Here is a 115,343-nt window from a genome sequence, read left to right on the forward strand (position 1 = left end):
TAATTCTTAATTCTTAATTCTTAATTCTTAATTCTTAATTCTTAATTCTTAATTCTTAATTCTTAATTCTTAATTCTTAATTCTTAATTCTTAATTCTTAATTCTTAATTCTTAATTCTTAATTCTTTATTCTTTATTCTTTATTCTTTATTCTTTATTCTTTATTCTTTATTCTTTATTCTTTATTCTTTATTCTTTATTCTTTATTCTTTATTCTTTATTCTTTATTCTTTATTCTTTATTCTTTATTCTTTCAACAAATTCCTCGAAATAACAACCTTTTGAATCTCAGTTGTCCCTTCTCCTATAGTACATAATTTAGAGTCTCTGTAGAATTTTTCTACTGGAAAGTCTTTAGTGTAACCGTAACCGCCATGAATTTGAACTGCATCATTTGCGATTTTAACACACGCTTCTGAAGCATACATCTTTGCCATAGCTCCTGATGTTGTTACTGGTTTATGCTTTTGTTTCAAGAAAGCCGCTTTATGCAATAGTAATTCTGAAGCTTCAATTTCTGTTGCCATATCTGCCAATTTAAAAGAGATTCCTTGAAAATTACTGATTGGTTGCCCAAACTGATGTCTTTCTTTCGAATATTTCAATGCAGCTTCGTAAGCTCCCTTTGCGATTCCTAAAGACAGAGCTCCGATAGAGATTCTCCCGCCATCCAGAATTTTCATTGCCTGAACAAAACCTTCTCCAACTTCTCCTAATCTATTTTCATCTGGAACGCGACAATTATCAAAAACCAGCTCTGCGGTCTCACTTGCCCTCATTCCTAACTTATTTTCTTTTTTACCTGATGAAAAACCTTTCATTCCTTTTTCAAAAACAAAAGCCGTCATTCCTTTAGAATCACCTTTTTCTCCAGTTCGCACTACCACAACCGCAATATCTCCAGAGATTGCATGCGTAATAAAGTTTTTAGCGCCATTTACAATCCAATGGTCTCCGTCTTTAACAGCTGTTGTATTCATTCCGCCGGCATCAGAACCTGTATTATGTTCTGTAAGTCCCCACGCGCCAATATGTTCAGCAGTAGCTAGTTTTGGAAGCCATTTTTTCTTTTGCTCTTCATTTCCAAAAGTTAAAATATGATTGGTACACAATGAATTATGCGCCGCAACTGATAATCCGATTGAAGGATCTACTTTCGAAATCTCTTCTATAACTGTAATATATTCGTGATAACCTAAACCAGAACCTCCGTATTCTTCTGGAACCAAAACGCCCATGAAGCCCATCTCGCCAAGTTGCCTAAACAACGGAATTGGAAAAATTTGTGCTTCATCCCATTCCATTATATAAGGTCTAATATTTTTTTCTGCAAAGTCTTTTATAGACTGTGCAATCATTAGTTGTGTTTCGTTGTAATCAAAGTTCATGAGTTAGTTTCTTTTAGAACTCCAAATATAAACTAATTATTTTTGCTTTTTCAACAGGAAAATCTTTAATTTTTGCCAAATCCTCAATATTATTAAAATTTCCATTCATACTTCTATAGGTTACAATTTGTTTTGCTAGCCCATATTTGAAATATGAAAATTGAGCCAATTCTTTTAAGGAAGCGTCATTTACATTTATTTTCTTCAAGTTTGCAGGAATTACAACTTTAAAATGAGCATTTAGTTCATTTATAACTTCAGGCGATAGCCCCCAAATCTCTTTCATCTGCTCCATCGATACAAATGACCCAATGATTTCTTTCTGCTTTAAGATTCTAGAAGACAACCCTTCTCCTATTCCGTAGATTTTCATCAAATCTTCTTGCGTTGCCTCATTAATATTTATTATTTCTAACTTTTCTTTTTTAGGAAAACTTTTTACAATAAATTCTTTTTTCTCGACACTATAATTCTTTTTATTCTGTTTCCAATCTGGAAATTTAAACAAAGGAGAAATTTCCTTTAATAGAGAATCCGAGACTCCAGTAACCGCCTGAAACTCTTCTGCAGAGTTTACATATTTATTTTCTTTACGAAATGCCATTAAACGATCTATTTCCTCTACAGACATTCCAAGCTTATATCCTTTATAATCTGAAATAAAATTAGGATTGAAAAGATAAGTAATTGGTTTTACGCTTTTATCAGTTAATTTCTGTTGATCAATTTCTGACTGAAGTGCAAGCCACTCTTCTTTTTCAGAGTTTTTTGCTTCTGAAATACTAAAATCAGATAAAAAATAAAATAACTGCAGTCCGGTCATAATAAGAAAAAGCATAAAAATACCAATCCGTTGCTGTTTAGTAAAATGAAAATATTGGTTTAAAGACTTAAAATTCATGATTAAAATTACTTTTGAAGGATAACTTAAGAAAAATCTTTCAAATTTATTAAGAAAATTAGTAAGAAAAGTAACTTTTAAAAAATTATCGAATCTCTTATAAAAGTCCAATTAATTTAATGAATGTCAATACTTAGAGAATCTTTCTTACGAGTACTGTAAAAAAAACAAAGATTTTATAACTTAAAACATGATAATTGTTTTTATTTTTTACAAAAAACAATACATTTGGCACTTAATAACAAATAAACCAATAAAATAATATGTCAATTTGGAGAGTTAAACCTATATCAGCCTTTGAGGCCGATATGAAAAAGAGTGATTTAAAGAGAGTCCTAGGAAAATGGAGCCTTACTGCCATTGGTGTTGGTGCCATTATCGGTGGTGGAATTTTTGTACTTACAGGTACTGGGGCTTATTATCATGCAGGTCCAGCATTAGCTATTTCGTTTATCATCGCAGGTATTGCGTGTGTATTTGCAGCTCTTTGCTATTCTGAATTTGCTTCTATTTTGCCTGTTGAAGGATCTGCTTATGCATATGCTTACGGTACAATTGGAGAAGTTTTTGCCTGGATAATTGGATGGGGACTAATTCTCGAGTATGCAATGGGATCGATGACTGTAGCGGTTTCCTGGTCCGGATACTTTAACAAATTGCTCAAAATATTTCACATTCACCTTCCTGATTGGCTAACTACAGATCCTGCAAGTTACACGGGAGAAGGTTTTTCTATGAATCTTCCAGCTTTCTTGATCGTTCTTTTAGTTATTTCATTGCTTATTAAAGGAACAAAAAGCGCTGCTAAAGCAAATAACGCAATTGTTATTCTTAAAGTATCTGCTGTAATCTTTGTAATTATTGCTGGTCTTTTCTTTATTAATACAGCAAACTGGAGCCCGTTTATTCCTGAAGCAACTCAGATTATTGAAAAAGAAACTACGCACAATGCTTACGGAATTGGAGGTATCATCTCTGGAGCTGCAGCTATTTTCTTTGCTTATGTTGGTTTCGATGCTGTTTCTACACAAGCTGGAGAAGCTATTAATCCTAAAAAAGATGTTCCTTTTGCAATTATTGCTTCTTTGTTAATTTGTACTACTTTATATATCCTTGTTTCTCTAGTACTAACAGGAATGATGAATTACCAAGACTTTAATCCACTAGGAAAATATCCTGAAGCTATCAAAGCTCCTGTTGCTTATGCATTTGATATTGCAGGACAAGGCTGGGCTGGTTCTATTATTACTGTTGCCGCAACTATTGGTTTGGTTTCAGTATTAATGGTAATGATCATGGGACAATCTAGAATTTTCCTTGGAATGTCTAAAGACGGTTTAATTCCATCTGTATTCTCTAAAGTAAACCCTATTTCTGGAACTCCAAAAACAAACTTAATGATTCTTGGAATTATTATCGCAACAGTTGCTGCCTTTACACCAATCAACAAATTGGCTGACATGACCAGTTTTGGTACTTTGTTTGCCTTTACAATGGTTTGTATTGCTGTTTGGATTTTAAGAGTAAAACAACCAGGATTAACCAGAACATTTAAAGTTCCTGCTTTACCAGTTATTGCGGTATTAGGAATTGCAATCAATTCTTATTTAATTTTTAATTTAAGCAAAGATGCACAGTTATTATCTTTTGGATGGCTTATTATTGGTATAATTGTATACTTTGGATATAGCAAGAAAAGATCTAAACTTAACAATCCTACCGAAGAATAATAAATACAACTTCATAAAAAAAGCTCCAAATTTAGATTTGGAGCTTTTTTTATAAATCAAATACCGATGTTCTTTTTGATCGAATTAAATCTTTTAGTCGAATCCAGAAGGCGAGAGTCAAGTAGACTCCAAACCCCAAACCCGCTGTAACAAAAGAAATGTAGATAAAAAACAATCGCACGCTTGTTACGCGCATTCCGAGTTTATCTGCTAGTCTTGAAGAAACATGGAAACCATATTTTTCAAAAAAGAATTTAAGTTTTAAAATTGCTGACATTTCTATATTTTAGATTTAATACTTTAGATTTTTAGATTCCTGATTGCTCAGGATTACAAAAGTACAAATTATCTAATTATTTTTAAGCAGTTCTAATCCGATAGCACATTTTAGACAAGCCTTTCGCTCGCAATATTCATTTTTAAGTTCTAATAGCGTCTGACTTTCAAATGCAGTTTTTGATTGGATGCCAAAAGAATTAAACTTGTCTATAATGACGTTTTTCTCTGAAGTAACTTCATTCATAAAATCAATTAAATCTTCGGAAATTGATTCACCTATAATATTGGAATAAGTAAATTGAAGCGGAATAATAGTATTTATAATCAAGAGATCTATAAACGACTTAGAGAGCGTTTTAGACTTCTTCGGGCTATCTTTATCAAATTGGTAATGATTTTGCCAATACGGGCTTGCAGACACGCTTAGCAAACGATATACGGCATCTACTGATTTTAAATCGATAATCTTAGAAAACAAATTTTGATGTTTATGGTATAATGCCGCCAATTGAGAAAGCCTGATTGTTGGAAAATTATCGGGACGAAGTTTAAAAAACTGGAGAGGTTCTGTGTACGTCTTTTCTATTTGATACTTATGCAATAAATAAAAATAGCGAAACCTTAAATCTTTATAATAAACATCTTCTTTCTCGACCTCCAACAAACCAGCAGTGCCAAAAAGGAGCGCTTCTAAATTTTCGATTTCAAAACTTTCTTTTCTGATTACTGAAAACGGGATTGCCATCGAGATTTGCAGAAAGGAATTTCCGTTCGTATTTAGTCCAAAATTCTTCGCTAGAAGACAAAATAAGACCGCCTCCCAATCTTGATTGGTTTCTTCCAATAACTGAGCAATAAATTTAGATTTACGCTCTAAACGCTCAAAAAACAATCTTTCCTGCCAGTTTTTAAAAATAAATCTGTCTATCTTTTTTAATTGCCTTTCGCAGAAAATCCAAGTTTTTGGAGAAACCAATGAATTATAATTTTCGATTATTTCTTTTGAAACATAATCTTTAAGAACAAAAACAGGAATTTCGGTATTGTTTTCTCTAAAAATAGCCGTGTCGTTTTCCCAAACCACATGAAGAATAACATTTTTATAAGCAGGATCTTTCTCGTGATTATGCAAATACCAATCTGAAGATTTCAAATGAATCTCTACATTGCCTGCCCATTTTTGGTTTCCTATTTCTATATGAGCATTAAAAAAGTCTGGCCCAGCAAGTTCTAAATAATCACCCGTTTTAAGAATTGTTATCGATTCGCCTTGAACCGTTTTTAAATTCAGAGAATCAAACTTCTTGAATTTCCAGATATAATGAAGAAAGTCTTCTTTCATTTTCAGATTTTATAGTAGAATTACAAAATCTAAAAGTAATAAATTTTTAATATTATTCTTACAAAATTAAAAAATTTTAACGAAGCATGTACAATTTAGCACAAGCTCTTGCATCAGACAAAGCTTCATGGTGATTCAACTGGATACTCATTTCTCGACAGCAATCACTTAATTTTGTTGGTTTTATGCCTTTAGCTTTGTAGATTTTAACCGTGCATTCCCACTTTGTGGCAATATTTAAATCGTCATAATTTAAGCCATGCAGGAGCATGGTTTTCATTAAGACATTTCGATCAAAACTTTCGTTATGTGCTACTACAACTTTATTTTTTAGCCTCTTTTCAATCTCTGGATAGATCTGAAAGAATGATTTTGCATTCATAGTATCTTTAGGGTAAATTCCATGAACACGAATTGTAAAAGGATTATACTCGTTATTTGGCGGTTTAATTAAAGTCACATATTCGTCCACAATAATTCCATTTTCGACGGTCACAATACCTACCGAGCACGGATGATATCCTGTCGCGGTTTCAAAATCTATAGCTGTAAAATTCATTTTCTAATTTTAAAAGACAAATCCATAAATCTAATTGATTTACAACAAGATTTATGGATTATTTATATTTATAAGAGGCTTACTTTATTGCGCCAATAATATCATATTTAGTAATAATGTGATGGTGTCCGTTTCCTAAGTCAACCAAAACAGCATCATTTTCTTTGCTAAAAAGCTTTGAAACCTCTTCAATCGGTGTCCCTAGTTTCACAATTGGGAAAGGTTTCCCCATTACTTCTTTAATTGGTTTTTCAGCAACATTTTTATCCGCAACATAGCTTCTAAATAAGTCTGTTTCGTCAACAGAACCTACAAATCCATTGATATCAACAACCGGAATTTGTGAAATCTTATATTTACGCATACGCTCGATTGCATGCGAAACTAATTCTTCAGTACGAACAACGATTAATTCTTTATCAATATGATCTTTAATAACGTCTTCTGCTTTTGTAATGTTTTCTTCCAAGAATCCGCGCTCGCGCATCCAGTCATCATTAAACATTTTTCCAACATAACGGCTTCCAGAATCGTGAAATAATACCACAACAACATCTTCTGGTTTAAAATGTTCTTTTAACTGCAACAGACCTTTTATACAAGCTCCTGCAGAATTTCCAACAAAAATACCTTCTTCAAGCGCAATCTTTCTAGTATAAACTGCAGCATCTTTATCGGTTACTTTTGTAAAACCATCAATTAGAGAAAAGTCAACATTCTTAGGCAAAATATCTTCTCCAATACCTTCTGTTATATACGAGTAGATTTCGTTCTCGTCGAAAATTCCAGTTTCGTGGTATTTCTTGAACACAGAACCATAGGTATCAATTCCCCAGATTTTAATATTTGGATTTTGTTCTTTCAAATATTTTCCAACTCCAGAAATAGTTCCTCCTGTTCCAACTCCCACAACAAAATGTGTAATTTTTCCATCCGTCTGTTTCCAGATTTCAGGTCCAGTTTGCTCATAATGCGCCAACGAATTTGACATGTTATCATACTGATTGACATACCAAGAATTTGGCGTTTCTTCTGCTAAACGCTTTGAAACCGAATAATAGGAACGTGGATCTGTAGGCTCAACATCTGTAGGACAAACAACAACTTTTGCACCAACAGCACGAAGAATATCCATTTTTTCTTTAGACTGTTTGTCTGAGATTACACAAATTAATTTGTAGCCTTTTACAATTGCCACAAGTGCAAGTCCCATTCCTGTATTTCCAGAAGTTCCTTCAATAATAGTTCCTCCAGGTTTAAGTCGGCCATCTGCCTCTGCATCTTCAATCATTTTTACAGCCATTCTGTCTTTTACAGAATTACCCGGATTAAAGGTTTCGACTTTTGCCAATACTAACGCATCAATTTCAGCAACAATTTTGTTGAGTTTTACCAATGGTGTATTACCAATTGTTTCTAAAATATTATTTGAAAAGTCCATTTTTATTTAAGTTTATTTAGTGGTTCGAAATAAAAAAAGCCAGTTTTTATTGGAAGAAATTCCAAACCAGACCAAAGCGCAGTACAAAATCACGATACGGATTATGAGGCGCTGAATAATAATTACTTTGCGAAAACAAAGCATTAAAATGTTCCGCTTTTAAATAAAAACGTGTCTGGCGTATTCTGGCATTCACAAAGAAATCGAATGTTGCAAAACCACCGATTTTCTTGTCTTGCTGCACAAAAAATTCTGCTATAACAGGATTATAATCATCTCCATAATATTTCGTAAGATAATTAAAGACAAGACCTGTTTGCATGAATAATGCTTTTTTAAAGAAATGATTCGAATAATAGAATGTATTTCTAGTTACAAAATCTGGCACATTTAAAACTAAATCTGACTGATCTACTTTTTGATACAAAAGGGTATTATCTAATGCAAAAGGTCCAAATTTGAATTCTCTACTAGCCTTTATCTCTAAATAATTAATCGCATTTCCGTACTGCATTGGATTAACGATCTGTATATTAGCCGCTTTTTGCGCATCTGTCGCTACATCTGTAAAATACAAATGATCTTTTAATACCGTATACTGAACTTGTCCTGTTAGCCACGGAGTCGTAATTTCTGCACTTAACGAATTAATTTTTTCGTTTTTAAAATCATTTGACCAATTGTACGAAATCCAACTACTTTGGTATAAATTATAATTGTTATTAGGCAGTTTATTGATGTTGCGATATCTAAAATCAAACTTAATTTCATCGCTCATATCATAACGTAATTTAGCATCTAAATCAGAAAGCGATTCATTAGTAATTGATCTTGAATATAAAAATCGACCATTCCATTTGTTTTTCTGATATTCGTACTGAGCACCAAAATTGTTAAACTGTAAATACAAATTGTCCGGAACGGCGTTTCCAGCTGCATCAACAATAATTCGGTTATATCTATAATTAGATCTATAATCGTCAACAAAAAATATAAATTTACCTAACAGCGAATTTTCGTAAGCTGCTCCAACTTTATTATAAAGTCTTTCATATTTAGTCTGATCGTTAATATTGCTTGCCGCGTACGACTCACCAAATCTCTGCACTCGACTAGTTGTTCCATCATTTGCAGTTACTGTAGAAATTACAGTTGGCTGCTTGTATTCATAATCTTTATACTCATAATTAAATTGATGTGTAAGGTATAAATTATTACTTCCGTCAGTTGGATTCACTCTAAAAGCATGATCAAAAAACAATCTTCTTCCTTTTAAAAATGATTCTGCATCGGTTAAATAAACCTGCAATCTTTGTCTATTTTTATAATCTTGACTATCACTTTCAAAATCTGCATCGTTTGTTATACCACCATTTTCCTCATTCAAAATATCCTGATTTGTAAAATGTGCATTTATCGCATATCGTTTGCTAGTTGTGGCATAACTGGTTGTAATTCTTAAATTACCAGCACTAACCAATTGATTATTATAATCTCCTTCAGATCTTAAACCTTTATAAGCAATCGAGAAATTAAGATTTTTAGAGACATTTAATGTGATAAAAGAATCTACATTCTGTCCTTTTTTTATCGTAGTATTAAAAAACAATTCTGTAAAAGGCGTTGCTACAGAATAATATCTTATTTGATCTGCTTGCATATAATTAGAATGCTTTCCGCTAAAACCAATTTCAGGATACGGAGAAAAACTTGTCAAACTGTATTGAAGCGTATTTACAGGCTGTCCGATATTAGAAAACTCCATAAGACCAAAAAGATCTTTTCTCAGATGATTTTGCCTATAAGCACTTTTAAGTGTTAGAGACGTATCTGCATAAATAGTATCATGTTCTAAAGTGACAATTTTATACTGATCTATTGTTGCAATCTTTTGTTTTTTCTTTTTTACGGTATCGGTGACACTTGAATATTCTGTATTCATATCTAAATTATTTTTAGAAGCAGTTTTTTTTTCTTGCGAAAACAATAAAGTTGGAACAACTAATAGATATAAAAAAATGAATATTCTCATTTGATGGCTTTGTATAAATTTATTTTGACAAAATTTGCTAAGCAAAGGTAATATAAAAAGGTATAAACGAAAAAACATAATATATAATATGAAGCTTGAATCGCTTTGGTCTTTTGAAACGAAAACCCCGTATACAAAAGTATACGGGGCTCTCAAAAAAAATCAAAATATTTATTATTCTTATTCCCAAACTGGGTATAATTTACTTTGAATATCAATTAAATTGATATGGATTATATTCTAAATATTAGAATTTATCCCAGAACAATTTAGTATTTAACAAATCTCCTCCAATATCAGCAGATGCTTTAACATAATTTGTTTTATTGATACTTGCTTCTACACCTGGATAAGTATATCTAACAGGAACAGTAAAAATAAGTTTGTTAATAGCTGCTTGAGGCGCTTTTAACACAGGAAAATCCAATCTTCTGTAAGATGTCCATGCTTCATATCCTCTGTTATAAAGAGCAAACCATGCTTGATTACCGATTTTTTCTTTATACGTAGCTCCACTTAACGGATTATTATAATCTACTTTTGGACTTGCAATGTAAGCATCGATAGCTGTAGTGCTAGTTACTCCCCAATCTGCCATAGAAGCTTTAATACCCGCTTCGTAATATACTTTTGCCTGAGCAGAACCACCTGGAATTAAGTTTTTCTCAGCAGCTTCTGCTAATAAGAAATTCAACTCAGCGAAATCAAAAATAGTTCCTGGAAAAACTGGATTGTTTAATGTAGACGTTATTTGTGAATAAGCTGTATAAACATTTGCCGAACCATAAGTTCCACCAGTAAATGTTCTTCCTGCAGGAATAACTGGAGCTGGAGCAGTTAAGTTAGTAAAATATTTAGGCATCCTTGGGTCACCACCAGGAACAACAGCGTCCATAGCAGAAACAAAAGGCTCAGCAGGAATAAAATCAAATCTCTGACTAGTTACTAAATCAGCATATAATGGATTTTGATTTCCTGATGTAGTTAAATAAGTCAATTTTGTATTATCAGCATTACTAGCCAAAGCACCAGAAGCAAGAGCTGCCTGAACTTGAGTAGTTGCATAAGCTGGATCAACATCAGACATATTTACTGCCATTCTAATGATTAATGAATTAGCAAATTTTGCCCATTTTGCATTACTAGCTGCATTACCAGAATAGATGATATCTGCTGCGCCAAAGTTAGCTACTGTACTATTTGCTTTTAAAACTGCAGCAGATGCACTTAATCTTTTAATAAGATCTTGGTAAATCGTTTTTGCATCATCATAAGCTGGTAAAGGATATTTTTGAATATCAATTGCTTGTGAGTAAGGAACGTTTCCAAAAGTATCTACCAATACGCTATAAGCATAAGCTTCTAAGATATCGATAAGCGCTAATTTATTTTGCTTAATCGCTTCATCAGCAGGAGTTGCAGTAGTTGTTGCTGCAATCATAACTCTTGAATCATGAAAATCGGCTAAAACATCTCTGTACAAAACCAAAAAGTGCGTATCTGGAATTTTTCTGTTTGTAATGTTATATTGGCTCTCATCTGGATAAGTTGTCTCTGTCCATTGCTGTGCAAATAATCTAAAAACGTTATTATTCACACTAGTACTAACCATTTGATCGACTAATTTCTTCTCAGCATTGGTAAACAAAAATTCCGCTTTGGTTGTTGTTGGTCTTTTCGGATCAACATTCATATCTGTAATGTCCTGGCTGCACGAAACCATCATACCCACCACAGACATTAATAAAAGTACTTTTTTCATGATTTAAAATTTTAATGTTAGGTTACAACCAATATTTCTTGTTGTCGGAAGTGAACCTCCTGAATAACCTGATGATAAGTTACCTGAACTTATACCACTTTCTGGATCTGCATCTGGAAGATTTTTACTGATGATCCATAAGTTAGAACCTACTAAAGAAAGACGTAAATCATTCAAACCTGCTTTAGCTATAAATTGTTTAGGGAAACTATAAGTAATGCTTACCTCTCTTAATTTCACATAACTTGCATCATAAACAAATGCTTTTTGTGGGTTATTATTGTAACCATAGATACTTCCAGCCACCTCAGGACTTGGTGTTCTTGTAGTATTAGGAGTTCCATCTTCGTTTACTCCAGGTAAAATAACACCTCCACCATTAGCAAGTGTATTTCTTACAGGATTTCCAAGTTCGTTGTTTCCTGCTGTAGAAGCATACAATCCAGAGCTTTGTCCATAATATTGATCAAGAGAGAAAATATCTCCTCCTTTTTGAACATCGATTAAGAAACCTAAAGAGATTTGTTTGTAAGTGAATTTGTTACGAACACCACCAATCCAATCTGGAGTAACATTACCAATTACATTATTAGTAGTTGCTGTTTGTAAATACACTCCATTTTTAGTTACTTTTTGTCCATCTGCACTGTAAATAAAATCTTTTCCAAGAATATCTCCATAAGCATGTCCTTTTGTACCAACGATACTAACTCCTCCTTGGAATGTACCAATTGTTAAAACATCAACACCTGGTGTTAAATCTACAACTGTATTCTCATTTTTAGACCAGTTTACGTTAATATCCCATTGGAAATCATTTGTTTTAACAGGAGTTACGTTGAAGATTACCTCAACACCTTTATTTTCTACAGATCCCGCGTTTACGTATCTAGAAGAGTTACCAGTTGCAGTAGAATAATCTACTGGGAAGATTTGGTCTTCACTTAAACTTTTGTAAACACTCACATCAAAACCTACTCTTCTATCAAGGAATTGCATCTCTAAACCAAGTTCTTGAGATTTAGTTTTAACAGGACGTAATTCTGGATTATTAGCAATGTTTGGTCTTGAATAAAGTTGGTTTGATCCAAATGGATTAAATTTAGTAAATACATCTTGCAATGCATAAGAATCGATACTTCCTTGTGGGTTTTCAGCATAACTTGCTCTTAATTTACCAAAAGTTAACCATGGAGCATTAATATGTTTTGTGAATACATAACTTCCAGAAACAGAGAATGTATTAACATCATTGTTGTCTTTCGGCAACTGAGAGAATGCGTCATTACGTACAGTTCCTTCCAAATAAAGGAAATCTCTAAATCCTACTGAAGCAGATGCATAAACACTATTTACAGCTGTATTGTCTTCAACCTCAATCGGGAATGGAGAAGCATTTACTGAATTTGATAATGCATAGATTCCAGGAATAATAAGTCCTCCATCTGTAGAAGATAATGTAGATGTACGTCTAGTTCTTAAAGCATTATAACCAACTAAACCTGTTAATGAGAAATCATCATTAAGTTTTTTATTGAAGTTTAATGTAAACTGATAGTTTTGCTCAGAAAACATACCAGTATATTTTTGGTATCCTGAACCAACAGCTAAACGGTTAATTCCGAATGTTCCAGCCAAAGATCCTACCGCTTTTCTTTCTTCACGTAATTCTGAATAAGAATCTGTACTAATTTTTCCTGTAGCGTTTAACCAATCTGTAAATTTATAATCTAACTGACCGTAACCGATGAAACGATTTCTTTCGTCTGATTGGTAGTTTTTATATCTTGTGAAATATGGGTTATCCCAATATTTAGGATTTGTATTTCCATTAGAAGGATCTGCCATGTTCCAAGAAATATTTTGTCCGCCTGAATTTTGGAAAGCTTCTTCCTGAGATTTAATATCCACGTTAGTTCCCCACCATTGACGGAATAAACTCGCAACGTTATCACCACCGTAACCAGTAGTATTTCTACCTTGCGTAGTTTGTGCTAAATAATTAGCAAAAACACTTGCAGATAATTTATCTGTTAATTTGTGGTTGAATTTAATACTTGCGTTATTTTTTCTCAATTCACTATTTGGCAAAATACCATTCTCTTTATAGTTGTTATAATTGATAACGAAATTACTTTTATCTGAACCACCTTCAAAAGAGATTGAGTTATTGAATGTTTGAGCTGTTTGAAAAAACGTTATTGGACCATTTTTAGCCGCTACCCATGGAGATTTTTGTCCAAATTTTGAAGAATATGGAGTATAAGATTCCCAAGTATAAACAGAAAGATTTGGATCAAACGCAACACCGTAAGAAGCATCATCTGTAGTACTTACCACTTGGTTGCCATTTTTATCCATAACAAAAAACGCTCCTGTTGGTCCAACTGGAATTCCATTAGGAGTTCCATCAGTCTTATAAGTTGGTCCGTAACCTTGTCCATATTTGTTTTGGTAAACAGGGAAAGTATTTTTATCAACTGAACCAACACCAAACTCACTTGAAATAGTAACTCCCATACCTTTTTGAGCTTTTCCTTTTTTCGTAGTAATCATGATTACACCATTACCAGCTTGAAATCCGTATAAAGCAGATGCCGCAGCACCTTTAAGAATATTTAATGTTTCGATATCATCTGGATTAATATCCATACCAGCATTACCGTAATCATAAGTATTACGCGCTCCAGCTGTTTGTGCTCCATTGCTTGAATTCACATTCGAGTTATTAATTGGCATACCATCAATAACAATAAGCATTTGGTTATTTCCAGTAAGGTTTTTAACACCTCTTGAAACTACGTTTGTAGATCCTCCAAAGTTTGTATTTTTTCTGATATATACCCCTGCAGATTTACCAGAAAGATCGTTAAGGAAGTTCGCGCCAGTAGTACCACCAACTAAATCTTCTCCTTTTAATTCCTGAGTAGAATATCCAAGAGCTTTTTTCTCTCTCTTAATACCCAATGCAGTAACAACAACACTTTCTAATTCTGTAGTATTACTAGTTAATTTTACACTTAGTGTTGTAGAACTAGCTGCAACTTCTTGCGTTTTCATTCCAATGTAAGTAAAAACCAAGACTTCACTTGGAGTTGCTTTGATAGAGAATTTTCCATCAAAATCTGTTTGCGTTCCGCTTTTAGTTCCCTTAACTAATACACTCACACCTGGAAGAGGCATTCCTGAATTATCGGAAACTATACCCGAAACAGTTCTTTCTTGCGCAAAGGTTAGTTGCGTAATCAGCGCCACCAAAAGCACTAAGAATCCATTTAACTTTAGTTTCATTTTTAAAAATTTTGAATTAGTATGTCGCAAACATCTTAATATTTTCTTAAAAGAACAATGCATGTTACAGTCTCGTTCTAACATTTTTTTAATATTTCTTTAACATATATTTGTTAATGAATAGTTAATTAACACAAAAACAACTCAATACGCAATTTTAAGCGTAAAATACTGCAATTTTTTTAATCAAAAAATTAACATATATTTAACATTTAAGATAGCGCTTTTCTTAAAAAAATAGACAAAAAAATAAAATAAAACAAAGTGTATTCTTACAATAAAGCCGATTAAATACAACATTCTTGACTGAAAATGTTGTATTTGACAAATTTTTAATTTGGTTTTCGTCATCAAATCGTAATAAATTGTAAATCAATTCTTCCAAGTTGCAAAAATCCTTGATTTCATCTTTTTAGAATACATTTTTAGAAAATTACCAATTATTTATTTCATAAAAAAAATCATAAAAACCAAGTGTTTTCGCGGGTTTTTAACCAATACCGCATACTTATAGTCAATTTGAAAAATAGCATAATTTCCAACAGTAATACTCCTAAATAGGATTGCTCTAAAAGAGCAATTATTGACAGTATTCATTTGAATCTATTTAATGCTTTTTAGAAAAAAAAGTACAATATTTGCCTTTTTAAAACCTAAAAAAAATGCTCGAAAAAAATTTCTCAGGATTTGTTTTAGAAACTGGAACTGATGAAGCTGGAAGAGGATGTCTAGCTGGTCCAGTCACGGCCGCTGCCATAATTTTACCCGAAAATTTTGAAAATAAAATTCTAAATGACAGTAAGCAGCTTTCTGAAAAAACAAGAGCGCTTTTAAGGCCTATTATAGAAAAAGAAGCCCTATGTTTTGCCGTTACGCATTTGTTTCCCGACGAAATTGACGAAATAAACATTCTAAATGCTTCAATGAAGGGAATGCAGGAATGTATTTTAAAATTAAAACACGTTCCCGAATATATTATTGTGGACGGAAACCGCTCTTTGAATGCTAAACTTGGACTTAAAAATAATTTTGGGAAACAGTTTTCGCAAGATGAAATTGCACTTTTAAAATCGATTCCGAATCAAAGTATTATAAAAGGTGATGGGAAATACTTAAGTATTGCTGCTGCGTCTGTTTTAGCAAAAACGTATCGTGACGAATATATGGATCAAATTCATGAAGAATTTCCAATGTACAACTGGAAACAGAACAAAGGATATCCAACCAAAGAACATCGTGAAGCCATCAAAGAATTTGGAACCACAAAATATCACAGAATGAGTTTTAGGCTTTTACCCGAGCAATTAGAACTCGATTTATTTCCATAAAAAAAACGACCTATTCAATAGGTCGTTTTTTTTATTTTTTACTTTTTAAGAATTCTGCAAATGTTTTGGTATCATAATAAAAAGACCTTATGGCAGCAATTTTACCATCCTTCAAATCAAAATGTTCTGAAATCGGAACCGACATTGTTTTGCCTGATTTCTTAGATCTACAGTTTATCGTAAAATAAATGATTACTTCATTTTTAGAAGCATCACTAAAATAAACGGGTTCTTTTTCTATTTGCAAATCAAAAAACTCAGTCGATTTTGTAAACATTTTAGTCCATTCGCTAAAACCAATATAAGTTCCTCCATAAGGCAAACCTGCAGCTTGATTGTAAACAGCTCCGTCTGCAATTAGACTTCCCAGAGTATCAAAGTCTCTTGTTTTAAAAAGACTTTCGTAATATTTTGCTATTACTTTCAAATTATCAGCTTCCAGATTTTTCAAAACATCCGCTTCAGACGGAGCTGCTCCTTTATCCCAAAAACCAATAATTTTACTTACTTGACCTTTTCCATTCAAACGCGCAAAGTCGCGGACAGCCAGTATAAGGTTATTTTTAGAATCGAAAATTTTCCATTCCCAGGTGACATAATTATCTTTTACAATTTTGGTTCCCGAAGTTAAAACTGCATCTGGGTTTTTCTTGTAAAATTCGTTGATAACATTATTAAACGCAGCAGTTCCTTTTATAGAAGCCGAAGGATCTTCAAAAGTACTATCTTCTAACCAGATTGATTTAATCATCTTTAATCTGGTATCGCTGTTTTTTTCCTGCCACACTTTTTCATAAACGGCAACTGGATATAATTTATCTTTCTTTTGGGCAAAAAGACCATTAAGCACAAAAAGAAAACAGAATAAGTAGATTTTTCTCATAAGCAATCAGTTAGAATAAAATTTAAATTTAATAGTACAAAACCAAATTTAGCATAAATAGCTAAGAGAACTACAAGAAGTATAGGATTTGCCATCCCTGCAAAATCTTAACTTTTGCGAAATGGTTTTTCCGTTTTTTCAATATAAATTTAAGAAAAAAACTGCTTTCTATTAAAAAAACAAGCCTAATTTACTATTCAAGAGCCCCATTGCTAATTCACTAAAAACAAAAAACCCGTTTCAAAATCGACGCTTGAAACGGGTTACTTTTTATTAGTAATTATTTTTTAAACAAATTCGGCTTCGAACAGCTCAGTTAAATGTTTGATGATTTTAGCTTTTACTTCTTCTTCATCTACTTTTTCTACTCCAAGTTCTACGTTTAAAGAAGTAACGCCTTTTCCACGAATTCCACACGGAATAATATTGTCAAAATATCCTAAATCGACATTTGCGTTTAAAGCAAATCCGTGCATGGTAACCCAGCGTGAGGCGCGAACGCCCATTGCACAGATTTTACGTGCAAACGGAGTTCCTGCACCAAGCCAGACTCCAGTTTCTCCTTCACTCCTGCCCGATTCTAATCCGTATTCTGCCAAAGTCAGAATTATGGATTCTTCTAACAAACGCAGGTATTTATGGATATCAGTAAAGAAGTTTTCTAAATCTAAAATCGGATAACCTACAATTTGTCCGGGTCCATGATAGGTAATATCTCCACCTCGGTTGATTTTATAAAAAGTCGCTCCTTTGGCTTCGAGCTGTTTTTCGTTTAATAATAAATTTTCAAGATCACCGCTTTTTCCTAAAGTATAAACATGAGGATGCTCAACAAAAAGCAAATAATTTGGCGTTGGCAGATCTAGTTCTTCTCTTCTGTTCTTTATTTTTAAATCTACTATATCTTTAAAGATTTCTTCTTGATATTCCCAAGTCGATTTATAATCTTTATTGCCCAGATCCTGAAGTTGGATTTTTTTGTTCATTTTAATTATTTTTCAAACTCAACATCAAAGTTCAGTTTGTCGGGATTCTCCATATAATCCGTAAAAGAGTATTGAATTGTAATCGATTTTCGATCGTCGCTAAACAAAGCTGTTGGGTTAGAGACTTTCTTTATTTTTTTTGGAAAATGATATTTTACAATATAGCTAGACGAAGCAAACATCATTTTAGACATATCTCCAGCCGAATCTTTTGCCTTTGCTGCTTTTTTCTGCTCATCGACCACTGTTTTTCTTGTAAATTTCTTTCCGTCATACGTATAACTTAATTTACTGCCATTATCTCCGAAACCGCTTCCCATAGGATTTGCGCCTCCTTCTAATTTTTGCAGTGTCCCTAATGTTTGCAAAATATCTTGAAGTTCGTTTACATTTTTAAAATCAGTCGACATGTTCATTAAAAACTGTTTTTTCTCCGAACTTATTTTTGTTGATACAATATAACTCTCCAGTTTTTTAAGTTGTTTTTGGGTTTCTGGCGACAACTTGGCAATACTGTCTTTTTTCTCTTCAAACACTTTTTTGAAAGTAAAAGTCGTATCAATATCTTTTTTGTTATCTCCCATTTGACCCGCAATCTGATCGCCAGCCATTTCCATTAAAGCAGAACCATCCATATCTACAGAGAATTTCCCAGTTCCGTTATCGTTTATGTAAATATTCTCAGTGAAAGTACAGCTAGTTAAAGTCGCTATTAAAAAAGAAAAACTAAGTAGTTTATATAGTTTCATTAATGTTCTATTTTTTATCAAAGATACAAAGACTATTTTTAAAAACACATTTTATCGAAAACCTCAATTATTGCTCAAATTCTACTTTAAAACCAAAATCCACACTACTCTCCTGCATATTATCCAGAGGAACTTCTACAGTAAAACCTTTTCTGTCTTTTGTTAGTACTGCATTTTTAAGCGAAACTGTTTTAATCTTTTTGGGGAATTGATACTCAGCGGTATATTTACATTCTTTCATCATTTCTTCCATTTTTTTAGAGAATGGATCGTCGCTTTTATCTTTCTTGTTTTCTTTTTTCTTTTTAACTTTTTTATCGTCTTTAGAAGGAGTAACCGTTTTAATGAAAACCTTACCATCATAAAAAATGGTAGTATTAGACTTTTCTTCTGGCTTTGGCGCAGCACTTAAAGCTCCTAATCTCTTTTTATCTGTCGCAGCCAGCGCTTCTAAACTTTCAGCAGGTGTTGCAATAGTTTTAAAATCTGTTCCACTAGGAAAATCAATTGCCATAGTATATTCAAATTGCTGTTTCTCGTCGTTTACTTTCATGCTAACTTTAAAATTCTCCAAAATTTTAAGTTTCTCTTTTTCTTTCTCCAGCATCTCGATTTTTTCTTTATCTGCATCTGGTAATTTAGAAATACTGTCTCTTAACTTGTTAAGCATATCTTTGAAGGTAAAAGTAGTGTCTACTACTTTATTAACTTTAGTCGAGTCACTTTTTTTCATCCCCATTTTATACATCGGAGACATATCAAAACCGTACGAAAAAGTTCCAGATCCATCTTCGTTCATAATCATCTTTTCTTTAAGAATACAACTTGACAGACATAACATTACAAAAAAGCAAAGTAGAGTTTTTTTCATTTTTTTAGATTTAGGTTGTACAGGCGAAGATACTTTCTTTTAATAATTATTTGATTGTAATCTAAAACAACTTCAAATTTGTCTTTTAAGGATTCATATAAACAACTAATAATCAATCATTAAGATCAAAACTGATTTTATACTTCTTAGAAATGAATTCAGTACAACAGCCATCAATGCAGACTAAAGATGATTGAAACCCAATAAATTGATGTCACAAAAAATCTAAAATCTGCATTCTAAAATCTGCATTCTTTTCTTTATCTTTGCACACTTAAAAAAATAAAGCAAAAATGGCATTATCAGAACAAGAAATCATCAGAAGAGAAAAACTTCAAAACTTACGCAACTTAGGAATCAATCCTTATCCAGCTAATCTTTTTCCTGTAAATCATACATCTAAGCAGATAAAGGAATCATTTGAAGAGGGTAAGAAGGTTATCGTTGCGGGTCGTTTGATGAGTGTTCGTGATCAAGGTAAAGCTTGTTTTGCTGAGTTGCAAGATAGCGAAGGACGTATTCAATTGTACGTAAATCGCGATGTTTTGTGTGAAGGTGATGATAAAACTTTGTACAATCAAGTATTCAAAAAATTAACCGATTTAGGTGATTTTATTGGTATTGAAGGTGAATTGTTTACTACACAAGTTGGTGCAAAATGTATTCGTGTTTCTGGTTTTACTTTCTTGAGTAAAACTTTGCGCCCGCTTCCGTTGCCAAAAGTTGACGAAGAAGGAAATGTTCACGACGCATTTAATGACGCTGAATTACGTTATAGAATGCGTTATGTAGATTTAACTGTAAATCCACAAGTTAAAGAAACGTTCATCAAACGTACTAAATTGTTCAGTGCGATGCGTGGTTATTTTAACGATGCAGGATATTTGGAAGTTGACACTCCGGTTTTACAATCCATTCCTGGTGGTGCTTCGGCGAGACCATTTATTACACACCATAATTCGCTTGATATTCCGCTTTACATGCGTATTGCAAATGAGTTATACTTAAAAAGATTAATTGTTGGTGGATTTGAAGGTGTTTATGAGTTCTCTAGAAACTTCCGTAACGAAGGTATGGACAGAACGCATAACCCTGAGTTTACTGCAATGGAAATATATGTAGCTTACAAAGACTACAACTGGATGATGGAGTTTGCTGAAGGCTTATTAGAGCATTGTGCGATTGCTGTAAATGGTACAAGCGAAGTTACTTTTGGTGAGCACAAAATCAACTTTAAAGCGCCTTATGCACGCGTTACCATGACAGATTCTATCAAACATTTTACAGGTTTTGATATCTCTGGAAAAACAGAACAAGAATTGTTTGAAGCAGCACGCGGAATGGGAATCGAGGTTGACGAAACAATGGGTAAAGGAAAATTAATTGATGAGATTTTTGGAGCTAAATGTGAAGGAAATTATATTCAGCCAACTTTCATTACTGATTATCCAAAAGAAATGTCTCCGCTTTGTAAAGAGCACCGCGATAATCCAGATTTGACGGAGCGTTTTGAATTAATGGTTTGCGGAAAAGAAATCGCAAATGCATATTCTGAATTAAATGATCCTATTGATCAAAGAGAGCGTTTTGAAGATCAAATGCGTTTGGCTGCAAAAGGTGATGATGAAGCAAACGGAATTATCGACGAAGATTTCTTAAGAGCGCTTGAATACGGTATGCCTCCTACTTCTGGAATGGGAATTGGAATGGACCGTTTGATTATGTATTTAACAAATAACGCTTCTATTCAGGAAGTTTTATTGTTCCCTCAAATGCGTCCTGAGAAAAAACAACTAATTGAACTTTCTGATGAAGAAAAATTCATTGTAGATTTATTGAAAGGAAATGATAATAAAATGGATCTTCAGCAATTAAAAATTACTGCAAATTTAAGTGGTAAAAAATGGGATGCATCTATGAAAAACTTATCTAAACACGGTTTGACTAAAGTTGCTGTTGAAGGTGAATTTAAATTTGTAGAATTGGTGGGGTAAATTCCAAAATTAAAATTCCAAATTCCAAGTTGGATTTTATAATATTCAAACCCGACAGGTTTTAAAAACCTGTCGGGTTTCTTTTTTTAAAGGAATACTTCTTCCTATCACCATTTAAAACAAAAATCAAAACTTATTTTTAAAAAACTGAAAAACAACACTTTACTTTTTCTAAATTGTTTTACAAGAAAATACTTTCACAAGACTTGCTATACCACTAAAAAACAAAACAAAATTTGGTTAGCACTGAATATGCAATTGATTTTGTTTTTGCTTTTTTTTAGCAAACAAATTACTACATTTGAAGAAAAAATAGACTTTATATAAAGTCTATTTTTTTTTAACCCAAACCCATTCAATTAACATTTTTCAACCAATCCTTTAAATGAAAATTAGAAAAATCGCCCCAAACGAAGACTTAGAAACAACAGTCAACAAAAAAAGAAATCGTTACAAAATTGCTATCATCGCTGCTATCTTTATTTCAGCTGCAGGATTTTTAGGATTTAAATATTTTACGCCTAAAAAAGAAGCTGTTTGTTTAGGTACAGATACCAAAATCTATGATACCTACAAAAACGCCGTTGTACTTGTAAAGCATAAATATGGCTATTTTGCTAAAATTAATGGAAAAGAAATTCCGCTTAATGTTGAGGATGCTAAGGACGAAACCATTTACGGAACAGGCTTTTTTGTAGATACAGAAGGAGACATGATTACCAATAGACATGTTTTACAGCCATGGAATTCAACTGAAGAAGAAAGTGAGAAAGTAAATACTACTATTCGAAATCTGAGAATGAAGATTGCTTCTATCCTTACTACCGATGTTTCTGAGGAGGATTATGAAAGTTTTATTAGCAACAACTGGTCACATGCTTCTGTCTCGTATGATGAAGGTGAAGGAGAGGGAGAATATGAAGAATCGAGCGAAGAGACTAGTGAGTCAGCGGGTGAAGAATTTGTTAGTTCTAATGAAACAGAAACAGATACATCGCAAGTATCAACTGATATCGCAGCATCTATTCCAGTAAAAGAATATGTTTCTGCAGAAAATATTGAAGTATATGTAAAAACAGTAGACATTCAAGTTGCACTTCATAATTCTGATAGCGAATGGATTAATTGTGAAATGAAAAAAGTTTCAGATGACAGCAATATTGATTTAGGTATTTTGCAAGTAGCTGATCATAAAACTCCTCAAACCGTTACCAATATTATAAGTCTTGATAATATTGTTGACAATGATACTTCTCTAGCTCCAGGGCAAAAAGCGATAATGGTGGGCTATCCGATGGGAATAGATTTGGCACAGACCAATTCTGGTATAAAAGTACAGCTTTACAATGGTCAAATAAGTAAAGAATCTGATGGCAACAAAATTCAATACAGTATAACTTCTACACATGGTGCTAGTGGTTCACCTGTTTTTAATGAATGTGGCCAGCTTATTGCAGTTAATTTCAGTGGATTCGATCAGGTGCAGGGTTTCAACTTTGGAATTGTAGCTAAGCATATTCAAGCGCTCTAATTTGGGAAAATCCAAAAAAAAGACACTTAAATCTAATCGGGTTTTCACATTTCCAATCAAATAAAAATCGACTTAATCAATTATGAATAAATTTTTTAGCATCTGTGCACTACTGTTCTGTTGTGCCGCTTTTTCACAGATTCCAACTCTGGATGTCGAAAATCAGAAAAAAAATTCGGTAATCTTACAGGAGGTAAAAATTGAAACCAAAATTCTAGGAAATCTTGCTTCAACTACAGCTACTTATACATTTTACAATCCTGGCGACAGAATTTTAGAAGGAAATTTTACCCTTCCGTTGCCAGAAGGAGTAAGCGTGAGTGGTTATGCTTTGGACATTAATGGAAGCTTAAGAGATGCCGTTCCTGTTCCAAAAGAACGAGCTAAAGAAGTATTTGAAAGTATTGAAAAAAGAAATGTAGATCCAGGGATTATTGAAAAAGTAGCCGGAAACAATTTCAGAACCAGAATTTATCCCATTACAGCTAGAGGCAGCAGATTTATTAGAATTACGTACAATCAGGAATTGAAAAATTCGGCTACTGATTATCAGTATTTTTTAAGTTTTGCCAATGCAGTTAATATCCCAAAATTCAATCTGAAAGTATTAGTTAATGAAAGTCTGAGCACTCCTAAAATTACGGAAAATCCAGATGGAAGTTTTACTTTTCAGAAAAAAGGGAATCAATGGGTTGCTGAAATTAATAAAGTAAATTTTACGCCAAATGAAAGCCTTAAAATCGCTATTCCAAAAGTAAACGAATCGTCAAATGTGATGCTTCAAAAAGCTTCTGACGATAAATCTTATTTTGCGGCAAGTGTTGCGATGAATTTCCCTGTAAAGGAAAAAGCAAAATCTCAAAAAATTGCTATTATTTGGGATAATTCATTTAGCGGATCAAAAAGAGATCGTCAAAAAGAACTGGACTTTCTTAATGCGTATTTTTCAGACAACAAGAATGTTGCAGTCTCTTTTGTCCTTTTAAATAATATCCTTGAAAAAACAGAAGAATTTACTGTTTCTGGAGGAAACTGGAATGCCTTAAAAGACAGAATTCTTAATCTGAAATATGATGGCGGAACTGACTTTAGTGCTTTAAAAGAAATTTCATCAATAGACGAATATCTTTTATTTTCTGACGGAATTTCTAATTTTGGCGATTTAACTTTAAAATTCAAAAAACCGGTCAACACTATAACGAGCACACCAACTTCTGATTTTAATCTGCTGAAACTTTTAGCATCGCAATCTGGAGGAAATTTTATCAATCTTAACGAATTAGATACGCAATCTGCTCTTAAAACATATAAAAGGCTTCCTATTGTATTTTTAGGCTTTAAAGAAACAAATACGCTTCAAGAATTGTTCCCCAATGTTGGAACCGCAGTAAACGAACCAGTGAACATATTTGGAATTTCATCTTCAAACTTGAATAAACTTACTGCTGTTTTCTCAGTAGGAGATAAGAAATTTGAAGTGCCTGTAGATTTTACTAACGCTGTACAAGTAGATAATTGGCCTCTTGCACAATTTTGGGCGCAAAGAAAAATTAATGATTTGGAACTTAATTCAACACAAAACAGCGATGAAATTAGAAATCTGAGCGAACAGTTTGGGGTTGTAAGCAAGAACACCAGTCTTATCGTATTGGAAGATGTTAATGATTATGTGCGTTTTGGCATCACACCTCCACAAGAATTATTACCAGAATACAACAAAATCGTTTCGCAAAACAAAAAACAAATTTTAGAAAAAAGAAGAAATCTTCTATCTAAAGCTTTTGATAAAACACGAGAATTGACAACTTGGTGGAACAGTGAATTTAAGCCTACAGAAAAAAAACAGTATCCTACCATTTCTAAGCAGTCACAAAAATTGTCGTCGGCAGAAGAAAGTGTTGTTAGCGATAATGCTGTATATTCTGCCGAAAGTAGAGCAGGCGATAAAAAAACAGCTACAGGTAAAATAACTTTGGTAGATGTAGAAAGCACTCAAGAGTATATGAAAGATTTTCAATCTTTACAGTCTCCTGAATTGATTTATCAGAAATATCTTGAAAATCGTCCGAAATATGAGAAACAGGTAACCTATTATTTTGATGTTTCTAAACTCCTATTCAAAAAAGGAGACAAAGCACTTTCTCTAAAGGTTTTAAGCACATTAGCAGAACTTGATTTGGAAAACGAAGAATTGTACAAAACGATCTCTTACTTATTGAAACAAAGAGGTAATTATGAAAAAGAATTGTGGATTACCCAAAAGATTCTAGAATGGAGACCATTTGACCCTCAAAGTCATAGAGATTATGCATTGGCCTTGGTAGACAATAAAAAACCTCAAGAAGCTCTTAATATCTATAAAGGCATGCTGTATCAGGAATATACCGATGAGATTTCTGTGAGAGATAATGGTATTGAAGAAATCTTGATTATGGAAATCAATAATATTTTGAGCCAAAACAAAAATGTTGATGCAAGCAAAGTTGATGATCGTCTAAAAGCAAATCTTCCAGTAGACATTCGTATTGTTATTAACTGGAATAAAGACAATACAGATATAGATCTTTGGGTTACAGATCCAAGAGGAGAAGATTGTTCGTACTCGCATAAATCTACAGAAATAGGAGGACGATTAAGCAACGATTTCACTCAAGGTTTTGGTCCTGAACAATTTTTACTTAAAAAAGCAATTAAAGGGAAATATAAAATCAAGACGAATTTCTTCGGTGAGAGGCAAAATATTCTTTCTGGACCAACCACTGTAATGGCAGAAGTTTACCTTTACTATTCTGATGGTAGACAGGAACGAAAAATTGCTGTTTTCCAGAGTCAAAAAGAAAACAAACGCGAAAGTGATAGTAAAATTCTAATTGGAGAATTTGAATTTTAGAAAAATATATAAAATCCAAGATTTAAAAATTCCAAACTCCAAAATTAGGATTTATAATATTTCAAACCTGACAGATTTCAAAATCTGTCGGGTTTTTTATTTTAAAACAAATACTTCTCCAATTTTTTCCCTTGAATATCCAAAACCTTTGTGCTTTCTTTTGGAATATCCCCTTTTATAACTGCTTGAACTGAAGGATTAGATGGATATTTTCCACCTTTCATTTTTAGAAGATGAAATTTTCCTCCGCTTTCAAATATCAAATCATAAAATTTTTCTGTTGCTGAAGTGGTTACATAAATTGGAAAATCGGTTACAGAGAAACGATTAATTACAGTTCCGTCATTCTTCAAAATATAACCTGAACAGCCTCCGCTTCCGCAGAAATAAGAATTAGAGAAACCAACAAAATATTCCTCTTTCTTATCGTTATTTAAATCGAAAGCTTCATAATAGAAAGATCTGTCTTCTTTTGTCATTGCAGGTAAATCTTTCTCCAATAAAACCAGCAATTGTTTTCGGATTAATGCTACTTCTTTATCATTTTTTTCGGAAACTTCACTTAAATCAGCCGTTCCGCCAAGAGTTTTAGATAAGGTATCTTGAACAATTGTTTTTACAATATTTTTTGAATTGTCTTTGTTTTGGCAAGAAGATAATGCCAAAATTGCAATTAAAATCAGAAATCTATTTTTCATAATCTGATGTTTTAAATTCGCGATCAATTATACTAATAATGCTGCTTTATTTTCAATATCATTCTGCATCAATAATGATTTTATGTTATTGAAAGTCACCAATGCAATTTGAGTCAAAGCTTCGTTGGTAAAAAATGCTTGATGCGCTGTTACCAATACATTCGGAAAACTCATTAAACGCTGAATCGCGTCGTCTTGAATAATATCTGCCGATAAATCTCTAAAGAACAATTTTTCTTCTTGTTCGTAAACATCAATTCCTAAATAACCTATTTTCCCTTCTTTTAAGCCTTCAATAACCGACGATGTTTCTATTAATCCACCGCGGCTCGTATTGATAATCATAACACTGTCTTTCATAAAAGTCAGCGAAGTTTTATTGATTACATGTTTCGTCTGATCGTTTAATGGACAATGCAACGAAATAATATCACTCACCTTGAAGATCTCTTCTAAACCAACAAAAGAAACGCCGTCTTTTTTCATATCATCGCTTTCAACAATATCATACGCCAAAACTTTACAGCCAAAACCTAATGCTATTTTAGAAAATGCTTTTCCGATATTTCCTGTTCCTATAATTCCAATTGTTTTTCCGAATAAATCGAAACCTAATAAACCGTTTAAAGAGAAATTCTGTTCCCTAACTCTATTATAAGCTTTATGTGTTTTTCTGTTTAAAGTTAAAATCATTGCCATTGCATGTTCTGCAACCGCCTGTGGAGAATAAGCAGGAACTCGGCAAACTTTTATGTGGTGTTTTTTAGCGGTTTCTAAATCGACATTATTAAATCCAGCGCAACGCAAAGCAATTATTTTTACTTTTTTTTCTGCTAATTGTTTAATGACCGTTTCGTTTACAATATCATTTACAAAAACACAGACAATCTCACATTCTTCAATTAAAGCAACAGTCTGAGGATTTAACTGTGTTTCAAAAAAATCCAGCTGAAAACCAAAATCTTCATTGTATTTATTGAAAAACGTTTTGTCGTAAGGCTGTGTGGAAAAAAAGGCGATTTTACTCATGGTTCTGGAATTAATTCTTCGTTTCAAATTTCTTGATACTTTAAAAATAAGAAAATATTTTCAATGCGCGCTTAACAAAATCATTAATCAACTACTTTTCAACCTGTTAAATAAAACATAATTTTAAAATAGTGATTAAACCTGTTTTAATTAATAAAGTCTAATCTTAAAAACAATTAAAAAAACTTGAATATGAAAAAATTATTTATCGCAGCTATGTTATTTGTTGGAATAGCAAGTTTTGCACAAGAAACGGATCAAAAACCGGCGCGTGAACAAAGAGAGAGAATGACTCCAGAACAGCGTAATGAGAAACAGCTTCAAAAACTGACTACAGAATTAAGTTTAGATGCTAGTCAGCAAGCACAGATAAAGCAGCTTTTAGCAGATAGAAGTGCAAAAGCCGAAAAATTTAGAGAAGCTAGAAAAGAAAAAAAAGATAGCAACACAAAACCAACTGCTGAAGAAAAAGCGGCTTTCAAAAAACAAATGGAAGACGAAGTCGCAGCAAATGATGCTAAAATGAAATCGATCTTAAAAGCTGATCAATACACAAAATGGAAAGCCCTACAAGAAGAGAAAAAAGACAAAATGAGGGATAAAATGAAAGAGCACAAAAAAGATAAAATCTAATTTGATGCATAAAAAAAAGAGGCTTTTTAAGCCTCTTTTTTGTTATCTAAAATGTTTTCGAAACTTTATCAATCGCATTGATCGTAAAATCTAAATCTTCGTAAGTTAATGCATCTGTAATAAACCACGTTTCGTATGCAGATGGCGCAATGTAAACACCTTCTTGCAATAATCCGTGGAAGAATTTCTTGAATGTTTCGTTATCTCCTTTTGCAGCAGTTTGGAAATCAGTAACTGGATTGGCATCAAAGTGAACCGAGATCATAGAACCAACTCGATTGATTGTAAACGCGACATTATTTGCTTTTAAAACTCTATCAATTCCTGCTTCTAAATAAGCTGTTTTTTCTTCTAAACGAGTAAAAACTTCTCTATCCGAATCAAGTGCTTTTAGCATTGCCAATCCCGCTGCCATTGCTAATGGATTCCCAGATAATGTTCCCGCTTGGTAAACTGGTCCAAGAGGAGCTAAATAATTCATAATTTCTTCTCGTGCTGCAAAAGCTCCAACTGGCAATCCACCACCGATAACTTTTCCGAAAGTCACGATATCAGCATCGATACCATATAATTCCTGTACACCACCGCGAGCCAAACGGAAACCTGTCATTACTTCATCAAAAATCAATAAGATTCCGTTTGCAGTACACAAATCTCTTAAGCCTTGCAAGAATCCTTCTTGAGGAGGAATACATCCCATATTTCCTGCAACTGCTTCAATGATAATCGCAGCAATTTCTCCTTTATTAGCTTCGATTAAAGTTTTTACATTCTCTAAATCATTGTATTTGGCTAACAAAGTATCTTTTGCTGTTCCTTCTGTAACTCCAGGGCTATTTGGCGAACCAAAAGTTACAGCTCCACTTCCTGCCTGAATCAAAAATGAATCTGAATGTCCGTGGTAACAACCTGCAAATTTTACAATTTTATCTCTTTTTGTAAATCCTCGAGCCAAACGAATTGCACTCATACAAGCTTCTGTACCTGAATTTACAAAACGAATTTTATCAATATTTGGAACCATAGAAACAGCCAAAGCAGCGATTTCAGTTTCCAATTCTGTAGGCATACCAAATGAAGTTCCTAGTTTTGCTTTTTCAATAACAGCATCAACAACTGGCTGATAAGCGTGACCTAAAACCATTGGTCCCCAAGAGTTAATATAATCTATTAATTTGTTTCCGTCTTCATCATATAAATAAGCACCTTTGGCACTTTTTACAAAAATCGGAGTTCCGCCAACGGCTTTAAATGCTCTTACTGGTGAATTTACTCCTCCCGGAATTACTTTTTCTGCTTCAGCAAAAAGCTGACTACTTCTTTTATATAACATTCTTATTTTTGATTTTAGAATTCAGATTTTAGATTAAAACTGAAAACCTATTTTAATTTCTAGATTAATTTCAACAGAACTGAAAACTGCCACTGAGACTGAACACTAAAAACTGACCACTTAATTACTTAACCTTAAGTCTCTGTCCAATTGAAATCGCATTATCCGTTAGATTATTTTTTCTTTTTAAATCCTCAACCAATAAATTGAATTTCTTTGATATGGAATACAATGTATCTCCTTTTTGAACTTCGTATGAATTTGGATCATATTGGTTCATATTGATCTTTGGATCAGAAGCGACATCATAAGATGATTTTTTGGGTGGAGTCGAAGTATTTATCGGAACATAGTTTCTTCCTGTCACCTGGCAATCGTATTGATGCAGATTATAACGTTCGATATAACTAATTAACTTATCTGGATATTTCGGATCTGTTGCATAACCTGCCGCTCTCAAGCCTTTTGCCCAAGATTTATAATCGTCTTTTTCGTAAGTAAATAAAGTTGCATATCGCTTTTTTCCAACCAAAAATAAAGCATGATCTCTATAGGATTCTGATGCCTGAGGATATTTTCTAAAACATTCCTGAGCCGAATCATCATCGTGGCGAACACTTTCTCCTAACCAATCATTATGACATTTTATACCAAAGTGATTATTAGCATCTACAGCCAAATCTCCTCTTCCTGCACCAGATTCCAAAATTCCTTGCGCCAGAATAATACTCGCTGGAATTCCGTACGTTTTCATGTTTCCCATTGCAATATCTTTGTAAAGCAATACATAATTATTAATCAAATCGCTGGTAACAACTGTTTTGGAAGTAGATTGAATAACCTCAGTTGTATTATTTGTAGAAGGGTAATTTTTACCGATTGGCTTAACAGGAGTACTTCTTTTTGTCGCTGCCGTTCGAGATTGAACTGCTGCCGCTTTTTTAGTCGTCGCGATAGCAGGCTTACTAGAAGAGCAGCTTGCTAAAGCTAATATTACGAGAAGTAATACAATTTTTTTAATCATTGGTTTTTAGTATTGGTAATTTCTTCTGCTTCAACTTTATATTCATTCCATCAATTCCCTGCAATCCGCCAGTGTGAATGAGTAGAATTTTTGAATGTACAGGAAAATAATTTTTGCTGATTAAATCTATAACGCCAAAAACCATCTTTCCTGTATAAATTGGATCTAACGGCACTTTTGTTTTTTCAAAAAAAGCATTAATAAATTCGATTAATTCTAAATTTATCTTTCCGTAACCTCCAAAATGATAGTCAGAAATTAAATTCCAGTTATCTTTTTTTGCAAAAATACGAATTTCATCGGTTAAAAAGTCACCTTTTAACGCTGGAAAGCCCAAAATTTTCTGATTTGGCAATGCACTATTGATTAATCCTGAAATCGTGCCACCCGTTCCAACTGCACAGCAAACGTAGTTGAAAGTCGAATCTTCTTCTGTTAAAATCTCTTCACAGCCTTTTACAGCGAGTTCGTTTGTACCGCCTTCGGGAACCAAATAAAAATCTCCAAATTGCTCTTTAAGCTTTTCTATAAATGAAGTCTCATTTTTTGAACGATACTCTTCTCTAGAAACAAATTCAAATTGCATTCCGTTTTCTTGGGCAAATTTCAAAGTTGGATTCTTTTCTATTTTATCTAAAAGTTCATCGCCTCGAATTATTCCGATGGTTTTGAAACCTTGTTCTTTTCCCGCATAAGCAACTGCTGCAATATGATTGGAAAATGCTCCGCCAAAAGTCAGTAAAGTGATTTTATTTTCGGCTTTCGCCTGAAGTAAATTGTATTTTAGTTTTCTAAATTTATTCCCCGAAACAAAAGGATGAATGAGATCTTCACGCTTTATAGTCAACGAAATATCATTCGGAAATTGAATATTGATGGACTGATTGAAAACTGGATTCATTTTAATTTAATGTAATGTAGAAACTGGAAAAAGGATCTATTTTTCAGATAATTTAAATCGGTTTCTTTTGTGTAAGCTTCTCTTTCAAAACTAATATTTCGATACGCTAGATCTTTGTTTTTGTATTGAATTAAACGAATTAAAAATTCTACAACATACCAAATAAAAAATGGCAGAACTAGCATTTCTAATTGTTGCCTCAAATGTATTTTTTCATGATTTACAAAAGTCCCGTTTGCTTTATCAAAATCATATTTAACTAAAACGAAAGGAAATAAAGTCATTCCTCGATACCCTTTCGGAATTAAATATTTAGCAACAATCAGAAACATTGGCTGTAAAATTTATAAATTTGTAGCTATAAAATTGTTCGATTTCAATAAAATCATAATCAAATATTTATATTTTTGATTTTAGTTTATTCGAAAAAGAACCCGAAGCAGATTTATGAAAGAGCAAAGTAATGAAAATAAATTAATCGAAGGCGAAGATTTTTACTATACGCCCGAAGGTTACAAATGCTTTACTGAAAAACATCATTTAAAACGTGGTTATTGTTGCAAAAGCGGTTGTCGCCACTGCCCGTACGGATATGATAAAAAAACAGGAAGAATAAATAAAAATTAGAATACCACAAGATGAAGATTTTTATCAATAAAAATATACCAGAAGTTGGCATTAAATTGCTTCAAGACAAAGGCATTACCTTTACAATAAATCCAACAGAAAATGCATTGTCAAGAGATGAGTTTATAAAAATCTGTCAAGAACATGATGCACTGCTAAATGTTGGAACAAACAAGTTTGATGAAGATTTTTTTCAGCAATGTCCCAATTTAAAAGGTATCGCACTGTTTTCTGTCGGATTTGATTCTGTCAATATTCCATCGGCTAACAGCAGAAAAATTCCTGTTGGGAATACGCCAGATGTTTTAAGCAGAGCTACATCGGATGTTGCTTTTTTATTGATGCAAAGTGTTGCGAGAAAGTCATTTTTCAATCATAAAAGGATTTTAAATGATAACTGGGGAAGTTTTGACCCTTTGGCTAATTTAGGACAGGAACTTTACGTTAAAACACTTGGAATTTTTGGTTTGGGAAGAATTGGTTTTGAAATGGCTAAAAAATGTAAGGCCGCATTCGGAATGAACATAATTTACCACAATCGTTCTCATAATGAAATTGCCGAAAAAGAATTGGATGCGAAATATGTAGATTTTGAAACGTTACTTGCAGAAAGTGATGTTTTAAGTGTTCATTCGAATTATACAGAAGAAAACAACGAAATTTTCAATAAAAATGCTTTTGCTAAAATGAAATCTAATTCGATTTTCATCAACACGGCAAGAGGAAAATTCCATAATGAAAATGATTTATTTGAGGCGCTAACGAATAGTATAATCTGGGGCGCAGGATTGGATGTTACCAATCCTGAACCAATGAAATCAGACAATCCGTTATTATCACTTTCTAATTGTTGCATTTTACCACATATTGGCTCTGCAACTTATGAAGCTAGAAATGCAATGGCGATTTGCGCAGCTCAAAATATTATTGCGCTTTTTGAAAATAAAAAAATGCCGTTTTGTGTTAATGAAGAAGTTTATATTTAAAATTCCAATTTTTTAAATTTCAAATTCCAATTTAAAATCAACAATCTAAAATCTAAAATTATAAATGGATATTCGTTCAAGAAAGTTTAAGATTACGATTTACAAATCGTATCATAGGTCGGATATCCGTTATCCCTAGCTCTTTTTAATTAGAAAATGTGATAATTTGCCAATGAGTCAATTTGAAAATGAGGAAATTAAAATAAATTTTAATTTCCAATTTCGTTGGCTAATATTTCGCTACGCTGGAGCTTTTATATTGGGGTTACTGTTTTTCTATAAATATTTTGCCTTTCCAAGGCTTTATTTTATTAGCTCCAGAGGAGCGAAATATTTATAGAAATTATTTAAACGTTTGTCAGATATAAGCCCCAGCGGGGCGGCATAATTAAAAAAACAAAAATTAATCTGATGTTAATCTAAGCTCAATATCTTAGTAACTTAGAATCTCAGCATCTTAGAATCTTAAAAAAAAATGACTTTCACAGAACAAATACAACAAGGAATACCTTCTATACTACCATCAAAGCAGGCTTACGATCCAGCAATTAATCATGCTCCGAAACGAAAAGAAATTCTTTCGGCAGAAGAAAAAAAGTTGGCGCTGAAAAATGCTTTACGTTATTTCGATCCAAAACATCACGCCGAATTACTTCCTGAATTTTTAGAAGAATTAGAAGAATACGGCCGTATTTATATGTATCGTCTTCGTCCAGATTACAGAATGTACGCAAGACCAATTGATGAATATCCTGGAAAATCATTGCAGGCAAAAGCGATTATGCACATGATTCAGAACAATCTGGATTATGCTGTTGCACAGCATCCACATGAATTGATTACGTATGGAGGAAACGGAGCCGTTTTTCAAAACTGGGCGCAGTATTTATTGACGATGCAATATTTATCTGAAATGACAGACGAGCAGACTTTAACCATGTATTCAGGACACCCAATGGGATTATTCCCTTCGCATAAAGAAGCGCCGAGAGTTGTGGTTACTAACGGAATGGTGATTCCGAATTACTCGAAACCTGACGATTGGGAAAAAATGAATGCATTGGGAGTTTCGCAATACGGACAAATGACGGCGGGAAGTTATATGTACATTGGCCCGCAGGGAATTGTGCACGGAACGACAATTACGGTTTTAAACGGTTTTAGAAAAATAAAACAAAATCCTGAAGGAAGTTTATTTGTAACTTCTGGTCTTGGCGGAATGTCTGGCGCACAACCGAAAGCAGGAAATATTGCAGGTTGTATTACGGTTTGTGCTGAGGTAAATCCGAAAATCACAAAAATTCGTCACGAACAAGGCTGGATTAATGAAGTGGTAACTTCTACAGACGAATTGGTTGCCAGAGTCACTTTGGCGAAAGCCAATAAAGAAACGGTTTCTATTGCCTATTTAGGAAATGTGGTAGATGTTTGGGAACGTTTTGATGAAGAAAATATCAAGATCGATTTAGGTTCAGACCAGACTTCGCTTCATAATCCGTGGGCTGGTGGTTATTATCCAGTTGGAATTTCTTTTGAAGAAGCAAATGATTTGATGGCCAATAATCCAGAATTATTTAAAGAAAAAGTTCAGGAAACGTTACGTCGTCATGCAGATGCAATTAACAAACACACTGCAAAAGGAACTTACTTTTTTGATTACGGAAATGCCTTTTTATTAGAAGCTTCTCGAGCAGGAGCCGATGTAATGGCCGAAAATAATATCGATTTTAAATATCCAAGTTACGTTCAGGATATTATGGGCCCAATGTGTTTCGATTATGGATTTGGTCCTTTCCGTTGGGTTTGTACTTCAGGGAAACCAGAAGATTTATTAAAAACAGATGCAATTGCTTGCGAAGTTTTGGAAAAAATGGCTGAAACCGCTCCAAATGAAATTCAGCAGCAAATGCAGGATAATATTAAATGGATTAAAGGCGCACAGGAAAATAAATTGGTTGTAGGTTCACAAGCTCGAATCTTGTATGCTGATGCAGAAGGCCGAATCAAGATTGCAGAAGTTTTTAATCAGGCAATTGCAAAAGGTGAAATTGGCGCGGTTGTTTTAGGACGCGATCACCACGACGTTTCAGGAACTGATTCTCCTTATAGAGAGACTTCCAACATCTATGACGGATCTCGTTTTACCGCCGATATGGCAATTCATAATGTTATCGGAGATAGCTTTAGGGGAGCAACTTGGGTTTCTATACACAATGGCGGCGGAGTTGGCTGGGGTGAGGTTATAAATGGTGGTTTTGGTATGGTTCTTGATGGTTCTACAGAGGCTTCAAAACGTTTAGCATCAATGCTTTTCTGGGATGTTAACAACGGAATTTCAAGAAGAAGCTGGGCTCGAAATGAAGGTGCTGTTTTTGCCATAAAAAGAGCCATGGAAGTTGAGCCTTTATTAAAAGTGACTTTACCAAATTTAGTTGACGAAAGTTTGCTTTAAAATAATGCAATGTCATCCTGAGCGAAGTCGAAGGCTTACAACAACGAAAGGTCTTCGATTCCGCTCAGCCTAACAGACTTAAAAAAAGAACATTTAATTTTTGAATATATGAAAACACTAAAGTTAATTCCGTTTTTCCTGCTTTTGATCCTTACTTCATGTAGCAGTGTGACTGTTTATTCTGATTATGACAAAACTGTCGATTTTGCGCCTTATAAAACGTACGCCTATTTTAAGCCCGGAATTGACAAGGTTGAAATATCAGATTTAGACAAAAGAAGAATTCTACGCGCTATTGATGATCAAATGCAAGCTAAAGGATTTACAAAAAGCGACAATCCAGATTTGCTGATCAATATTTTTACTAAATCAAGAGAGCAGGTAGATGTAAACCAATTTAGTGCTGGCTGGGGTTATGGCTGGGGCTGGGGTTGGAATCCTTATATGATGTATGGAAATCAAACTACCGTTTCTACTTCTACTGAAGGAACTTTGTACATTGATTTGATCGATGCTAAAAAGAAAGAAATGATCTGGCAAGGTGAAGGAATCGGAACTTTGACAAGAAACATCGATAAAAAAGATGAAAAAATTGCTGAATTTGTAGGCAAAATTTTAGCTCAATATCCGCCAGTTAAAAAATAGTTTTCAGTCGCAATTGGCAGTTCTCAGCTTTTATAAAACTTTAAATAGTTGTGAACTTTCCAGAAATAATTAATACATTTGCTACTCAATCAACTAGAAAAATGAAAAACTTTAACAACATTATTATCGCTATTATTAGCATTATTGCAATTCAGCAGTAATGGCGAGGTGTTATATAAGTTTGTAAAATATAATTTATAGAAACCTCCCAATCGGGAGGTTTTTTATTTTAAGAAAGTTCAAGACAAATATTTTTTGCCACAGATTTCACAGATTCACACAGATTAAAAATCATTATAATCCTTTTAATCTGTGGCAAAAAAAATAAAAACAAAACATCATGAGTTTATTTAACGAAGTACTTAATGCCCAAAAGCAGCTTGAAAATGTAGTTGCCGCTACTCCTCTAACCCAAAATTTGAACCTTTCAGACGAATTTGAATCTACTATTTTATTAAAAAGAGAAGATTTGCAAATTGTTCGTTCGTATAAAATTCGGGGTGCTTACAATAAGATTTCTTCGTTAAATGAAAAAGAAAAAGCAAACGGAATTGTTTGTGCCAGTGCAGGAAATCATGCTCAAGGTGTTGCCTATTCTTGCAATCTTTTAAAGATTCAAGGCAAAATTTATATGCCTAAAACAACTCCAAAACAAAAAGTAAAGCAAGTTCAATTATTCGGGAAATCGTTTGTTGAAATTGTTTTAACTGGAGATACTTTTGATGACGCTTATGCTTCTGCAACTGCTGATGCTATAAAAAATCATAAAACATTTATTCACCCTTTTGATGATGAAAAAGTAATTGCTGGACAAGGAACTGTTGGGTTAGAAATCTTAGAAAGTTGTAAAGAACCTATCGATTATGTTTTTGTTCCAATCGGAGGCGGCGGATTGGCTTCGGGATTGTCTGAAGTTTTTAAGCATTTAAGTCCAAATACCAAAATAATAGGAGTCGAACCAAAAGGTGCGCCTTCAATGAAAACTTCGCTTGAAGAAAACAAAAATACGGCACTAAAAACTATAGACAAATTTGTAGATGGAGCTGCTGTAAAACAAGTTGGAGATAAAACTTTTGAAATCTGCCGATATAATCTGGAAGATATAATTTTGGTTCCCGAAGGAAAAGTCTGCACTACAATTTTAAGATTGTATAATGAAGAAGCAATGGTTGTTGAACCAGCAGGAGCATTAACAATTGCAGCTTTAGATTTTTACAAAGATAAAATTAAAGGTAAAAATGTAGTTTGTATTGTAAGCGGAAGCAATAATGATATTGAAAGAACTGCCGAAATAAAAGAGCGTTCTCTACTTTATGAAGGTTTGATGCACTATTTTATGATTCAGTTTCCACAGCGTCCAGGAGCTTTAAAAGAATTTGTCAATAATATTTTAGGGCCTGATGATGACATCACGTATTTTCAGTTTGCTAAGAAAAACAGTCGCGAAGTTGGTTCTGTTGTCGTTGGTTTAGAATTGAAAAACAAAAACGACATTATGCCTATTAAATTAAAAATGACCGAAAATGGTTTTGAGTTTCAATACCTGAATGATAATCAAGATTTGTTTACACAATTGATTGGATAATCTTGTCTGAAATGATAAATGTCAGAAAACAAAAAAGAAGTTATCGTATTTTTGCATTTTACTTTAAAACTTAAAAAATGACAGCTTTAAAAGATATTTCGACAATAGAAGACATTCAGCAAATGGTTAATAGCTTTTATGCAAATGTTAGAAAGGACGATTTAATCGGGCCGATATTTAATGATAAATTACAAGACCGTTGGGAACCTCATCTGCAAAAAATGTACAATTTTTGGCAGACGATTCTATTTGATGTTCGCGCTTATTCTGGAACGCCTTTTCCTCCACATAAACAGTTACCAGTAGACAAAACGCACTTTGACCGTTGGATCGCTATTTTTAATTCGACAATCGATTCACAATTTGCAGGACCAATAACCGAAGAAGCCAAAATGCGCGCTACGAATATGGCTTTTATGTTTAGCCATAAAATTGAGTATTTTAGAAATGCAGAAAATGAAATGAGAAATGCAATAAAAAAATCTTAAAAAATTTCTTTCAATTAAAAAGCAGAACTTTATATTTGATAAAATGAATTAAACCCAAATCTATATTCTTTTATTTATGAAAAAAGTTATTTTCTTTATTGCAATCTGTTTCTCATTTTTAAACCAATTATCAGCACAAACCACAGCTTCTAATTTATACAAAGGAACTGTCGATGGAAAAACCCCGATTACACTTTACATTCAGACATCAGAAAATCAATGCAATGCCGATTTAAGCTATGCGGCTATGTATCGCTACAATAAATCAAAAAATTGGATTCAAATTTATCCTACTCAAAACAAAAAGAAAGAAAATGAGTTTGTTATGGTTGAACACAATTTCAGTGGTGTTTTAATCTTACAGAAAAGCGGCAATACTTTCACCGGTTTATGGATTAGCCCTGATGCTAAAAAACAATTGAAAGTAGAGGTAAAAGAAACTCCAATGACCAAAAAAGAGATTGAAAACTATCAACAAACAATGGAAAGAGTAAGTTTCGATAATAACGACTGCTAAAATCGCATTTATTTCAGCTCTTTAAAAATCTAAAAAAATGCAATAAAAGTCAATTTCGAATAAAAATTTTGCGATGGATGATAAAAAATGGAGTCTTAAATTCGTAATTTTACATTTTAATCTACAACGTTTTCGAAATGAATCCAAATATTGAAACCAATCCGTTATTAGAGAGATTGCCGAAGCATTTACAGCAATTTATTAAACCTCAAGATTATAGTGACTACACTCCTATCAATCAAGCGGTTTGGCGATATGTTATGCGCAAAAATGTAGATTATCTTTCTAAAGTTGCACATCATTCTTATTTAGAAGGTTTACGCAAAACAGGAATCGAAATTGATTCTATTCCGAGCATGTACGGCATGAACCGAATTCTAAGTGAAATTGGATGGGCTGCGGTTGCAGTTGATGGCTTTATTCCGCCAAATGCTTTTATGGAATTTCAAGCTTATAATGTTTTGGTTATTGCTTCAGACATTAGACAATTAGAACATATTGAATATACTCCTGCTCCAGACATCATTCACGAAGGTGCAGGTCACGCTCCTATTATTGCCAATCCAGAATATGCCGAATATTTAAGACGTTTTGGCGAAATTGGCTGTAAAGCGATTTCTTCTCATAAAGATTATCAAATGTATGAAGCGATTCGTCTGCTTTCTATTTTAAAAGAAGCAGAAGATACGCCACAAGAAAAAATCGATGAGGCCGAAAAAGCGGTTGCCGATTTGCAAAACAACATGGGCGAATTATCTGAAATGGCTCAAATTCGAAACCTGCACTGGTGGACCGTTGAATACGGTTTGATTGGAACGGTTGAAAATCCAAAAATTTATGGTGCGGGATTACTTTCTTCTATTGGAGAAAGCGCTTGGTGCATGACTGATAATGTGAAGAAAATTCCGTATGATATTTCTGCAGCCAATCAGAATTTTGATATTACTCAATTGCAACCTCAGCTATATGTAACGCCAAATTTCTCTTATTTGAGTTTGATTTTGGAAGAATTTGCAAATAAAATGGCTTTACGAACTGGAGGTTTGTCGGGTATCCAGAAACTGATTCAATCGAATGCTTTAGGAACAATAGAATTAAGTACAGGTTTACAAATTTCTGGAGTTTTTACCAATGTAATTGAAGAAGAAGGAAAACCAGTTTACATTCAGACTACTGGAAAAACAGCTCTTTCTTACCGCGAAAAAGAATTAGTTGGTCACGGAACTTTAACGCATCCGCATGGATTTGGAAGTCCGATCGGGAAACTAAAAGGTTTTAATCTGGCGATTGAAGATATGAGTCCGAAAGATTTACAGGCTTACAGTATTGTAGAAAACGAAACTGTAAAACTGGAATTTGAAGGCAATATTATTGTGGAGGGCGAAATCATTACAGGTTCTAGGAACTTACATGGAGAAATCATTCTAATTAGTTTTAAAAATTGTACCGTTACTCATGGAGAAACTATTTTGTTTCAGCCTGAATGGGGTAATTATGATATGGCAATTGGTAAAAAAGTGATTTCTGCATTCTCTGGCCCAGCCGATGTGAATAGTTTTGATTTAATTAATATTGTTCCTTCAACAAAAACAATTAAAGCGAAACATACTGAGGAACGTGATGAATTGGAAGTTTTATATGCTACAGTTAGAAACATAAGAAATAATAATGACTCTAAATCGGAATTGAAATCGGTTTTTGAAAAAGTCAAAAGTAATCATTCAAATGACTGGCTGTTAAATATCGAAATTGCCGAGCTTCTGAAAGATTCAGATGAGAAACAGCTTTTGCAAGAAGTTTTGGTATATCTGGATCAATTGAAAGAAAGACGTCCCGAAATTGCGCATTTAATTTCTGGTGGATTGGATTTGATTTTTGATAATTTGCCACAAAGGCACTAAGGCGCAAAGTTTTTATATCATTTTGTTTTTCACGCAGATTTTGCAGATTTAAGCTGATTCTGCAGATTTTTTAATCTCGCAAAGACACAGAGTCGCAAAGCTTTCCCCTATTTTTTGTCATTTCGACGAAGGAGAAATCTCCGTAAGTAACTCCGTAAAGATAACCCTATCTTTGTCGAGCTTCTCGCGGAGATTTCTCCTTCGTCAGAAATGACAAGATTCTGAAAAAAATTTAGTAGTAGCTCAGTTTTATCTTTGTTGCTCCGTGTTTTTTATAACAGTTTAAAATACTTTTTAGCTGGTTTAACTCTTCAACAAACTTCTTAGAACTTAAATACCCATTATCTGCTGGATAACCAAAAAGTGGACTTTTTTCATATTCTCTTTGTTGCTTCTTCATTCGTTCCATTTCTTTCTTGTCAGTAGAATATCCATAACTTGGTGGATTAGCAGAATTATATTTTACCTTTTTATAATAATCAGGATTTGCTTTTATTTTCAGTAATAAATCATCTATTGTTTTTTCGAAGGTTTTTATATTCTTCCAATGTTTACTAGAATTTTCTTCACCTTCAAAATCATAATCCTGAAAAATCGAAAGGTTAATTTTCAGGATTTTTTCTACCTGCATTACCATACTTTTTTCTTCAAAACCTCCTACTTGCTCAAAAAAGAAAGACAAACCTGAAGGAAAATCGTCTTTACAATTCGTTTTACCATTTGCTTCGATATAATAATCCATTCCAAAAAAATTGAAATTTAAGATTGATATCAGAAAACATAAACTTGCTTTCATATATTTTTATCTAAAATTTTAAATTTAACTCTAATAAAAATCTTTGAGCCTTTGTTCCTTTGAACCTCAAAAACTACAATTTCAAATCCTGACTTAACTCCGTTTCAGACTCGATAGTTTTTCCGTTGTATTGCAGTTTCCAGCCCATTGAATTCGTCATGATTAAAATCTTAGACAACTCGCTTATTAATCGGTTTTGGGCGTTGGTTTTTAGGGTAGATTTTTCGATTTTCTTCGCCAGATTATCTTTTACCGATTTGTTGATTTTATTGTAATCGTCGCCCGTAAAAGGATTCAGTTTACTTTGTTCGACATCATAAAACTGAATATCTGGGTTTATGGTAATTTCTTCTTTTGGAATATTTAAAATCGTAATGGTTTTGTTTTTCTCATCAATATCATATTTCATCTGATGTAGATCGTAAGCAACCGTCACATTTGCATTGACCACAATAAGTGCTTTTTTCTCAAAAGAAATCATGTCCATCAAATATTTCTGCTGATTTTTGTAAGTAATGACTTCTGAAAAATGCCCTTCGGTAACAACCAATTTCCCAACGTTAAGAATCTGCTGCTGAATTAAATTAGTATTGTACTGAATATCTGAATCGTCTTCTTTTTTGAACTGGCAATATTTAAACCCCAGAACAATTAGTAAAACAATAACTCCAACACCTATAATTCTTTTAATCAAGTTTTGCATTCCTCTAAATATTTTAGACCAATTTACTCCTTTTTTTAGTTTTTTTCGCCACGAAATTGTTTCTTTTTCTGCCACGAATTCACGAATTTTCGCTAATGTCATTATCTATAAATTTTTCCATTTCACAAATTTAATTTGTGAAATTCAATTATAAGTATCCGCATAGATTAGCGAAAATTCGTGAATTCGTGGCGAAAAAATGGCAAAAAAACTTAAAAAGGATATCCAATAGCGATATTCAAAATCAGGTTGTCTTTTCTCCACGAACTGCTTCCAAAATTAATGTCGTCAATTACCCATCTTTGTCCGTCTGGCAAGGCAGGATTTCGAAGCGGAATGGCCAAATCTGTTCTTAAAACTAAAAACGATAAATCGAAACGTAAACCTGCTCCTGCTCCAATTGCGATTTCTTTCATAAAATCTTTTGAGATTTCTGCGCCAGGTTTATTTGGATCAGCATGCAGCAACCAAATGTTTCCAGCATCTAAAAACACTGCACCTCTAACAATACTGAAAAGCTTTGCTCGATATTCGGTATTAAATTCCAATTTTAAATCAGCGGATTGATCTGGCGTATAATTATCATTTGTCGTTGGTGGAATAACATAACTTCCTGGCCCTAAAGTTCGTGCTCTAAAAGCTCGAATACTATTAGTTCCTCCTACAACAAACTGTTTGGATGCTGGAAGCGTATTCGAATTCCCGTAGGCAAATCCAGCTCCAACAATCAATCTGCTGGCTAATTCGCTTTCTTTTCCGAGTTTTAAATAATGCCTAAAATCGGATCTGATTTTTACATATTGGCTAAACGGAACATCAAATATAGTTTTAACCTTATTTGGATAGTCTGCCCCTGTAATCAATCCGGTAAGATTTCCCGCCAAATCCAATTCGCCATTAAAATAGATTGTATTTTTTCGGCGCTTCTGCATCGTATTGGTATAGGTATAATTGTAAGTTGGACCAAAAATCAGCTGCTTTTCGATTACTTTTCCGAGAGCTGGATCATCTTTAATATCTTCCATATATTCTGGCGTAACATGGTTTGGACTCACATAAGTCACGTCTACAATATTTAACTGATGCTCTTTACGAAGGTTTTCTTTCCACAAATATCCAAATGAAGTATTAAAAGAATTCAAGGCATACAACTGCGTTCGTTTTTGATATTCGTAACGAATAGTAGCTTTGGTTCTGGGCACATATTCGCTATTTCCTTCAATATTAAAAGGGGTAATAAATCTAGGCCAGGTCAAGCTGACTTCACCTCCAAGCTTATAAATATTTTTCCCTTTATTTACTCCCCCAAGCTGAAAATCGGCACCACCAAAAATCGAAGCGGTAAACAATTCTGCTCCACGCAAAAAGTTTCTGTTGTTCCAGTTTAGATTTAATTCTGTACCGGTATAACTGGCTGAATTGGTTTTTCCGATAACTTCAACACGAATAAACTTTTTAGGCAAAAGCGTTAGATAATAATACGAATCTAAAGCATTATCTATACTATCTGAAGGCTTGAATTCATTTTTGACAAAACTGAAAGTTCCCAAATTTACGAAACGATTCAACGTCAAATTATGATCGGTTCGGTTGTATAAATCTCCTTTTTTGAAATAGATTGTTCTGTCGTAAACTCTTGGTTTAAAAGTTTCTGCCGTATCAATAATGGTAAAATCTTTATACTGAGTAATATTCTTTTTTCTGTAAACCATACTGTCATTTCCCAGAGAATAATTGGGATAGACAAAAATGTTATTTATAGTATAAGCTCTTAATGCTTTTACAGGAGTTTCGTCTTTAATAACCAATCTGATTTTTACTTCATGATCGCCTTTACTGCTGTCTACTTTTGCCAAAAGATAATCAGGATTAAAATAGTAATACCCTTTTTCTTTCAGTCTGGCATCAATACGTTCCCGTTCTGCTTTTATTACATCCAAATCATATGGTTTTCCCACTTTCAATAAACTGCGTCTGCTTGATCTGGCAATTATTTTTGACATCTTTAAAGAGTCATCTGGAAATGTGACGCTTTTAATAATATATTGCTTTTTTGGAACCACAGTGTATTCTGCCGTTACTCTTTTGTTACTTACAGTAGAATCGGCACTGACACGAGTTTTAAAGTAGCCTCTATTTTCAGTAAAATTTCGCAACACTGAAGCATTATAATCTAAATCGACTTTACTAAAAAGCACTGGCTCTTCTCCAACTTTGTTTCGAAGCCAATATCTAAATCCTTTTTCTTTTTTAGGCTCACCAGCAATATTATAAAACCACAATTTTGGACGTAATCCTAAAAACGTTTTATTTGGTTTTGGACGAAGAAGACCTTCCAACTCGGTTTGCAGCGCTTTTCTATCTTTCTTTTTCATGATAGAATCTTTCACTTTCACCGAACCACCAGTATAAAGCAAATCACCTTCTGGAAGATATTTTGTGTTACTGCATCCTAAAGCAAAAAATAAGGAAAGCAGCGCGATATACTTTAAATATATATTTCTATGATTAAGTCTTTTGCTCATTTCCTTCAATTGTTTTTTCGTCTTCGTTCTCTTGCAATTTTTCCTTTTCCTTCTGCTCTTTCTTTTTCTGTTTTTCTTTTTCCTTGCGGATTTTTTCTTCTCTAATTAATTCTTTTTCTTTTTCAGTACGATGGAAAAGTTCCCTAAACTTATTGTAACTCATCGTGATAATAAAAGCAACACCTGTTTCTACAACCTGCCCTTCAACTGCCACTTGATATTGATTTTTTCTGTAGGCACGAACCATATAACGGCCGTCTTTTGTCAATTGATAATCTAAAGCGACATCACCAGCAATATTGGTGCTTTCTTCATTGGCGCGCTCTGCACCTTCTACTCCAAAACTGCTTCCAACCGTGACTTTTAATCTGTCATCCAACAGTTTTTTAGAAACCTCCACATTTAAATCGGTTCTATTTTGCATCGTTCCAGATGTGTAATCTTCAGACGATTCTAAATCGAAATTGACTTCAACTCCTGTAATTAATTCTCCTGCCAGATTATTCAATTGTTGAGAAAGTATTTTACTCACACTTTGTCTTGCCATTGTTTCAGCGCTTACACCACCACTTTGACTCGCAAACGGATTTTCTCCTACAAAACGGTTTAATAATAAAAGGGCAAAAACCTGTTTGTTCAATTCTGCAGGATCTTGTTCTAATTGTTTTAATTTACTTTGCGTCGTTGTAACAACATCTGTAGAAACATTATAATTTCCTTCTGGCAATACAATTCCAAATGAAATTTCAGGTTTCATCAATTCTCCATTCATTTTCAATAAAGTTTGAAAAGGAAGCTTTTGTTTATAGGTATTTTGAACAGCCGGTTCCATTCCCGCCAACTGATTTCCAAGCAAATCAATTGGTGCTGCGTTTACATTATAAATCGCTGTAATATTTAAGTTTGCCATTGTTGGCTCTCCATTCCAAGTAATATAACTTCCTTTCTGAATATCAAATTTTCTTTTGATTCCATTAAAATTCATTTCATAAGCTCCATCCGAGAACTCGTATTTCCCTGTTAGCGTTGTTTTTCCTGATTGATCAATTCCTCCAACTAATTCCGCTTCCCCTTTCAAGTTCAGATAATCTCCGTTTGCTTTATCAATCAGCAGTGTCAACTCGGCCTCTTTATCAATTGTAATAGCAACATTTACATCCATTCCTTTCAGTTCCGATTGATCTAATTTATTCTGAAGATCAACTGTTTGTTTGAGGTACATATTGTCTTCATCAACAAACTCTACAATTCCCTCACGATCTGCAATAGAAGGATCTGATTGTGGCATTACCACCGTAAATTTGGTTTCTTTATTGATTTTGAGCGTTCCGTCAACAACCGGACTGTCCAAGTTTCCTTTTATATTCAATTTGGTATCTAAGAATAAATCTCCATAGAACAAATCGTTGTCTTTTGCTTTTGAATGAATGGCTCTAAAATCGTCTGCTTCAACTAGCAAATTGAAATTGTACTTAACAAAATCTGGAGACTGAATGGTTCCGTTTACATACAATTCGTTGTCATTTTCATCAAAAAGAGAAAATTTATCAAATGAGATCGTTTCATTGCTAAAAGTGATTTTCTCATTTTTAGTTTTAAAGTACGAATTGAGCTGTGTCACTCTAAAACCAGCATCGTTAAAAATCAATTCGCCATTAATTTTTGGAGCAGAAGTGTTTCCTGTAAGCTTAAAATTTCCTGATAAAAAGCCTTGTCCTTCAGTAATATTACCCATGCTAAAACCTTGGATGCTTTTGATGTTTAACTTATTAATAGCCACATCAAAATCAAAATCCCCAGTATCCATCAAATAATCTCCTGTTAGCTTCAAATCATTTCCTTCGTCGCTTAAAGCTACATTTGCAGCAAGTGTATTTGCCGTTTTATTGTTAACTTTTATTTCTAAGTCGCCGACTTTTGAACCTTTAAAAGTAAAATCATCAATTTTTAAATCAGAAGTAAAAGTTGGGTTTGTCATCACGTTTTCAACCAATGCATTTCCGTTTATCAACCCTTGCATCAGCAATTCGTCTTTTTTAACCATATTCATAATGGTTTCGATTTTGAAATTCACAAAATCGACTTGCAACGGCGCATTATCCTTTGTTCCTTGCGATTGAATTTTTAACTCGTTTCCGTTATTATTCAAATTGAATTTATCGACATAAAGTCTTTTTTCTCCAAACTCAATCCTGTTTTCTGGATCTACATTCCATTTATCATAATTTAAAATGAAGTTTTCAGCATCTAGTTTTACAATGTTCTTTGAGTCTTCTGCCTTAAATTCACCTGCTATAAAATATTGCTGTTTCTCTTTGGCATCTTTTACTTCAAGAGCATAAGTCAAAATATTATTCTGCACATTTCCTGATAAACTTGTAAATGGAATTTTAAGCGAGCCACTTTCAATTGTTGCCACAGAAATCGAATATCCTAAAGCATTTTCTTTGGCTTCGATGTTTATTTTCCCGTCCGAAATGGTATTGCCTCCATAAACAATTCTTGGAATGGTTCCTTTTACAGTCAACGAATCTGTCTGATTATTATAATTTCCTGTTATGCTAAAAGGTTCTAAACCTGTTAATTTTGGCAATAATTTCATAAGCACAGGATCATTATCTACTTTCAAAGTAAAGGCTAATCTTTGTTCATCTGATTCTGCATTAACCTTTGGATTTTTTAGATCAATATATTTTGATAATGATTTTTGAATCGAATTTGCCAGTGTCGTGAGTTTGTATTTTCCCGTTACTTCGGCTTTTAAAAATTGAGACGAAATTTTAATCGAATTGCTGTCTTTGTCTGCAAAAGCCAAAACACGAATTGAATCTAGAACAATTGGTTCGGCATCTTGCAAAATCTGAATGTTCGAAAGAAATAATTTTCCGTTCAGAAAATCTGGATTGCTATTGGTTATATCGGCATCGACATTTCCGCGAAGTTTCATTGGTCCTGCATGCAGATTTAGCTTTTCTAAATCGGCAATATCCAAATTTAGTTTCAGTTTTACGGTTGGATATTTCTCTTTTGTATCGCCTGAAGCCGTTAAATTGAAATTCAAATTAGGATCTTCCATTCCTGATTTTACAGCAAAAGAACCGTTTTCGATATTTCCTTTCAGCGTTAAATCTTTATAAGTATATCTGTTAAAAACCGCTTTCTGAACAATTCCATCTACAAAAGCATTTGCCGTCTTCGGATCTAAACCGTTTCCTTTTACTTTCGCTTTAAGCGTAATTTTTCCAATGGAATCGTTTTTTATTAATCGTCCCAAATCGAATTCCTGCAGAGAAACGTTTGCATCATATTTTTCTTTTTTCTTAATGCGCTGATCGAATAATGCATCAACTTTTGCATTTCCGAAACTGCTGTTTAAAGCCAGATTCGTTTTAAAATTTTGAACTGAACCTTTAAATTTTCCCTGCAAACTTAACTGTGACGGAAGTTGAATATTTTTCGGAATTGTTCCCGCAGGCACAAACAGGTTAATGTCTTTTGAAGTACTCGAAATCTTCTTGATATTTAAATCATAATACGCTTTTTGAGCATCCGGAAGCCCAGCGATTTTCCCAGAAAGCGAAACTTTTGTCGTTCCTATTCCGCTCATTTCAAATTTCGAAATAGTCAAATCTTTTACTTTGCCGCTCACGCGACTGTCTACATACAAAATCGCATTTGGATTGCTTTTAAACGGATTTGTTTTCTGCAAATCTGGAACAAACAAGAGAATGTCTTTAAACCCAATTTTTGATTGTTTTAAATTAGCATCAATTGCCAGATTTCCTAAATCTTTCTGAAGCGATTCAAGTGATTTATATTGCGCCTTAACTTTATCTTGAACAAGAGTTTGTGGCGTTTTTAAATATAAATTATCTAACGAAGCATTTTTTGGACCATAAAAGAAATCGGTTTTGAAAGCCTGAATCTGCAAACCGCTTTTTTCGTTAACAGTCAATGTTTTAATATTTCCAGAAATGGTATCATTTCCATAATATAATTTTTCGGCTTTAAAATTAAATCTACTCAAATCAAGATGCGCATAATCCAATCCTTTTGTTTTAGGTTTGGACTGCATATCATCAAATTTGAAAGCGATATTTTCTAGATTGGTTTCGTTCAATTTTACTTTCCAACCTGCTTGCTTTATGGCTGTGCTATCCAAATCGGGTGCATCAATTTTCTTGTCTTGTGCTCCCAAGCGCAGATTTCCGCTTAGATTTTTTACTTCGAAAGTATCAAAATCTAAAAGCTGCTTATTCAGGTCAATTTCATTAACGGCTAAATTTAAGTTTCCTAAACGAATCCCAGAATTTAGTTTCGAATCTTTATTATCGTATAAAATATCGATTTTAGACAACGTTATTTTATCTAAAGCCAATTTAAAATCTGGACGCTTCGAAATTGTATCAACCGTTTTTACTGAGACTTCAGCAATTTTTTCGACCACATCTTGATCTAAAACCACCTTCAATCCATTTAAATTAATTGTCGGAATATTAAAATCCATCTGATCCAGATCAAATTTTTTGAATTTGGTATCAAAATGAGTCAGGTTTACACGAATGTCATTTTTAGCGAAATCATCCTTAAAATTAAATTTAACCTGATCAAGGTTTATTTTTACAACCGAAATTTTAAAGGGCTTTGCATTAGGATCTTCAACCTTTGGTTCATTTGATTCGAATGCTTTGATGATATAATCGAAATTGAAGACTCCTTGTTTGTTTCTAGAAATATTGGCTTTTACATTTTCAAGCGAAACTGAGTTGATTTCGAGTTCACTGCTAACGAGTTTAAAAAGGTCGACATCAACTTCTAATCGATTACCTGCCAACAAAGTATCTTTTTTTTGATCTTCAAAATAAAAACCTTCCAGAACTACGTCTTTGGGGAATTTTATCGAAATATGATCTAAGGAAACTTTAGTTTTTATCTTGCCCTGAAGATAGTTTATCGCTTTATCCTTAACGAAATTTTGAACCGAAGGAACTTGAACTAAAATGATTAGAAGTAATAAAAGTGCAACTACAGAAACCACGCACCACATAAGGATACGAAGTGTTTTTTTAAGAAAATAAACAGGTTTCTTATTCATACCTCAATAAAATCGGATTAGATTAAAATTGCTTCTGAAAAAAGCAGAGTTACACATTTTACAAAAATGTAAAATTTAAACCTTAACAATTTACATAATTATGAGGAATTATTCTAAAATTTTATTGTTGTTTTTACCACAAAGGCGCTAAGGCACGAAGTTCTTTTTAAATAACTATAGTTAGAATTTGATATGAGAAATCTTTTCTTGTAAGAGATTTATCTTTTGTTGGAGTTTAGCCAAGAATTTTTGATGCTGTTCAGATTCTGGATTAAAGCTTCTGTGGCGAAGACTTTTCTGAATTTCGTCGACTTCCTGCATTGTTGTCAAACTTTCCTGAGAAATGTAATTTTCGCTGAAAAGCTTCCAGATATAATCAATCGCAATTTGATTGGGATGCAGCATATCTTCATTATAAAAACGATAGTCGCGAAGTTCGTCCATCATGATTTCATACGAAGGAAAGTATTCCGTGTTCAGTTTTAAGTATTCAGTCTTCAACACAAAATGCAACGCTGCAAATAAATGTGATTTGCTTAATTGATTTTCTACGAAACCATCTTTTATGTGTCGCACCGGAGAAATCGTAAAAATGAAATGGATACTTGGATTTAAAGACTGAATTAAATTGATTGTATTGTGAATGCTTTTCTGAATCACTTCAACCGATAATAATTCCTTTGAAAATTGTTTTTGAGGTACTTTATGGCAATTGGCAACAACTTCGTCTTTTTCTAGATTTCTATAAATCCATGAAGTTCCAAAAGTGATAATAATATGAGTTGCTTCCTTTAATTGTTTGTTCGTTTCTAAAATCCCTTTGTTTAAAGTTTCAAGTAATTCTTGTCGGTCGGCATTACTTAAATCAGAATGCACGTCAAAAGAATGCCAGCGTTCGTTATGAAAGAAAACGTCTTTTTCTTCAAACCATTGCTCTTTGCAAACGCGTTCAAATAATTTTTCGATAGAGACTGAATTAAATATAATTCCAAACGGATTGGTTTCATTCTGAAATTTAAAATAATCGAATTTCTCCGCCATATTCTCTGCAAAACAAGAACCAATAGAAAGTATTTTCGAATTATAATCGATTGGCGAATTACTTTTTGAAATGGGGATTTGTGTTCTGAATTGCATGACTTAAACATTTTAAACAAATTTCGATTATTTTTAGCAATAAAAAAAGCCAGATAAATCTGGCTCTATAGCTAAAAAGTTGGCTCTTAATAAAAATATTCAGTAGTACCTAAACTATCAGATCCTGTATTAACTTCTTTAGTTGGATATCCCTGATCATTATAGGTAAAAGTGCTGTTGCCCCATAAATCACCATCTGCTGTATCGGTTAGGATATTGAATTTAACTCCATTTGCTTCTCCATCAACAAATGCGATTTTATCCATTCCTAAAATATTTTTAGTCGCATTGTTTTTATTATCATAAGTGTATTTATGATCTGGTGAGTTAGTGCTTGTAATTTCGCTTACTTCACCATTTACAAATTTAATTGTAGCTGTTCCTGAAGGAACATTTTGTAAAACATCATTTCCTGAATATCCTTTTACCGAAATTGTACCATCTGTATTATACGTATAAACTTCTTTATATCCTCTTAATACTGCTACTCCTTCTTCATATTCATATTCAACTCTTAAAAAAGTTGATAGCTTTCCATCAGTAGTGTATGTAAAAGTATTTACTTGTTCTGATTTTCCATTAGGAAGTTTGAAATCAATTTTTGTAATTAAATCTCCTGTATAAGTATAATGCAGATTAAAAAATCCAGTATCATCTGTTGCACTTACTATTTTGTTACCGTCGTACTTATAATTAATGGTAGCTTTATCTCCATCTGGATTTGTAATAACAGTTTTTTTAAGTAAAACAAGATCTGAAGAACTTGATGAATCATCGCTTGAACACGATGTCAAAACTAGTGCTAAAGCACCAAAAAGGCATAATAGTTTTTTCATGTTGATTTGGTTAAAATTCTTATTGGTGCAAACCTAGTACAATCAAAAATTAAAACCTTACGGAATTCCTCATCGAAGCATATTTTACAATTACAAATTATTACATCACTAATAACAAACAATATAAACTTCCTTTTTATTTTTTAAATAAAAAAAGTCAAATACAAAAAGTATTTGACTTTTATATATTTAAAATCACTTGAAATTAATATGCATATTCAATTTCATATTCAATATTTTTTCCTCCTCCATCAAACGAAGTATGTCTTGTTGGATAGGAAGCATCATTATAAATATAACTAGTTACATAAACAGATGGATTCGGAAATTCAGTTGTAGTTTTCGTAGTTTTTACAATATTATTATTACCAAATCCATCAATTTCGTTTAATAATAAATTGAAACCTAGTATGTTTTTTAGAGGGTTCTTTTTAGAATCATACTCAAAAAGTAGTATTGTTGCTGATGAACCAGACTTTTCTTCTATTTTGATAAGGTTTCCGTCTTTATAAGTTAAAGTTCCCTCTGCACTTTTAGTTTCTGTTTTCTTTATATTCTCAACATCATAATTAATATAAGAAACCGTTCCGTTAGAGTTATGAGTATAAACCACCTTCTCAATAAAATAACCATCAGGATATTCAGCACTTATACTTTCTCTAAAAATCCTTGTTTTTAATTTTCCACTTTCATAACTATACGAAACTTCTTCATTTTTAATCTCTTTTCCATTTTCTATATCAAATACTTCTTCTTTAATTATTACATCTCCATTGTATGTAAATACAGTTTTTGAATCTTCACGAACTATAGTGACAATTTTATTGCCGTTGTAAGTAAGAGTTTCTTTGCTATTTATTCCAAGATAAACAGAAGGATAAATATAAGAAATTGTTTTTGGCAATGTAGAATCAATTTCTTGTGAAGGAGAATTTTCGTCACTTGAACACGATGATAACAGTAATGCAAAAGCACTAAAAAAGAATAATTTTATTTTCATGGTTTATGGTATTTATTCATCAAATATATAATAATCTTACAACTAACAAAAAGTTAAATATCTATTAGCAAAAACTTCTTTACTCTCGCCTCTTGCTTAATAAGTTCTATAATTGAGAAACCTTAATTTAATTTTGCAGAATCAAACTATAAAAATTACATTTTTAATAACAGAAATCAACTTCACAAACTAAAACAATTCCTTACTTTTGCATCTTCCATTTTTTTAAAATCTTATATGAAATTATTATATACTTATATTATCAAACATAAAATGCTCTTGTTTTTTGCTTTGATAATGGCCACTATCAACATTTGTTTCAGTTTATCAGACTCTGTAATTACAGGTAAATTAATGCAGGACTGCGGAGTCGGTCTGGCAAAATATAAAGGAAACGAAATCGGATTTATAAAATCTTTAGCTTTCTGGCTTGGTCTTTCACTTGGTGCTGCCATGATTTCCAGAATTACCAAAAACTTTCAGGATTATTTTACCAATGTGGTCATTCAGAGAACTGGTGCGCAAATGTATACCGACGGAATCAAAAAATCTCTTGATCTTCCTTATGCAGAATTTGAAGATCAGCGAAGCGGTGAAACTTTAAGCAAACTGACAAAAGTTAGAATCGATTCAGAAAAACTGATCACGCTTTCTATTTCTCTAATTTTCCAAACTATTATTGGTTTCATTTTCGTAATCGTTTATGTAGCCCGAATTGATATGAGAATTTCAATTATCTTTTTAATTACTGCTCCAATTATTGCTTTGGTAAGTTTGTACTTAGGAAAAAAGATCAAAATTGTTTCTCGAAAAATTGTCAATCAAACCAATGCATTGGCAGGTTCTACTACCGAAAGTTTAAGAAACATCGAATTGGTAAAGAGTCTTGGCTTAACATATCAAGAAGAAAAGCGTTTAAACTTAAATACTTTTAAGATTCTTCAATTAGAGTTACAAAAAATAAGATTTATTAGAAGTTTAAGTTTCATTCAAGGAACAACCGTTCATTTCTTAAGAACTTGTGTTGTTTTTGCTTTGTATTATTTCTTATTTGGAGGAAAAATTATCGTTGGAGATTTATTGACAATGGTATTTTTTACCTTCTTCATTTTTGGTCCTTTACAAGAATTAGGAAACTTCATCATCGCTTTGAACGAAACAAAAGTGTCAATGGAGAATTTCAAAAACTTACTGAACGCTCCAAAAGAATTCCGCCCAAAAACTCCAATACATATTGGTGCAATTCAGAAACTGCTTTTCGAAAATGTGAGTTTTCAGCATAAAACTGCCAAATTTAAAGCAGTTGAAAATATCAATTTCGAAATCAAACAAGGTCAGACCGTTGCGTTTGTTGGGCCGTCGGGATCTGGAAAAACAACTTTGGTAAAATTGTTAGTCGGATTGTATACTCCAGAAGAAGGTCAGGTTTTATACAATGATATTGATTCTACAGAAATTGATTTACTAGATTTAAGAAAACAACTTGGTTTCGTGACTCAAGATGCACAATTATTCTCTGGAACAATCCGCGAAAACTTATTATTCGTTAAGCCAAATGCAACCGACGAAGAACTTTATGACGCTTTAAAACGCGCAAGCTGTGACAAACTTTTAAGACGCGCCGAAGATGGTTTAAATACTACAATCGGAGAAGGCGGAATTAAAGTTTCTGGCGGTGAAAAACAGCGTTTATCTATTGCCAGAGCAATTCTTAGAAATCCAAATTTATTGATTTTTGATGAAGCGACTTCTGCTTTAGATTCGATTACCGAGGAAGAAATCAACGATACGATACGAAATATTTCAGATAAAAACAGAATCACAGTACTAATCGCACACCGTTTATCAACTGTAATGCATGCCGATAGAATTTTTGTTTTAGAGCAAGGTAAAATCATCGAACAAGGTAAACATGAAGATTTAATTGTGGAGAAAGGTCTTTATTATGCTATGTGGCGCCAGCAAATTGGCGAGAGAAAATAGTTTTGGGTAAAGAATCTCGCAAAGTCGCAGAGTCGCAAAGTTTAATTTTAAGCTTTGCGACTTTGCTCTTTTATTTAAGTTTTTAAGTGCTTTTACTAAAGATTAGAAACTACTCTTTTTATTCCAAATTTGATAATTGGTACATTAAAGTTAATTAGTAAACCTAATTTCATTTTTGTGATTTTGAGATATGTGAGAACTTGTTTTGCATGTACATCTGTCAATTGTTCGATAGATTTAATCTCTAGAATTACTTTATTTTCAACAATTAAATCTGCTCTAAATCCAATATCCAGGTTTAGTTGATCCCAAATAACAGGCAAAGTTTTTTGTCTTTCTACACTTAATCCTCTCTTTGTTAATTCATGAAACAAAATCGCTTCATAAACTGATTCCAATAATCCTGGCCCTAATTTGACATGTATTTTATAGCAAACATCAACTACAATAGCCGAAATTTCATTCTCATTTATTCTTACAAAATTAAAGTATAAACTTACAAAAATAAAACTCAAAAACTTTGCGTTTCTGCGACTTTGCGAGATTAAAACACATTCAACTTAACAAACAAAATTTTAAAGAATAAATTAACTTAAAAAAAAAGTCGGAAAGCTTAAAAAATTAAACTTTGCGACTCTGCGTCTTTGCGAGATTAAAAATGCGTTCAACTTAACAAACAAAATCTTAAAGATTAAATTACTTAAAAAAAAGTCGCAAAGCTTAAAAAATTAAACTTTGCGACTCTGCGTCTTTGCGAGATTAAAAAAAACCTTACTTCACGAAATCCACAGCTTTAGCTAAAGCCTCAGCAATTCCATCAACATTTTTACCTCCTGCCGTTGCGAAGAAAGGCTGTCCTCCACCACCACCTTGGATGTATTTACCTAATTCGCGAACAACTTGTCCAGCGTTTAAGTTTTTCTCTGCTACAATTTCTTTAGAAACATAACAAGTTAACATTGGTTTTCCTTCGTGAGCAGTTGCTAAAACTACAAATAAGTTGTTATAAGAACCACCTAATTCGTAAGCTAAATCTTTTGCCCCTTCTGGGTTTAAATCTACTTGTTTAGCTAAGAATCGAACCCCATTGATTTCTTGTAATTCTTTAGCCAAATCCGCTTTCATATTTTTAGCTTTATCTTTCAATAAAACTTCCAATTGTTTTTTCAATTGTGCATTTTCGTCTTGTAATGCTTGGATCGCTTTTACAGGATCTGGAGCATTTTTTAGCACTTCTTTAATTTCTCCGAAAGAAATTGCTTGAGACTCAAAATATTCTTTTGCAGCTTCACTTGTAATCGCTTCAATTCTTCTAATTCCAGCAGCAACAGCTCCTTCAGAAACAATTTTAAAGTGCCAGATATCAGATGTATTCGCAACGTGTGTTCCTCCGCATAATTCGACGGAATCTCCGAATTTAATAGTACGAACTAAATCACCATATTTTTCACCAAACAAAGCAATTGCACCATCTTCAAGAGCTTGATCTTTTGGAATCGCTCTTTTCTCGATTAACGGCAAACTCTCACGAATCCTTGCATTTACAAAGTTTTCAACCTCTAATAATTCCTCATCTGTAACTTTAGCAAAATGAGAAAAGTCAAAACGCAATGAAGCATTTCTTACCATCGACCCTTTTTGCTCGATATGAGTTCCTAAAATCTTACGTAAAGCTTGGTGCAACAAGTGCGTAGCAGAGTGATTTGAAGAAGTTTTAGCTCTTTGAATAGCATCAACAACAGCATTAAACGTTCCAGTAAGATTCTCTGGCAGTGATTTTGCCAAATGTATCGTTTGGTTGTTTTCTTTTTTAGTGTCGATGATATAAATGATATCTCCGTTTTGCGCTTCTAAATATCCTTTATCTCCAGTTTGTCCTCCGCTCTCTCCATAAAATGGAGTAGCATTGAAAACTAATTGGAAAATTTCACCATCCTTTGCACTTTCAACTCTACGGTATTTTGTAATCTTAACTTGTTGTGATAATCTGTCATATCCAACAAACTCCTGAATATCATCTTCTACAAGCACATTCCAGTCACCAGCAGTTACTTTAGAAGCTGCACGAGATCTTTCTTTTTGTAATTGCAATTGTTCTTGGAATCCTTCTTCGTCTAATTTCAATCCTCTTTCAGAAAGAATCAAAGCTGTTAAATCAATTGGAAATCCGTAAGTATCATATAATTCAAATGCTTTTTTACCATCAACAGTATCTCCGTTGTTATTTAAAATTACAGCATCTAAAAGAATCAATCCTTGATCTAATGTTTTAAGGAAAGAGTTCTCTTCTTCACGAATTACATTTGAACAAAGTGCTTTCTGCGTTCTGATTTCTGGGAAAGAATCTCCCATTTGCTCACTTAGAGTTTCAACCAATTTAAAAATAAATGGCTCTTTAGTCCCTAAGAAAGTAAATCCGTAACGAATTGCACGACGTAAAATTCTACGAATTACATATCCTGCTCCCGTGTTAGATGGCAACTGACCGTCAGCAATAGCAAAAGCTACCGCACGAACGTGATCTGCCACTACACGAATAGCAATATTCATTTTATTTTGTTCTTCACTAATGCCTGTTACATCATTAGTTGTATATTTTGCACCTGTAATGGTTTCGATTTCTCTAATCAAAGGCATGAAAACATCAGTATCATAGTTTGATGTTTTTCCTTGCAAAGCCATACACAAACGCTCAAATCCCATTCCGGTATCTACGTGTTGTGCAGGAAGTTTTTCTAATGAACCATCTGCTTTACGGTTGAATTCCATAAATACATTATTCCAGATTTCAACAACTTGCGGGTGATCATTATTAACTAAGCTTTTCCCTGAAACTTGAGCTTTTTCTTCTGCAGAACGTAAATCAACGTGAATTTCAGAACAAGGTCCGCATGGTCCTTGGTCACCCATTTCCCAGAAATTATCTTTTTTGTTTCCAAGAATAATTCTATCCTCGTCAATTAATGTTTTCCAAATATCCCAAGCTTCTTGATCAAACGGAACATTATCTTCTTTACTTCCTTCAAAAACAGAAACATAAAGATTTTCTTTTGGGATTTTGTACACTTCTGTCAATAGTTCCCAAGCCCAGTTGATCGCTTCTTTTTTGAAGTAATCACCAAAAGACCAGTTTCCTAACATTTCGAACATAGTGTGGTGGTACGTATCAATACCAACCTCTTCAAGGTCATTATGTTTTCCTGAAACACGAAGACATTTTTGCGTATCGGCTATTCTTGGACTTTTTGGAGTTCCGTTTCCTAAGAAAAATTCTTTAAACTGGGCCATCCCCGAGTTATTGAACATTAGGGTTGGGTCGTCTTTAAGAACAATAGGAGCTGAAGGAACAATAGTATGCCCTTTACTCTCAAAAAAATCTAAAAATTGTTTACGTACGTCTTGTGATTTCATATTTAAATTAGAAAAATTGTCAATTTATTGTGTCAATTTGAAAACTAGATAATTAGCTAATATATTCATTTGATGATGCGTTAAGTTTTTTATAATGTAATTAAAAAACTTATAATTTAAACAATAAATTGCCTATTTTGCGCATTATCTAATGATAAAATAGCCCCAATATCTAATCATTAATTCTTGTAAAATAAAGTGTTGAAGAACTGAAACATTTAGCAGTTTTATTCGACTAACTTATTTTACAGGGAGCAAAAATAGCGTATTTTAAAATATGGCGAAAGTAAAATATTATTACGACCCAGAAAATCTGGCTTATACGAAAATAAAAACCAGAAAAAGAATTAAAATTGGTTATGCCTTACTGTTTTTATTAGCCTCGGCATTGTTTGGCTTTTTAGTTTTTGTTCTTTTAATTAACACGCCTTATTTTGAAACTCCTAAAGATCGTTTACAGGCACGCGAAATTGAAAATTTAAAACTGCAATATGCTATTTTGAATAAAAAATTGGATGAAATTGACGCTGCCGCAGATGCATTAGAAGAACGTGACAATAATATTTATCGTGTGTATTTTAATAAAGCTGAAATTCCAGATTCGATTCGAAAAGCTGGTTTTAGAAGTTCTGACAGATACAAAACGCTAGAAGGATATAACAATTCTCAATTGGTTTTAAATGCAACCAAAAGAGTCGACAAACTATCGAAACAGTTGGCCATTCAGTCTAAATCTTTAGATGATATTTTAAAATTAGCTGGAGCTAAAGAAAATTTATTGTTAGCGATTCCTGCCATTCAGCCAGTTCGAAATGAAAATTTAAAACGTGTCGCGTCAGGTTTTGGATACCGAATTGACCCTTTCACGAAAGTGAGAAAAATGCACAATGGAATGGATTTCACGGCCAATACAGGCGCCCCCATTTATGCAACAGGAGACGGTGTTGTAGAAAGAGCTGACAATACCGCTTCGGGATACGGAAACCACATCGTGATCAGGCACGGTTTTGGATATGAGAGTTTATACGCGCATTTGAGCAAATACAACTGCCGTCCAGGGCAAAGAGTGAAACGCGGCGATGTGATTGGTTATGTTGGAAGCACAGGTAGATCTGAAGGTCCGCATTGTCATTATGAAGTGCATAAAGACGGAAAAGTAGTCAATCCGCTGAATTTCTATTACGGAAATATTTCGGCTGTCGAATATGTGGCGATTTCGCAAATGGCAAACCAAGAAAACCAATCATTAGATTAATATCACGAAAAAATAGTATTTTTGAAATAAAATAGAAAAAAACGAACCATGCATATTGAACTTTCTAAAGACAAAAGATATTACAGTATTGGCGAAGTTGCCAAAGCTTTTAATGTCAATGCCTCTTTGATACGATTTTGGGACAGCGAATTTGACATTCTAAAACCTAAAAAAAATGCAAAAGGAAATAGAATGTTCACTCCAGAAGATGTTACCAACCTTCAATTAATCTATCATTTAGTAAAAGAAAGAGGTTTTACGCTTGAAGGTGCCAAAATACACTTAAAAGAGGGTCAGAAGAAAACGTTAGATAAATTCGAAATAATACGTAAATTAGAGTCGATAAAAACGCAACTGAACGACATCAAAAACGAATTGTAATTAAAAATAGAAATAAACTTAAATCAAAACAAATATGAAAAAGTGGTTAATCCCTGTAGGAATTATTGTAGCACTTATTGCTATTATCGCATTTTGGTCGATTGGTATTAAAAATACTGCTTTGCAACACAGTCAGGCTGTTAATAAAGAATGGGGAAATGTTCAAACGGCTTACCAAAGACGTAATGATCTTATCGGGAATTTAGTAAACACTGTAAAAGGTGCTGCTGACTTTGAAAAAGGAACTTTGACAGCAGTAATTGAAGCTCGTGCAAAAGCTACATCGGTAACTATCGATCCTAGCAATGTTACGCCAGAACAATTAGCAGCATTTAATCAAGCTCAAAGTGGCGTAAGTTCATCATTATCAAGATTATTAGTTTCTGTTGAGCAGTATCCTACTTTAAAAGCAAACGAGAATTTCTTAAAATTACAAGACGAATTAGCAAGTACTGAAAACCAGATTTTAACTGCTAGAACTCGTTTTAACGAAGCTGTACAAGTTTACAACGGATACGTTTTAAAGATTCCAAACAACTGGTTCTTGAGCGAATACAAAGAAAAACCATACTTTGAAGCCTCTACTGGTGCTGATAAACCAGTTGAAGTAAAATTCTAAAATCTACAATCTAAACTCTAAAATCATTTTCATGTCAAAAGTAGAAGATTTTTTAACCAAAGAAGAAGAGCGTGAAATTGTTGAAGCAATTCGCGTGGCCGAAAACAATACTTCTGGCGAAATTAGAGTACATATAGAAAAAACAACTTCTAAAGTCCATTTTGATCGGGCTTTAGAAGTTTTTCATGAATTGCGAATGGATGAAACTAGATTGAAAAATGGAGTATTGCTCTATTTTGCAGTTGAAGATAAAAACTTTGTGATTTGTGGAGACAAAGGAATTAATGATGTCGTAGCCAACGATTTTTGGGATTGTACCAAAGACATTATGGTGAATCATTTTAAATCTGGCAATTTTAAACAAGGAATTGTTGACGGTATTTTGAATGCCGGAGAACAGCTCAAAAAATATTTTCCGTCTCAGGAAGATGATGTAAACGAACTATCTAACGAAATCTCAAAAGGATAAATAATGAAAAATTCCAAAATTAAAATCCCAAATTCCAATAGAATTTTTCAGATTACTTTTTTGTTTATCGCATTATTTATCAGCAATGCTATTTTTGCGCAATTTGAGATTCCACCCAAACCAAGTTTCCAGACTTCTGTTTACGATTACGCTAACATTTTAAGTTCTACAGAAAAGGCACAATTAGAAGAAAAACTAATTCGTTACTCCGATTCAACTACTACTCAAATCGTAGTAATTACCATTGAAAGTTTAAAAGGAGAAGATGTAAGCCAATTGGCAACTAAATGGGGGCAAACATGGGGAATTGGGGGAACTAAAGAAGACGATAATGGAGTTGTCATTCTTTTAGCTAAAAATGAAAAAAAAATTGCCATCAATCCCGGATACGGTCTTGAAGATCGTTTAACGGCAGGTATTGGCGGAACAATTATCAGAAATATTATTATACCTGAATTTAAAGCAGGAAGCTTTTACAACGGTCTTGATAAAGGAACTGATGCTATTATTGACGTTTTTAAAGGAAAATTTAAAGGCGAACGCAAACAAGCAAAAGGACAAGATTTTCCTATTCTGCCTTTTATTGTAATTGTTGTAATTGTTTTAATCTTACTCGCTCGAAATAAAAGAGGCGGTGGAGGAAATTCTGGCAACAATGGCGGTGGTGGCCCTAGCCTACTCGATGTTATTATTCTGAGCAATCTTGGAAGAAGTGGCGGAGGCGGATTTGGAGGCTTCGGCGGTGGATCATCTGGTGGTGGTTTTGGCGGTGGCGGAGGCTTCGGCGGAGGATTTGGCGGTGGAGGTTTCTCTGGCGGTGGATCTAGCGGAGGCTGGTAATTTATTCTGGTTCTAATTTTCCTCGTTTCAGGTTTCAAGTTTAGGTTTCAATCTTAAAAAATCATACATTTACATTTTACAATTTATTAATAGATGTTATCACATAAAGCAAAATACGCCCTTAAGGCCTTACTTTATTTAGCAGAACAAGACGAAAATCACATTTCTAGAACTGTAGAAATCGCTGATGGCGCTAACATTCCTAAAAAGTTTTTAGAGCAGATTTTATTAGATCTAAAACGCGGCCGTTTTGTAAGCAGTAAGCAGGGAAAATTTGGCGGATACTATCTAATTAAATCCAAAAATGATATCACTCTGGCAGAAATTCACCGATTATTTGACGGTGCCATTGCCCTTTTGCCATGCGCTTCTTTAAATTTCTACGAGCCTTGCTCTGATTGTAAAACCGAGTCAGAATGCAGTCTTCGTCACGGTTTAATGCTAATTAGAGATAAAACTTTGAAGGCTATGGAAGGCATCACAATCGCCTCATTGGTGAAAAAATAAAAAAATATTTTCTAAAGTCTAGTAAATCGATAGAATTAATTATATATATTTGCCAAAAATAATTAACTAATCATTTACAAAATTTTAACTCATGAAAGTACATTCTAGTAAATCAGGTGGACAAAATCTTTTGCAAAAAAAACATAATTATAATTTCACAACTGTGAATACTGCTTCATCTATGATGTGTATGTGTTGGTAAAAAAAATTTAATTTTAAATTCTACTAATCATATATACTTAATATAAAAAATGAAGACATCTATAAAAAATATATTTACAATACTTGCAGTTTTAACATTCTCAATCTCATTCGCACAAAAAATTGACGGAGTTGTTACAACAGATCAAAATATTCCTTTAGAAGCAGCCAATGTGGTAATTAAAGGAACAACTTTTAGTACAATTACAGATTCTGAAGGAAGATTTTCGATAGAATCACAAGGGAAGTTACCGCTTACAATATTAATTCAATACATTGGCTATAATACTGCTGAACTTGAAATTACAGCTATCCCTGCTTCACCATTATTGGTGACTTTACGAGAAGAAAACAAACTTGTTGAGGTTGTAGTTTCTTCAAGAAGAAGAATTGAAAAAGTACAAGACGTGCCTATTGCCGTTTCTGTAGTTACAGGAAAACAAGCAGAAGCAGCAGGAGCTTTCAACGTAAACCGTATTAAAGAATTGGTTCCTTCTGTACAATTGTATTCTTCTAATCCAAGAAATACTGGAATCAACATTAGAAGTTTAGGTTCACCATTCGGACTTACCAACGATGGTATCGATCCTGGAGTTGGTTTCTACGTAGACGGTGTTTATTATGCGCGTCCTGCAGCAACTACTTTAGATTTTATCGATGTAGAACAAATCGAGGTATTACGTGGCCCACAAGGTTCTTTATTCGGAAAAAACACAACTTCTGGAGCTTTTAATATTACATCTCGTAAACCAAGTTTTACAACTGGTGCCGATTTTGAATTGAGTTACGGAAATTACGCCTTTTTACAAGCTAAAGCTTCTATCACTGGAGCATTAGGAAAAAAAGTTGCTGGTCGTTTATCTTTCTCAGGTACACAGCGTGATGGTTTAATTGATAACGTTGCAACAGGAAGACCAACCAATACTTTAAACAATCAAGGTTTTAGAGGACAATTATTATGGACTCCTACTGAAAATACTAACATTACTTTTGCAGGAGATTTAACAACACAGCGTCCTGACGGTTATGCGCAGGTTGTTGCTGGTGTTGCCCCTACTCAAAGGGCTGCATACCGTCAGTTTGATGCTATTATTAAAGATTTAAATTATCAATTACCAAGTTTAAATGCTTTTGACCGTAAAATAGATCACGATACACCTTGGCGTTCTGGACAAGATTTAGGAGGTGTTTCTTTAAACATTGACACTAAAATTGGAGGCGGAACTCTAACTTCTACAACTGCATGGCGTTTCTGGAACTGGGATCCGTCAAACGATAGGGATTTTACAGGATTACAAGTTTTAGCTAAATCTCAAAACCCAACAAGACAAACTCAGATTACACAAGAAGTTCGTTATGCTGGACAATTAACTTCAAAAATTAGTGGTGTTGCAGGAGTATTCTTTATCGATCAGACTTCTCAAACAGATGGTACAGAAGAATCAGGAAATGCTCAATGGAGATTCTCTCAAAGTTCAACAAGTCCATTATGGAAAACTCCAGGTCTTTTTGAAGGATACGGAATTAAAACTGATGCAAGAATTAGAGCTTCTAGTGCTGCAGTATTCGGACAGCTTGATTGGGCTGTTACAGAGAGATTCCACATTTTACCTGGTTTGAGATATAATTTTGATAAAAAAGATGCAAGTTATTCTCGTAAAACTTATGGAGGTCTTCAAACTACAGATCCTGCCTTATTGGCTTTGAAAAAATCGGTTTACTCTGATCAAGCATTTGATTCAGATACTGACAATACAGACTTTTCTGGAAACTTAACGCTTACTTATAAAGCATCAGACAAAATCAACGCTTATGCAACTTACGCAAAAAGTTATAAACCTGTTGGAGTTAACGTAGCAGGTCTTCCAACAAATGCAGCGGGACAGCCATTAACTGAACTTGCAGTGGTTAAGCCAGAAAAAGTAAATCATTATGAAATTGGAGTAAAAACTTCTCCTTTCAAAAACTCAATTTTCAACTTAACGTTCTTTAATACTGACATCAAAGATTTCCAAACCAACGTTCAGGCAGCTGAATTAGGTGTAAACCGTGGATATCTTGCTAATGCAGATAAAGTACGTGTAAGAGGTGCAGAATTGGATGCAAGTTTTGTGATCAATTCGCATGTAACAATTAATGGAGCGGCAACTTATACAGATGGTAAATATGTGAAGTTTACTAATGCGCCACTTCCGTTAGAAGAAACTGGAGCTCCAGTTGCCTTCAAAGATGTTTCTGGAACTGAATTGCCAGGAGCTTCAAGATGGGCAGGTTCTCTTGGAGGTGAACTTTCGGACAAAGCAAAATTCTTTGGTAATGCTGGAAAAATTTTCTTCGCGGCTGACGGATACGCTCGTTCTGAATTTTCTTCAAGCCCTTCGGCTTCAAAATATTTAGTAGTACAAGGTTATGCAATCTTTAATGCTCGTTTAGGTTTCCGTGCTTCGCAAGGTTTATCTATTCAGATTTGGGGAAGAAACCTTTTCAATAAAGATTACTATGAGCAATTATTGCCTGCAGGTGGTAACACAGGTCAATATGCTGGAGTTCTTGGTGATCAAAGAACTTACGGAGTTACATTTAAGTATTCACTGTAAGATGGTTAGTTAGTTTTAGTATTAAAAAGGGATACATTTTAAAATGTGTCCCTTTTTTTATTTCACAAAATAACGTTCAAATCAAATTTAAAAATAGACAGAAATAAGATCATTTGTATAAATTCGCAGCCTGAATTTATAGTTTTTGAACAGATCTTTTAGATTACTTTTTATCATAATCTTTGTTTGCCACACTGTGACAGGGCAAAATCAAAGAAATATCGACCAGCAGACTTTGACCTGGATTCGATACTATAATATCTTTCCGTTATCCGAAAAATGGTCTATTCATTCTGAATTTGATAATCGAAGTTTTGTAAATCCCGTTCATGAGAATCTTTTCGTTATACGATCTCAAGCTCGCTATAGAGCAACTAAAATGATGGATTTAGGTGCTGGATTTGCTTTTTTTAGCGTCAATACTCAAAACCCAAACCTTGATCCTGATTATTCTGTTCCTGAATATCGGGCACAGCAAGACCTTACTTTAATTAATGATATTGCCAAAATCACTTTTCATAATCGCTTTCAACTGGAAGAACGATTCATTCAAAAAGCAGATAAAAACGGACTTTTAGACGAATTCTCATTTGCTTACCGATTTAGATACCGATTACAATCTATGTTTACCCTTTGGGAAAAAGAAGGAAGAAGCATAAAAGGAACGATTTCTGACGAAGTGTTATTCAATTTTGGAAAAGACAACCGAAGAAATACTTTCGATCAAAACCGTTTTTACGTTGCTGTACGTTATCATTTCAATCCAAATCTAGGTTTGGAACTGGGTTATTTAAAGAACTTTCAAAGACGCGCCAGCGGTGTAGATTTCTACGATCGTGATATTATAAGGTTTACGGTTTATCACAGGATTAATCGGAAAAAGTTATGAGTTATACAAAAAATGCCTGTCAAATTAATTTGACAGGCATTTTTTTTAACCTTTGTTTCTCTGAACCTCTGCACCTTAAAAACTAAGATCCTCTTTGTTTTCTTCCTTTTTTGCTTTCAGCAAAATTTCCGATTTTATAGGCTAAAGAAAACATTACGTAACGTTTTAAAACTGTATTTTCTTCATCTCGGATTGAGGTTGGGGAAATAGTTCTTGTTGCACTTTGGTTCTGATTTAAAACATCATACACTTTTACTTTTGCATATATTTTTTTATCTAAAAATCCGTAAGACAAACTTGTATTCCAAAGGAAGAAATCCTTTTTGAAATCGTCTGAAATATTTGAATTATATGTATATCCAAAATCATTTCCGAAGATTAAATTAGCGGGCCAATAGGATGTGGTCTGCAAATTAATTCTATGGATTACGTTTGAAGTCGCATCTCTAGAATAGTTTTCATATCGTGTTTCGTTGTACGATAAACTATAAGAAGGCGCGATTGAAAGCACTTCTCCATAATCGTAAGAAGCGTAAACACTTGGCGTTAATACAACCGATTTTGCATTGTACATAACAGCATTTGTAAATCCTTTATCAAAATTATAATTACCGCTTAAACGCAAGCCGTATCTTAAAGTATGAGCATCTTTTTTAACTTGCTGATTCCAATTTCCTCCAACCGAAGCCGAATACGTTCCTGAAATATTTACATACGTTGTATTTCTTTTTCCGCTATCATCATAAATAGAAGTTGAAACTATATCATTATTGTAGTAATCTCCTTTAAGGAACAGGCTATAGCCAGAACGCGTTCTAAAATCAAAATTTTTAAAGTCGATTCCAGCAGTATTTTTCTCAATCGGATTTAAGTTTGGATTACCAATTACACTATTCAACGGATTATTTAAATCTGCAACTGGCATTAATTGTGTTGATGACGGAAGCGCATTAGAATAATCGTATTTAAAAGTTAAATTTTTAGAACGATTAAATTTATATCGAAGTTGTGCCGTTCCGTACGGAAGCATGTATCTTTTATTCAAATCGGTTGCTTGATTTAAATAAAAAGAATGATTATCGAACTCCACAATTGATGTTCTAGAATTGATATTAAGCGTGTATTTACTTTTCTGCCAACTAATACCCACTTTTGGTGTAATCGAATTTTGTTTGGATGTGGTATAATTCGTAAGAGACAAATTTAAATCTGAATAGTCTTGTGAAGCATCATCAAAATTAAATGTCTTTTGATCGTTCATCGAACTTTGCCAGTCAAAATCGGTACCAAAACGAACGCGAAGCGAATCTGTAATTGGCTCTGTATATTCTAAATCTAGTGAATAAGCATCGCTTTTTGAAGTGTTTTTTGCGTTCTGATTTCTTTCGTCATTTGGTTTATTATCCTGATAGAAAATAGTCTCCGAAATGTTGATTCCGTTCGAATCATTTTTAGTGTTATTGTTATTAAAAACCACACTTAAATTTCGCGACTTCTTTTCAAACGTTTTATTGAAATTGATACTATTGGCAAAACTAGTATTTGAACTTTCGGTATGCGATGTTGCCGTACTTTCGTTCAACGCATCGCCATTTTCATTTTCAGAGAAAGTCGAAGAAGAAGAATTGCTATTTGATTGTGATAAATTCAATTTAGGAGCAACAACAATCTGCATCGTAGGATTGATTTTATATTCTAACTCAAAATTGGCCTTGTTTCCTGTATTTTCATTTCTAGTTTTAGAATCTGCTTCTGTCAAAATATTTCCTGTTGGCAAAAAACTAAGCTGGTTGGATTTGCTATCGTTTTTAGTTACCGCATTTGTAAAGTTATAACTGCTCATGAACTCCAAATCCTTTGTCCAATCGTCAGAATAATTAATCCCAGCCAAAGTAGACTGTGTAATCCCTTTCCCTCCACTACTCGCACCTTGACTGCCTCCTTTTGCATTTCTTCCGCCTCCCATATTATCAAAAACTTCATCCATAGAAAATCCGGTTGAGTTGATATTATTTGAAGATGCTAAAACACTAATTTTTTGTTTGTTCTTGAAGAAATTCATCATCAAACTACTTTCATAGCGTTCGTCTGAACCATATCCTCCAAGCACTTTACCGAAATATCCCTTGTTTTTCTTTTCGTCGATTGTAATATTTATACTCGAATAATCTGAAGTAGATTCTTGCTTAGAAAGTTCTTCTTTTTTGGTTTTAAAATCAGAAACCTGAACTTTTTTAATAATATCTGCCGGAAGGTTTTTAATGGCAATAGCTCCATCTTTATCAAAAAATGCTTTTCCGTTGACTAAAACTTGATTGACTTCTCGCCCATTTACGGTAATTTTTCCTGTATTGTCAACATCAAATCCTGGCAATTGTTTCAATAAAGTTTCCACATTTGCATCTGGACGCACTTTATAAGATCCGGCGTTAAATTCTAATGTATCTTTTTTGATGGTAATGGGTGGTGCTTCGCTTTTTATGATTACCTCATTTAAGACATTTGCATTTTCAAGCATGTACAATTTACCAAAGTCTTTACTTTCTGTAAGTCCTTTTTGTTCTTCGTAATACGCTTGATATCCCGTATAATTTACTTTTAAGAAAACGGGCTTATCGTATTTTTTAGTATTGATAATGAAATTTCCGTTTTTATCGGTTGTAGCATATTCGATAATCGTGGAATCTTTTACCGCTGTAAAATAAACGGTGGCGAGTTCTAGCGGAAGTTGCGAGTTAATATCTACTACAGTTCCTTTAATAACAATATTGTTCTGAGCATTTGCCGAATATATAAAGGCTAAAAACAATAGTAATGAATAAATTCTGGTCATAAAATTAGGTTAGTTAGATCATTAAGACTTAAAAAAATGCAAAAGGTTTAATTGTATTTTTTACATTTATCCAAATATAATGCCAATAAAAAAATTGATCTTTTAATTATCTAGACACCAAACATAAAAAAATCCCCTAATTCAAGGGGATTGTTTTTTTATTTTTCTCTAATATAAATATCGATCGGAACTCCTGCAAAATCCCATTTTTCTCTAATTTTATTTTCGAGATATCTTTTATATGGTTCTTTAACATATTGCGGCATATTGGCGAAAAATACAAACTGAGGTGTTTGTGTTGGCAACTGCATACAATATTTAATCTTTACATATTTTCCTTTTGTTGCTGGCGGCGGATAAGCCTCAATAACCTTCAACATGTACTCGTTGAATTTTGAAGTTGCAATTCTTTGCTTTCTGTTTTCGAAAACTTGAACTGTTGCTTCCAATGCTTTTAATAAACGCTGTTTGGTTAAAGCAGAAACGAATAAAATTGGCACATCTGTAAAAGGCATCAATTCTTTTTTGATTTTCTCTTCGTAATCGCGAGTAGACATCGTATCTTTTTCTACCAAGTCCCATTTGTTTACCAAGATTACAACCCCTTTACGGTTTTTCTCAGCCAACCAGAAAATACTCTGATCTTGACCTTCAAATCCGCGAGTTGCATCGATAACCAAAATACAGATATCTGCATGCTCAATTGCACGTACAGAACGCATTACAGAATAAAACTCTAAATCTTCTTTTACTTTTGCTTTACGGCGAATACCTGCAGTATCAACCAAGTTAAATTCGAAACCAAAACGGTCAAATTTTGTATCAATTGCATCACGAGTTGTTCCTGCAATATCCGTAACAATATAACGGTCTTTACCAATCAAAGCATTGATAAAACTAGATTTTCCAGCATTCGGACGTCCTACAACTGCAAAACGAGGCAATTCAACTTCTGGCGTTTCTGGTTCTGGTTTTTCTGGGAACGCATCAATTAAAGCATCCAATAAATCTCCTGTTCCACTTCCAGAAATACTTGCGAATGTATAATATTCACCTAAACCAAGGTTATAAAACTCTACCGCGTCTTTTTCGCGCATAGCATTATCAACCTTATTTACAGCCAATAAAACTGGTTTTGTCACTTTACGAAGTAATTTTGCAACAGTTTCATCCATTGGCGTAATTCCTTCTTCAACATCAACCACAAAAATAATAACATCGGCTTCGTCGATAGCAAGTTCTACCTGCTTACGGATTTCACCTTCAAATACGTCATCGCTTCCGCGTACGTATCCACCTGTATCTATGACAGAAAACTCTTTTCCGTTCCACTCGCTTTTACCATAGTTTCTATCACGGGTAACCCCAGATACTGAATCTACAATAGCTTCTCTTCTTTGTATCAGCCTATTAAACAGGGTCGATTTCCCTACGTTAGGTCTTCCTACTATCGCAACAATGTTATTACTCATTTTTTTTGAATTTTAGACTTTAGACTTTAGATTTCAGATTTTTAGGTTTCTAAAAATCGAATCACTAAAACCCTAAATGCCTTATTTAAATTTTTTGCAAAGGTAGTTAAAAAAAGTTGCTGAGACGCTAAGATTCTAAGTACCTAAGTTTTTATTATTTTTTGTTTCAAGTTTCAGGTTTCAAGTGCCAAGTTTTATACCTGACGTTTAACTTGAAACCTGAAACTTGAAACAATTATAAACTATTGATTATATCCGAAACGTTTCAGCATATTGGCGTTGCTTCTCCAGTTTTTGTTCACTTTTACGACTAGTTCAATGTGAATTTGTTTTCCGAAGAATTTCTCTAAATCGGCACGGGCATCGGTTCCTACTTTTTTTAAAGCGGCACCTTTATGTCCGATAATAATTCCTTTTTGAGTTTCACGTTCTACCATAATAATCGAACGGATTCTGATGATTTTTTCGTCTTCAAAAAATTCTTCTGTAACGATTTCTACAGCGTATGGAATCTCTTTGCTGTAATTCAATAAGATTTTTTCACGAATAGTTTCGTTAACAAAGAAACGTTCTGGCTTGTCTGTCAACTGATCTTTTGGATAATAAGCTGGAGATTCTGGCAATAATTCGATAATTCTTCCGAAAACTTCCGGTACGTTGAAGTTTTGCAAAGCCGAAATTGGGAAAATTTCTGCATTTGGCACTTTTTCTTTCCAGAAAGAAACCTGCTCTTCTAATTGTTCCTGATTTGAATTATCGATTTTATTTAAAAGTAATAAAACGGGAATTTTGGCATGAATGATTTTATTAAAGAAAGCTTCGTCTTTTAGATCTTGCTCGCCTATTTCGACCATATAGATTAAAATGTCTGCATCTTCAAAAGCCGATTTTACGAAGTTCATCATCGATTCCTGCATTTCGTATGCTGGTTTGATGATTCCAGGAGTATCAGACAAAACTAACTGAAAGTCTTCTCCGTTTACGATTCCTAGAATTCTATGACGTGTAGTTTGTGCTTTTGATGTAATGATCGACAATCGTTCTCCAACGAAAGCGTTCATCAATGTTGATTTTCCAACATTTGGATTTCCGATAATATTTACGAAACCTGCTTTATGTGACATTTTTTGCTTTATTTATTTTGCAAAGGTAGTCATATCAACTCAATACAGAAAATAAAACATTTTTTTAAGTTTTCGTTGGATTTCTCAAAAATCGACGTATCTTTGCACCCGAAACATCGCGGGATAGAGCAGTAGGCAGCTCGTCGGGCTCATAACCCGAAGGTCACAGGTTCGAGTCCTGTTCCCGCTACTAAGTAAAACACCACTTGAAAAAGATGGTGTTTTTTTATTCAAAATTTTAATAGCCGTCGGACTCATATCCGCAGCGGCGGACACAGGTTCAAGTCCTTTTCCCGCTACTAAGACAAAAGCTTCAGAGAAATCTGGAGCTTTTTTTGTTTATCTTCAATTTTTAAAATATCCTTGCATTCACGAGCGCGACGCCCACGCTAGCAACGTTTTGTCAAATTCTATTTTAATATTTTTTTGTGAATTTACATTTAGGATACGATTTACACCCAAAAAATTTCCCAAATTCTCCTTTTCTTTCAACTAAACTATTACCACATCTTGGGCATTTCTTTTCTTGAATTTTTTTCTCTCGATCGTTAATCCTTTGTTTAATTGAATTAATGTGTTCCTTTTTCTTGAACGAATCAACTAAATTAGAAGCATTAATTTTTTCAAAAATTTTTTCCTTAACTTCTTCTGAGAGATTTACAGTTGAGTATTTTTTAATTGTTCTTAACAGACGATGCATATTAACAACATCTACGCTAGTATCTATTTTTATTTTAGCATTTGTCGAGAAAACAATAACAGATATATATTCTAGATTCCTGTATTCTTTTAGACAGATTTTCAAAGCTCTTATATGTCCTGCATTTTGGAAAATAGGATTATAAAACTTGGCTTTATATTTATATATTACCTGGGTCCAGTATTCCGATTTTTCATAGCCAACAATCCATCCTTTATAGTTTTTGGTTTCAATAACAAATATTCCGAAACTAGAAATGATTACATGATCAATTTGAGTGGTTACTTCGCCTCTTTGTAAAACGACATTATGGATGACTTTATAATCTGATTTATCTAAAAAATGCAATATTGAAGAAACTGTTTTCTCGCCAATTATTCCTTTAATTTTTGCCTTATAAAAACCAAAAATAAAAACAAGGAAAAAAATCACAATTAGTAAAATTAACTCCATAAATTCTTAGGCTATTAAATCCGTCCCAATATAAAAATTATATCAAAACATTATCAATTAGCAATTTTATGAAATTTTAAGCAAACTGATTAAATATTCAAGCACCTCATTATAACAATGAAAAGCTGGTGTTTTTCTTATTCAAAATTTTAACAGCTCGTCAGACTCATATCCGTCGCCGCGGACACAGGTTCGAGTCCTGTTCTCGCTAATAAGAAAAAGCTCCAGATTTCTCTGAAGCTTTTTCTTTTACCTTTTCCGATTCTCTTTGCGGGCACAGATTGCAAATCTGCGCTATTGTTGCCTACATGTCGGAATGATCGGATTTTTATTTCATACGTTTTGCTTCTATCTTTTTTCCATTCTGTAATAAAAACAAATTTGAAATTTCTCCTTTTTCGTTCTTTTCAAACTGAATTTGTGCATCTACTACTTTGTAGAAAAATAACATTTCACTTTCTACAAATATTCGGAACGCATCTTGTCCTGTCAATTGTGAAAAAAGTTGGTCTTTATCTAATGAAATTTTGATTTCATACTCATTTTCAACTGCATAAGTCCCAACAAACTTTTGAAGTTCTTCAGGAGTAATACTAATTTCTTTTCTGATTTTTTGCACAGGCAATGGTTTATTATAGAGAATACTTCTAATTGCTTTAGAAGGAATTGTAACGTTGCTGTGATTTTGAAGTATTATTATTGTTTTATCATTTGTAAGATGTCTATCGATAAAAGTTACATAACCTGGCCATCCCCCATCATGGTTTGCAATTTTTCCAAAATCAGCATTTTCTTCAATGCCCCAACCAAAACCATAATTCCTTTTAGCTCCGTCTTTCAAAGTTGCTAATTCAAAAACTGATTTCATATCCTCTTTTGTGAGTAATTTATTGCTATATAATGCTCTATCCCAAATCAATAAATCGTTTACAGTTGAATTAACTCCTCCGTCTCCAACAACACCATCAAGCCAAATAACAATTTTAGTTTCTTCCAATTCGTCTGGTAAAACATATTTTTTTAAACTATCTGAGTAAACGTATCCAAAAGCATAATTGTCAATTTTCTTTGGCGATAATCTACGATTGTACGCAAAGGTATTTTTCATTTTTAAAGGTCGGAAAATAGCCTTGTTTAGATAGTCAGCGTATGTCATACCCGATGCTTTCTCAATTATTGATGCCAATAGTGCATAGCCCGTATTGCTATATTCCCATTTAGTATTTGGCTCAAATAGTATTTTGGGTTGATGTTTACTAAATATATTAATTATGTCTTTGTTAGTGGCAATTTTAGATTTGTCAAATAAACTATCCATAAGCTGCATATAGTCTGGTAGACCTCCTGTATGATTCAATAAGTTTTTTACCGTTACCCCTTTATAAAAAGAAAGTTCGGGTAAGTATTTTGTGATGTCATCGTCCAAATTCAACTTCCCTTTTTCTTTAAGGATCATGATACCCATAGCTGTAAACTGCTTTGAACAAGATGCCAATTCAAAAATCGAATTTTCGTTCAATTTTTTTTTTGTTGTTTCATTTGCAAGTCCAAAACTACGGCTATAAATAACTTTCCCTTTTTCTGCAATTAGAACATTTCCATTGATTTTCTCTTTTGAATAAAGAGAGTTGAGTAAACTGTCAATTTTTTGAATTCTGTCTTGTCCAAATGTAAGATGTGCAATTAAAAGAAGTCCGATTGTAATTGTTAATTTCATTTTTTTATTTCTGGTTAATTAATGTAGGTGAGATGTCTCGCAAAATTGCCAACAACTTATTTATATGTGTGACAAAACCACACAAAGTCATCCAAATTTTGGTAGTTATGTATGATAAATTTCATACATTATTTATCTTTCAAATATATATTTTTTTAACTGCAAATTGTTAAAAAGACAGTAAATTTGATTGATGCTTTTTAGCACTTAAATGAGTGGCTATCAAACAAAAAACATAAAAAAATTAAGATTCACCTGCTAAAATATTGTAATAACACAAGATAATCTGGTTAGATATTTTAATGCTCGTAAGCTTTAATCATAACTTGTAGCCATTATTACAGCCAGAATTTAATTCAGCCAATATTCCAATTTCTTTTCTGAGTAATAAGGTCCATAAGAAATTTGGACTTCTCTTTTTCCTGCTTTTGGAATCAAAAATGAGATTTTTATTTTTCCAGTTCTGTTTTCAATCAAGGTTAATATTTTTACATAATTTTCGTGTATAATTCCTTCTTTTTGAGCCATTTTAATTATTTTCTGTGATTTCCTCATTGTCCTTTTAGTAGGCGAACAACCAAAAACTGCTTTGTACTTTCTTGGTCTAATAGAGTCCAAAGTTTTTTTATTGAGAACAGGTTTTATAAAATCTTCATAATCGTTGAAACTTACTCCAATTTCGTTAGCATCATTTCCGTAAGAGTATGTATGATTATTATCGAAAAGAAAATCTTCATAAATTCCATATTTACTTTCCAAGAAATTATATCCCTCAACTATTAAAATTGTTGAACTTGTTGTATCAATTCGTTTTTGAGTTTGGTAATCTTCTCTTTTTGAAATTAATAATTTAAAACACTTAATTTGTTCTGGCTCTAATTCGTTTTGTATTGAGTCTAGAGTGTTAATTGTAACTTCATTCCAATTGCCTTTCTTTTGTGCAAAAGATAGAATAGAGGTCAATAATATAAATCTTGTAATGATTTTTCTCATATGACTTAACATTTATATGATCTGCTTTACAGAATGTTCTCAAATTAAAGGAATAATTACAAGTATCACATCTTCAAATCCTACAACATTCCGTCTGTATTTATAAACTAATATTTCCATTTGCCTACTTAACTATTTTATGAGGATTATTAGGCAAAAAAATATCTCGGCTTAGCAGTTTTTATTTGTCTTTTGCTATTCTAAATCCAAAACCATCATTTCGCGTGTCTTTTGGAGATTGGTATCTCACTTCCGGCATATGAATTCCGTATTCTAATGGTTTTCCATCTGCACTTTGGGTTTCGTAAAACCAACTTACACCTTTCGAGATTTTATATGATCCTTCTCCTTCTGGTGGTCCTTGAGTATTGTGTTTGCTTACTAAACTATCCTTTTCAGGATTATACCAATCAGAAACCCACTCCCCAACATTCCCAGTCATATCATAAATTCCTAGTTCATTAGGTTTAAGAAGTCCCACTTTATGGAAAATATTATCTGAGTTTTCTTTTACCCAACCAATCTCAATGGGATTATTACTGCCACTATATTTGTAGTTTTTAGTTTTCTTTCCACCTTTAGCAGCATACTCCCACTCTGCTTCCGTTGGTAATCTTCCTCCTGCCCATTTTGCATAATCATTTGCTTCATCCCAAGTGGCAAGCATCGGATTTTCGTCTATCCATTTATAATATACTTTTACTCCATGTGCATTTTCTATAGGTGCGTCTGGCATTTTTCTTCCCGTTTTTTCACAAAACTGCCTAAACTGTTTAACCGTTATTTCATATTTACTTATATAAAAATCATCGAGTTCAACCATTCGGTTCGGACTCGTAAAACCATTTATGGTGTCTCCTTTGGGGCTAATGACGATTTGGTTTTTACCTTGTTCAAAAGTGCCACCCTCTACAAAAATCCAGTCAACATTGTCTTCTTTACAGGAAGTAAATACCAAAAGTCCAAGAAAGATTATCAATATTTGTGTTTTCATATTGTTTCCTTAAAATTACGATCACTATATCTGACAACTATACAAATCTATCCAAATTTGTATAATACTACGATACTTTAAAGAAACAAAATTCCTTGCGACAAAGACAAAATCTCTTAAAAAAAACTAAACTTTTTTGCCTTTTCCAAATAAAAATTTCCCAATAAACCTCTCTCTCGCCCTAGACCAAAATATCTTATAATTCTTTCATAATTTTAGTTAATCATTTCTTAATCTGCTAAGAAAACAATTTGCATTACTATAAATTCGTCCTGTGATTTAGTATGAAATTAGCTATCTTTTAAAAATAGCATCATTCTAATTACATTCCAAAAACAAAACTTAAAAACAACTAAATACCAAAACGTGATTTATACCACACTTTTAAATATTGCGGTTTTTCAGGGAATAGTTTTAGGCTTTATTATTTTAAAGTCTTCCATTTTCAATAGTAATTCAAATAAATATCTGGCAGGTTTGCTTTTTACACTTTCCATTATATTACTGAATCATGTTTTTGAGGTTGAAGATGCGTTTACTCCTTACCCTTTCCTTCGCTTTATTGATCATATCGAATGGACATTTCTAATACCCGCTTTTATATTCCTGTTTATTATAAACCGAATTGATGATTCTGTAAAAAGCAAGCAAAAATCTTATTTGTGTTTTATTCCCTTTGCGTACACCGTGATACTTAATATTGCTTGCGATCTGGATCGTATTGCAGGACTTTACACTATTCCTGAATCGGGTTCTGGTTTACTCAAAATACTTGGTCTGATTCATCTTGTGTTAGCCATTACATTCATGCCTTTTTTACTGTGTTACTCTTATTTTATGCTAAGACATTTAAAAGATCCACAGGAAAAAAATTGGATTTTTATCCTATTAACAATTGTTTCTTCATCGCTATTTGCTTTTCTTATTATTGCTTTAGCTAATAAATTTATTCCATTTGACCTTTCTGCAACGATGAGCATCTTGGCTTTTTTTGCCACATTTATAATTCATTGGACTGCTTATATCGGTATTTATAAATACAAGCTGGCTAAAGACCACGAAGCTGTTTACAATTTTTTAAACAGAGATTTAGCCATTTCGCCCGCCCATGTTCAAATTATAGAAAATGACACTCGAGAAGAATATAGCGAATCTATCACGGCAGATAATCTTTACTTTCAAGAACTAGAACTTCTTTGCAAAGAGCATCACATTTATACTGACAGTACATTAAATAGAGAAAAAGTTGCCGAAAAATTAGGCATAAGCCCAGGATATGTTTCTCTAATTGTAAACACAATAACAGAAGACAACTTTGCCAACTACATCAACAAATATCGGGTTGAAGCGGTTAAGGAAATGATTTCAAATTCTGAATATGAAAACTATAATTTGCTCGCAATGGGTCTAGAATCTGGCTTTACTTCCAAAACCACTTTTTATAAAGCTTTTAAAAAAATTACTGGCCAAACACCAAATGAGTATAAAAACAACCTCAAATAAGTACCATTTTATACATTTTTGAGTTTTTGAAACCTTTTATAATTTTTCTTATACCAATTTTGGCTTCAAATAATTCAAATCAATTTTTATGAAAAAAATTTTATTGCTAGCTGTTTTTACAGTTTTAGGATTTGCAAATGTGAATGCCCAAGAAATTAAATTTGGAGCTAAAGCAGGTTTAAACTTTTCAACTGTTAATGGAAGTAACACCAACAACATTGATTATGTAACATCATATCATTTTGGTGTTGTATCAGAAATTCCAATCTCTGATAAATTTTCCTTCCAGCCTGAAATAATGTATTCGCGTCAAGGATATAGCTTCAATAATGATGTTGTTGCTATGAATTATTTGAACATTCCTTTAATGGGAAAATATTACGTAACAAAAGGATTAAGTCTTGAAGCCGGACCGCAAATAGGTTTTTTACTTTCTGCTAAAAATGAAGGGGTGAAAGTAACAAATTCATTCACTACTTTTGATTTTGGCGTTAATTTTGGCGTAGGCTATAAATTAGAAAACGGACTTAATTTTGGTGCCAGATACAACTTAGGAATAACTAAGGTTGATACTGATAATAGAAATGGAGTATTTCAAGTATCTGTTGGTTACTTCTTTTTCTAAAATTTAATACTCTCATCGCTTTTACACTTGGAACTCCTTAGAAAAAGAAGATCATAATAAACGATGAGTATAGATTTTAATTTAAAAGCTTCAGAGATCTCTGAAGCTTTTTTTATAAATATACTTTATCTATATAAAACCCGTTATTGCTTTACAATAATTTAATATCATGTTTTCTTAATAACTGATTTTATATTATTAAATGTTTTCTTAAATTTGCAATTCCGTAATGAAACGATTCGTTTTTATTCCAAAATTGTGATTTTCATATCAATACCACAAAAACAACTTTAAAATTTCTTAAAAACAAATTATATTATAATTACAATTCAACACAATGCAAAACAAACACAACCCCCAATTCTTATTTTTTGCCGTTTTAGCCTTATTTTTTTCTGTCAATTTATTTTCTCAAAAAAGTGTTTACGCTGGAATCGAAATTGGACGTAGAGCCATAAAAGTTTCTGTAATTGATGTAAATAACATCAGAAAAGCTGATTACAAAATTCTTTCTTTCTGGACAGAAAGAATTCCGTTTGCTGATCATATTACCGCTAACGGTGAACTTACACAAGAAGATATCACTAGAACTAGTGTTATCGTTACTAACCAATTGCAAAGAATTAAAGCTGAAAACAAAATTCTTGAAGAAAACATTTTTGTTGTAGCGGCTCCTGTTTTTGCTTCTGCACGTAACTTAGATGTTTTAAAAAATAAAATTGCGATTTTAACTGGAAAACAATTAGAAGTATTAGATGTTAACGAAGAAGCAAAAACACTTGTAAAAGGTGCTATACCGCCTGTTGATTTTGCTAATGCTTTCCTTCTAGATATTGGTGCTCAAACTACAAAAGGAGGTTATATTGACGAACTTAAAGACGGTAAATTAGAATTTATTCCTTTAGAGCTTAGTTTTGGTACAATGACACTTACTGATGCTGTAGAAAAAACAGTGGTAAACAAAAGTCAGGTAAACGATATGTCTACTTACCAAGAGAAATCTTTTGACTATAATGTAATTCTACGTAAAAAGACAAAAGAATTATTTGATGCGAATCCTCCTTTAGCAAAAAAGGATAAATTATACTTATCTGGTGGCGCTGTTTGGGCGTTTTCAACTCTTTTCTATGACGAAAATATAAATAAAGAGCATTATGTTGCTCTAACTCTTCAAGATGTCATCGATTATGATGCTATTCTTAAAAACAACTTTAACAAGTTTACTAATCTTGCCAAAACAAATAAAGAAGCTGCGAGAGTTTTAAGCACTTACGACCAAAAATACTTGATTTCGGCAAACAACATCCTTGTAACTTGTCTTGAAAGTATTCCAGACTATGCTACAAAGAAAATTTTCTTTGTAAAAGAAGGACAGGTAATCTGGTTAATCTCTTATATTGCAGATCGTTCTAAAAAAATAAATACTAATTTCTAAAAAGTATTTTTTAAATATTATAAAGCCTCAGAGAAATCTGGGGCTTTTTTTATTTTAAATTAATCTCTGAAAAGTTTCATCATTTAAAAACTATATCGTAATATTGCAATATTAATATACTTTTTATGGGAGCAACTAAAACAGAACATTTTACAGACGCACAAAATCAAATTGCTACAATTGCTAAAGCTTTAGGGCATCCTGCAAGAATTGCCATAATCGAATATTTACTGCAAGTGAATGAATGTATTTGCGGTGATATTGTAAATGAATTGCCTCTTGCCCAGCCTACCGTTTCTCAGCATCTAAAAGAGTTAAAAAACGCTGGAATCATTAAAGGAAATATCTCAGGAAATGCAATTTGCTATTGTATTGATGAAAAAACAATTGATATTTTAAACTCCTATTTTTTAAACATCACACAAACCATTTCAAAATCAAAATGTTGCTAAAACATTTTTTTTGATCAAGTGTATCGCAATATTGCAATTAACAAATAAATAAAAACAAGATGAAATTATCAGAAGTAAAACAGGTTTTATCAACATTAGATAATGTTGAGTTTCAGTTAGAAAACGGAGCTTTTGTACCAGAACATTTTCATGTGACAGAAGTTGGTGTAGTTACCAAAAGTTTTATTGATTGCGGCGGAGTAATAAGAACTGAAAAAGCAGTTAACTTTCAACTTTGGGATGCCAATGATTTTGAGCATCGCCTGAAACCTAATAAACTATTACACATCATTCAATTGTCTGAAGACAAGCTAAACATCGAAGACTTAGAAATTGAAGTAGAATACCAAAACGTTACAATTGGAAAATATGATTTAGAATTTAATGGAAAAACGTTTATTCTAAAAAACAAAACAACGGCATGTTTAGCACAAGATGCTTGCGGTATTCCTACTGAAAAACAAAAGATCAATCTTACTCAACTAACCAATGACAATGCTTCTTGCTGTACTCCAAATTCAGGATGCTGCTAAAAAATGAAAGAACAAATCTTTAAATACAAGAAACCAATTATAATAACCTCATCCGTTATTTTACTGCAGCTCATTTTCGGTTTTGAACCCAAATTCTGCATCATAAATCTCATTTGGTTATTTGTTTAATTATGAAAAAGAAAATACTAATACTTTGTACAGGAAATAGCTGCAGAAGCCAAATTGCCGAAGGCTACATGAAGTTTTTTGCAGGAAATAAAGCTGAGGTTTACAGCGCGGGTGTAGAAACTCATGGCGTTAATCCAAAAGCGATTTCGATAATGAAGGAAGATGGAATAGACATTTCGAATCACACGTCAAATCATATTGATGAATACGTCGATATAGATTTTGATTTTGTGATTACAGTTTGCGATAATGCTAAAGAAAGATGCCCATTTTTTCCAACGAAAGCAACCAAATTTCATTACAATTTTCCTGATCCTGCAAAAGCAACAGGAACGGATTCTGAAATCGTGGAGCAATTTAGAGTCGTGAGAGATCTGATAAAAAACTATTGCAAAAACTTTGTGGCAGAAAATCTAGATTAACATTATTTAATATTCCGTTAGGAATATCTCATCGGTAGAAAAAAAAATAATATCATTTTGCATTGTGTCCTGCAGGGACACCTGATTTGTGAAAATTTTACCAACGAGACGTTCCTACGGAACGTGTAATCGTGATTTAAATTTCGTTTCTACCGATGAGACATTCCTACGGAATGAATTGCTAAAGATTTCTTTGTTTTTTTATTCAACCTCAGCATAAGATTGTTTAATCTGCATTTCATTAATAATGTCCAACAATTCCATTTCATCGGTTGGAAATAATTGAAGCGCTTGTTCCAAAACCAATCCAACATCTATTGAAGGTTTTTTATAATTGTCATTTTCTAATGCCAAAATACACAGTTTTAGCATATTTGTTATCACACAGCCTAATTCGGAGTAATTTAAAACATTGATTTCTGCGTTGTAACCTTTATCAGCCGTTTTTAAAATATTTAAATATTGAGCTGATTGTTTTTTTAGGTACTCTATTTCTGCCACTTTCATTCTTTGAATTTTATATCATTTTCAATAATTCAAATGTCATAATATATTTTCATTAATCGGTTATCTTATATGATAACCAGCAAAATAAATGCTTTTTTTCGATAAAATTCTATTCAATATAACCCCACTACAGAAAACGTAAATTAACATTATTCAATATTCCGTTAGGAATATCTCGTCGGTAGAAAAAAAATAATTGTTTTGCATTGTGTCCTGTAGGGACACCTGATTTTAGGGAAATAAAAATACGTTCAATTAATCAAACGTTCCTACGGAACGTATAATCATGGTTCATATTTAATTTTTACCGACGAGACGTTCCTACGGAACGTGTATTTCTGATTCAAATCTTATTTCGACCAACGAAACATTCCTACGGAATGAATTGCTTCAAAAATCTTGTGTATAATTTTAAACATGACTTCATCAGATATAAAAACCAAAAATGCGTAAATCCAAAAGGACTTACGCATTTTTTCTGATGAAACATTATAAAAAACGCCGTTTATCTTCTTCTTCCGCCGCCTCCGCCTCCGAAGCCACCGCCTCCCATACTACGAGATCCGCCTCCCATTTGTCCTGCGCTTGGTCTTGATGAAGAACCTCCTCCTCTATTAAAATTGGAGTTTGAAGAACTTCCTCTATTAAGATTTGAAGTCCCGGCACTTGGTGATGCACTCTGGCGGGTTCTTCCAGATGCACTAGTATTTCCTGCCCGATTGGTGTTTCCTGTTGATGGTCGTGTGCTTGCAGAATTACGCGAACCTCCACGATTGGTATTATATCGGTTATTAACAGAATTGTCTCGCACTGTATTAGATCTCATTTTATTATTGTTGTAATTATTGAAGTTGTTTCTGTTATTAATAATCACATTATTACCGCCATGATAATGACCGCCATGATAACCATGATGATGGTAATAATGGTTGTGACGATAAATTCCGACCGCCATTACGGTAAAAGCGGCGAAGTAAGGCGGATAAAATCCGTAATAATATGGAGGATAATAGGGTACATAAGCTGGTGAATATACATATTGTACAATGGGCACCGTTTCTACCACAACTGCTGTTACGGCTGGCGAGCTTTGTACGGGATCGTCTCCTGAATAGGCTGGGTTTGCTGTTTTTGCTGCCGACGACTTGGCAACTGGCTCAATGACATAATCTTTTCCGTACAGCAGCTCATCGCCTACAATCTGCATTTTTACCTTTCCATTTTTATCTTTATCAACCAAAATAACGGCAACGTCTTGATTTTCTTTTTTATTTACAGCAACTTGAAGAACGAAAGTAAACGAATTACCATTTTTCTTTGTGACTACTTTTATAAAATCTACTTTTTTATCCAGGTTCAAATCCAGATTATTGATTCCTGTTTTCTCCAGATTTAGATTTTTTTCAAATTCTTCAATAGTTTTTGATTTCTGAAACAAGCTCATCACAGCATAAAGATCAAGATTGTCTCCAGGAAGCCCAAGCTCTGGACCATCATTTTCAGCTTGACAAAAAATCAACTGGGCAGACATGATTAATGCGACTGTCAAATATTTTGTAAATATCTTTATCATAGTAAGAGTATAAAATATTAATAAGAGGAGTAGAAAATCATTCTTTTATACTTTCTACTCTGTACCCAGAAATTTTCTAATGTACTTTGGTTTTATCCAATTCGCCAATAAAAGGAATGGCATTCTGAATTTCAGCTCGTATGGTTACTTGCAGATACTGTTCGAGCTGTACAAATTTTGCAGCATTGATTCCGCCAATAGCTTTTACCAGTTTAGAATGTGTTTTGGCAAGCAGTTTTTCAGAATCCTGATTGTACTTTAAATTTGATGAGGTTAATTCTGTGGCTTTAGCATCGCTCAAAGTAGCATAATTTTTTGCATACTCTTCCAGAATTTGAATTTTATGCTGGCTCAAGGATTTACGTTCTGTTTCGTATTTGTCATAAATAGGCTGAAATGCTGTAGCTTGCACATCGGTTAAACCTAAATATTCTTTCACCACTTCTGCCTTAGATTTTCCGTAAAGGTCTTGTATTAATTTAATCTCATCAACAGAACCTTGCGCACTAGCATTCAATCCAAAAGCCAACAAGAGTATAAATAGTATCTTTTTCATAATTTTTATTTTATAGTTTATTATGCAGAATGTTGTTTTAAAGGAAATCTTAATTATTCTACTAATCCATCAGAAGCGCTCATGTCTCTTACGCACACATATTTGCCATCTCTTTTTTCAAAATAACTCATATAGTTTCCTGTATTAATTGGTGTTTTGGTGGAATCTGTCACTTTATAATAGCCTACTTCTAAAACCATATTACCATCATGAGAGACAAAAACTTCTTTGGTTTCAAATGATATTATATTGGTATTATTAGCCAAATCTGATTTTAAAAATTCATATCGCGCTTCTTTACCAATTAGTGGAGGTCTGTTTTGATAAAATGTAATGGCATCATCTGCATAATATCCAATCTCTTTTAACTGGCCGGCGTTATATGTTGCCGCATATTCATTTTCTTTTGCCTGAATTTCTTTCTTGACCTGTTTTAAATCAATCACAACATTCTCTTCCTTTTTTGTATTGCAGGAAATCAATAAAACACAGAACCCTGCGAAAACCGCTCTTGTTATTATTTTATTTTTCATATACATGTAAATTTTCAAGTTGATATAAGTTTTATTTTCCAATACCGTTCTTTTAATAATTCAATTCTACATTCAGCATCCCAATTACTCCTTTTGACCCCACTTGTGTTGGATAACTTAAATACCCTACTGGCGAATGATTTTCGTACATCACTTCTGGGTTTATGCGGAAAAATTTGGTTTTAAACGGAAACCAGTTCAGTCCGCAGGTTACTTCCCACGGTTTACCGTAATCTCCATTTATATAAGAATAAGTGCTATACAATTGCAGTTTTTTATCCACAAGCATTGCAGAACCTTGAAGCGAAAAACCGGAATCGTAGAGTTTGGTTACTGGAATTTGTCCTGAGGTTTCAAAATCTGACAGCCAGCGCATAAACACTTCTACATCAAAAGAAAAACCATTGTATTTAACTCCTGTATTAAAAGAGGCCATTTGATATTTTGCATTGATTACCTGCGTATTTGGAGCAAAAGCATTTAAAGAAAAAATACCTGTACCATCAGATAATCTTATTTGGGAGTTTTCGGGTGCATCTGTATCAGGCTGAGACTGGCGGTTTTCGGTGCTTCGCGTAAAAGCTCCTCCAAGAATAGTGGCCACTTTATCGTGTTTTTCGTAATCGCCATAGGTTGGTATTTTCCCAAAATTATGGGTTGTCCACCAGATGGCACCACTCCAAGTATCTAATTTATTGTCTAACTGACCTGCATCTACACCTAATTGGCTAAGGTTGTTACCTAGCATTACTTTATAGTAAACATTTTTTGCAATTTCCCCCTGCGCATAAATACCAGTTGTAAAAGAACCTCTGAAATATTCATCAGCAATTGGTCTGGCATCAGATCGGAGCCAGTCAGGCCATTGACCTAAAATAGAACGAACAGACGGCAGACCATTAATGCCAATTCCTAATTCAAAATTTTTATTAAACTTATATTGTAAATTTCCTGCTACAACAACCTGTGCACCTTGTCCTAAAGTTGCGTTTGAGGTCCAGACGAAAACCGTATATCTTATTTTTGGATCGGCAACCCAGCCTCGAAAATAAAGGTTTGCTTTTTGAAACTGCATGTCTTGACGTCTATCAATAGCAATAACGTCTCCGTTATGATTGGTATAACTATCATCTATACCCATCTGATTTAGATATCGGCCTAAAACATAAAAAGAAAGGGTCATTGAACCATATTTGCCGTCTGCGATCTTAAAACCAGTGCCTCCGCGATGTCCTTCGTCGGATTCTTTTACAATAGTACTATCTGGCATGGTGGTATTCATAATTTGTCCCCACGATAAGTGGCATACAAATAATACTATAAGGAGATATCTTGATTTCATATAAATGGCTTTTAATTATTTTTAAGAACACTTAACTTTACAAATAAAAATTACTGCTTAACATTGGCCGCTTCCCAGGCACGTACTTTTTTACGCGCGGCATCAAAAAGTTTTATATAATTCTGTTTTCTAATTTTTTCGCTTGTTTCAGGTTTGAGGGCTTTCCAAAGTGGCTGATACTTCTCGTAAACCGCCATATAAAATTTTTGATCTTGAGGCGCAACGACATCTGTTCCAAATAAAAAACGGTCGGGATATTGATCCATTAACTCGGCGCATTTTTTAATGATTTCTGGCGATGAGACGATGTATTTGGCAACCTCATCCCAAGAAATATCAAAATAAACGTTTGAATACGCTGGGTCATCCAGTATGCTTTTCACAATATCAGTATGATTTGGCGGTCTGTCGGTTGAGGAATCAGATCCGTAACCTGCAGGATAAACAATTCTTCCGAGCCCGATGTGCGCCCAGATTATGGTTGTTTTAGAATGACGTTTGAGCAAATTTCTCATATCACTCAAATAAACTGGCTCTGTTTTTTGTTTGGCCATCGGCATATCCATATCATTATGCAGAATAACTAGCAGACCAACTTTTCCAGCAAAATCCATAATACTGTCTAAAGCAGGATTTGTTAAGCTGGCTACTTCGCCCGATACTTTTGCAGATACAAATTCTTTGTGTATCGAAAATTCTCCAATTCCTGTAAAAACCCCTGGAAAAGTTTTCAGCACACGCTCAATATGTTTGTAAGCATACATATCTGACGGATTAAATCCTGTAATCATTGGATCAAATCGAGCCTGTTTCTCTTTACTTAACGATTTATACTGCATGGCAATAAAGGCATCAGTAAAAGAGTAATAGTACAAAGGAGCATCGGTCTGCAAATAATACGTGGGACTATAATTACCCGAATTTTGGTAAGACCATTGCTGCTGCAACGGAATACCGAATAAGGTAGAACGTCCGACCTTGTTTCCCATAATTTCCAAGAACTTATCAATAGAAATTCCTTCTTGTATATAATTGGTCAAATGAAAATGACTGTCATTAAATAAATAGTCCTCTTTTTTTTGTCCATACAAGACAATAGACTGTATGCATAAAAGAAACAGCGTCAAAATCAGTTTTATTTTCGTCTGCATACTTATTCGGGTTTTGATTTAACTTAAGTTATGACTCGAAATCTCAAAAGGCTTATTTTTTTGGAGTAACGATATACGGATTTACACCAAGGTCTTTTGCAATATCAAAAATGGCTTTTTGAGCTTTTACACTATTTCCTGCTGCATTAAGCGGAGGCGAAATAACCGCAATTCCGAATTTACCCGGACAGACCGCAATAAGGCCGCCACCAACACCGCTTTTTGCGGGCAGACCAACCGCGTAGAGCCATTGTCCAGAATCGTCATAAAGTCCAGCTGTAGACATAATTCCCATTGTAAATGCACACGTTTCTGGCGATACCACTTTCTCTTTTGTAATTGGGTTTACACCTCCATTGGCCAAAGTTGCTGTCATAACCGCAAGTTCTTTTGCATTAACATTAATAGCGCATTGTTTGGTGTAGATATCGGTAGATTGAACGGGATCAAAATACATTCGGCCATATGCCAATAATAAGTGTGCAATAGCTTGATTTCTCAAATTATCTCCTGCTTCACTAATATAAACGGGCATATTCAATTTCAGTTTAGTTCCCGCAAAAGCATTATGAGTGTCTAAGATGTTTTTCCATTTGGCAAGAGAATCATTTCCTTTTATAAGACTCACCGCTGCAATTGCTCCCGGATTTACCAAAGGATTGATTTCTTTTCCTTTCTGAAGTTCAACAGCTACAATCGAATTAAAACGAAGACCAGTTGCATCTACTCCAATTTTATCTGCTACAACTCTTGCCCCTTGTTCTTCTATAAGACGTGCGAGCGTAAATACTTTTGAAATAGATTGGATAGAAACACGCTGGTTTAGATCGCCTTTACTGTACACTTTACCTTCAGCTGTAACAATAGCAATTCCAAAAATATTGGGATCTACATTGGCCAGTTCTTTTATATAATCTGCATTTTTACCTTCTTTCAGATCTTTGAATTTATCATAAGCGCGATCAATAACGGCCTGATAGGATAATTCTTTCTGAGCAGCTGCTTTAAACGATGGGTTTATCAGCATCAAGAGTATTAGGATTACTAATTTTAGATTTGTTTTCATTTTGTTTTTTTTAATTGGTTTGTTTTTTTAATCTTTTCAGAATTAAAAACAATGCTTAATATTCTTCAAATATCTTTTGAAGTTCAGCAAGACTTCTCTGTTTCAGCAATGCTATTGACAATAAGATTCTAGATTTCTGCGGATTCAAAGCGTATGAAGCAATTAATCCAAGTTCATCATCATTGCATTCCACATTACGACTTACAAGTCCAGTCGCAACGCGTGTGCTTCGAACTACAATAATTCCTTTTTTACTGGCTCGTGCGCAAGCATCTAGAGAAGCTTTATTCATATTTCCATTTCCTACACCCGCTATAACAATTCCTTTAGCCCCTCGTTCTATCGAAGCATCAATTAAATCTGGTTTCATATCTGCATCGGCATAAATAATATCGACGCGAGGAAAAGTGCTAACGCCTTTCACATCAAACTCTGAAGATTTCCCAAATTTTTGACTAGGATAATTAAAGAAATCATTGGTTCCGTAAGAAGTAATACCGATAAGTCCGCGAAGCGGTGACATGAAAGTCTGAACGGCTGTTGTGCTCACCTTTGTTAAAGATTGTGCTGAATGAATCCAATCGTTCATTACCAAAAGCACTCCGCGTCCTTTTGCATTAGGATCGCCAGCCACCGCGATAGCATTGTAAAGATTCAAAGGTCCGTCTGCACTAATGGCTGTTGATGGGCGCATCGACCCTACAAGTACTATTGGTTTATCTGTTTTTGTAGTTAGATTTAAAAAATAGGCCGTTTCTTCCATTGTATCGGTTCCGTGTGTAATTACAAAACCGTTTACATCATTGCTATTGGCCAATTCGTTAATTCTATTGGCTACTTTCATCATAATTTCAAACGACATGTCTTGAGATCCGACATTTGCAATTTGTTCACCTTTTATATCTGCCACTTTTAAAGCTTCTGGAATTGCATTTACCATTGCATCTATGGTAACTTGACCCGAAGTATATCCTGACTGTACTCCAGTTTTAGCAGAACCCGCAATTGTTCCTCCTGTTGCCAAGATTAGAACTTTAGGTTTAGTCTGCCCGAACATGCTAATACTAAGTGACAACATTATCACTAAAAATATTTTACTGCAAAAGTTTATATTTAATTTCATGGGTATTTTAGTTTAAGTTTGATAGTTATTTTTGACCTGTTAAGGTTGCTGGATCAAGAAGTTTCTTAATCTGATCTTCTGTCAGCAATTTCTTTTCGCGTATCAGCTCCAAGATTCCCTTATTGGTTGCCAGTGCTTCTTTGGCCAGTTCGGTTGTTTTTTCATAACCCAACACAGGATTCAGAGCCGTTACAACACCTACACTTCTATCCATATAATGCGCTAAAACATCTTTATTTACAGTAATACCATCGATACAGTTTTTTCTAAAGAGAGGCATTGCTTTAAAAAACAATCCTTGCGATTCCATCATGGCAATGGCTTCAACAGGTTCAAAAGCATTTAATTGCAGTAATCCAGATTGGGCAGCCATTGTTACTGTCAGATCATTTCCTATTACTTTAAAACACAACTGATTCATAAGTTCTGGCATAACCGGATTTACTTTACCTGGCATAATCGAAGATCCTGGCTGCAGTGCTGGCAAATTGATTTCGAAAAATCCTGTACGTGGTCCAGAAGCCAAAATGATCAAATCGCTGCTTATTTTTGCCAATGCAACGGCCATACTTTTAAGTGTCGAAGAATACATTACAAATCCCTGCTGACTTGTTGTAGCTGCAATAAGGTCTTTGCTCATTACAATTGGTTTTCCTGTAATTTTCGCAAGATGTGTTGCCACTTTTTCAGCATAACCTGGAGAAGCGGTAATTCCAGTCCCGATAGCCGTAGCTCCCATGTTCTGTTCGCACAAGAAAGACTCAGATTTTTTTAAAGCGCTAATTTCTGCATCAAGCTGATTTCCGAAAGCATGAAACTCCTGCCCAACCGTCATCGGTACAGCGTCTTGTCCTTCGGTTCTTCCCATTTTTATGATGTCTTTAAATTCATCTCCTTTTTTATGGAAAGCCTTTGCCAAAAGATCAGCTTCTTTAAGCAGTTTATCATTATGAAGCAGTAAGGCTACTTTTATAGCAGTTGGGTAAACATCGTTTGTAGATTGTCCCATATTCAAATCATCATGAGGCTCAATGTATTGATACTCGCCTTTTTTATGACCACTTAGTTCAAGCGCAATATTGGCCAAAACTTCGTTCACATTCATATTGGCAGAAGTACCAGCTCCACCTTGATACAAATCAACTAAAAATTGATCATGATATTTGCCGTCGATTACCGCTTGACAAGCTTTTTCTATAGCGGCCAACCTGTCTTTTTTAAGTCGGCCCACATCAGCATTGGCACGTGCAGCGGCCAGTTTAACCATTGCAAAAGCTTTTACATAGTCAGGATAAGATTGCGTAGTCAAGCTACTTATCTGAAAATTTTCTAAAGCGCGAGCAGTTTGCACACCGTAGTAAGCATTTGCTGGGATTTGTTTTTCTCCTAGAAGATCTTTTTCAGTTCGAGTCTGAGCATTCAAAGTACTTACAGACAATCCGAACAGTATCAGGTATTGTACAGTTTTATACATAATTTCTTTTTTTAATGATTTAAAAGCAGAAGGCTTTTATTGATTCTTTTTATAAAATGATTGTGAGAAGTTATATTTGAAAGAAAACTGCAGCTTGTTTATAGAAGTGCTCCATCCATCGTTAAAATTTTCACGATTACCCCACTGAAACTCCACTCCTACCATACAGTTTTTAACGGGCGTATATAAAAGGTTTCCTAATATATATTGTCCCTTTTTAAAAGCATCATCTGTCTGTCCGTCTGAATTATCGATATCAATCATAGAATATCCTATTGCAGTACTAAATTTTTCGCTCCAAGTATGATCTAAAAAAGCTACAACACCAATTAAAGGGAGCGTAACACCTTTTACAGGCGTTACCGGATTACCAAAATTGTTTTGAATACCAATATCGACCGGAGCGTCGTTCATGTAGTTTTGTATTCCTTCTCCGTACACAACCTGCCCTCTAAAAACATCATTTTTACTGAAATTGATGTTCGTGCTTAAATTAAGCCCCCAGCCTACAGCATCTCCAGACAAATCATACTGATCATTATTCAGATCTTTCCATTCAATTTTTCTCAAAATACCAGCTAACTCAATATACCCCCACTTGGTTCCAAGATGGTATTCTGCGGAAAGATCTGGAAGTGGGAATCTTCCCTTTACCCCTTGCAGTTCTACACGATTGGCATAATCTCCCTGATCGGCACTTGCTCCTGGTCTTTCTAATGCAATGGTTAAACGGGTATCGCCTTGAATTGGCATGTAACGTATTTGGATATTTCTAAAAAACACCATTCCGGTTGGTCCCCAATATTCTAGCGAATTTGGGAATACGCCAATATCCATAAAAGGGCTCCAGGTTTGTCCTGCTCCAAATTTTCCTAACTCAGCATAGGCATGACGCAGACGAAAGGTAGTCTGACCGGCATCGACACCCGTACCGAATAATTCGAACTCAAACTGTGTTTTTAATTCGCCAATTCCTGTATCAAAGTAATTTTTAAAACCTAATCTGGTTTGGCGTACAGAGGCGTAGTAGCTGCCATCTGGTCCGTATTGATCTTTATAGGCGGGTAATTTTGTAGGTCTTACTACATCATACCAATCTGATTGTATCTGATTGAAATTATAACCAATATCGGTCATAATAAAACCGTAAATTTCCATGCTTTTATTCCCTTCCTCTTGAGCTTGGACAAAAGTTGTTATGAGAAAACAAATCATAATGGCCAGATGCTTCATCTTCGCCATTTGCAAAAACTTTTTTTTCATAATGATTATAGTTTGTTTAGTATGGATACAACCTTAATCTAATTTTTGCAGTCCTGGCTTAAAATAAAAGTCACTTTATTTTAAAAATCGATATTTCTCAGTACAAATTTTTATTCGCCTCAAAATCTTTTATCTGATCCTAAAAGTTTTTAAACATGGAATGCAAAAATTTTAACCTTAATATTACAGTCTTTTTTTGTTAAAAAAAGAGAACAAATACAGGTTTTACCTGATTTTCAAACAAATATAATTAATAGTAACGCACGGTCAGGGTTATTAACCGTTACATTTAACCGTTAAAATATCAGAGAAATAATACTAACATGTTAAAAATTTTCATAATTTTATAATCTCATAACTATCAGATATTTAACATTTTATACGCCCCAGTGAATTTTTTTTGACATTAATAATTTTTTAATAATTTATTATGGAGTCTCCAAAAAAAATCCCCTCGGATAAAATTTATAATGAGCTGGAAAATGTTTTAAGGTTTTATTCTTTTAAGAACTCCACACTTTTAAGTAATTTTCTGCGCTATATTGTCACAGAAACTATAGATGAAAGGCAGAAGCATATTAAAGAATATTCTATAGCTGTAAATGCTTTAAGCAGACCTTCCCATTTTAATCCTCATGATGATGCAATGGTTCGCATTCATGCAGGTCGATTACGAAAACTGCTTAATGAATATTATTCTTCTGAAGGAAAAGATAATTCGGTTATTATACATGTCCCAAAAGGTGGCTATATTCCTGAATTTATTCATAACGATAAAAAGAAACACGTTGAGGTTCCTATCAGCATCAATAAAACAAATCCAGTTATTACGGTTTTCCCTTTTAAATCGTTTGTTGAGAGACCCGATTTACAGGCTTTTGCCAAAATTCTTTCTGACGAAATAAGCGCAGAACTATCCCGATTTCAGGATATATCAGTAATTGGCCATTTTTCTTCTGATGTCATTTCGAAAATTAATGAAAATGTTCTTGAAGCGGCCAGTGTACTTGGAGCCGATTTTATTATTACCGGTCACGTTCAGGTCATTGGCAGCAAACTGCAGCTACGTGTAAATCTAGTAGATTCATCTTCTGGAAAATACTTATTAACTCAATTGTTTACACCAGCCACTGTCGATGATGGCATTAAAATTCAAAATGAAATTGTAAAAGATATTGTATCTGCTATAGGCGGTTATTATGGCAGTATTTTTAAAGAAATTGCAAAGACAGCACCTTCCAAAATATCAAATAATGCAGCTATTTTAAAAGCGATTTGCAGCTATCATGAGTATCAATGTTCTTTTTCTATAGAAAATTATGCTAATGCATTATCCAGTTTAACTGATGCAGTAGAATTAGCTCCAAACCATGCTCTTACCTGGGCCATGCTGGGCGAAATTCATCTTGCTTCTTTAGGTCTAGGAATAGACAATTCGAAAAAAAATATTGAAAAAAGCAGCCATTGTGTCTCGAAGGCTTTAAATATAGATCCGCACTGTCAGCAGGCTTGGTATGCGCAGGCTCTAATACATTGTTTTAGAAAAGATCAGGACAATTGTCTTTATGCAGCAGAGCAATGTATCAAGATGAATCCAAATTCATCGGGTATTGCTTCAGGAATAGGCTGTATGCTAATTTTTGCCGGTTACTTTGAGAAAGGCTTTAATTTATTAGAGAATGCCAGTCGGCTAAATCTCTCACATCCATGGTGGATTAATATTGGCTATTGGTATTACTACATGCATAAAAAAGAGTATCAAAAAATGCTGTACTGGGCAGAAAAAATGGATTTTAACGAAACCATTTGGGATCCTTTGCTAAAAGCAGTTTCTCTATCGCTACTCAATGAAGAAGCTGCCGCAAAAATACATTTAAACAACCTTGTAGAACTACAACCTCTAATTGCGACTGAAATAAAGGAAATCCTTTCCAGCTTTATGTTCTCTGATGAAATCGTATTCAGGATTGTAAACAGCTTAAAAAGAATTGGTTTAAAAGATGAGGTTTGATTTTTTTATAAAACAAAGCCACTTTATAGTAATAAAGTCCTATAAATTGTAATAGAAAAACCGTCGCATATATTGCGCGCGCTCACTAAGCCGCTTTCTTTGCTGCTCGTTTTTTCTTTTCTAATAATTTAAGATGATTTTCGGCACACAAAATTTTCTCGGTCGTGCCGTTCTTTTGTATTTCGATGAGATAATGAAAATCTCTTTCTTTTGAAGTTGATTTTATTATAAGCCCCTTTTTAAAATCCATTTTTCTTTCGATAATGGTTCCCTTGTAAGATCTCCCACTCAATGCTGTGTAGGAAACATCTTGTCCTTTTACAAATTTCATTGTTTTAGCCTTTTGTTCCTAATATTTGCTAACACTTCTAAATTTGAAAAACCAATGTTAAGGGGGGAAATCAGTTTTTCTATTTCGGCGAATGTATAAAGTTTTGACAATTTACAACCCCGTATTTATACCTGTTTTTTGAACTTTAAATATAATTATTTTTTTAATGTAAAAATTACCTTCCAAAAAAAAATTTGATACAATTTAGAACAGCTTCTTTTGCTTCTTTTTTAGCTTGAATTCCTAGTTTTGAAAGAATGAATTTTTGTTTCAAAAACAACTAAAAAAGAGCAAAATGGTACAAGAAAGAGTGATGGAGAAGTTGGCAATTTTAGCAGATGCCGCAAAATATGATGTTTCTTGCTCATCGGGACAAAGCACGCGCAAAAATAAAAATAAGGGATTAGGAGATACTGGAGGCGGAATCTGTCATGCTTTTACAGAAGACGGACGATGTGTTTCTCTTCTAAAAATCCTTCTTACCAATCATTGCATTTTTGATTGCGCTTATTGTGTAAGCAGAAAAAGCAACGACATCAAACGGGCTGCTTTTACCGTACAAGAAGTGGTAGACTTAACAATTGGATTTTACAGAAGAAATTATATTGAAGGCCTATTTCTTAGTTCTGGAATTTTTGACAATGCAGATTATACAATGGAGCGTCTGGTTAGAATTGTCAAAAAACTAAGATTGGAAGAAAATTTTAATGGCTATATTCATCTAAAAGCAATTCCAGGTGCCAGCGAAGAATTACTAAAAGAAGCTGGATTATACGCCGACCGTTTGAGTGTCAATGTCGAAATGCCGACAGAACAAAGCCTCAAATTACTTGCTCCAGACAAAAATCATAAAGATGTGATTAAACCAATGCAATATCTAAAAAATGAGATTATTGGTTACCAAGAAGAGAAAAAAACGAATTATAAAACACCGCTTTTTGCTCCTGCAGGACAAAGCACGCAAATGGTAATTGGCGCAACAAAAGAAAATGATCTGGAAATTCTCGGAATGGCCAATTACTTTTACGAACAAATGAAAATGCGTCGGGTCTATTATTCTGGTTATGTGCCAATAAGCCACGACAACAGACTTCCTGCAATTGGAACTCCCGTACCTATGATTCGTGAAAATCGTTTATACCAAGCCGATTGGCTCATTCGCTATTATGGATTTAATGTAAATGAAATTGTTGGTTTTGACCAACCGAATCTTGACTTGGATATTGATCCAAAATTAGGATGGGCTTTGCGAAATCTTCATCAGTTTCCTGTTGATATTAATACGGCCGATTTAGAAATGATCCAACGTATTCCAGGAATAGGATTTTTGGGCGCGAAAAAGATTGTTGCTGCTAGAACTTTCAAAAAATTACAGCCTGATGATTTAAAGAAACTTGGCATTTCGTACAGCAGATCCAAGTATTTTTTAGCTTTCTCTTCTCCTTTTTATTTACAGAAAGACTTGACCCCGATTCAAATAAAAAATCAGATTTTGAACTTGCAAAACAGTAAATACAAGAATAATTTTTCGAACCAGCTTGCTTTATTTTAATTCAAATGACACAAATTCTTTATGATGGAAGTTATGAAGGCTGGCTTACAGCTATTTTTGAAATCTACGAATACAAACTTAAAGATGTTGTTTTTGCCAAAGAAGAGATTTCAAACACTTTGCTTTTCTCCAATACACATTCTGTAACAACTGATGAGGTAAAAGCTAATCGGGTTTTGAATGGCTTGCAGGAACGTCTTTCGCATCATGGCTTCAACAATCTTTATTTTGCTTTTTTATCTGAATTGGATCAGATTGAAGAAATTTTGTTTCGATTTACAACCTATGTTTTTGCAAGTAAAATTAATATTGAAGGAGATTTAAGCCGAAGTGAAGTACTGAATGTAAAAAAAGCGGCGCATTTAACAGGAAAAGAAAGTCATAGAATGAAAGCCTTTGTTCGTTTTAAACTAACAAAAGACGGATTATATTATGCCATTATAGAACCAGATTGCGACGTTTTACCACTTATCGAACAGCATTTTAAAAACCGTTACGCCGACCAGCGCTGGCTGATTTACGATTCTAAACGCAAGTACGGAATTTATTACGACCTTGAAAATGTTTCTACGGTCGAAATGCAATTTGAATCAAATCCGTCCTCTAGTTTTCTAGCCGAAATCAACGATGAAAACGAAGAATTTTTCGAGAATTTATGGCGTAATTATTTCAAAAGCGTCAATATCGAATCCAGAAAAAACACCAAACTTCATATCAAACACATGCCAAAACGATATTGGAAAAACCTGACGGAGAAAATCCCAAACCTCAACAAAAGATAATGTCCCCTAAGCCATTGGTCGAAATTAAAAAGTACACTTTCAACACATAGAAACATAGACTTTTATAATGAAAAAGAAAATTCAAAGAAACCAGTTTCTACACATAGATAAGATATGTGCTTTTAAATAAGTGAAACGCCTTTTTTTTAACTTCCAAAAACTAATGTTTCTATGTGTTAAAACAATTTAAACATGGTGTTACTATTTGCTTTTCTTAAGTGCGTCCAACAACTCTACCATATCTACCACAGCATAAGTTGAGCAATAATCTGATACGGCATAAGGCAAAATTAAGCTGTTGTTATGAATAATCGCTCCACAAGAATATACTACATTAGGAACATATCCCTCTCGCTCATCTTCCAACGGAGAAAGCAATGGTTCTGTCAATCTTCCTATTTCTTTAGACGGATCATCAAGATCAAACAACGAAGCGCCAATACAATAGCGTCGCATTGTACCCACTCCATGCGTGATAACAAGCCAGCCTTCTTCTGTCCATAATGGCGAACCGCAATTTCCTATCTGAGTCAATTCCCAAGTAAATTTAGGCTTTTGCAAAAGAATGGGTGTGTTCCATTGTGTTACACGCTCAGAATACATAATGTAATTATTAACGCCATCGATTCTGGCAAGCATAGCATATTTACCTTTTATTTTTCGAGGAAACAAAGCCAGATTTTTGTTCTGTGCGCCTTCTCCATGCAGTGGCATAACTCTAAAACTATAAAAATCTTCGGTAGAAATTAACTTCGGCAAGATCGTGTGTCCGTTATATGCCGTATAAGTTGCCATAACACGATCTGAACCATCATCATCAACAAAACGTACAAAACGCGCATCTTCTATTCCGCGGCTTTCAGAATCAGAAATTGGGAATATGACACGTTCTGTAATATCAGAGTCATGTTTAAACTGCAAATCGTAAAAAGAATTGGCCAGCCACAAAATTTCTTCCAGCGCAACTTTTCTTTCTTCCCGAATTAAAGGATCTTTTAAAGCTTCAATCAACGTATTTTTAAGAACCGCAAATTCAAATTCTTGCGGAAGATCCTGCATAATCTGAGCGATATATTTATCAGTAGTATGCATCTCATACAATTTGGACAAAAATCGCTCTTTATTAAACAGCGTTTTATGCTCAATTTCTGCCTTATCAATATGATTTCCTATTTTCATGATATGCAGATTGTTATCGCGATCTAAAATTGCTCTTCTAAAAACAATCGAGGAAATATGTCCTTCACCCGTTGCACGAAAAGAAATAATAACGCGTTTTTCTCCTGCCTCTAATCCCGTCTGATCAAAATCTTCTACAATTGAAGGATTAAAAATCGCCGCCGATTCTATGGCATATTCCATTGTGCAATAAGAGCCAATGAGCATTTTTCGGTCTAAAGACATCCCTTCGTAATCGATTTGCATTCCTTCTATTATAGGTCTGATTCTTTCGCAATGTCTAAAGAATACTGCCGAAATATTTCGATGTCTTCTGGCAAATTCTCTAAGCGTCTGTTCCAAAGTCTGCAGCACCTCCTTTTCGTCCAGCATCATAATACGAAGTACCATTTGCTGGGTTCTTTCCTGCCCATTCATAAAATATCGGGCAACAACCCTTTTGGAATCTGGTAATAGTTTTATATTTTTTCGGACTACGGATACTCGCATAACTGGAAATTTTATGATAAAGAATTGTTTATTTCTCAACAAGTTAGTGATTTTTGTTAAAGTAAAAAACTTAATTTTTTATTAAAACTTAGAATTGGCCTATTATCCTAGGTTATTTTATACTGATTTCATCAAAAGTTTTTTCATAAATTCGTCTCTGGACATCCAACTTAAAACAATGAAGAATAAAGTTAAATTTTTGAGAGAAGAGAAAAACATGACTCAAAATGAACTTGCCGAAAAATCGGGTCTTTCATTGCGAACCATTCAGCGAATTGAAGCTGGAAATATTCTGAAAGGCTTTACCTTAAAAACAATTGCCGAAGCTCTAGAAACCAATCCCGAAAATGTCATCATCAAAAAAGAAAATATCCAAGTCGAAAGAGCCAAACTCATTAACCTTTCTGTTTTATCTGGACTTATTATTCCGTTTGGAAGCGTCTTTTTTCCTTTAGTTTTAACTTATAAAACACAAGATGCGGTAAACAAAGAAATAGGAAAACAAATTGTAAGCCTTCAAATTGTTTTAAGTCTCATTCTTTCGGTTTTAATGATTGTGAGTCCGTTTATTCAAAGTTTATTTACTTTCAAATTTCCGCTTTTCATCATTCCTTTAATTGCCTTTCTGAGCATAAAATTTCTGATTGTTATTCTAAACGGAGTCAGTTTAAACCAAAAACAAGAATTAGCTATAAAACTGAAAAACAAATTCTTATAATACAAGTCATAAAAATGGCGTAAAACTGTCGTATTGTTTTTACAAGAAAATCGGAATCGAAACCCGAATCTTGTAGAAAAAATAAACCATGAAAGTATTTAAGAAAATTGCAACCGTATTTTTAATCATTATTGTTTTATTCTTGTTGGGAGGATATTTTTATTTTCAAAAGAAATTCACTCCGCCAGAGAACTATTTGAAGGTTTCGGGAATTGCAGAAAACATTCCCATAAAATGGATTTCGAGCGACGGAAATTCCCATTCTGCTTTGCTTTTGCCCATAAAAGTAAACGGAATCAAACGAACCTTTTACATGCAATTTGATTCGGGTTCTGCTATTACGGTTTTCTATAAAAAATCTTTGGAATCTATTGCTCAAAAATTTCACAATCAGATTACAATTGATGTTGCAAATAATTCCATTTCGACTGCTTTTACAATCGGAAATATGAAAGTTACATCCAATACTTTTGAAGTTTTAAATTATGGCGAAAAAATCAATTTTAATGATCCAAAAGCTGAAAATATAATCGGAACAATTGGAACCGATTTATTAGAAAAACGAATTACGATTTTGGATTTCAAAAACAATCAATTTTCCTTCATCGAAAAAATTAAAGAAGATGATTTTTCCAATTTCGAATTTAAAAAACGTAAAATTTTAATTCCATCAAATATCGAAAATGAAAAACTAAATCTTCTGTACGATTCTGGATCGAGCGGTTATGAATTGATTACAACAAAAGAAATCTGGCAGCAATACCGTAATAAAAACAGTACTGTAAAAACCGAAAAAGGAAATTCGTGGGGAAATACTTTGAGCATTTACTCTGCTTCCGCGAAAAAGAAAATACAATTTGGGAAAGTGATTTTAGACCTCTCCGAAGTTACACATATAGAAGGTACTTCAGACCTTCAAAAATTCTTAATGAAGCGTTCGGGAATGCAAGGAATGATTGGCAACAAACTATTCCTAAACCACAAATTGATTCTAGATTGCAGAAACGAAAAATTTAAATTGAAATAAAAAGTAAAAATCTACAATAAAAAATGGTTTAAAGAATTGATTTTGATGATATTTTTGACATTTTCGATAAAAGTTTCCGTGTCTTTGATTTCTTGTTTTATCAATTGATGATGATCAGATAAATCGTGCTGTTCCATCATATCTTTTTTTAAATATTTAATCATTGATTCTAGACTTCGCGTATCGTTTTGATTTTGTTTTTTTAATTCGCGCTGTTTGCTTTCCAAATATTTTAAAGTCTCTTTTAACTTCTGAACGTCTAATTTCACCAACCTATTCTTTTTAATAATTATAAAAACAATAGCTGGAAATGTGACAAAATTCAATATGCTCCAAAAACCAATACCATTTGAATTCAACTCCGTTCCCAGCCATTGTTATTGGTACTTACGAACAAATTGATTTTTTGGATTTAAAAATTTTCTTATTTTTTTGCTAATTTTCAAATCAAGAAAATAAATAATTGAATTACAAATATTTACATCAAAAATAGTGATGAATTATTTTTAATTTTAAGCAAAATAGAAAAGAATGAATGTGATTACAAATCACTTTTACCATTAAAAAACACAACTTTCAGAATCTCAAAACATTAGAAAAAATCATCTAAAATTGTGAATATCTATTTGAAGATTTAACTATTTATTTTGCAGTAAGATTTATCTTTGGCATCCTTAAAATTTAAAAAGAGATGAGCGCAACTTGGTACGAATGCAAAGTAAAATATAGAAAGACAGATGAAACTGGAGGACAAAAAGTTTTAACCGAGCCCTATTTGGTTGATGCTTTGTCTTATACAGAAGCTGAAAAAAGAATGACTGAAGAAATGGCCGCGTATACGAGTGAAGAATTTAAAATCACGGCTATCAAAGTGGCAAATTATGCCGAAATTCATCCTTTTGAGAATGCAGACAGATGGTTTAAATCTAAAATCACTTTAATTGCTTATGATGAAGAAAGTGGTAAGGAAAGAAAAACAAGCATGTATATGCTGGTTCAGGCAAATGATGTTCGCGAAGCCTTTGACAATACACTTCACATCATGAAAAACACAATGGGAGAATATTCTATTCCAGCCATTTCAGAAACGGCAATTATGGATGTTTTTCCTTATTTCAGCGGTGAAGAAGGCGAATCAGAAATGTTGGAAAGATTTAATGCTTTGAAAGCGTCTAAGCCAGAAAAACCAGAGGCTGAAATGATCGATCACATGGAATTTGAAACGGCTGTAGAGGAGTAATATCCCAAGCTGCATAAAAAAAAACGAAAAGCTTCAGAATGGTCTGAAGCTTTTTTATTTTAGACTATTTCAATAAAGCATTTTTGCCAATGGCGTTACTGCCGAAGCTGATTTTGGCAATAAAGACGTAAGCGCATCAAATTGTGTTGGACTTATATTCTTTTTCATTTTGGCTATAAAAGACTCTCTAGTGTTGGTCATTTTAGAAGTATAACCTGCTTTGTCTGTAGCCATTGTAGGCAAAATGTTTTTCTTTTTATTTAGCGTTTCATTTACCAACGAATTCACGATTGGTTTTTGAGCATCGGTTAATTTCAATTTTGGAGACAGTACGCCCATAACCTGATTTGCGACACTAGCAACATCAAAAGCAGGTACTGCTGTTGTCGATGCCTTACTGGCTGCTTTTGTCACGTCTCCTATGCTTTGTGCATTTGCAAATGAAATTGTCCCTAAAAAGACAGCTAAAATCAATAATTTCTTTTCCATGGTATTTTCTTTTAAAGTTATTTGCTTGATACTAAAGGTAATAAAAATGTGAATTCATCTGACATTTCAAAACCATAAACACCTAAAAGTCTGTACTTTATACCATTTCAGCAAGAACCATTGCAAATCGTCATAAATCAAAATAAGTCCTATCTTAGCTATAGAATTGCGCGTTGATTTAAAACCACTTACAACACCAAAGCCAAAAAACCTAAGAAACCAAAATCTATATGACCAGAAAGAACCTGATTTTAGTCGGATTTATAATTTTAAAATTCATTTTGCAATATGTATTAATTAGTCCCGAATACGATTTACAGCGCGACGAATATCTGCATCTGGATCAAGCAAATCATTTGGCTTGGGGATATTTGTCAGTTCCGCCACTTACCTCTTGGTTTTCGTATCTCATTTTACTGCTTGGAAATTCGATTTTTTGGGTTAAGTTCTTCCCTGCTCTATTTGGCGCCTTGACACTTTTGATTGTCTGGAAAGCTATCGAACTTTTAAAAGGCAATCTTTACGCATTAATTCTTGGTGCTTTATGTGTTTTATTTTCATGTTTACTGCGCTTAAACATGCTTTATCAGCCAAACTCATTTGATGTTTTATGTTGGACTGCATTTTATTATTTTCTCATACAATATCTTACTTCAGAAAATAAAAAATGGTTTTATTGGGCAGGCATAATTTTCGCTTTAGGTTTCTTGAACAAATACAATATCGTGTTTTTATTACTCGGATTAATTCCTGCTATTTTAATTTCTAAACAGCGAAAAATACTCGCAAAAAAAGAATTCTACTTTGCTCTGATTTTAGGATTAATTTTAATTCTTCCTAACCTTTATTGGCAATACAGCAACCATTTTCCAATTGTACACCACATGAAGGAATTGGCCGAAACGCAATTGGTTAATGTTGATTTAGGTGATTTTGTAAAAGATCAGATTCTATTTTTTATTGGTGGATTATTGGTTATTTTGACTGGACTTTTTGCGGTTTTATTGTATAAACCTTTTCAAAAATACAGGCTCTTTTTTACCGCTTTCGTTTTTACAATGCTGATCTTTATTTACTTTAAAGCAAAATCGTATTATGTAATTGGCTTATATCCTATTTATATTGCTTTTGGCTCTGTTTTTCTATCCCAAATTTTAAATCAGGGATGGAAACGATATTTAAAACCTGTATTTATAGCACTGCCCTTATTGTTTTTTATTCCGATGTACGAAATGGCTTTTCCAAATAAAAGTCCAGAATATATAGTGGCGCATCCTGAGAAATACAAAAAAATGGGAATGCTGCGATGGGAAGACGGAAAAGATCATCATCTTCCACAGGATTTTGCGGATATGCTCGGGTGGAAAGAATTGGCTAGAAAAACAGATTCGCTTTATGCTTTAATGCCTAATCAAAAAGAAACCATTGTACTCTGCGATAATTATGGACAAGCGGGAGCGATTAATTTTTATTCTAAAAAAGGAATCAAAGCGGTTTCCTTCAATGCCGATTATCTGAACTGGTTTGATCTTAGCATTCCATACAAAAACCTTATTCGTGTTAAAGAATATGACGAAAATAATGAAGAACTTAAAGAAACGAGTCCGTATTTTGAAACGGCAACAATTGGCGGTCAAATAACCAATCAATATGCGAGAGAATACGGCGCTACGATTTTTGTTTTCACGAATGCCAAAATCGATATCAATAAAAGGTTAGAACAAGAAATCAACGAAGAAAAAAGCGCTATCATACATGATTAATTTCAAGAACCTCTCGTATTTAGAAACTGGAAATCTTAAACAGCAAGCCGCATTTCATGTTTTGACTAAACATCAAGTTTTGGAAAACCTTGCTGAGTTTGATCCTATTTTGGTTGGCACGATTCCGATAAATATTGATATTGAAAATAGCGATTTGGATATTGCCTGTTACTGGAAAAGCAAAGCTGATTTTATTGAAAGGATTAAATCTTTATTCGAAAAAGAAAGCAATTCTACCATTCAAGAAATCGTGATTGATAACCAGGAATCTGTTGTGGCAAACTTTTTTATTGAGACTTTTGAAATCGAAATCTTTGGACAAAATATCCCAACCGAACTCCAAAATGGTTATAGACATATGCTCATTGAGCACCAAATTCTAAGTTCAAAAGACGAAAACTTTAGATTGGAGATCATAAAACTGAAAGAAAGTGGCATAAAAACCGAACCCGCATTTGGCTTGCTATTAGGCTTAAACGGAAACGTTTACCAAGAATTACTGGATTTTAAATTATAAGAAAAACCGTCTTTCCTAAAAATTATAAAAAATAAAGTACTAAAATTGTTTGCATAACCGTATTTAGTGTGTATCTTTGCACCCGAAACATCGCGGGATAGAGCAGTAGGCAGCTCGTCGGGCTCATAACCCGAAGGTCACAGGTTCGAGTCCTGTTCCCGCTACTAAGACAAAAGCTTCAGAGAAATCTGGAGCTTTTTTTCTTTACATACCTTTCTGATTCTCTTTGCGGGCGCAGATTGCAAATATGCGCTTTCGTTTTGTACACATCGGAGCTATAGGGTTGCAAAAATCTCCCCTTAACTTGGTTTCCTTTTTTGACAATATTAGCTTTTAGGCTTAAAAGAAGAATTATTTTTTCAAATAAGACTCCCTGCTTGGCATTGGCCCTTTAGACACTGCATTGGTATCAATTATAATTTTTAAATCATCGATTGTCTTTCTAACTATTAAATAATCATCATATATTTCGGGCTTACCATAAAAAAATAAAGTAATTGTATCATTTGAAAAATGGACATCTTTTATATTTGTTGAATTAACAATAGTATCGCTTTTACCACTTATTGTATCATAGAGTAACACATAGTCTGCACTTGTTGAACTCACATTTGAATAATAAAACCATTCTATAACCTTATTTTTTGCTTTTATTTCCTTCAGATATAGGCGATCTTCTTGTAATGTATTTACACAACCTAAAGCTATAATAGGGATAAAGATTAAAAATTTTCTCATTGTTTAAAAAATTATTTATAATATCCATAACAAATAAACCCTTCTTCGCAAAGTGTCCTTCATTAGTGTTACGCAAATGTCTCTGACCTTACGCTACTCAAAACAAATATATCTAAAAAACATAAGCGTCTCAAAGTCTCTTACTTTAGAATAAAACCCCGCTACTAAGACAAAAGCTTCAGAGAAATCTGGAGCTTTTTTTGTTTTTTTTGAACTATTGCTGAAACTTTTATATTTGTTGTGTTCACGAGCGGGATGACTAATACTAGCAGATAAAAAATTTAAGAAATATCAAAACTGTTACTTACTTCCCTTTATAAGTAATTGTCCAGTTCAGATTATCTAAGTCTTCAATTGTGAAGAGATATTTTTTACTATAAATATTTTTACTGAAAATTGTTTTCCATCCATACTTATCTACACTATCTTTTTCAACAATGAATAATCTTGCCTGTTTATCTTCTAATGAATTAAAGTAATTGTTCCAATATCGAGGTCTATCAGAATTCGCAATTATTTGCCCTTTTTTAATTTCCTCAAAAACAAAAGGCGCATCATAATCTCCTCTTTTACTTTCAGAAAAGTCATCTTTGTACTCATAATAAAATGATCCATCATTCATACTGTCATTTCCTGACAGGATACCAAATATCACTTTCTCTGAATTATTTTTTAAAAACAACTCTCTCGTATCCAATTTATCGCACGAACAAAAAATAATTAAAAGAGCAAAAAAAAGAAGAGTTTTAACCTTTAGCATATTTTAAATTTAAATAGCTCCAATTTATATTTTATTCAAGTGAAGATAGTTTAGATTTACTAAATAATCATTCTTACATCTATAAAAAATGCTGCTAATAAAAAGCTTCAGATTTCTCTGAAGCTTTTTATCTAAACTTTAATTGAAAACTTTATCTTCGTTGTCTTCACGAGCGGGACGCTCGCGCTAGCAGGAATTGGAGTAATGTTTTAGAGGCGAACAGGAATTTCTTCTTGCAAGGCATTTATAAACTCTTCAAAGCTATTGGCTACTAATTCAAAAGCATCATTTTTTGTTTCCCACTCCATTTCCATTTGATATAGTAAAATTTTATCCATCGATTCTTCATCAAATGATATACAAAATACCCAGCCTCCATTATCAATAGCAAAGGGCAACTTTTTTCCCAAACCTTCTTCTTTGAATTCTTTAATAAAATCGCACATCATCCTATAAGTTATGAATTGCGAAATCTCAAACAACTTTCCGTTATTATTTATAAACTTATTTTCCTTTACCGACAAATCAGCATATTCTGAAATAAAATCTTTAATGTTATCAGGTATTTTGATACCAACTTCATTTTCAATTCTAATATATTGATGTGGTAAAAACCTATCACCTAAAGTTAACTTTCTCATTTTTTTAATCACTAATTTTCGAATAATCCTTTTCTAATTGAGCCACTACAACAGAATATCCCCCTGCTCCGCAAAGTCTTCTTCATTAGTGCTGCGCAAATATCTCTGACTTTGCGCTACTCAAAACAAATATATCTAAAAAACATAAGCGTCTCAAAGACTCTTACTTTAGAATAAAACTCCTAACAAGATATAAACGAAAAAAGTCAGGAGACTTTTGAGACGTTTTTGTATTCAATATGATGAAAAAAAAAATACGCAAAGTCAGAGACATTTGCCCTGGTTCTCATGAGGAACTCTTCGAAGAGCGGCGGTTAATAAAAGCAAAAGTCACTCCATAATGAAGTGACTTTTATATTTTGATTACGTTCACGAGCGGGACGCTCGCCTTTACTTTGTTTTAGATAAAAAGTAGTATCTTTTTCAAAAGGAAGGCAGAGGGTGAAAAATATACCAGATTACTACTTCTTTTCCAATTCAGTTTCAGTATGCATCACACACGCCCACTTGCTGTTTTCTTTAATCCAGGTAGAAGTGCAAACGCACTTTATAGGTTCTTGACTGTGATCCACTATCTCAAAATCGAGACGATATCCTATTACGGCAGTATTTTCGGTAATTAGCTTTTCTTTTACATCATAGATGTTCAGCACTTTTATTTTATTGGTCTGCCCAGAATCGAACATGTTTTTGAACTCAGTCTCGCTGATACTCTGAACACCATTTTTTCCCGCAACTATACAAGGAAACAACGTCAGATTTCTTACCGTTTCATAGTCATTATTTTCAACTCCGTGCCAGTATTTTTTTTCTAATTCTATGATTTGTCCTTCCATATTATCTCGTTGTTAATTAGACATTTCACAAATTTCAAATTAATATTGAAATAAAATTACTCTTTTAACATAGATTTAATTTCGTAAAAAAGCTTCTTAAATTATCTTAATCAAATTAAATGGATTTAGGATCTATCAACTGTTGGCGTGAGCGTCTGGCTCGTCCTACGATTTTTTTAACTACTAACTCATAATTTTCAGGCTCAAACAATATGATAAAATGAGAAAGAAAGAAGTTCCTGAATCTCTAAAGATTGTTGGAAATAATATAAATGAGATTATTAAAGAAAAAAACTAAAAGTTAGGCATGTCGCTAACGATTCTAATGTAGATATTGAAACTTTAAGAACATATATGTTAGGCAAACAAATTATGGGTACCGATAAAGTTATTTGAATTTCTAAAGTTTTAGGTGTCGAAGTATCGGAACTATTTCAGAAAACATAATTATTCTTCCCTTTATTAAAACATAAAACACAATAAAAACACAGAAGAATATTCTCTCAAACCTAAAATTATTCAATATTTCTAAAAATTATTTCTCACTTAAAAAACAAATATTTCCGCTACATAAGACCACAACAACAAATTATTAATCAAACAAATACAAAAACACTAACTCGATTAACATGCCAATAGTGATCGCCAAAAATGGTTTTCCATCAAAAAAAAAATAAAAATTTTTCTAAAAATGCTTTGTACATCTCAAAAATAGTTGCATTTTTGCACCCGCAATAGCAAAGCAGGTCCGTTCGTCTATCGGTTAGGACGCCAGGTTTTCATCCTGGTAAGGGGGGTTCGATTCCCCCACGGACTACTTACTAAGACAAAAGCTTCAGAGAAATCTGGAGCTTTTTTTGTTTATATTTACTTCCTTAAATGTTTGAGGATTTGAGAACAGTATTAAAGCGCACAAAACCTACAAATTGGCAATTAATAAAGACACAAATACAGCAAACACAATAACAAAGCAAACAAGAAGTTATGAATGAAGTAATTTCAGATTACAAACACAATCAGAAAATCAACCCAAATCTTAAAATGAAACACAAATTAATAGCCCTTTTATTTGTATTCGCCTTTGCAAATATGTCTGGACAAGCGCCCGCCAGCAAAACCAACTACACCAACAGTAAATTACCTGCCGAAGAAGCTGTTACTAATAAATCTCTAAAACCGCTTAAAAAGATTTCTCTAGACGACACATCAATTTTAATTTATGATTACGATGGTTCGCTTTTTTCATGGGACCTGGAAGTCGAAAGCATTGTTTGGACAGTAAAAGCTTCAGACGCCCACACAGAGATGTGTGCCAACAAAATAACCATTCATGACGGAGTTGTTTATATTCCTTTTATTAATGGAGAAATTTATGCTGTAGATAATGGAACAGGAACTATTTTCTGGAAATCTAGAATAGGAAACCTTACAGACCAAATTGTCTTAAAAGATCAAACTCCGATTATAGCTAACGGAAAATTATTTATTACGGCTCAAAATCAAAATCAGAGCAGTAATTTATATGCTTTAGATCTAAAAGACGGCAGCTTGGCTTGGAACTACAAATTAGACACTCCAAACAACGATATTGAGCCACTTTATTTCGATAATAAGATCTTTACCCAAAGCGGAACAAATGTGTATTGTTTTGAAGCTAATACAGGGAAATTGCTTTACCAAAAAAACTTTGATGAAACCATGACTGGAAAACCTGTTACAGATGGCGAAAATATCTTTATAGCGGGCGATAAAAATTGGCTGTACGCTTTAAAACCAAACAGCCTTGATGTTTTGTGGCAGTTTAAAATAGAAGAAAACCAGAACAACGTTAAGGAACGCATAGTATGCCATGACAAAAAGCTATATTTTGCAGCGCAAGGGCCAGAAGTTTCTTCGATATATGCTGTAGATTCTAAAACAGGGACGCAGCTTTGGAAAACAGATTTTAAAGGCGATAATGTAGAATATATTGTCAAAGAAGTGGATAATCTTTGGGGATATACCCGCAAAAAGAAACTTTTTGAATTGGACTTGTCAAACGGTGAAATTGCATTTGAAGAAAAACTAACTACACTGCCAATTTCTAATATAGAATTTCCTGCTGACGATAACTTGCTTTACTATTATTGCGATGCAGGCTTAATTCAGTTTGATTTAAAAGAAAAAGACGAAAACGTGTACTACATGCGCACTTCTCTTAAAGACGACCCCTACAGCGCTTATTTAAAGATAATTCGATAATAGCTTGCTGCTTTTTAAAATAAAAAAAAGACCATTTATTAAAATGGTCTTTTTTTATACTCTTTTGAGAAAAATTTACGCTCTAAACAAAGCATATTTATTGTAGCTATATAAAACTTTATCATAAGGAACATAAAGCGAAACAATTTTCTCTGATGACTCATTGAATGTGATTCCGTTATATTTTCTAAACAAGTAAATTTCTTTTAAACAATTAGAAAGACTTTGGTGAATTTCACTTGTAAAAGTCGGCAGTTTTTTATCTCCTACCAAAAGATCAATCTGATAGTTTGAACTACTTTTTGATAAGTTATTACCAATAATTCTAATTGTAAAAGTGGTTGGTTTTCCGTACTGTTCTCCTTGATATTGTAGTGTCATAATTTCTTCTTATTAAGTGATTAGTAATACCGTTGGTTAATCGGTTTTTGGTTCTCCGGATACTTATATTAAAGTTATAAAAATTTAGGCAAACATAAAGAATTCAATTCTAAATTAAATGTTATTTTTTTAAAAAGACGAAACCTCTAGAAACCAGAAAACCGTAACGAATTACGGTTTTGGCAATTAACTAAATATATTTAATCAACTTGTTTAACGAGTGTAAAATTCATTCATAAGCATCGATTAATTTTGGGTAATTATTGTAATTTATTTTCTTGGTTTATTTCTAATAAAAACGGATTTCCATTTTCGTCCATCATGGTCATATTCAAAGCATCTAATAATGCTGTTTTTTTTGAAACTTCGCCTGTAAATTTATTATACGAAAGATTCAATTCTTCTAGCTTGCTCAATTTTTCTATTTCTTGCGGAATTGCACCTGAAAATTCATTGTCAAATAAACTGAAATTTTCCAACACATTCCAATTAATAATTTCATTTGTCAAATTTCCCGACAGCTTATTATTATTCAGCAGCAATACTTTTAGACCAGAAATTTTATAAATTGAAACAGGCAGTTTTCCGTTTAATTCATTATTGCAAACCGCTAAAACTTCTAACTGATTTAGTTTTCCAATTTCCGACGGAAGCTCTCCAGAGATCTTATTCATAAAAAGCTCCAAATCTTTCAATTTAGTCAACTGGCAAATCGAAGATGGAATTGTACCTGATAATTTATTATCGGCAATATTAAGCATTTCTAACTCTTTCAGATTAAAAATGGCAGAAGACAAACTTCCTTCAATTTTATTTTTTTCCAGATTCAGCGATTCTAAATTCACAAGATCGTAAAGAGCTTCAGGCAATTCTCCCTGCAGATTATTATCTGCCAAATTGAGCGCGACCACTTTTCCGTTTTCGGCTTTAACACCGTACCAAGTAGAAACAGACAGACTTAAGTCCCATTTGTTTTTCCATTGCAAACCATTTGTTGCATGATACAATTTTACAAGCGCTTCTTTTTCTTTATCCGAAATGGTATCTGCCAAAACGTTTAGCGAAAAAGCAAATAATAAAGAAAGAGTAATTAAAATTTTCATAACAGATTTGGGATTTGTTACTTGTGTAAAATTATGCAATTCACTGTTATAATACACCAAATATCGGCAAACTGTTGAAAAAAATTTTACAAGTAGGATTTAAGCTACTTTTATTATTTTTCAGAACCTGCATTTTTTTTGATTACATTTGATTAACTAATTCTAAAAACCTCACATTATGCAAATTAACTTCATTGCTTTATTCCTTGCAGCAATTGTCACACTCGTTACCGGTTTTATTTGGTACAACCCAAAAGTATTCGGAACAATCTGGATGAAAGAAAATAATCTTACTCAAGAAGAGTTGAAAAAAGGAAATATGCTTAAAATCTTCGGGCTAACGTATATTTTTTCTCTAATGATTACAATGACTTTAATGTCTCTTACCATTCATCAGTCTGGCGCAATCGGAATGGTTGGCGGACCGCCATTAATTGACAGTGCAAAACCTTCATTTGCAGCTTTTATGGCCGATTACGGAATGGCTTACAGAACTTTTAAGCATGGTGCGCTTCACGGTTTTATGTCGGGACTATTTTTTGCTTTTCCTATAATTGGAATCAACGGTTTGTTTGAAAGAAAATCTTGGAAATACATTTTCATCCATAGCGGATACTGGATTCTTACTCTAACTCTTATGGGCGGAATCATCTGCGGATTTGCCTAAATAACAGCATACAAAAACCCGTTTAAAGAGACAATCTAAAACGGGTTTTTCTTAATAATAACTTAAACACCATTAGTTATTATAAATATTATCTAATTTTGAAGAAATTAGCTCACTCTTTTGAATACAACTTATTCTTTCCAGATTTACAAAAGCGCATCGTTACTGCCTTTAGAATGGAACTCGCTTGCAGCAAATAACATTTTTTTGACACGAGAATATCTCGAAGTACTGGAGAATTCTTGTCCAGTAAATATGACTTGCCATTTTATCGGGCTTTTTGAAGAGAAAAAACTAATCGGAATTGTGCTAACGCAATTCTTATTTGCAGAAAAACTTGAATCTTTTGGAGAGCGTGATAAATGCCTAAAAACTTCGGTGCGTAATTTTGCTTTAAAGAATTTTGCTTCGCACGTTTTATTTGTTGGAAACAATATGCTTACAGGACAAAATGCTTTTGTTTTTGACAAGAACATTAAAGAATCCAAAGCGATTAAAACATTTCATAAGGCTATCAATCAGCTTAAAAAAGGTTTGAAAGAAAGCGGAAGAAAAGTTCATATAACGAGCATAAAAGATTTTACAGCAAAAGAAATCGAACCTCTTCAGGCAGAATTCAAAAACAACTACACATTTTCGACCCAACCAAATATGATTTTTGAAATCAATGAAAATTGGAAAACCGAACAAGATTACATTGATGCTTTATTAAAAAAATATCGCGATCAATACAAACGGGCACGCAAAAAATCGGAAGGAATTGTAAAACAGCAAATGTCTCTTTCCGACATTAAACAATATGAAGATGTGATTTACGATCTGTATTTTCATGTTGCAAAAAATGCACCTTTCAATACCTTTTTTCTCGCGAGAAATCATTTCAGCTTTTTCAAAGAAATCATGGGAGACAACTTTCTTCTCTATGGGTATTTTTTAGACGAAAAACTAATCGGCTTCAACACTTTAATCAAAAATGGCGATGTAATGGATACGTATTTTCTTGGTTATGACGAAAGTGTGCAGCGCGAAAAAATGCTGTACTTAAATATGCTCTACGACATGATCGCTTATTCTATTAAGAAAGGTTTCAAAGAAATTGTTTTTGCCAGAACAGCTCTTGAAATTAAAAGTTCAGTCGGAGCAAAACCAGTTAAAATGTATGGTTTAATCACACATAGCAATGCATTGATTAACCATAACATTTCAAGGTTTTTCAATTATTTAGAACCAAAAACAGAATGGCAGGAACGTAATCCGTTTAAATAAAAAATGTGTCGCACCGCTGGAGCTTTTCATTTAGATGTTCAATTTAAACTATAAATATTTCGCTCCTCCGGAGCTTGCTTTGGAAGAGCAAAATATTATAGACTAATTTTTCTATATATACTTTGCTCCTCAAGAAGCTTTTTTTTGAGCTCTGGAAGAGCGAAATGTTTATAGAAATGTTTGCCCTAAAGTGGTAAAAGCTCCAACGGAGCGACACCAATATTTCTTTAATAAAAATCAATCAAAATCTACGGAACTGCAATTTTCATTTGCTTGTGCAGGATATGAATTTCTAACGATGTCTGCGCACCACAATACTCTCCATCAATTTGGAAATTAACGGGATAATCTGTTTTTATTTCTGCTTTATCGGTTGAAATAATTACAATATCATCAGAATCAATTGGCATATTTCCGGTAATTATTTTTCCAATCAAAAGCAGGTCGAGACTCTTTAAAATTACGAGCTCAAACTTACCGTCATTCATAGCTCCATTTGGATTAATTACAACTCCAGTTCCGTATTTCTGCGAATTGGCAATGACAATCATTCTTGCTACATGCTCTACCGTTTTGTTATTTGCCGAAATGGTAGCAACAAAAGGTTCTTCAGATTCTTTTAGCGTAGTAAAAGCTTGCAATGCATATCCCCAAAAACCACGCACATCACTTTCTTCATAGTTTTTAACCAAATTGGCATTTAATCCGATATCGCTTAAATGGATGCTTTTTTTGCCGTTGATGCAAATCATATCCATTTCGATATAATGGTGTAGAAACGCTATTTTAAGGTTCTCCTCTATTCCATCAGGAAGATTCAAATCTACCGAAAGTCCGTTTGCAGAACCTGCAGGCAAAATCCCGATTATAACATCTTGCTCTTCTACCGCTTCGGCCACCATTTTTATCGTTCCATCGCCTCCTGCAACAATAATGCGCTCTGGCTCATGTTCATTATATAAAGATTGTATGGTTCTTAGATCATTTTTTCCCGTAGTTTCGTAGACTTCCAAATCGAAATGATTGGTTGCTGCAAACTCTTCAACAGCATCAATAAGATCTGATTTATCCAAATCTCCCGAGATAGGATTTACAACAAATAGAATATTCTTTTTCAAAATTTTATTTTTAAAACCAATTAAATTAAGTAATTTACAGTTACATAAATATACGTAATTAATGAAACCAATTCTACAATTATATCGCGGTTATGCAAATGAGCAAGAGTTAATTGTAATGGGGCATGTTTTAAAAAGGGAAAACAAATACGATTTTGAGAAAAGAAAATTAAAAAATGCCACCTCGATACTCAGATTGTTCAGAATAAAAACCATTAAAAATTTTGATGTTTATCTTCACTACAATGGCGAAGTCATCCACACTAAAACATTAGATGATGGCTTTTTCAATTTTTGCATTCCATTAGAAAAAGAAACCCATTTTGGATGGATGTCTTACGAAGTGAGTTTAAAATATAAAGAGGAGACCACAACTAGCAAAGGCAGCTTTATTAGACCTCATAAAGGAAAACTCGGAATCATCTCTGATATTGATGACACTTTTCTAATCTCTCATACTAAAAATTTATTCCTTAAAATTTACATCTTACTTTTTAAAAATGTAAACGACCGAAAAGTTTTTAAAGATGTAGTATCACATTATCAAGCATTGAGCCAGTCCGGAAGAGAAAACCCTGAAGAAGGAAATGCTTTTTTCTACATCTCTAGCAGCGAATGGAATTTATACCGATTTATTGCTAAATTCACCCGAATTCACAAACTCCCTAAAGCAGTTTTTCTCTTAAAAGACATCAAAAGAGGAGTCACCGATTTCTTCATGAGCGGAAGAGGAAATCATGATCATAAATACGAAAAAATAAAGCATGTTGTGGAGTTCTACCCAACTTTAAAATATGTTTTAATGGGCGATGACTCGCAGCACGATCCTATTCTATATGAAAGAATATGCAAAATTTTCCCTGTTACTGTAATTGCAGTTTACATTAGACAAACTGGTAAAGCTCCAAAAAAAGAAGTAAATAAAATTTTGAAGAATTTAGAAAGCCTGAATGTCTCGGTTTGTTATTTTAAAGATAGCAGTAAAGCGATTGAACATTCTAGATCTATTGGGATTATTAAGTAGTTTGTTTCAAGTTTCAAGTTTCAAGTTTCAAGTTTTGTAAAACGCAAAGTTCGCAAAGCTATCTATTGATAAAGCTTTGCGAACTTTGTAAATTGTAAATGCAAACTACAAAAAACTTAGCGTGCCTTGCGGTTAAATTTACTCGTCAAGATGAAACTTGAAACCTGAAACAAAAAAATTAAGCATTCAACCCATCAATCTCTTCTGAAACCACTTCCCAGTCAATTAATAATTGCTCCAAATCTTCTTTCTTTTTGTTGTAAGCAGTAAAGAATGAGGCATCTTCGATATGTTTGTCGTAATTAGTTTCTAACATCTTATCGTCGTGCTGAATTTGCTTTTCTAGTTGCTGAATCTGGCTTTCGATTTTGCTTAATTTGTTCTGAAGGGCTTTTCCTTTCTTCTGATCTTCATAAGATACTTTGGCAACCTCCTTCTCTTTTGGAGTCGTTGCTTTTACAACATCTTTTTTCTCAA

The 115,343-nt window shown here is 33.4% G+C and carries 98 protein-coding genes and 3 tRNA genes (1 of these 101 cut by a window edge); 44 read left to right on the top strand and 57 right to left on the bottom strand.

The genetic code is table 11. The features are described from left to right. Positions 1-245 precede the first annotated feature (245 nt). Both NCC77_RS00300 and NCC77_RS00305 read right to left on the bottom strand, forming a co-directional pair. Positions 246-1,388 (bottom strand): acyl-CoA dehydrogenase family protein, encoded by a 1,143-nt coding sequence (locus NCC77_RS00300; RefSeq protein ID WP_250833875.1) that lies wholly within the window; start codon positions 1,386-1,388, stop codon positions 246-248. Between the two features lie 13 nt (positions 1,389-1,401). Next, complete coding sequence (locus tag NCC77_RS00305) at positions 1,402-2,289, bottom strand: ComEA family DNA-binding protein (RefSeq protein ID WP_250833876.1); 888 nt, start codon at positions 2,287-2,289, stop codon at positions 1,402-1,404. A 263-nt stretch (positions 2,290-2,552) separates the two neighbouring features. On the opposite strand from NCC77_RS00305, the gene NCC77_RS00310 reads away from it, so the two are divergent. After that, positions 2,553-4,019 carry an APC family permease gene (locus NCC77_RS00310; RefSeq protein ID WP_250833877.1) on the top strand — a complete coding sequence of 489 codons (1,467 nt, stop codon included), beginning with the start codon at positions 2,553-2,555 and terminating at the stop codon, positions 4,017-4,019. A gap of 49 nt (positions 4,020-4,068) precedes the next feature. Here the strand turns inward: NCC77_RS00310 and NCC77_RS00315 are convergent, their stop codons facing one another. The 7 genes from NCC77_RS00315 to NCC77_RS00345 form a co-directional block, all read right to left on the bottom strand. After that, positions 4,069-4,296: a PspC family transcriptional regulator gene (locus NCC77_RS00315; protein ID WP_008466940.1), complete on the bottom strand. Its 228-nt coding sequence runs from the start codon at positions 4,294-4,296 to the stop codon at positions 4,069-4,071. 72 nt (positions 4,297-4,368) lie between these two features. Then, on the bottom strand, positions 4,369-5,640 hold the full coding sequence (locus NCC77_RS00320; RefSeq protein WP_250833878.1) for a DUF2851 family protein: 1,272 nt from the start codon (positions 5,638-5,640) through the stop codon (positions 4,369-4,371). 76 nt (positions 5,641-5,716) lie between these two features. Then, on the bottom strand, positions 5,717-6,199 hold the full coding sequence (locus NCC77_RS00325) for a 3'-5' exonuclease (RefSeq protein ID WP_250833879.1): 483 nt from the start codon (positions 6,197-6,199) through the stop codon (positions 5,717-5,719). A 79-nt stretch (positions 6,200-6,278) separates the two neighbouring features. Then, entirely contained in the window at positions 6,279-7,640 is a 1,362-nt protein-coding gene (locus tag NCC77_RS00330; protein WP_250833880.1) for a pyridoxal-phosphate dependent enzyme, read from the bottom strand. 46 nt (positions 7,641-7,686) lie between these two features. Continuing rightward, positions 7,687-9,672 carry a putative porin gene (locus NCC77_RS00335; RefSeq protein ID WP_250833881.1) on the bottom strand — a complete coding sequence of 662 codons (1,986 nt, stop codon included), beginning with the start codon at positions 9,670-9,672 and terminating at the stop codon, positions 7,687-7,689. A gap of 247 nt (positions 9,673-9,919) precedes the next feature. Continuing rightward, positions 9,920-11,434 (bottom strand): SusD/RagB family nutrient-binding outer membrane lipoprotein, encoded by a 1,515-nt coding sequence (locus NCC77_RS00340; RefSeq protein WP_250833882.1) that lies wholly within the window; start codon positions 11,432-11,434, stop codon positions 9,920-9,922. 3 nt (positions 11,435-11,437) lie between these two features. Next, on the bottom strand, positions 11,438-14,725 hold the full coding sequence (locus NCC77_RS00345; protein ID WP_250833883.1) for a SusC/RagA family TonB-linked outer membrane protein: 3,288 nt from the start codon (positions 14,723-14,725) through the stop codon (positions 11,438-11,440). A gap of 662 nt (positions 14,726-15,387) precedes the next feature. Here NCC77_RS00345 and rnhB point away from each other — a divergent pair. Beyond that, positions 15,388-16,053 (top strand): ribonuclease HII, encoded by a 666-nt coding sequence (rnhB, locus tag NCC77_RS00350; RefSeq protein WP_250833884.1) that lies wholly within the window; start codon positions 15,388-15,390, stop codon positions 16,051-16,053. Positions 16,054-16,084: 31 nt separating this feature from the next. Here rnhB and NCC77_RS00355 read toward each other — a convergent pair whose 3' ends face one another. The 4 genes from NCC77_RS00355 to NCC77_RS00370 form a co-directional block, all read right to left on the bottom strand. Then, positions 16,085-16,936 (bottom strand): nuclear transport factor 2 family protein, encoded by an 852-nt coding sequence (locus NCC77_RS00355; protein WP_250833885.1) that lies wholly within the window; start codon positions 16,934-16,936, stop codon positions 16,085-16,087. 287 nt (positions 16,937-17,223) lie between these two features. Next, the gene (gene lipB / locus NCC77_RS00360; protein WP_095928748.1) at positions 17,224-17,922 is read right to left on the bottom strand and encodes a lipoyl(octanoyl) transferase LipB; all 699 of its coding nucleotides are present in this window, start codon (positions 17,920-17,922) and stop codon (positions 17,224-17,226) included. 5 nt (positions 17,923-17,927) lie between these two features. Then, positions 17,928-18,671: a hypothetical protein gene (locus tag NCC77_RS00365; RefSeq protein ID WP_250833886.1), complete on the bottom strand. Its 744-nt coding sequence runs from the start codon at positions 18,669-18,671 to the stop codon at positions 17,928-17,930. Between the two features lie 67 nt (positions 18,672-18,738). Continuing rightward, a complete protein-coding gene (locus NCC77_RS00370; RefSeq protein WP_250833887.1) occupies positions 18,739-19,542 on the bottom strand; it encodes a hypothetical protein in 804 nt (267 codons plus the stop codon). A 293-nt stretch (positions 19,543-19,835) separates the two neighbouring features. On the opposite strand from NCC77_RS00370, the gene lysS reads away from it, so the two are divergent. The 3 genes from lysS to NCC77_RS00385 all read left to right on the top strand — a co-directional run bounded on the left by lysS (position 19,836) and on the right by NCC77_RS00385 (position 25,957). Next, complete coding sequence (gene lysS, locus NCC77_RS00375; protein WP_095928745.1) at positions 19,836-21,536, top strand: lysine--tRNA ligase; 1,701 nt, start codon at positions 19,836-19,838, stop codon at positions 21,534-21,536. 385 nt (positions 21,537-21,921) lie between these two features. Continuing rightward, positions 21,922-23,067 carry a S1 family peptidase gene (locus NCC77_RS00380; RefSeq protein ID WP_250833888.1) on the top strand — a complete coding sequence of 382 codons (1,146 nt, stop codon included), beginning with the start codon at positions 21,922-21,924 and terminating at the stop codon, positions 23,065-23,067. An 82-nt stretch (positions 23,068-23,149) separates the two neighbouring features. Beyond that, a complete protein-coding gene (locus NCC77_RS00385) occupies positions 23,150-25,957 on the top strand; it encodes a DUF2135 domain-containing protein (protein WP_250833889.1) in 2,808 nt (935 codons plus the stop codon). A 101-nt stretch (positions 25,958-26,058) separates the two neighbouring features. On the opposite strand, the gene NCC77_RS00390 is transcribed toward NCC77_RS00385, so the two are convergent. Both NCC77_RS00390 and NCC77_RS00395 read right to left on the bottom strand, forming a co-directional pair. Then, a complete protein-coding gene (locus NCC77_RS00390) occupies positions 26,059-26,655 on the bottom strand; it encodes a hypothetical protein (protein WP_250833890.1) in 597 nt (198 codons plus the stop codon). Between the two features lie 27 nt (positions 26,656-26,682). Beyond that, positions 26,683-27,684 (bottom strand): 2-hydroxyacid dehydrogenase, encoded by a 1,002-nt coding sequence (locus tag NCC77_RS00395; RefSeq protein WP_250833891.1) that lies wholly within the window; start codon positions 27,682-27,684, stop codon positions 26,683-26,685. A gap of 192 nt (positions 27,685-27,876) precedes the next feature. Here NCC77_RS00395 and NCC77_RS00400 point away from each other — a divergent pair, with 192 nt between their 5' ends. Next, complete coding sequence (locus NCC77_RS00400; RefSeq protein ID WP_250833892.1) at positions 27,877-28,317, top strand: DUF4890 domain-containing protein; 441 nt, start codon at positions 27,877-27,879, stop codon at positions 28,315-28,317. Between the two features lie 46 nt (positions 28,318-28,363). Here the strand turns inward: NCC77_RS00400 and hemL are convergent, their stop codons facing one another. The 4 genes from hemL to NCC77_RS00420 form a co-directional block, all read right to left on the bottom strand. Further along, complete coding sequence (hemL, locus tag NCC77_RS00405) at positions 28,364-29,650, bottom strand: glutamate-1-semialdehyde 2,1-aminomutase (protein WP_250833893.1); 1,287 nt, start codon at positions 29,648-29,650, stop codon at positions 28,364-28,366. A gap of 124 nt (positions 29,651-29,774) precedes the next feature. After that, the gene (locus tag NCC77_RS00410) at positions 29,775-30,674 is read right to left on the bottom strand and encodes a glucosaminidase domain-containing protein (RefSeq protein ID WP_250833894.1); all 900 of its coding nucleotides are present in this window, start codon (positions 30,672-30,674) and stop codon (positions 29,775-29,777) included. Further along, on the bottom strand, positions 30,667-31,575 hold the full coding sequence (locus tag NCC77_RS00415) for a 1-aminocyclopropane-1-carboxylate deaminase/D-cysteine desulfhydrase (RefSeq protein WP_250833895.1): 909 nt from the start codon (positions 31,573-31,575) through the stop codon (positions 30,667-30,669). Before NCC77_RS00415 ends, NCC77_RS00410 begins: the two co-directional genes overlap by 8 nt. Then, positions 31,572-31,907: a hypothetical protein gene (locus NCC77_RS00420; RefSeq protein ID WP_250833896.1), complete on the bottom strand. Its 336-nt coding sequence runs from the start codon at positions 31,905-31,907 to the stop codon at positions 31,572-31,574. The genes NCC77_RS00415 and NCC77_RS00420 overlap by 4 nt, the downstream gene beginning before the upstream one ends. 115 nt (positions 31,908-32,022) lie before the next feature. Between NCC77_RS00420 and NCC77_RS00425 the strand changes: the two genes are divergently transcribed. The 8 genes from NCC77_RS00425 to NCC77_RS00460 all read left to right on the top strand — a co-directional run bounded on the left by NCC77_RS00425 (position 32,023) and on the right by NCC77_RS00460 (position 40,776). Further along, a complete protein-coding gene (locus tag NCC77_RS00425; RefSeq protein ID WP_095928730.1) occupies positions 32,023-32,202 on the top strand; it encodes a C1orf53 family protein in 180 nt (59 codons plus the stop codon). An 11-nt stretch (positions 32,203-32,213) separates the two neighbouring features. Beyond that, positions 32,214-33,188 carry a 2-hydroxyacid dehydrogenase gene (locus tag NCC77_RS00430; RefSeq protein WP_250833897.1) on the top strand — a complete coding sequence of 325 codons (975 nt, stop codon included), beginning with the start codon at positions 32,214-32,216 and terminating at the stop codon, positions 33,186-33,188. Between the two features lie 475 nt (positions 33,189-33,663). Continuing rightward, positions 33,664-35,640, top strand: coding sequence for a urocanate hydratase (gene hutU / locus NCC77_RS00435; protein WP_250833898.1), 1,977 nt, complete (start codon positions 33,664-33,666; stop codon positions 35,638-35,640). A 108-nt stretch (positions 35,641-35,748) separates the two neighbouring features. After that, entirely contained in the window at positions 35,749-36,285 is a 537-nt protein-coding gene (locus NCC77_RS00440; protein WP_250833899.1) for a DUF4136 domain-containing protein, read from the top strand. Between the two features lie 340 nt (positions 36,286-36,625). Next, a complete protein-coding gene (gene ilvA, locus NCC77_RS00445; RefSeq protein WP_250833900.1) occupies positions 36,626-37,870 on the top strand; it encodes a threonine ammonia-lyase IlvA in 1,245 nt (414 codons plus the stop codon). A gap of 77 nt (positions 37,871-37,947) precedes the next feature. Then, positions 37,948-38,358: a group III truncated hemoglobin gene (locus NCC77_RS00450; protein WP_129746285.1), complete on the top strand. Its 411-nt coding sequence runs from the start codon at positions 37,948-37,950 to the stop codon at positions 38,356-38,358. Positions 38,359-38,434: 76 nt separating this feature from the next. Beyond that, complete coding sequence (locus NCC77_RS00455) at positions 38,435-38,875, top strand: hypothetical protein (protein WP_250833901.1); 441 nt, start codon at positions 38,435-38,437, stop codon at positions 38,873-38,875. A 137-nt stretch (positions 38,876-39,012) separates the two neighbouring features. Further along, positions 39,013-40,776 carry an aromatic amino acid hydroxylase gene (locus tag NCC77_RS00460; protein WP_250833902.1) on the top strand — a complete coding sequence of 588 codons (1,764 nt, stop codon included), beginning with the start codon at positions 39,013-39,015 and terminating at the stop codon, positions 40,774-40,776. Between the two features lie 232 nt (positions 40,777-41,008). Here the strand turns inward: NCC77_RS00460 and NCC77_RS00465 are convergent, their stop codons facing one another. The 7 genes from NCC77_RS00465 to NCC77_RS00495 all read right to left on the bottom strand — a co-directional run bounded on the left by NCC77_RS00465 (position 41,009) and on the right by NCC77_RS00495 (position 52,868). After that, positions 41,009-41,518 carry a hypothetical protein gene (locus NCC77_RS00465; protein WP_250833903.1) on the bottom strand — a complete coding sequence of 170 codons (510 nt, stop codon included), beginning with the start codon at positions 41,516-41,518 and terminating at the stop codon, positions 41,009-41,011. A gap of 127 nt (positions 41,519-41,645) precedes the next feature. Beyond that, positions 41,646-42,275 (bottom strand): DUF4230 domain-containing protein, encoded by a 630-nt coding sequence (locus NCC77_RS00470; protein ID WP_250835054.1) that lies wholly within the window; start codon positions 42,273-42,275, stop codon positions 41,646-41,648. A 212-nt stretch (positions 42,276-42,487) separates the two neighbouring features. Further along, positions 42,488-44,800, bottom strand: coding sequence for a translocation and assembly module lipoprotein TamL (gene tamL, locus NCC77_RS00475; RefSeq protein WP_250833904.1), 2,313 nt, complete (start codon positions 44,798-44,800; stop codon positions 42,488-42,490). Next, positions 44,784-49,895, bottom strand: a complete 5,112-nt coding sequence (locus tag NCC77_RS00480) for a translocation/assembly module TamB domain-containing protein (RefSeq protein ID WP_250833905.1) — start codon at positions 49,893-49,895, stop codon at positions 44,784-44,786. Before NCC77_RS00480 ends, tamL begins: the two co-directional genes overlap by 17 nt. Before the next feature lie 180 nt (positions 49,896-50,075). Further along, a complete protein-coding gene (locus NCC77_RS00485; protein ID WP_250833906.1) occupies positions 50,076-51,032 on the bottom strand; it encodes a GSCFA domain-containing protein in 957 nt (318 codons plus the stop codon). An 86-nt stretch (positions 51,033-51,118) separates the two neighbouring features. Then, entirely contained in the window at positions 51,119-51,868 is a 750-nt protein-coding gene (locus NCC77_RS00490) for a hypothetical protein (protein ID WP_250833907.1), read from the bottom strand. A 205-nt stretch (positions 51,869-52,073) separates the two neighbouring features. Then, entirely contained in the window at positions 52,074-52,868 is a 795-nt protein-coding gene (locus tag NCC77_RS00495; protein ID WP_250833908.1) for a hypothetical protein, read from the bottom strand. Between the two features lie 237 nt (positions 52,869-53,105). Here NCC77_RS00495 and NCC77_RS00500 point away from each other — a divergent pair, with 237 nt between their 5' ends. Continuing rightward, a complete protein-coding gene (locus NCC77_RS00500; protein ID WP_095928717.1) occupies positions 53,106-54,851 on the top strand; it encodes an ABC transporter ATP-binding protein in 1,746 nt (581 codons plus the stop codon). Positions 54,852-54,946: 95 nt separating this feature from the next. On the opposite strand, the gene NCC77_RS00505 is transcribed toward NCC77_RS00500, so the two are convergent. Further along, positions 54,947-55,324 carry a GxxExxY protein gene (locus NCC77_RS00505; protein WP_250835055.1) on the bottom strand — a complete coding sequence of 126 codons (378 nt, stop codon included), beginning with the start codon at positions 55,322-55,324 and terminating at the stop codon, positions 54,947-54,949. A 298-nt stretch (positions 55,325-55,622) separates the two neighbouring features. Then, complete coding sequence (alaS, locus tag NCC77_RS00510; RefSeq protein WP_250833909.1) at positions 55,623-58,262, bottom strand: alanine--tRNA ligase; 2,640 nt, start codon at positions 58,260-58,262, stop codon at positions 55,623-55,625. Between the two features lie 277 nt (positions 58,263-58,539). Here alaS and NCC77_RS00515 point away from each other — a divergent pair, with 277 nt between their 5' ends. The 8 genes from NCC77_RS00515 (at position 58,540) to NCC77_RS00550 (ending at position 66,020) form a co-directional block, all read left to right on the top strand. After that, entirely contained in the window at positions 58,540-59,517 is a 978-nt protein-coding gene (locus tag NCC77_RS00515) for a M23 family metallopeptidase (RefSeq protein WP_250833910.1), read from the top strand. A gap of 48 nt (positions 59,518-59,565) precedes the next feature. Further along, positions 59,566-59,898, top strand: a complete 333-nt coding sequence (locus NCC77_RS00520; protein WP_026730479.1) for a MerR family transcriptional regulator — start codon at positions 59,566-59,568, stop codon at positions 59,896-59,898. Between the two features lie 34 nt (positions 59,899-59,932). Next, the gene (locus NCC77_RS00525; RefSeq protein WP_095928713.1) at positions 59,933-60,517 is read left to right on the top strand and encodes a LemA family protein; all 585 of its coding nucleotides are present in this window, start codon (positions 59,933-59,935) and stop codon (positions 60,515-60,517) included. 31 nt (positions 60,518-60,548) lie between these two features. Continuing rightward, a complete protein-coding gene (locus NCC77_RS00530) occupies positions 60,549-60,986 on the top strand; it encodes a TPM domain-containing protein (RefSeq protein ID WP_250833911.1) in 438 nt (145 codons plus the stop codon). A gap of 3 nt (positions 60,987-60,989) precedes the next feature. Then, complete coding sequence (locus NCC77_RS00535) at positions 60,990-61,826, top strand: TPM domain-containing protein (protein ID WP_250833912.1); 837 nt, start codon at positions 60,990-60,992, stop codon at positions 61,824-61,826. Positions 61,827-61,919: 93 nt separating this feature from the next. Continuing rightward, positions 61,920-62,333, top strand: coding sequence for an RrF2 family transcriptional regulator (locus NCC77_RS00540; RefSeq protein WP_012023964.1), 414 nt, complete (start codon positions 61,920-61,922; stop codon positions 62,331-62,333). A gap of 251 nt (positions 62,334-62,584) precedes the next feature. Continuing rightward, complete coding sequence (locus NCC77_RS00545) at positions 62,585-65,131, top strand: TonB-dependent receptor (protein WP_250833913.1); 2,547 nt, start codon at positions 62,585-62,587, stop codon at positions 65,129-65,131. 145 nt (positions 65,132-65,276) lie between these two features. Further along, the gene (locus tag NCC77_RS00550; RefSeq protein ID WP_250833914.1) at positions 65,277-66,020 is read left to right on the top strand and encodes a DUF2490 domain-containing protein; all 744 of its coding nucleotides are present in this window, start codon (positions 65,277-65,279) and stop codon (positions 66,018-66,020) included. 82 nt (positions 66,021-66,102) lie between these two features. On the opposite strand, the gene NCC77_RS00555 is transcribed toward NCC77_RS00550, so the two are convergent. The 3 genes from NCC77_RS00555 to era form a co-directional block, all read right to left on the bottom strand. Continuing rightward, a complete protein-coding gene (locus NCC77_RS00555) occupies positions 66,103-68,853 on the bottom strand; it encodes an outer membrane beta-barrel protein (RefSeq protein ID WP_250833915.1) in 2,751 nt (916 codons plus the stop codon). A 158-nt stretch (positions 68,854-69,011) separates the two neighbouring features. Further along, the gene (gene der, locus NCC77_RS00560; protein WP_250833916.1) at positions 69,012-70,325 is read right to left on the bottom strand and encodes a ribosome biogenesis GTPase Der; all 1,314 of its coding nucleotides are present in this window, start codon (positions 70,323-70,325) and stop codon (positions 69,012-69,014) included. A gap of 242 nt (positions 70,326-70,567) precedes the next feature. Then, positions 70,568-71,449, bottom strand: coding sequence for a GTPase Era (gene era, locus NCC77_RS00565; RefSeq protein ID WP_250833917.1), 882 nt, complete (start codon positions 71,447-71,449; stop codon positions 70,568-70,570). 117 nt (positions 71,450-71,566) lie between these two features. Here era and NCC77_RS00570 point away from each other — a divergent pair. Further along, a tRNA-Met gene (locus NCC77_RS00570) sits at positions 71,567-71,639 on the top strand. 225 nt (positions 71,640-71,864) lie between these two features. On the opposite strand, the gene NCC77_RS00575 is transcribed toward NCC77_RS00570, so the two are convergent. The 4 genes from NCC77_RS00575 to NCC77_RS00590 form a co-directional block, all read right to left on the bottom strand. Continuing rightward, the gene (locus tag NCC77_RS00575; RefSeq protein ID WP_250833918.1) at positions 71,865-72,602 is read right to left on the bottom strand and encodes an NERD domain-containing protein; all 738 of its coding nucleotides are present in this window, start codon (positions 72,600-72,602) and stop codon (positions 71,865-71,867) included. Positions 72,603-72,930: 328 nt separating this feature from the next. After that, the gene (locus NCC77_RS00580; RefSeq protein ID WP_250833919.1) at positions 72,931-74,319 is read right to left on the bottom strand and encodes a serine hydrolase; all 1,389 of its coding nucleotides are present in this window, start codon (positions 74,317-74,319) and stop codon (positions 72,931-72,933) included. 351 nt (positions 74,320-74,670) lie between these two features. Then, positions 74,671-75,312, bottom strand: a complete 642-nt coding sequence (locus tag NCC77_RS00585; protein WP_250833920.1) for a hypothetical protein — start codon at positions 75,310-75,312, stop codon at positions 74,671-74,673. Positions 75,313-75,493: 181 nt separating this feature from the next. After that, positions 75,494-76,306 carry a formylglycine-generating enzyme family protein gene (locus NCC77_RS00590; RefSeq protein WP_250833921.1) on the bottom strand — a complete coding sequence of 271 codons (813 nt, stop codon included), beginning with the start codon at positions 76,304-76,306 and terminating at the stop codon, positions 75,494-75,496. A 366-nt stretch (positions 76,307-76,672) separates the two neighbouring features. On the opposite strand from NCC77_RS00590, the gene NCC77_RS00595 reads away from it, so the two are divergent. From NCC77_RS00595 to NCC77_RS00620, 6 genes are all read left to right on the top strand, one after another. Continuing rightward, positions 76,673-77,809, top strand: a complete 1,137-nt coding sequence (locus tag NCC77_RS00595) for a helix-turn-helix domain-containing protein (protein ID WP_250833922.1) — start codon at positions 76,673-76,675, stop codon at positions 77,807-77,809. Positions 77,810-77,897: 88 nt separating this feature from the next. Next, on the top strand, positions 77,898-78,434 hold the full coding sequence (locus NCC77_RS00600; RefSeq protein ID WP_250833923.1) for a porin family protein: 537 nt from the start codon (positions 77,898-77,900) through the stop codon (positions 78,432-78,434). A 337-nt stretch (positions 78,435-78,771) separates the two neighbouring features. Next, positions 78,772-79,869 (top strand): exopolyphosphatase, encoded by a 1,098-nt coding sequence (locus tag NCC77_RS00605; RefSeq protein ID WP_250833924.1) that lies wholly within the window; start codon positions 78,772-78,774, stop codon positions 79,867-79,869. Between the two features lie 125 nt (positions 79,870-79,994). Beyond that, positions 79,995-80,321, top strand: a complete 327-nt coding sequence (locus NCC77_RS00610; protein WP_095928690.1) for an ArsR/SmtB family transcription factor — start codon at positions 79,995-79,997, stop codon at positions 80,319-80,321. 59 nt (positions 80,322-80,380) lie between these two features. Then, the gene (locus NCC77_RS00615; RefSeq protein ID WP_250833925.1) at positions 80,381-80,854 is read left to right on the top strand and encodes a DUF6428 family protein; all 474 of its coding nucleotides are present in this window, start codon (positions 80,381-80,383) and stop codon (positions 80,852-80,854) included. A gap of 131 nt (positions 80,855-80,985) precedes the next feature. Next, positions 80,986-81,405 (top strand): arsenate reductase ArsC, encoded by a 420-nt coding sequence (locus NCC77_RS00620; protein WP_250833926.1) that lies wholly within the window; start codon positions 80,986-80,988, stop codon positions 81,403-81,405. Positions 81,406-81,606: 201 nt separating this feature from the next. On the opposite strand, the gene NCC77_RS00625 is transcribed toward NCC77_RS00620, so the two are convergent. The 10 genes from NCC77_RS00625 to NCC77_RS00670 form a co-directional block, all read right to left on the bottom strand. Then, positions 81,607-81,912, bottom strand: a complete 306-nt coding sequence (locus NCC77_RS00625) for a hypothetical protein (RefSeq protein ID WP_250833927.1) — start codon at positions 81,910-81,912, stop codon at positions 81,607-81,609. A gap of 505 nt (positions 81,913-82,417) precedes the next feature. Continuing rightward, positions 82,418-83,485 carry a hypothetical protein gene (locus NCC77_RS00630; protein ID WP_250833928.1) on the bottom strand — a complete coding sequence of 356 codons (1,068 nt, stop codon included), beginning with the start codon at positions 83,483-83,485 and terminating at the stop codon, positions 82,418-82,420. Between the two features lie 76 nt (positions 83,486-83,561). Then, positions 83,562-84,041 (bottom strand): hypothetical protein, encoded by a 480-nt coding sequence (locus NCC77_RS00635; RefSeq protein WP_250833929.1) that lies wholly within the window; start codon positions 84,039-84,041, stop codon positions 83,562-83,564. A gap of 53 nt (positions 84,042-84,094) precedes the next feature. Further along, positions 84,095-84,574 carry a YybH family protein gene (locus NCC77_RS00640; RefSeq protein WP_250833930.1) on the bottom strand — a complete coding sequence of 160 codons (480 nt, stop codon included), beginning with the start codon at positions 84,572-84,574 and terminating at the stop codon, positions 84,095-84,097. Positions 84,575-84,626: 52 nt separating this feature from the next. Continuing rightward, on the bottom strand, positions 84,627-85,916 hold the full coding sequence (locus tag NCC77_RS00645; RefSeq protein WP_250833931.1) for a hypothetical protein: 1,290 nt from the start codon (positions 85,914-85,916) through the stop codon (positions 84,627-84,629). A gap of 50 nt (positions 85,917-85,966) precedes the next feature. After that, positions 85,967-87,067: an amidohydrolase family protein gene (locus tag NCC77_RS00650; RefSeq protein WP_250833932.1), complete on the bottom strand. Its 1,101-nt coding sequence runs from the start codon at positions 87,065-87,067 to the stop codon at positions 85,967-85,969. 52 nt (positions 87,068-87,119) lie between these two features. Beyond that, complete coding sequence (gene glsA / locus NCC77_RS00655) at positions 87,120-88,133, bottom strand: glutaminase A (RefSeq protein ID WP_250833933.1); 1,014 nt, start codon at positions 88,131-88,133, stop codon at positions 87,120-87,122. Between the two features lie 55 nt (positions 88,134-88,188). Next, a complete protein-coding gene (locus NCC77_RS00660) occupies positions 88,189-89,256 on the bottom strand; it encodes a type II asparaginase (protein ID WP_250833934.1) in 1,068 nt (355 codons plus the stop codon). 25 nt (positions 89,257-89,281) lie between these two features. Next, positions 89,282-90,730: an aspartate ammonia-lyase gene (locus tag NCC77_RS00665; protein ID WP_250833935.1), complete on the bottom strand. Its 1,449-nt coding sequence runs from the start codon at positions 90,728-90,730 to the stop codon at positions 89,282-89,284. Between the two features lie 36 nt (positions 90,731-90,766). Then, positions 90,767-91,993: a DcaP family trimeric outer membrane transporter gene (locus NCC77_RS00670; protein ID WP_250833936.1), complete on the bottom strand. Its 1,227-nt coding sequence runs from the start codon at positions 91,991-91,993 to the stop codon at positions 90,767-90,769. Between the two features lie 430 nt (positions 91,994-92,423). Here NCC77_RS00670 and NCC77_RS00675 point away from each other — a divergent pair, with 430 nt between their 5' ends. Then, positions 92,424-94,004, top strand: coding sequence for a tetratricopeptide repeat protein (locus NCC77_RS00675; RefSeq protein WP_250833937.1), 1,581 nt, complete (start codon positions 92,424-92,426; stop codon positions 94,002-94,004). An 85-nt stretch (positions 94,005-94,089) separates the two neighbouring features. Here NCC77_RS00675 and NCC77_RS00680 read toward each other — a convergent pair whose 3' ends face one another. Beyond that, positions 94,090-94,335 carry a hypothetical protein gene (locus NCC77_RS00680; protein WP_250833938.1) on the bottom strand — a complete coding sequence of 82 codons (246 nt, stop codon included), beginning with the start codon at positions 94,333-94,335 and terminating at the stop codon, positions 94,090-94,092. Between the two features lie 295 nt (positions 94,336-94,630). On the opposite strand from NCC77_RS00680, the gene NCC77_RS00685 reads away from it, so the two are divergent. Together NCC77_RS00685 and NCC77_RS00690 are read left to right on the top strand one after the other, a co-directional pair. Next, on the top strand, positions 94,631-95,887 hold the full coding sequence (locus tag NCC77_RS00685) for a putative DNA modification/repair radical SAM protein (RefSeq protein ID WP_250833939.1): 1,257 nt from the start codon (positions 94,631-94,633) through the stop codon (positions 95,885-95,887). A 5-nt stretch (positions 95,888-95,892) separates the two neighbouring features. Further along, a complete protein-coding gene (locus NCC77_RS00690; protein WP_250833940.1) occupies positions 95,893-96,669 on the top strand; it encodes a TIGR03915 family putative DNA repair protein in 777 nt (258 codons plus the stop codon). A gap of 201 nt (positions 96,670-96,870) precedes the next feature. Here NCC77_RS00690 and NCC77_RS00695 read toward each other — a convergent pair whose 3' ends face one another. Beyond that, entirely contained in the window at positions 96,871-98,337 is a 1,467-nt protein-coding gene (locus NCC77_RS00695) for a glycoside hydrolase family 130 protein (RefSeq protein WP_250833941.1), read from the bottom strand. Positions 98,338-98,515: 178 nt separating this feature from the next. Between NCC77_RS00695 and NCC77_RS00700 the strand changes: the two genes are divergently transcribed. Together NCC77_RS00700 and NCC77_RS00705 are read left to right on the top strand one after the other, a co-directional pair. Next, positions 98,516-99,055, top strand: a complete 540-nt coding sequence (locus tag NCC77_RS00700) for a helix-turn-helix domain-containing protein (protein ID WP_250833942.1) — start codon at positions 98,516-98,518, stop codon at positions 99,053-99,055. 88 nt (positions 99,056-99,143) lie between these two features. Further along, the gene (locus NCC77_RS00705; RefSeq protein ID WP_250833943.1) at positions 99,144-100,082 is read left to right on the top strand and encodes a hypothetical protein; all 939 of its coding nucleotides are present in this window, start codon (positions 99,144-99,146) and stop codon (positions 100,080-100,082) included. Between the two features lie 11 nt (positions 100,083-100,093). Here the strand turns inward: NCC77_RS00705 and NCC77_RS00710 are convergent, their stop codons facing one another. After that, positions 100,094-100,351, bottom strand: coding sequence for a hypothetical protein (locus tag NCC77_RS00710; RefSeq protein WP_250833944.1), 258 nt, complete (start codon positions 100,349-100,351; stop codon positions 100,094-100,096). 422 nt (positions 100,352-100,773) lie between these two features. On the opposite strand from NCC77_RS00710, the gene NCC77_RS00715 reads away from it, so the two are divergent. Then, positions 100,774-101,322: a DUF4494 domain-containing protein gene (locus tag NCC77_RS00715; protein ID WP_250833945.1), complete on the top strand. Its 549-nt coding sequence runs from the start codon at positions 100,774-100,776 to the stop codon at positions 101,320-101,322. A 69-nt stretch (positions 101,323-101,391) separates the two neighbouring features. On the opposite strand, the gene NCC77_RS00720 is transcribed toward NCC77_RS00715, so the two are convergent. Next, positions 101,392-101,811 carry a hypothetical protein gene (locus NCC77_RS00720; protein WP_250833946.1) on the bottom strand — a complete coding sequence of 140 codons (420 nt, stop codon included), beginning with the start codon at positions 101,809-101,811 and terminating at the stop codon, positions 101,392-101,394. A 230-nt stretch (positions 101,812-102,041) separates the two neighbouring features. Here NCC77_RS00720 and NCC77_RS00725 point away from each other — a divergent pair, with 230 nt between their 5' ends. From NCC77_RS00725 to NCC77_RS00735, 3 genes are all read left to right on the top strand, one after another. After that, positions 102,042-103,574 carry a glycosyltransferase family 39 protein gene (locus NCC77_RS00725; RefSeq protein WP_250833947.1) on the top strand — a complete coding sequence of 511 codons (1,533 nt, stop codon included), beginning with the start codon at positions 102,042-102,044 and terminating at the stop codon, positions 103,572-103,574. Beyond that, positions 103,567-104,091 carry a DUF4269 domain-containing protein gene (locus NCC77_RS00730; RefSeq protein ID WP_250833948.1) on the top strand — a complete coding sequence of 175 codons (525 nt, stop codon included), beginning with the start codon at positions 103,567-103,569 and terminating at the stop codon, positions 104,089-104,091. Before NCC77_RS00725 ends, NCC77_RS00730 begins: the two co-directional genes overlap by 8 nt. Before the next feature lie 91 nt (positions 104,092-104,182). Then, positions 104,183-104,255 (top strand) — tRNA-Met (locus tag NCC77_RS00735). Positions 104,256-104,442: 187 nt separating this feature from the next. Here NCC77_RS00735 and NCC77_RS00740 read toward each other — a convergent pair. The 4 genes from NCC77_RS00740 to NCC77_RS00755 form a co-directional block, all read right to left on the bottom strand. Continuing rightward, positions 104,443-104,829 carry a hypothetical protein gene (locus tag NCC77_RS00740; protein WP_250833949.1) on the bottom strand — a complete coding sequence of 129 codons (387 nt, stop codon included), beginning with the start codon at positions 104,827-104,829 and terminating at the stop codon, positions 104,443-104,445. A gap of 304 nt (positions 104,830-105,133) precedes the next feature. Next, on the bottom strand, positions 105,134-105,484 hold the full coding sequence (locus NCC77_RS00745) for a hypothetical protein (protein ID WP_141248124.1): 351 nt from the start codon (positions 105,482-105,484) through the stop codon (positions 105,134-105,136). A gap of 314 nt (positions 105,485-105,798) precedes the next feature. Beyond that, positions 105,799-106,230: an SMI1/KNR4 family protein gene (locus NCC77_RS00750; protein ID WP_250833950.1), complete on the bottom strand. Its 432-nt coding sequence runs from the start codon at positions 106,228-106,230 to the stop codon at positions 105,799-105,801. Positions 106,231-106,691: 461 nt separating this feature from the next. After that, positions 106,692-107,066 (bottom strand): DUF4440 domain-containing protein, encoded by a 375-nt coding sequence (locus NCC77_RS00755; RefSeq protein ID WP_250833951.1) that lies wholly within the window; start codon positions 107,064-107,066, stop codon positions 106,692-106,694. Positions 107,067-107,811: 745 nt separating this feature from the next. Here NCC77_RS00755 and NCC77_RS00760 point away from each other — a divergent pair. After that, a tRNA-Glu gene (locus tag NCC77_RS00760) sits at positions 107,812-107,883 on the top strand. A gap of 167 nt (positions 107,884-108,050) precedes the next feature. After that, complete coding sequence (locus NCC77_RS00765; RefSeq protein ID WP_250833952.1) at positions 108,051-109,307, top strand: PQQ-binding-like beta-propeller repeat protein; 1,257 nt, start codon at positions 108,051-108,053, stop codon at positions 109,305-109,307. A 75-nt stretch (positions 109,308-109,382) separates the two neighbouring features. On the opposite strand, the gene NCC77_RS00770 is transcribed toward NCC77_RS00765, so the two are convergent. After that, complete coding sequence (locus NCC77_RS00770) at positions 109,383-109,688, bottom strand: hypothetical protein (protein ID WP_250833953.1); 306 nt, start codon at positions 109,686-109,688, stop codon at positions 109,383-109,385. 260 nt (positions 109,689-109,948) lie between these two features. After that, positions 109,949-110,791, bottom strand: a complete 843-nt coding sequence (locus NCC77_RS00775) for a leucine-rich repeat domain-containing protein (protein WP_250833954.1) — start codon at positions 110,789-110,791, stop codon at positions 109,949-109,951. Between the two features lie 178 nt (positions 110,792-110,969). Here NCC77_RS00775 and NCC77_RS00780 point away from each other — a divergent pair, with 178 nt between their 5' ends. Then, positions 110,970-111,458, top strand: coding sequence for a DUF1761 domain-containing protein (locus NCC77_RS00780; RefSeq protein ID WP_250833955.1), 489 nt, complete (start codon positions 110,970-110,972; stop codon positions 111,456-111,458). A gap of 120 nt (positions 111,459-111,578) precedes the next feature. Further along, on the top strand, positions 111,579-112,724 hold the full coding sequence (locus tag NCC77_RS00785) for a GNAT family N-acetyltransferase (RefSeq protein ID WP_250833956.1): 1,146 nt from the start codon (positions 111,579-111,581) through the stop codon (positions 112,722-112,724). Positions 112,725-112,972: 248 nt separating this feature from the next. Here NCC77_RS00785 and NCC77_RS00790 read toward each other — a convergent pair whose 3' ends face one another. After that, complete coding sequence (locus NCC77_RS00790) at positions 112,973-113,842, bottom strand: diacylglycerol/lipid kinase family protein (protein WP_250833957.1); 870 nt, start codon at positions 113,840-113,842, stop codon at positions 112,973-112,975. A 61-nt stretch (positions 113,843-113,903) separates the two neighbouring features. On the opposite strand from NCC77_RS00790, the gene NCC77_RS00795 reads away from it, so the two are divergent. Further along, positions 113,904-114,866 (top strand): App1 family protein phosphatidate phosphatase, encoded by a 963-nt coding sequence (locus tag NCC77_RS00795; protein ID WP_250833958.1) that lies wholly within the window; start codon positions 113,904-113,906, stop codon positions 114,864-114,866. 178 nt (positions 114,867-115,044) lie between these two features. Here NCC77_RS00795 and NCC77_RS00800 read toward each other — a convergent pair whose 3' ends face one another. Beyond that, positions 115,045-115,343, bottom strand: partial view of an ABC-F family ATP-binding cassette domain-containing protein gene (locus tag NCC77_RS00800; RefSeq protein WP_250833959.1) — the end only. Its footprint extends 1,621 nt past the window's final position; the window shows 299 of its 1,920 coding nt (coding positions 1,622-1,920); its start codon lies beyond the right edge, outside the window — the gene reads right to left on this strand; the stop codon is at positions 115,045-115,047.

Origin of the sequence: Flavobacterium tyrosinilyticum (assembly GCF_023656565.1) — a bacterium.
GTDB classification, from domain to species: Bacteria; Bacteroidota; Bacteroidia; order Flavobacteriales; family Flavobacteriaceae; genus Flavobacterium; species Flavobacterium tyrosinilyticum.

Excerpts from the sequence above, each read along its gene's own strand:
- NCC77_RS00300 (WP_250833875.1), bottom strand. The coding sequence starts at position 1,388 with ATGAACTTTGATTACAACGAAACACAACTAATGATTGCACAGTCTATA.
- NCC77_RS00305 (WP_250833876.1), bottom strand. The coding sequence starts at position 2,289 with ATGAATTTTAAGTCTTTAAACCAATATTTTCATTTTACTAAACAGCAA.
- NCC77_RS00310 (WP_250833877.1), top strand. The coding sequence starts at position 2,553 with ATGTCAATTTGGAGAGTTAAACCTATATCAGCCTTTGAGGCCGATATG.
- NCC77_RS00315 (WP_008466940.1), bottom strand. The coding sequence starts at position 4,296 with ATGTCAGCAATTTTAAAACTTAAATTCTTTTTTGAAAAATATGGTTTC.
- NCC77_RS00320 (WP_250833878.1), bottom strand. The coding sequence starts at position 5,640 with ATGAAAGAAGACTTTCTTCATTATATCTGGAAATTCAAGAAGTTTGAT.
- NCC77_RS00325 (WP_250833879.1), bottom strand. The coding sequence starts at position 6,199 with ATGAATTTTACAGCTATAGATTTTGAAACCGCGACAGGATATCATCCG.
- NCC77_RS00330 (WP_250833880.1), bottom strand. The coding sequence starts at position 7,640 with ATGGACTTTTCAAATAATATTTTAGAAACAATTGGTAATACACCATTG.
- NCC77_RS00335 (WP_250833881.1), bottom strand. The coding sequence starts at position 9,672 with ATGAGAATATTCATTTTTTTATATCTATTAGTTGTTCCAACTTTATTG.
- NCC77_RS00340 (WP_250833882.1), bottom strand. The coding sequence starts at position 11,434 with ATGAAAAAAGTACTTTTATTAATGTCTGTGGTGGGTATGATGGTTTCG.
- NCC77_RS00345 (WP_250833883.1), bottom strand. The coding sequence starts at position 14,725 with ATGAAACTAAAGTTAAATGGATTCTTAGTGCTTTTGGTGGCGCTGATT.
- rnhB (WP_250833884.1), top strand. The coding sequence starts at position 15,388 with ATGCTCGAAAAAAATTTCTCAGGATTTGTTTTAGAAACTGGAACTGAT.
- NCC77_RS00355 (WP_250833885.1), bottom strand. The coding sequence starts at position 16,936 with ATGAGAAAAATCTACTTATTCTGTTTTCTTTTTGTGCTTAATGGTCTT.
- lipB (WP_095928748.1), bottom strand. The coding sequence starts at position 17,922 with ATGAACAAAAAAATCCAACTTCAGGATCTGGGCAATAAAGATTATAAA.
- NCC77_RS00365 (WP_250833886.1), bottom strand. The coding sequence starts at position 18,671 with ATGAAACTATATAAACTACTTAGTTTTTCTTTTTTAATAGCGACTTTA.
- NCC77_RS00370 (WP_250833887.1), bottom strand. The coding sequence starts at position 19,542 with ATGAAAAAAACTCTACTTTGCTTTTTTGTAATGTTATGTCTGTCAAGT.
- lysS (WP_095928745.1), top strand. The coding sequence starts at position 19,836 with ATGGCATTATCAGAACAAGAAATCATCAGAAGAGAAAAACTTCAAAAC.
- NCC77_RS00380 (WP_250833888.1), top strand. The coding sequence starts at position 21,922 with ATGAAAATTAGAAAAATCGCCCCAAACGAAGACTTAGAAACAACAGTC.
- NCC77_RS00385 (WP_250833889.1), top strand. The coding sequence starts at position 23,150 with ATGAATAAATTTTTTAGCATCTGTGCACTACTGTTCTGTTGTGCCGCT.
- NCC77_RS00390 (WP_250833890.1), bottom strand. The coding sequence starts at position 26,655 with ATGAAAAATAGATTTCTGATTTTAATTGCAATTTTGGCATTATCTTCT.
- NCC77_RS00395 (WP_250833891.1), bottom strand. The coding sequence starts at position 27,684 with ATGAGTAAAATCGCCTTTTTTTCCACACAGCCTTACGACAAAACGTTT.
- NCC77_RS00400 (WP_250833892.1), top strand. The coding sequence starts at position 27,877 with ATGAAAAAATTATTTATCGCAGCTATGTTATTTGTTGGAATAGCAAGT.
- hemL (WP_250833893.1), bottom strand. The coding sequence starts at position 29,650 with ATGTTATATAAAAGAAGTAGTCAGCTTTTTGCTGAAGCAGAAAAAGTA.
- NCC77_RS00410 (WP_250833894.1), bottom strand. The coding sequence starts at position 30,674 with ATGATTAAAAAAATTGTATTACTTCTCGTAATATTAGCTTTAGCAAGC.
- NCC77_RS00415 (WP_250833895.1), bottom strand. The coding sequence starts at position 31,575 with ATGAATCCAGTTTTCAATCAGTCCATCAATATTCAATTTCCGAATGAT.
- NCC77_RS00420 (WP_250833896.1), bottom strand. The coding sequence starts at position 31,907 with ATGTTTCTGATTGTTGCTAAATATTTAATTCCGAAAGGGTATCGAGGA.
- NCC77_RS00425 (WP_095928730.1), top strand. The coding sequence starts at position 32,023 with ATGAAAGAGCAAAGTAATGAAAATAAATTAATCGAAGGCGAAGATTTT.
- NCC77_RS00430 (WP_250833897.1), top strand. The coding sequence starts at position 32,214 with ATGAAGATTTTTATCAATAAAAATATACCAGAAGTTGGCATTAAATTG.
- hutU (WP_250833898.1), top strand. The coding sequence starts at position 33,664 with ATGACTTTCACAGAACAAATACAACAAGGAATACCTTCTATACTACCA.
- NCC77_RS00440 (WP_250833899.1), top strand. The coding sequence starts at position 35,749 with ATGAAAACACTAAAGTTAATTCCGTTTTTCCTGCTTTTGATCCTTACT.
- ilvA (WP_250833900.1), top strand. The coding sequence starts at position 36,626 with ATGAGTTTATTTAACGAAGTACTTAATGCCCAAAAGCAGCTTGAAAAT.
- NCC77_RS00450 (WP_129746285.1), top strand. The coding sequence starts at position 37,948 with ATGACAGCTTTAAAAGATATTTCGACAATAGAAGACATTCAGCAAATG.
- NCC77_RS00455 (WP_250833901.1), top strand. The coding sequence starts at position 38,435 with ATGAAAAAAGTTATTTTCTTTATTGCAATCTGTTTCTCATTTTTAAAC.
- NCC77_RS00460 (WP_250833902.1), top strand. The coding sequence starts at position 39,013 with ATGAATCCAAATATTGAAACCAATCCGTTATTAGAGAGATTGCCGAAG.
- NCC77_RS00465 (WP_250833903.1), bottom strand. The coding sequence starts at position 41,518 with ATGGATTATTATATCGAAGCAAATGGTAAAACGAATTGTAAAGACGAT.
- NCC77_RS00470 (WP_250835054.1), bottom strand. The coding sequence starts at position 42,275 with ATGCAAAACTTGATTAAAAGAATTATAGGTGTTGGAGTTATTGTTTTA.
- tamL (WP_250833904.1), bottom strand. The coding sequence starts at position 44,800 with ATGAGCAAAAGACTTAATCATAGAAATATATATTTAAAGTATATCGCG.
- NCC77_RS00480 (WP_250833905.1), bottom strand. The coding sequence starts at position 49,895 with ATGAATAAGAAACCTGTTTATTTTCTTAAAAAAACACTTCGTATCCTT.
- NCC77_RS00485 (WP_250833906.1), bottom strand. The coding sequence starts at position 51,032 with ATGCAATTCAGAACACAAATCCCCATTTCAAAAAGTAATTCGCCAATC.
- NCC77_RS00490 (WP_250833907.1), bottom strand. The coding sequence starts at position 51,868 with ATGAAAAAACTATTATGCCTTTTTGGTGCTTTAGCACTAGTTTTGACA.
- NCC77_RS00495 (WP_250833908.1), bottom strand. The coding sequence starts at position 52,868 with ATGAAAATAAAATTATTCTTTTTTAGTGCTTTTGCATTACTGTTATCA.
- NCC77_RS00500 (WP_095928717.1), top strand. The coding sequence starts at position 53,106 with ATGAAATTATTATATACTTATATTATCAAACATAAAATGCTCTTGTTT.
- alaS (WP_250833909.1), bottom strand. The coding sequence starts at position 58,262 with ATGAAATCACAAGACGTACGTAAACAATTTTTAGATTTTTTTGAGAGT.
- NCC77_RS00515 (WP_250833910.1), top strand. The coding sequence starts at position 58,540 with ATGGCGAAAGTAAAATATTATTACGACCCAGAAAATCTGGCTTATACG.
- NCC77_RS00520 (WP_026730479.1), top strand. The coding sequence starts at position 59,566 with ATGCATATTGAACTTTCTAAAGACAAAAGATATTACAGTATTGGCGAA.
- NCC77_RS00525 (WP_095928713.1), top strand. The coding sequence starts at position 59,933 with ATGAAAAAGTGGTTAATCCCTGTAGGAATTATTGTAGCACTTATTGCT.
- NCC77_RS00530 (WP_250833911.1), top strand. The coding sequence starts at position 60,549 with ATGTCAAAAGTAGAAGATTTTTTAACCAAAGAAGAAGAGCGTGAAATT.
- NCC77_RS00535 (WP_250833912.1), top strand. The coding sequence starts at position 60,990 with ATGAAAAATTCCAAAATTAAAATCCCAAATTCCAATAGAATTTTTCAG.
- NCC77_RS00540 (WP_012023964.1), top strand. The coding sequence starts at position 61,920 with ATGTTATCACATAAAGCAAAATACGCCCTTAAGGCCTTACTTTATTTA.
- NCC77_RS00545 (WP_250833913.1), top strand. The coding sequence starts at position 62,585 with ATGAAGACATCTATAAAAAATATATTTACAATACTTGCAGTTTTAACA.
- NCC77_RS00555 (WP_250833915.1), bottom strand. The coding sequence starts at position 68,853 with ATGACCAGAATTTATTCATTACTATTGTTTTTAGCCTTTATATATTCG.
- der (WP_250833916.1), bottom strand. The coding sequence starts at position 70,325 with ATGAGTAATAACATTGTTGCGATAGTAGGAAGACCTAACGTAGGGAAA.
- era (WP_250833917.1), bottom strand. The coding sequence starts at position 71,449 with ATGTCACATAAAGCAGGTTTCGTAAATATTATCGGAAATCCAAATGTT.
- NCC77_RS00575 (WP_250833918.1), bottom strand. The coding sequence starts at position 72,602 with ATGGAGTTAATTTTACTAATTGTGATTTTTTTCCTTGTTTTTATTTTT.
- NCC77_RS00580 (WP_250833919.1), bottom strand. The coding sequence starts at position 74,319 with ATGAAATTAACAATTACAATCGGACTTCTTTTAATTGCACATCTTACA.
- NCC77_RS00585 (WP_250833920.1), bottom strand. The coding sequence starts at position 75,312 with ATGAGAAAAATCATTACAAGATTTATATTATTGACCTCTATTCTATCT.
- NCC77_RS00590 (WP_250833921.1), bottom strand. The coding sequence starts at position 76,306 with ATGAAAACACAAATATTGATAATCTTTCTTGGACTTTTGGTATTTACT.
- NCC77_RS00600 (WP_250833923.1), top strand. The coding sequence starts at position 77,898 with ATGAAAAAAATTTTATTGCTAGCTGTTTTTACAGTTTTAGGATTTGCA.
- NCC77_RS00605 (WP_250833924.1), top strand. The coding sequence starts at position 78,772 with ATGCAAAACAAACACAACCCCCAATTCTTATTTTTTGCCGTTTTAGCC.
- NCC77_RS00610 (WP_095928690.1), top strand. The coding sequence starts at position 79,995 with ATGGGAGCAACTAAAACAGAACATTTTACAGACGCACAAAATCAAATT.
- NCC77_RS00615 (WP_250833925.1), top strand. The coding sequence starts at position 80,381 with ATGAAATTATCAGAAGTAAAACAGGTTTTATCAACATTAGATAATGTT.
- NCC77_RS00620 (WP_250833926.1), top strand. The coding sequence starts at position 80,986 with ATGAAAAAGAAAATACTAATACTTTGTACAGGAAATAGCTGCAGAAGC.
- NCC77_RS00625 (WP_250833927.1), bottom strand. The coding sequence starts at position 81,912 with ATGAAAGTGGCAGAAATAGAGTACCTAAAAAAACAATCAGCTCAATAT.
- NCC77_RS00630 (WP_250833928.1), bottom strand. The coding sequence starts at position 83,485 with ATGATAAAGATATTTACAAAATATTTGACAGTCGCATTAATCATGTCT.
- NCC77_RS00635 (WP_250833929.1), bottom strand. The coding sequence starts at position 84,041 with ATGAAAAAGATACTATTTATACTCTTGTTGGCTTTTGGATTGAATGCT.
- NCC77_RS00640 (WP_250833930.1), bottom strand. The coding sequence starts at position 84,574 with ATGAAAAATAAAATAATAACAAGAGCGGTTTTCGCAGGGTTCTGTGTT.
- NCC77_RS00645 (WP_250833931.1), bottom strand. The coding sequence starts at position 85,916 with ATGAAATCAAGATATCTCCTTATAGTATTATTTGTATGCCACTTATCG.
- NCC77_RS00650 (WP_250833932.1), bottom strand. The coding sequence starts at position 87,067 with ATGCAGACGAAAATAAAACTGATTTTGACGCTGTTTCTTTTATGCATA.
- glsA (WP_250833933.1), bottom strand. The coding sequence starts at position 88,133 with ATGAAAACAAATCTAAAATTAGTAATCCTAATACTCTTGATGCTGATA.
- NCC77_RS00660 (WP_250833934.1), bottom strand. The coding sequence starts at position 89,256 with ATGAAATTAAATATAAACTTTTGCAGTAAAATATTTTTAGTGATAATG.
- NCC77_RS00665 (WP_250833935.1), bottom strand. The coding sequence starts at position 90,730 with ATGTATAAAACTGTACAATACCTGATACTGTTCGGATTGTCTGTAAGT.
- NCC77_RS00670 (WP_250833936.1), bottom strand. The coding sequence starts at position 91,993 with ATGAAAAAAAAGTTTTTGCAAATGGCGAAGATGAAGCATCTGGCCATT.
- NCC77_RS00675 (WP_250833937.1), top strand. The coding sequence starts at position 92,424 with ATGGAGTCTCCAAAAAAAATCCCCTCGGATAAAATTTATAATGAGCTG.
- NCC77_RS00680 (WP_250833938.1), bottom strand. The coding sequence starts at position 94,335 with ATGAAATTTGTAAAAGGACAAGATGTTTCCTACACAGCATTGAGTGGG.
- NCC77_RS00685 (WP_250833939.1), top strand. The coding sequence starts at position 94,631 with ATGGTACAAGAAAGAGTGATGGAGAAGTTGGCAATTTTAGCAGATGCC.
- NCC77_RS00690 (WP_250833940.1), top strand. The coding sequence starts at position 95,893 with ATGACACAAATTCTTTATGATGGAAGTTATGAAGGCTGGCTTACAGCT.
- NCC77_RS00695 (WP_250833941.1), bottom strand. The coding sequence starts at position 98,337 with ATGCGAGTATCCGTAGTCCGAAAAAATATAAAACTATTACCAGATTCC.
- NCC77_RS00700 (WP_250833942.1), top strand. The coding sequence starts at position 98,516 with ATGAAGAATAAAGTTAAATTTTTGAGAGAAGAGAAAAACATGACTCAA.
- NCC77_RS00705 (WP_250833943.1), top strand. The coding sequence starts at position 99,144 with ATGAAAGTATTTAAGAAAATTGCAACCGTATTTTTAATCATTATTGTT.
- NCC77_RS00715 (WP_250833945.1), top strand. The coding sequence starts at position 100,774 with ATGAGCGCAACTTGGTACGAATGCAAAGTAAAATATAGAAAGACAGAT.
- NCC77_RS00720 (WP_250833946.1), bottom strand. The coding sequence starts at position 101,811 with ATGGAAAAGAAATTATTGATTTTAGCTGTCTTTTTAGGGACAATTTCA.
- NCC77_RS00725 (WP_250833947.1), top strand. The coding sequence starts at position 102,042 with ATGACCAGAAAGAACCTGATTTTAGTCGGATTTATAATTTTAAAATTC.
- NCC77_RS00730 (WP_250833948.1), top strand. The coding sequence starts at position 103,567 with ATGATTAATTTCAAGAACCTCTCGTATTTAGAAACTGGAAATCTTAAA.
- NCC77_RS00740 (WP_250833949.1), bottom strand. The coding sequence starts at position 104,829 with ATGAGAAAATTTTTAATCTTTATCCCTATTATAGCTTTAGGTTGTGTA.
- NCC77_RS00750 (WP_250833950.1), bottom strand. The coding sequence starts at position 106,230 with ATGAGAAAGTTAACTTTAGGTGATAGGTTTTTACCACATCAATATATT.
- NCC77_RS00755 (WP_250833951.1), bottom strand. The coding sequence starts at position 107,066 with ATGGAAGGACAAATCATAGAATTAGAAAAAAAATACTGGCACGGAGTT.
- NCC77_RS00765 (WP_250833952.1), top strand. The coding sequence starts at position 108,051 with ATGAATGAAGTAATTTCAGATTACAAACACAATCAGAAAATCAACCCA.
- NCC77_RS00770 (WP_250833953.1), bottom strand. The coding sequence starts at position 109,688 with ATGACACTACAATATCAAGGAGAACAGTACGGAAAACCAACCACTTTT.
- NCC77_RS00775 (WP_250833954.1), bottom strand. The coding sequence starts at position 110,791 with ATGAAAATTTTAATTACTCTTTCTTTATTATTTGCTTTTTCGCTAAAC.
- NCC77_RS00780 (WP_250833955.1), top strand. The coding sequence starts at position 110,970 with ATGCAAATTAACTTCATTGCTTTATTCCTTGCAGCAATTGTCACACTC.
- NCC77_RS00795 (WP_250833958.1), top strand. The coding sequence starts at position 113,904 with ATGAAACCAATTCTACAATTATATCGCGGTTATGCAAATGAGCAAGAG.